74 protein-coding genes and 3 CRISPR repeat arrays (1 of these 77 cut by a window edge) are annotated in these 88,965 nt (G+C 44.2%); of the genes, 40 read left to right on the top strand and 34 right to left on the bottom strand.

The features are described from left to right. Positions 1 to 155: 155 nt before the first annotated feature. Positions 156 to 1,738: a CRISPR direct-repeat array (repeat unit 47 nt; unit sequence GTTGTGATTTGCTTTCAAAAGTTTGTACCTTTGGCTTTAGTAACAGC). Between the two features lie 106 nt (positions 1,739 to 1,844). Continuing rightward, positions 1,845 to 2,352: a CRISPR direct-repeat array (repeat unit 48 nt; unit sequence GTTGTGATTTGCTTTCAAAAGTTTGTACCTTTGGCTTTAGTAACAGCA). Positions 2,353 to 2,458: 106 nt separating this feature from the next. Further along, a CRISPR array of direct repeats spans positions 2,459 to 3,350; the repeat unit is 47 nt; unit sequence GTTGTGATTTGCTTTCAAAAGTTTGTACCTTTGGCTTTAGTAACAGC. Positions 3,351 to 3,646: 296 nt separating this feature from the next. From cas9 to cas2, 3 genes are all read left to right on the top strand, one after another. After that, positions 3,647 to 7,981 (top strand): type II CRISPR RNA-guided endonuclease Cas9, encoded by a 4,335-nt coding sequence (gene cas9, locus BQ8014_RS01870; protein ID WP_080902875.1) that lies wholly within the window; start codon positions 3,647 to 3,649, stop codon positions 7,979 to 7,981. An 84-nt stretch (positions 7,982 to 8,065) separates the two neighbouring features. Beyond that, a complete protein-coding gene (cas1, locus tag BQ8014_RS01865) occupies positions 8,066 to 9,001 on the top strand; it encodes a type II CRISPR-associated endonuclease Cas1 (protein ID WP_080902874.1) in 936 nt (311 codons plus the stop codon). Position 9,002: 1 nt separating this feature from the next. Further along, positions 9,003 to 9,335 (top strand): CRISPR-associated endonuclease Cas2, encoded by a 333-nt coding sequence (gene cas2, locus BQ8014_RS01860; RefSeq protein ID WP_080905756.1) that lies wholly within the window; start codon positions 9,003 to 9,005, stop codon positions 9,333 to 9,335. A gap of 204 nt (positions 9,336 to 9,539) precedes the next feature. On the opposite strand, the gene BQ8014_RS01855 is transcribed toward cas2, so the two are convergent. The 4 genes from BQ8014_RS01855 to BQ8014_RS01840 form a co-directional block, all read right to left on the bottom strand. Next, a complete protein-coding gene (locus BQ8014_RS01855) occupies positions 9,540 to 9,959 on the bottom strand; it encodes a DUF5053 domain-containing protein (RefSeq protein WP_080902873.1) in 420 nt (139 codons plus the stop codon). 19 nt (positions 9,960 to 9,978) lie between these two features. Beyond that, complete coding sequence (locus BQ8014_RS01850; RefSeq protein WP_080902872.1) at positions 9,979 to 10,164, bottom strand: hypothetical protein; 186 nt, start codon at positions 10,162 to 10,164, stop codon at positions 9,979 to 9,981. A gap of 242 nt (positions 10,165 to 10,406) precedes the next feature. Next, positions 10,407 to 11,789, bottom strand: a complete 1,383-nt coding sequence (gene mgtE, locus BQ8014_RS01845) for a magnesium transporter (protein ID WP_080902871.1) — start codon at positions 11,787 to 11,789, stop codon at positions 10,407 to 10,409. Positions 11,790 to 12,074: 285 nt separating this feature from the next. After that, a complete protein-coding gene (locus tag BQ8014_RS01840) occupies positions 12,075 to 14,054 on the bottom strand; it encodes a PorE family type IX secretion system protein (protein WP_080902870.1) in 1,980 nt (659 codons plus the stop codon). Between the two features lie 247 nt (positions 14,055 to 14,301). Between BQ8014_RS01840 and kduI the strand changes: the two genes are divergently transcribed. The 5 genes from kduI to BQ8014_RS01815 are packed head-to-tail and all read left to right on the top strand — an operon-like array spanning position 14,302 to position 19,713. Further along, positions 14,302 to 15,144: a 5-dehydro-4-deoxy-D-glucuronate isomerase gene (kduI, locus tag BQ8014_RS01835; protein ID WP_080902869.1), complete on the top strand. Its 843-nt coding sequence runs from the start codon at positions 14,302 to 14,304 to the stop codon at positions 15,142 to 15,144. Between the two features lie 27 nt (positions 15,145 to 15,171). Continuing rightward, positions 15,172 to 16,329, top strand: coding sequence for a DUF4861 domain-containing protein (locus BQ8014_RS01830; protein WP_080902868.1), 1,158 nt, complete (start codon positions 15,172 to 15,174; stop codon positions 16,327 to 16,329). Positions 16,330 to 16,382: 53 nt separating this feature from the next. Then, entirely contained in the window at positions 16,383 to 17,420 is a 1,038-nt protein-coding gene (locus BQ8014_RS01825; RefSeq protein ID WP_080902867.1) for a sugar kinase, read from the top strand. Positions 17,421 to 17,461: 41 nt separating this feature from the next. After that, on the top strand, positions 17,462 to 18,259 hold the full coding sequence (locus BQ8014_RS01820) for a gluconate 5-dehydrogenase (RefSeq protein ID WP_080902866.1): 798 nt from the start codon (positions 17,462 to 17,464) through the stop codon (positions 18,257 to 18,259). A gap of 23 nt (positions 18,260 to 18,282) precedes the next feature. Further along, a complete protein-coding gene (locus BQ8014_RS01815) occupies positions 18,283 to 19,713 on the top strand; it encodes an MFS transporter (RefSeq protein ID WP_080902865.1) in 1,431 nt (476 codons plus the stop codon). Between the two features lie 71 nt (positions 19,714 to 19,784). Here BQ8014_RS01815 and BQ8014_RS01810 read toward each other — a convergent pair whose 3' ends face one another. Further along, the gene (locus BQ8014_RS01810; RefSeq protein WP_080902864.1) at positions 19,785 to 21,302 is read right to left on the bottom strand and encodes a GH3 auxin-responsive promoter family protein; all 1,518 of its coding nucleotides are present in this window, start codon (positions 21,300 to 21,302) and stop codon (positions 19,785 to 19,787) included. A gap of 81 nt (positions 21,303 to 21,383) precedes the next feature. Between BQ8014_RS01810 and BQ8014_RS01805 the strand changes: the two genes are divergently transcribed. After that, positions 21,384 to 22,400: an ATP-dependent 6-phosphofructokinase gene (locus BQ8014_RS01805; protein ID WP_080905755.1), complete on the top strand. Its 1,017-nt coding sequence runs from the start codon at positions 21,384 to 21,386 to the stop codon at positions 22,398 to 22,400. Here BQ8014_RS01805 and rnc read toward each other — a convergent pair. The 3 genes from rnc to BQ8014_RS01790 are packed head-to-tail and all read right to left on the bottom strand — an operon-like array spanning position 22,384 to position 24,803. After that, on the bottom strand, positions 22,384 to 23,283 hold the full coding sequence (gene rnc / locus BQ8014_RS01800) for a ribonuclease III (protein WP_080905754.1): 900 nt from the start codon (positions 23,281 to 23,283) through the stop codon (positions 22,384 to 22,386). The two genes, BQ8014_RS01805 and rnc, sit on opposite strands and share 17 nt — an antisense overlap. 7 nt (positions 23,284 to 23,290) lie before the next feature. Then, entirely contained in the window at positions 23,291 to 24,547 is a 1,257-nt protein-coding gene (fabF, locus tag BQ8014_RS01795) for a beta-ketoacyl-ACP synthase II (protein WP_080902863.1), read from the bottom strand. A gap of 19 nt (positions 24,548 to 24,566) precedes the next feature. Then, entirely contained in the window at positions 24,567 to 24,803 is a 237-nt protein-coding gene (locus BQ8014_RS01790) for an acyl carrier protein (protein ID WP_080902862.1), read from the bottom strand. A 156-nt stretch (positions 24,804 to 24,959) separates the two neighbouring features. On the opposite strand from BQ8014_RS01790, the gene purN reads away from it, so the two are divergent. Beyond that, entirely contained in the window at positions 24,960 to 25,526 is a 567-nt protein-coding gene (purN, locus tag BQ8014_RS01785; RefSeq protein ID WP_080902861.1) for a phosphoribosylglycinamide formyltransferase, read from the top strand. A 107-nt stretch (positions 25,527 to 25,633) separates the two neighbouring features. Here the strand turns inward: purN and miaA are convergent, their stop codons facing one another. The 9 genes from miaA to BQ8014_RS01740 all read right to left on the bottom strand — a co-directional run bounded on the left by miaA (position 25,634) and on the right by BQ8014_RS01740 (position 34,541). Beyond that, positions 25,634 to 26,539, bottom strand: a complete 906-nt coding sequence (gene miaA, locus BQ8014_RS01780; RefSeq protein WP_080902860.1) for a tRNA (adenosine(37)-N6)-dimethylallyltransferase MiaA — start codon at positions 26,537 to 26,539, stop codon at positions 25,634 to 25,636. Further along, positions 26,539 to 27,093 carry an IS1096 element passenger TnpR family protein gene (locus BQ8014_RS01775; protein ID WP_080902859.1) on the bottom strand — a complete coding sequence of 185 codons (555 nt, stop codon included), beginning with the start codon at positions 27,091 to 27,093 and terminating at the stop codon, positions 26,539 to 26,541. The genes miaA and BQ8014_RS01775 overlap by 1 nt, the downstream gene beginning before the upstream one ends. Positions 27,094 to 27,203: 110 nt before the next feature. Next, complete coding sequence (lpxA, locus tag BQ8014_RS01770; RefSeq protein ID WP_080902858.1) at positions 27,204 to 27,986, bottom strand: acyl-ACP--UDP-N-acetylglucosamine O-acyltransferase; 783 nt, start codon at positions 27,984 to 27,986, stop codon at positions 27,204 to 27,206. 3 nt (positions 27,987 to 27,989) lie between these two features. Beyond that, positions 27,990 to 29,375, bottom strand: a complete 1,386-nt coding sequence (locus tag BQ8014_RS01765) for a bifunctional UDP-3-O-[3-hydroxymyristoyl] N-acetylglucosamine deacetylase/3-hydroxyacyl-ACP dehydratase (protein WP_080902857.1) — start codon at positions 29,373 to 29,375, stop codon at positions 27,990 to 27,992. A gap of 9 nt (positions 29,376 to 29,384) precedes the next feature. Beyond that, on the bottom strand, positions 29,385 to 30,428 hold the full coding sequence (lpxD, locus tag BQ8014_RS01760; RefSeq protein ID WP_080905753.1) for a UDP-3-O-(3-hydroxymyristoyl)glucosamine N-acyltransferase: 1,044 nt from the start codon (positions 30,426 to 30,428) through the stop codon (positions 29,385 to 29,387). A gap of 102 nt (positions 30,429 to 30,530) precedes the next feature. Beyond that, positions 30,531 to 31,361 (bottom strand): orotidine-5'-phosphate decarboxylase, encoded by an 831-nt coding sequence (gene pyrF / locus BQ8014_RS01755; RefSeq protein ID WP_080902856.1) that lies wholly within the window; start codon positions 31,359 to 31,361, stop codon positions 30,531 to 30,533. A gap of 26 nt (positions 31,362 to 31,387) precedes the next feature. After that, positions 31,388 to 32,473, bottom strand: a complete 1,086-nt coding sequence (prfA, locus tag BQ8014_RS01750) for a peptide chain release factor 1 (RefSeq protein ID WP_080902855.1) — start codon at positions 32,471 to 32,473, stop codon at positions 31,388 to 31,390. Between the two features lie 5 nt (positions 32,474 to 32,478). Beyond that, positions 32,479 to 33,648, bottom strand: coding sequence for an AIR synthase related protein (locus BQ8014_RS01745; RefSeq protein WP_080902854.1), 1,170 nt, complete (start codon positions 33,646 to 33,648; stop codon positions 32,479 to 32,481). Between the two features lie 44 nt (positions 33,649 to 33,692). Beyond that, entirely contained in the window at positions 33,693 to 34,541 is an 849-nt protein-coding gene (locus BQ8014_RS01740; RefSeq protein WP_234998101.1) for a glucosaminidase domain-containing protein, read from the bottom strand. Between the two features lie 844 nt (positions 34,542 to 35,385). On the opposite strand from BQ8014_RS01740, the gene BQ8014_RS01730 reads away from it, so the two are divergent. Beyond that, positions 35,386 to 36,159: a Cof-type HAD-IIB family hydrolase gene (locus BQ8014_RS01730; RefSeq protein ID WP_080902851.1), complete on the top strand. Its 774-nt coding sequence runs from the start codon at positions 35,386 to 35,388 to the stop codon at positions 36,157 to 36,159. On the opposite strand, the gene BQ8014_RS01725 is transcribed toward BQ8014_RS01730, so the two are convergent. The 3 genes from BQ8014_RS01725 to BQ8014_RS01710 all read right to left on the bottom strand — a co-directional run bounded on the left by BQ8014_RS01725 (position 36,152) and on the right by BQ8014_RS01710 (position 39,881). Beyond that, positions 36,152 to 37,363 carry a DUF6051 family protein gene (locus BQ8014_RS01725; protein WP_080902850.1) on the bottom strand — a complete coding sequence of 404 codons (1,212 nt, stop codon included), beginning with the start codon at positions 37,361 to 37,363 and terminating at the stop codon, positions 36,152 to 36,154. The two genes, BQ8014_RS01730 and BQ8014_RS01725, sit on opposite strands and share 8 nt — an antisense overlap. 58 nt (positions 37,364 to 37,421) lie before the next feature. After that, positions 37,422 to 38,054 carry a hypothetical protein gene (locus tag BQ8014_RS01720; protein WP_080902849.1) on the bottom strand — a complete coding sequence of 211 codons (633 nt, stop codon included), beginning with the start codon at positions 38,052 to 38,054 and terminating at the stop codon, positions 37,422 to 37,424. Between the two features lie 186 nt (positions 38,055 to 38,240). Continuing rightward, positions 38,241 to 39,881, bottom strand: coding sequence for a fumarate hydratase (locus tag BQ8014_RS01710; protein ID WP_080902847.1), 1,641 nt, complete (start codon positions 39,879 to 39,881; stop codon positions 38,241 to 38,243). 478 nt (positions 39,882 to 40,359) lie between these two features. Here BQ8014_RS01710 and BQ8014_RS01705 point away from each other — a divergent pair, with 478 nt between their 5' ends. From BQ8014_RS01705 to BQ8014_RS01655, 11 genes are all read left to right on the top strand, one after another. Further along, on the top strand, positions 40,360 to 42,051 hold the full coding sequence (locus BQ8014_RS01705; protein WP_080902846.1) for a tetratricopeptide repeat protein: 1,692 nt from the start codon (positions 40,360 to 40,362) through the stop codon (positions 42,049 to 42,051). A 178-nt stretch (positions 42,052 to 42,229) separates the two neighbouring features. Further along, positions 42,230 to 43,177 carry a cysteine synthase A gene (cysK, locus tag BQ8014_RS01700; protein ID WP_080902845.1) on the top strand — a complete coding sequence of 316 codons (948 nt, stop codon included), beginning with the start codon at positions 42,230 to 42,232 and terminating at the stop codon, positions 43,175 to 43,177. A gap of 45 nt (positions 43,178 to 43,222) precedes the next feature. After that, complete coding sequence (gene thiS, locus BQ8014_RS01695; protein WP_080902844.1) at positions 43,223 to 43,438, top strand: sulfur carrier protein ThiS; 216 nt, start codon at positions 43,223 to 43,225, stop codon at positions 43,436 to 43,438. Continuing rightward, the gene (locus BQ8014_RS01690; RefSeq protein WP_080902843.1) at positions 43,431 to 44,243 is read left to right on the top strand and encodes a HesA/MoeB/ThiF family protein; all 813 of its coding nucleotides are present in this window, start codon (positions 43,431 to 43,433) and stop codon (positions 44,241 to 44,243) included. The genes thiS and BQ8014_RS01690 overlap by 8 nt, the downstream gene beginning before the upstream one ends. 23 nt (positions 44,244 to 44,266) lie before the next feature. After that, positions 44,267 to 44,794, top strand: a complete 528-nt coding sequence (locus BQ8014_RS01685; protein ID WP_080902842.1) for a DsrE/DsrF/DrsH-like family protein — start codon at positions 44,267 to 44,269, stop codon at positions 44,792 to 44,794. Between the two features lie 2 nt (positions 44,795 to 44,796). Further along, positions 44,797 to 45,021 carry a sulfurtransferase TusA family protein gene (locus tag BQ8014_RS01680; RefSeq protein ID WP_080905752.1) on the top strand — a complete coding sequence of 75 codons (225 nt, stop codon included), beginning with the start codon at positions 44,797 to 44,799 and terminating at the stop codon, positions 45,019 to 45,021. Positions 45,022 to 45,025: 4 nt separating this feature from the next. Next, entirely contained in the window at positions 45,026 to 45,421 is a 396-nt protein-coding gene (locus tag BQ8014_RS01675) for a M67 family metallopeptidase (protein WP_080902841.1), read from the top strand. 12 nt (positions 45,422 to 45,433) lie between these two features. Further along, positions 45,434 to 46,339, top strand: a complete 906-nt coding sequence (locus BQ8014_RS01670; protein WP_080902840.1) for a serine O-acetyltransferase — start codon at positions 45,434 to 45,436, stop codon at positions 46,337 to 46,339. 143 nt (positions 46,340 to 46,482) lie between these two features. After that, positions 46,483 to 47,922, top strand: coding sequence for a family 2B encapsulin nanocompartment shell protein (locus tag BQ8014_RS01665; protein WP_080902839.1), 1,440 nt, complete (start codon positions 46,483 to 46,485; stop codon positions 47,920 to 47,922). After that, the gene (locus BQ8014_RS01660) at positions 47,922 to 49,424 is read left to right on the top strand and encodes a cysteine desulfurase (RefSeq protein WP_080902838.1); all 1,503 of its coding nucleotides are present in this window, start codon (positions 47,922 to 47,924) and stop codon (positions 49,422 to 49,424) included. Before BQ8014_RS01665 ends, BQ8014_RS01660 begins: the two co-directional genes overlap by 1 nt. A gap of 254 nt (positions 49,425 to 49,678) precedes the next feature. Further along, positions 49,679 to 51,118 carry a glycoside hydrolase family 140 protein gene (locus BQ8014_RS01655; protein WP_080902837.1) on the top strand — a complete coding sequence of 480 codons (1,440 nt, stop codon included), beginning with the start codon at positions 49,679 to 49,681 and terminating at the stop codon, positions 51,116 to 51,118. Positions 51,119 to 51,325: 207 nt separating this feature from the next. Here BQ8014_RS01655 and ahcY read toward each other — a convergent pair whose 3' ends face one another. Then, positions 51,326 to 52,744 carry an adenosylhomocysteinase gene (ahcY, locus tag BQ8014_RS01650; protein WP_080902836.1) on the bottom strand — a complete coding sequence of 473 codons (1,419 nt, stop codon included), beginning with the start codon at positions 52,742 to 52,744 and terminating at the stop codon, positions 51,326 to 51,328. 360 nt (positions 52,745 to 53,104) lie between these two features. Here ahcY and BQ8014_RS01640 point away from each other — a divergent pair, with 360 nt between their 5' ends. Genes BQ8014_RS01640 through BQ8014_RS01605 form a run of 8 tightly spaced genes read left to right on the top strand, consistent with a single transcriptional unit; the run spans position 53,105 to position 61,544 of the window. Next, positions 53,105 to 54,367 (top strand): nucleotide sugar dehydrogenase, encoded by a 1,263-nt coding sequence (locus tag BQ8014_RS01640; RefSeq protein ID WP_080905751.1) that lies wholly within the window; start codon positions 53,105 to 53,107, stop codon positions 54,365 to 54,367. Positions 54,368 to 54,373: 6 nt separating this feature from the next. Continuing rightward, on the top strand, positions 54,374 to 55,819 hold the full coding sequence (locus BQ8014_RS01635; protein WP_080902834.1) for a lipopolysaccharide biosynthesis protein: 1,446 nt from the start codon (positions 54,374 to 54,376) through the stop codon (positions 55,817 to 55,819). 29 nt (positions 55,820 to 55,848) lie between these two features. Next, on the top strand, positions 55,849 to 56,781 hold the full coding sequence (locus BQ8014_RS01630) for an FkbM family methyltransferase (RefSeq protein ID WP_080902833.1): 933 nt from the start codon (positions 55,849 to 55,851) through the stop codon (positions 56,779 to 56,781). A gap of 12 nt (positions 56,782 to 56,793) precedes the next feature. Beyond that, positions 56,794 to 57,885, top strand: coding sequence for a glycosyltransferase family 4 protein (locus BQ8014_RS01625; RefSeq protein WP_080902832.1), 1,092 nt, complete (start codon positions 56,794 to 56,796; stop codon positions 57,883 to 57,885). 10 nt (positions 57,886 to 57,895) lie between these two features. Beyond that, on the top strand, positions 57,896 to 58,663 hold the full coding sequence (locus BQ8014_RS01620; protein WP_080902831.1) for a glycosyltransferase family 2 protein: 768 nt from the start codon (positions 57,896 to 57,898) through the stop codon (positions 58,661 to 58,663). A gap of 2 nt (positions 58,664 to 58,665) precedes the next feature. Further along, entirely contained in the window at positions 58,666 to 59,652 is a 987-nt protein-coding gene (locus BQ8014_RS01615; protein ID WP_080902830.1) for a glycosyltransferase family 2 protein, read from the top strand. Continuing rightward, positions 59,634 to 60,569: a glycosyltransferase family 10 domain-containing protein gene (locus BQ8014_RS01610; RefSeq protein WP_080902829.1), complete on the top strand. Its 936-nt coding sequence runs from the start codon at positions 59,634 to 59,636 to the stop codon at positions 60,567 to 60,569. The genes BQ8014_RS01615 and BQ8014_RS01610 overlap by 19 nt, the downstream gene beginning before the upstream one ends. 27 nt (positions 60,570 to 60,596) lie before the next feature. Then, the gene (locus tag BQ8014_RS01605) at positions 60,597 to 61,544 is read left to right on the top strand and encodes a hypothetical protein (protein ID WP_139785048.1); all 948 of its coding nucleotides are present in this window, start codon (positions 60,597 to 60,599) and stop codon (positions 61,542 to 61,544) included. Between the two features lie 11 nt (positions 61,545 to 61,555). Here BQ8014_RS01605 and BQ8014_RS01600 read toward each other — a convergent pair whose 3' ends face one another. Next, positions 61,556 to 62,650: a glycosyltransferase gene (locus tag BQ8014_RS01600; protein WP_080902827.1), complete on the bottom strand. Its 1,095-nt coding sequence runs from the start codon at positions 62,648 to 62,650 to the stop codon at positions 61,556 to 61,558. Positions 62,651 to 62,759: 109 nt separating this feature from the next. On the opposite strand from BQ8014_RS01600, the gene BQ8014_RS01595 reads away from it, so the two are divergent. Further along, the gene (locus BQ8014_RS01595; protein WP_080902826.1) at positions 62,760 to 65,270 is read left to right on the top strand and encodes a YfhO family protein; all 2,511 of its coding nucleotides are present in this window, start codon (positions 62,760 to 62,762) and stop codon (positions 65,268 to 65,270) included. A gap of 389 nt (positions 65,271 to 65,659) precedes the next feature. Here BQ8014_RS01595 and BQ8014_RS01590 read toward each other — a convergent pair whose 3' ends face one another. The 7 genes from BQ8014_RS01590 to BQ8014_RS19285 all read right to left on the bottom strand — a co-directional run bounded on the left by BQ8014_RS01590 (position 65,660) and on the right by BQ8014_RS19285 (position 71,135). Next, on the bottom strand, positions 65,660 to 66,460 hold the full coding sequence (locus tag BQ8014_RS01590; protein ID WP_080902825.1) for a KilA-N domain-containing protein: 801 nt from the start codon (positions 66,458 to 66,460) through the stop codon (positions 65,660 to 65,662). 139 nt (positions 66,461 to 66,599) lie between these two features. After that, positions 66,600 to 67,718, bottom strand: coding sequence for a glycosyltransferase (locus BQ8014_RS01585; protein ID WP_080902824.1), 1,119 nt, complete (start codon positions 67,716 to 67,718; stop codon positions 66,600 to 66,602). Positions 67,719 to 67,733: 15 nt separating this feature from the next. Further along, positions 67,734 to 68,276 carry a D-glycero-alpha-D-manno-heptose-1,7-bisphosphate 7-phosphatase gene (locus BQ8014_RS01580; protein WP_080902823.1) on the bottom strand — a complete coding sequence of 181 codons (543 nt, stop codon included), beginning with the start codon at positions 68,274 to 68,276 and terminating at the stop codon, positions 67,734 to 67,736. Beyond that, complete coding sequence (locus tag BQ8014_RS01575) at positions 68,248 to 68,955, bottom strand: nucleotidyltransferase family protein (RefSeq protein ID WP_080902822.1); 708 nt, start codon at positions 68,953 to 68,955, stop codon at positions 68,248 to 68,250. Before BQ8014_RS01575 ends, BQ8014_RS01580 begins: the two co-directional genes overlap by 29 nt. Positions 68,956 to 68,958: 3 nt before the next feature. Further along, positions 68,959 to 69,534, bottom strand: coding sequence for a D-sedoheptulose-7-phosphate isomerase (locus BQ8014_RS01570; RefSeq protein ID WP_080902821.1), 576 nt, complete (start codon positions 69,532 to 69,534; stop codon positions 68,959 to 68,961). A gap of 22 nt (positions 69,535 to 69,556) precedes the next feature. Next, the gene (locus BQ8014_RS01565) at positions 69,557 to 70,579 is read right to left on the bottom strand and encodes a GHMP family kinase ATP-binding protein (protein ID WP_080902820.1); all 1,023 of its coding nucleotides are present in this window, start codon (positions 70,577 to 70,579) and stop codon (positions 69,557 to 69,559) included. Between the two features lie 415 nt (positions 70,580 to 70,994). Beyond that, the gene (locus tag BQ8014_RS19285; protein ID WP_160150006.1) at positions 70,995 to 71,135 is read right to left on the bottom strand and encodes a hypothetical protein; all 141 of its coding nucleotides are present in this window, start codon (positions 71,133 to 71,135) and stop codon (positions 70,995 to 70,997) included. A 133-nt stretch (positions 71,136 to 71,268) separates the two neighbouring features. Here BQ8014_RS19285 and BQ8014_RS01560 point away from each other — a divergent pair, with 133 nt between their 5' ends. The 4 genes from BQ8014_RS01560 to rnr all read left to right on the top strand — a co-directional run bounded on the left by BQ8014_RS01560 (position 71,269) and on the right by rnr (position 77,232). Further along, positions 71,269 to 72,495, top strand: coding sequence for a serpin family protein (locus BQ8014_RS01560; RefSeq protein ID WP_160150005.1), 1,227 nt, complete (start codon positions 71,269 to 71,271; stop codon positions 72,493 to 72,495). A 402-nt stretch (positions 72,496 to 72,897) separates the two neighbouring features. Further along, positions 72,898 to 73,977: a mannose-1-phosphate guanylyltransferase gene (locus BQ8014_RS01555; RefSeq protein ID WP_080905750.1), complete on the top strand. Its 1,080-nt coding sequence runs from the start codon at positions 72,898 to 72,900 to the stop codon at positions 73,975 to 73,977. Between the two features lie 78 nt (positions 73,978 to 74,055). Continuing rightward, entirely contained in the window at positions 74,056 to 75,015 is a 960-nt protein-coding gene (locus tag BQ8014_RS01550; RefSeq protein ID WP_080902818.1) for an SMP-30/gluconolactonase/LRE family protein, read from the top strand. Positions 75,016 to 75,057: 42 nt separating this feature from the next. Then, positions 75,058 to 77,232: a ribonuclease R gene (gene rnr, locus BQ8014_RS01545; protein WP_080902817.1), complete on the top strand. Its 2,175-nt coding sequence runs from the start codon at positions 75,058 to 75,060 to the stop codon at positions 77,230 to 77,232. Positions 77,233 to 77,305: 73 nt separating this feature from the next. Here rnr and typA read toward each other — a convergent pair whose 3' ends face one another. After that, positions 77,306 to 79,102, bottom strand: a complete 1,797-nt coding sequence (typA, locus tag BQ8014_RS01540; protein ID WP_080902816.1) for a translational GTPase TypA — start codon at positions 79,100 to 79,102, stop codon at positions 77,306 to 77,308. A 145-nt stretch (positions 79,103 to 79,247) separates the two neighbouring features. Between typA and rpsO the strand changes: the two genes are divergently transcribed. Continuing rightward, positions 79,248 to 79,517, top strand: a complete 270-nt coding sequence (gene rpsO, locus BQ8014_RS01535) for a 30S ribosomal protein S15 (protein WP_080902815.1) — start codon at positions 79,248 to 79,250, stop codon at positions 79,515 to 79,517. A 79-nt stretch (positions 79,518 to 79,596) separates the two neighbouring features. Here the strand turns inward: rpsO and BQ8014_RS01530 are convergent, their stop codons facing one another. Then, positions 79,597 to 80,886 (bottom strand): DUF2851 family protein, encoded by a 1,290-nt coding sequence (locus BQ8014_RS01530; protein WP_080902814.1) that lies wholly within the window; start codon positions 80,884 to 80,886, stop codon positions 79,597 to 79,599. Positions 80,887 to 80,987: 101 nt separating this feature from the next. Here BQ8014_RS01530 and dapB point away from each other — a divergent pair, with 101 nt between their 5' ends. From dapB to BQ8014_RS01510, 4 genes are read left to right on the top strand one after another with little or no spacing between them, the layout of a single operon-like run. After that, positions 80,988 to 81,710 carry a 4-hydroxy-tetrahydrodipicolinate reductase gene (gene dapB / locus BQ8014_RS01525; RefSeq protein ID WP_080902813.1) on the top strand — a complete coding sequence of 241 codons (723 nt, stop codon included), beginning with the start codon at positions 80,988 to 80,990 and terminating at the stop codon, positions 81,708 to 81,710. Between the two features lie 12 nt (positions 81,711 to 81,722). Continuing rightward, positions 81,723 to 83,129, top strand: a complete 1,407-nt coding sequence (gene lepB / locus BQ8014_RS01520; protein ID WP_080902812.1) for a signal peptidase I — start codon at positions 81,723 to 81,725, stop codon at positions 83,127 to 83,129. A gap of 9 nt (positions 83,130 to 83,138) precedes the next feature. Continuing rightward, positions 83,139 to 83,825 carry a signal peptidase I gene (gene lepB, locus BQ8014_RS01515; protein WP_080902811.1) on the top strand — a complete coding sequence of 229 codons (687 nt, stop codon included), beginning with the start codon at positions 83,139 to 83,141 and terminating at the stop codon, positions 83,823 to 83,825. Further along, positions 83,826 to 84,464 carry a WbqC family protein gene (locus BQ8014_RS01510; RefSeq protein WP_080902810.1) on the top strand — a complete coding sequence of 213 codons (639 nt, stop codon included), beginning with the start codon at positions 83,826 to 83,828 and terminating at the stop codon, positions 84,462 to 84,464. A 198-nt stretch (positions 84,465 to 84,662) separates the two neighbouring features. Here the strand turns inward: BQ8014_RS01510 and BQ8014_RS01505 are convergent, their stop codons facing one another. From BQ8014_RS01505 to BQ8014_RS01495, 3 genes are all read right to left on the bottom strand, one after another. Then, positions 84,663 to 85,157, bottom strand: a complete 495-nt coding sequence (locus tag BQ8014_RS01505; protein ID WP_080902809.1) for a flavodoxin domain-containing protein — start codon at positions 85,155 to 85,157, stop codon at positions 84,663 to 84,665. Between the two features lie 200 nt (positions 85,158 to 85,357). After that, positions 85,358 to 87,226: an endonuclease/exonuclease/phosphatase family protein gene (locus BQ8014_RS01500; RefSeq protein ID WP_080902808.1), complete on the bottom strand. Its 1,869-nt coding sequence runs from the start codon at positions 87,224 to 87,226 to the stop codon at positions 85,358 to 85,360. Positions 87,227 to 87,348: 122 nt separating this feature from the next. Then, on the bottom strand, positions 87,349 to 88,965 hold the 3' portion of the coding sequence (locus BQ8014_RS01495; RefSeq protein WP_080902807.1) for a RagB/SusD family nutrient uptake outer membrane protein. It continues 129 nt past the right edge of the window; the window shows 1,617 of its 1,746 coding nt (coding positions 130-1,746); the start codon falls outside the window, past its right edge; it ends in the stop codon at positions 87,349 to 87,351.

The following is an 88,965-nucleotide window of genomic DNA, read 5'->3' as shown; positions in this document are numbered from 1 at the left end:
AGTTGTGATTTGCTTTCAAAAGTTTGTACCTTTGGCTTTAGTAACAGCATTCCGTTGCTATATCATTTGTAACTAATGGTTGTGATTTGCTTTCAAAAGTTTGTACCTTTGGCTTTAGTAACAGCTCAAACGGAATTTTAAGTGTAGAAGAGAATGTTGTGATTTGCTTTCAAAAGTTTGTACCTTTGGCTTTAGTAACAGCCTATGTACTTAAATTGCTGCTCGAATTCGGTTGTGATTTGCTTTCAAAAGTTTGTACCTTTGGCTTTAGTAACAGCGTCAGAGATTAAAGGTTGAATGTAGTCTACGTTGTGATTTGCTTTCAAAAGTTTGTACCTTTGGCTTTAGTAACAGCTTGTTCTTCTCCTTCGTTCTCAGGTACTTCGTTGTGATTTGCTTTCAAAAGTTTGTACCTTTGGCTTTAGTAACAGCTTGTTCTTCTCCTTCGTTCTCAGGTACTTCGTTGTGATTTGCTTTCAAAAGTTTGTACCTTTGGCTTTAGTAACAGCGGATGACTCATACGATATGGCCTCGGAAGCGTTGTGATTTGCTTTCAAAAGTTTGTACCTTTGGCTTTAGTAACAGCGCCGCATATGCATTAAAGTTACAAGAAGTTGTTGTGATTTGCTTTCAAAAGTTTGTACCTTTGGCTTTAGTAACAGCATAAAATTGTAAGGATATCGGTAAACATACGTTGTGATTTGCTTTCAAAAGTTTGTACCTTTGGCTTTAGTAACAGCTGGAACGCTCCACTGTGTTTTTGCGCACCTGTTGTGATTTGCTTTCAAAAGTTTGTACCTTTGGCTTTAGTAACAGCGTTTTCTTCTCCTTCGTTCTCAGGTACTTCGTTGTGATTTGCTTTCAAAAGTTTGTACCTTTGGCTTTAGTAACAGCTTATTCTTCTCCTTCGTTCTCAGGTACTTCGTTGTGATTTGCTTTCAAAAGTTTGTACCTTTGGCTTTAGTAACAGCATTTAGTATCTTAATAAATGCTCTTAATCTGTTGTGATTTGCTTTCAAAAGTTTGTACCTTTGGCTTTAGTAACAGCAATTAGGTGCTTATTGATGCAAAGGCATGGGTTGTGATTTGCTTTCAAAAGTTTGTACCTTTGGCTTTAGTAACAGCATTTATCAGATTCGTTCTTGTGAACTCCAGTTGTGATTTGCTTTCAAAAGTTTGTACCTTTGGCTTTAGTAACAGCATTTAGTATCTTAATAAATGCTCTTAATCTGTTGTGATTTGCTTTCAAAAGTTTGTACCTTTGGCTTTAGTAACAGCAATTAGGTGCTTATTGATGCAAAGGCATGGGTTGTGATTTGCTTTCAAAAGTTTGTACCTTTGGCTTTAGTAACAGCATTTATCAGATTCGTTCTTGTGAACTCCAGTTGTGATTTGCTTTCAAAAGTTTGTACCTTTGGCTTTAGTAACAGCATTTAGTATCTTAATAAATGCTCTTAATCTGTTGTGATTTGCTTTCAAAAGTTTGTACCTTTGGCTTTAGTAACAGCAATTAGGTGCTTATTGATGCAAAGGCATGGGTTGTGATTTGCTTTCAAAAGTTTGTACCTTTGGCTTTAGTAACAGCATTTATCAGATTCGTTCTTGTGAACTCCAGTTGTGATTTGCTTTCAAAAGTTTGTACCTTTGGCTTTAGTAACAGCATTTAGTATCTTAATAAATGCTCTTAATCTGTTGTGATTTGCTTTCAAAAGTTTGTACCTTTGGCTTTAGTAACAGCAATTAGGTGCTTATTGATGCAAAGGCATGGGTTGTGATTTGCTTTCAAAAGTTTGTACCTTTGGCTTTAGTAACAGCATTTATCAGATTCGTTCTTGTGAACTCCAGTTGTGATTTGCTTTCAAAAGTTTGTACCTTTGGCTTTAGTAACAGCATTTAGTATCTTAATAAATGCTCTTAATCTGTTGTGATTTGCTTTCAAAAGTTTGTACCTTTGGCTTTAGTAACAGCAATTAGGTGCTTATTGATGCAAAGGCATGGGTTGTGATTTGCTTTCAAAAGTTTGTACCTTTGGCTTTAGTAACAGCATTTATCAGATTCGTTCTTGTGAACTCCAGTTGTGATTTGCTTTCAAAAGTTTGTACCTTTGGCTTTAGTAACAGCATTCCGTTGCTATATCATTTGTAACTAAAGGTTGTGATTTGCTTTCAAAAGTTTGTACCTTTGGCTTTAGTAACAGCATATCCCTCAATTCATCCTACCAGGAGACGGTTGTGATTTGCTTTCAAAAGTTTGTACCTTTGGCTTTAGTAACAGCATCAGAAGAAACCGAGATTGGCGATAATGGTTGTGATTTGCTTTCAAAAGTTTGTACCTTTGGCTTTAGTAACAGCATAAAATTGTAAGGATATCGGTAAACATACGTTGTGATTTGCTTTGAAAAGTTTGTACCTTTGGCTTTAGTAACAGCTGGAACGCTCCACTGTGTTTTTGCGCACCTGTTGTGATTTGCTTTCAAAAGTTTGTACCTTTGGCTTTAGTAACAGCGACTCTCCAATGTATATGGATTCGAATAAGGTTGTGATTTGCTTTCAAAAGTTTGTACCTTTGGCTTTAGTAACAGCATTGTGTTTAGAAAAGTAGGGTCTAGCATAGTTGTGATTTGCTTTCAAAAGTTTGTACCTTTGGCTTTAGTAACAGCGAAATTTCTTATATGAAGGGATCGGAAATAGTTGTGATTTGCTTTCAAAAGTTTGTACCTTTGGCTTTAGTAACAGCTCTTTCCTCGTTGCTTACTGGAGATTTATCGTTGTGATTTGCTTTCAAAAGTTTGTACCTTTGGCTTTAGTAACAGCTATATTGTTTTTCATGCAAACAAGAAATCGGTTGTGATTTGCTTTCAAAAGTTTGTACCTTTGGCTTTAGTAACAGCTTATTTCTTTGAATGGATATTTGGCAACCTGTTGTGATTTGCTTTCAAAAGTTTGTACCTTTGGCTTTAGTAACAGCGGCCAGTCGATGCGTGTCCAGGTGATCGTTGTTGTGATTTGCTTTCAAAAGTTTGTACCTTTGGCTTTAGTAACAGCAGAGTAAAAAGCTTATGAAGCTTTATATAGTTGTGATTTGCTTTCAAAAGTTTGTACCTTTGGCTTTAGTAACAGCTTCAAGCGTCATTGTTTATCCTTTCCATCTGTTGTGATTTGCTTTCAAAAGTTTGTACCTTTGGCTTTAGTAACAGCCGAGAACTCTACAATCTATCTTAATACGGGGTTGTGATTTGCTTTCAAAAGTTTGTACCTTTGGCTTTAGTAACAGCTATCGCATATATAAAGTTCTGCAATTGATGTTGTGATTTGCTTTCAAAAGTTTGTACCTTTGGCTTTAGTAACAGCACAATATATACAAGTCAAAAAGAATCAAACAATTAATCCTTATTTTTGAACTGTAAAAAGCTATTACTAAACAAATAAAAAATCCCGTTTAATGCGGGATTTTTTATTTGTACTATAGATTTCTAAAAAAGAAGACGAGTTGCCCCGCCTTAAATGTTTTCACAACGGAATAATCCTTATTGTGATTTGCTTTCAAAAATTTATATGCAAAGTTACATAAAAATAATTTGCAAAAAACATTCTGCGAAATAAAAATTATACATAATTTTATACATCATTTACAATGAATTGTAATTATGAAAAAGCATATTTTAGGACTAGACTTGGGTACCAATAGTGTTGGCTGGGCACTACTGGAAGTAAATGAAAACGGCAAACCATATAAAATACGAGGAATGGGAAGCCGAATCATTCCGATGAGTCAGGATATTTTGGGAAATTTTGAAAATGGGAATTCTATTTCTCAAACAGCGGAACGTACTGATTATCGTGGAACAAGAAGATTAAGGGAACGCCATTTGTTACGTCGCGAACGATTACATCGTGTTTTAAATGTTTTAGGATTTCTACCCGAACATTATGCGAGTCAAATTGATTTTGAGAAACGTTTGGGCCAATTTGCTAGTGATACAGAACCTAAATTAGCATGGAAAAAATTAGATGAAGGGAAATTTGAATTCATTTTTCAGAAGTCTTTTAACGAAATGATTACTGATTTCAAAAACACTCAACCTCAACTACTTAAAGAAGGGAAACTGATTCCCTATGATTGGACAATTTATTATTTACGAAAAAAAGCCTTAACTCAAAAAATAGAGAAGGAAGAACTCGCCTGGATTTTATTGAACTTTAACCAAAAACGCGGATATTATCAGTTACGGGGAGAAGACGAGGAAGAAAATCCAAATAAATTGGTTGAATTTTACGCGTTGAAAGTAGTTGATATTACAGCAGATGGGCCACAAAGAGGGAAAACAGACATTTGGTATAATGTTGTACTTGAAAATGGTTGGGTGTATCACCGTTCAAGTAAAGTTTCATTAACTGATTGGATTGGAAAAACAAAGGAATTTATCGTTACAACAGATTTAAACGATGACGGAACAATAAAAATAGATAAAGAAGGCAATGAGAAACGCTCTTTCCGTGCTCCTTCAGCAGATGACTGGACCCTTTTAAAGAAGAAAACAGAAGCAGACATTAATAAAAGCAATCAAACTGTCGGAGAATACATTTATGAAGCTTTACTTCAAAATCCAAAGCAGAAAATCAAAGGTAAACTGGTACGAACTATTGAGAGAAAATTCTATAAGGAAGAGCTAAGGCAAATTCTGTTAAAGCAAAAAGGATTCCATCAAGAATTACAGAATGAAGATTTATACAATGAAGCAGTTCGAGAGCTTTACCGAAACAACGAATCTCAGCAACTTTCCCTTGCAAAGAAAGACTTTATATCATTATTTTTAAACGATATTATATTCTATCAACGTCCATTACGAAGCCAGAAATCATCTATTAGTAATTGCACATTGGAATTTAGAAAATATAAAGATAAAGACAACATAGAGCATATTGAATACTTGAAAGCATCTCCTAAATCAAATCCTTATTATCAGGAATTTCGTTTATGGCAATGGATCAATAATTTAGCGATTTACCGTAGAGATGATGATGCGAATGTTACACAGGAATTTCTAAATCAGATCGAAAAATTCGAAGATTTATTCGATTTTCTGAACAATCGAAAAGAGATCAAGCAAGACGTGTTAATCAAATATTTCTTAGAAAAGAAAGGATATAAAGGAAAAGCCTTAACAAATGAAGTCTCCAAATATCGTTGGAATTTTGTTGATGACAAAGACAAGGCTTATCCGTGCAATGAGACCAGGTATCTTATTACAAACCGGCTTGAAAAAGTGCAAAATACTCCCTCTGATTTCCTGAACAGAGAAATCGAGCAACAATTATGGCATATTATTTATTCGGTAACCGACAAGGCGGAATTTGAAAAAGCTTTAAAATCATTTGCCGAGAAACATCAGTTGGATATGGAATCTTTTGTTGATAATTTCAGGAAATTTCCACCTTTTCGAAACGAGTACGGTTCATTTTCTGAAAAAGCCATTAAGAAACTATTGCCTTTAATGCGGTTTGGAAAGTATTGGAATTGGGAAGCCATTGATCCCAAAACGAAGGACAGAATTGATAAAATAATTACCGGGGAGTACAATGAAGAGATAAAAGATAAAGTTCGGGAAAAGGCTATTCATCTATCTCAGAAAGAAAATTTTCAAGGGTTACAGCTTTGGTTGGCAAGTTATATCGTCTACGGTCGCCATTCGGAAGCAAATGCTGCAGAAAAATGGAATACCGTTGAAGATTTGGAAACGTTCTTGAAGAATTTCAAACAACATTCTTTAAGAAATCCTATTGTAGAGCAAGTCGTTACTGAAACCTTACGGGTTTTAAAGGACATTTGGAAACATTACGGAAACGGAGCAAAAGATTTCTTTTCCGAAATCCATATTGAATTAGGACGTGAGATGAAACTCCCGACCGAAGAACGCCAGAGGTTGACAAAACAGATAACAGAAAATGAAATAACGAATCTGCGGATTAAATCCCTTTTGGCCGAAATGGAAAACTATGCGGAAGTAGAAAACGTGCGGCCGCTCTCACCCATGCAGCAGGAAGTTTTGAAGATTTATGAAGATAGCGTATTAAATTCCGGTATCGAAATTGATGATGATATCTTAAAAATAAGTAAAACAGCACAACCTTCGTCATCCGAACTCCGGCGATACAAATTATGGTTGGAACAACGTTATCGTTCGCCTTATACCGGAACAGTTATTCCTTTGAATAAACTATTCACTTCCGATTATGAAATTGAGCACATCATTCCGCAAAGCCGTTATTTCGATGATAGTTTCAGTAATAAAGTGATTTGTGAATCCGCTGTAAATAAACTAAAAGGTAATCAGCTCGGATTAGAGTTCATAAAAGAGCACCCCGAAGAAATGGTTGAGATTGGATTTGGGAAAAAAGTTAGAATATTCAACGAAAAAGAATATTTAGAATTCGTAAAAGAACATTATAGCAAGAACCGATCGAAACGGAGCAAACTTTTGATGGAAGAAATTCCCGAGAAAATGATAGAGCGGCAGATAAATGACACCCGTTATATCAGCAAATATATATCTTCTCTACTCTCTAATATTGTACGTGAAGAGATAAAAGATGATGGCGTCAATTCCAAGAACCTCATTCCATTGAACGGGAAAATAACAACTCGGCTAAAACAAGACTGGGGATTGAACGATATCTGGAATGATTTGATCCTTCCTCGTTTCGAACGTATGAACCAACTGACTAATTCTACAGATTTTATAACCTATAATGAACGCTATCAAAAATATTTACCTACGGTGCCGATCGAAGTATCCAAAAATTTCCAGAAAAAGCGTATCGATCATCGACACCATGCCATGGATGCTTTAGTTATTGCCTGTGCTACCCGAAGTCATGTAAACTACATGAACAACCAATATGCTTTAGATAAAAGTAAAACCAAAGAAGAGAAACAAGTCAAAAGAGAAGATTTAAGAACTGTTTTATGTTACAAAAAATACAATGACAATTTTTCAAAAAGCTATAACTGGTTTTTCAAAAAGCCTTGGGATAGTTTTACTGTAGATGCCCGCAATGAATTGGAGAAAATAATCGTCAGTTTTAAGCAAAACCTTCGGGTGATCAATAAAAGCGTCAATTATTATCAACATTATGTCGATGGGAAAAAGGTTATAGACAAACAGACTAAAGGTGATAATTGGGCGATTCGAAAATCTTTACATAAGGAATTCGTTTATGCCAAGGTCAATTTAGTAAGAATAAAAGTGTCCAGAGGGAAATTTATTACGGCAATAAGAAAAAAGTTGGATACTTCTTTTGATTTAAAAACTATTGATAAAATAACGGATACGGGCATTCAAAAAATCTTGAAGAATTATTTGTCCTACAAAAAAAGCCCAGAGTTGGCATTCTCTCCGGAAGGCATCGAAGATTTAAACAACAACATTGAGAAATTCAATGACGGGAAAAAACGCCAGCCTATTCATAAAGTACGAATTTTTGAAATAGGAAGCAGATTTCCTTTGGGCGAAACGGGTAATAAAAAATCCAAATATGTTGAAGCGGCCAAAGGAACGAATCTGTTTTTTGCCATTTATGTCGATGAGGAAGGGAATCGTAGTTATGAAACCATTCCTTTAAACATAGTGATTGAAAGATTGAAACAAGGGTTAACCGATGTACCCGAAATCAATGAAAAAGGAGATAAACTTTTATTTCACTTATCTCCTAACGATTTAGTATATGTACCAACAGAAGAAGAAAATGCAAAACCTTTAGATAGAGAAGAATTACATCAAAACAGAATTTATAAAATGGTTAGCTCAAGTGGCTCTCAATGTTTTTTTATAAAAAGTGAAGTAGCGAATTCTATTGTCAATAAAATAGAATATTCAGCATTGAACAAAATGGAAAGAGCAATTGATGGAACAATGATAAAACAAGTATGTATAAAACTGAAAGTGGATAGATTAGGAAAAGTGGAAGAAGCATTTCGATAAGCAGAACTAATGAAATAAATATAAAATAGCATAACGCTACAAAGCAGCAAAAAAGTCTTATAATTTTGATAAAACTTATATTAAATGATCAAGCGTACCCTTTATTTCGGAAATCCAGCTTATTTGAGCATAGCGAACAAACAGTTGGTAATCAAGCTTCCGGAAGTGGAACGAAACGATGATTTGCCCGAATCATTCAAACGTGATAGTATACGGAAACTTCCAATCGAGGATATCGGCGTGGTGATGCTCGACCATAAACAAATAACCATTACCCATGGACTTATGGAAGCTTTACTGGCAAACAATACGGCTGTTATCACTTGCGATAGCAGCCGCATGCCTTTAGGGTTAATGCTTCCGCTAAGCGGGAATACTGTTCAGAGTGAACGTTTCCGTGACCAATTAAACTCAAGCATACCGCTTCGCAAACAACTCTGGCAGCAAACCGTACAGGCAAAAATAACGAATCAAGCTCATGTCCTAGGAACTTTGCGTAAGACAGTAGTAAAAAACATGCAAAAATGGGCATTGGATGTAAAGAGTGGAGATAGCGATAATCTCGAAGGACGGGCAGCTGTCTATTATTGGGCAAACCTATTCCCTTCCATCACGAATTTCCGAAGAGACAGGGAAGGCGTTCCTCCCAATAATTTACTCAATTATGGCTATGCGATTCTCCGGGCCATCGTCGCCCGTGCCTTAGTCGGTACCGGACTTTTACCAACATTGGGCATCCATCACCACAACCGCTACAACGCCTACTGCCTTGCCGACGATATTATGGAACCATACAGACCGTTCGTCGACAAATTAGTGCTTGAACTTTTCGACAGTAACGAGGATATTTCAGAATTGAGCACATCTCTGAAAACCAAACTTCTTAATATTCCAGTCATGGATGTGATGATAAACGGACAGCGCAGTCCACTGATGATTGCCGTAAGCCAAACTACTGCTTCATTGGCTAAATGCTTTAGCGGTGAGATGAGAAAAATTTCATATCCGATTTTTGAATAAAGTGGAACGTTTTAGTGAATATAGGATCATGTGGGTTCTTGTATTTTTCGATTTGCCGACCGAGACCAGAAAGGAAAAGAAGGCGTACTCCGATTTTCGGAAAAGGTTGATTGAAGATGGATTTACCATGTTCCAGTTCTCTATCTATCTACGTCATTGTGCAAGCCGCGAAAATGCGGATGTGCATATCAAACGAGTGAAAAAGAATCTTCCCCCTTTAGGGCAAGTAGGAATACTGTGCATTACAGATAAGCAATTCGGTCAAATGGAGCTTTTTCAAGGTAAAAAAGAGAAGCCTGTAAGCACTCCTTATCAGCAACTGGAATTATTTTGAAATGACTTACCTTCATTATTATAATATTTTTTAAATAATCGACCCAATTCTCCTTTCCACCACTTTCCATATGCTCTTTCTATTATTGATGCCCGCTATATACTGATGCCCGGATTTCACACTTGCCACTCTAAATACTCTCTCTTAAAAAATATAAAACAAAAAGCCGCGGCCGAAACCAGGGCAATTCGATTCAAAAGCATATCAGGCTATTGAACGTGCTACATTTCTAAGTTTCTGCCCGATATCATCCAAAGCATTAGATAAAATATCCAATTCTTCATCGGTAAACGATACCGGAATACCATTTCTTTTATGATTATTCAAGCGTTGGGAAAACCAGGAACGACTTTTCTTAAAATACTTCTCAGCAATATAAGACATGGAAACAATATCCAGGATGTCCGCCAATTTTACCTTTATATCTACATATCTACCTATTTTCTCTGCCCGTTCAACGGCAGCTTTTGATTCTACGTTAAAAGCGTCGATAAACTGCTTCCGTTCTACTTCATTTTTTGAAGCGATCTCTTGATCTATCTTCCGGGTGAAAGCCTCCATATCTATATTTTCGGAAGATACGAATTCAAGCCGTAGAGCTTCCAATTTTTCTGCCTCGGTCATAATCCAATTCTTTTTATAATTATTTTTTCAGTTTGGAAAGTAAATCAATTAACCTATCAAGGTGAAAATTAATTTGACTTTCAAACTCACTTTCTAATAATCCGCTTGCAACAAGGCGATCGTGCATTAAAACATAGAACAGAAGATTCCTTTTTTCGTGTTCTACCAGAGCTTCTAACTCTTTCCGCTCTTCTTCGTTCAACATTCCGAATCATTTTAATTGCGATGTTTCAAAGATAGTAAACATTTGTTTACCGTACGAAAATAGAGGCCTTTTTTATCACTCGTGTCCCGTTAGATTCTCGGATTATTATTTAATTGGAAGGTTAGACACATTAGTAATTAAACCAAATAGGCTAAAGAAATTACCCAAAAAGGAGAAAAAGCCCTACACTTTTACATACCGGGTCTTTTTGCTCCTATCACAGCCTACGGTATCACATCGGATCAAAGCAACTTTCCGCTTAAAAACAGACCAGCAACCGTAAAATAGATGATTAATCCCGTTACATCAACCAAGGTGGCGACAAAAGGGGCGGAGGCTGTGGCCGGGTCTAATCCTATTTTCTTCAGCAGAAACGGAATCATGGAGCCGGAAAGTGTTCCCCAGAGAACAATCAAGACCAGGGAGACAGCCACGCTAATCCCAATCCAAACCCAAAATTGACCGTAATCGTAAAGCCCGCTCTCCTGCCAGATAAATATCCGGATGAATCCGATACATCCGAGGATGGCTCCTAACATTAGTCCGGAAAAAATCTCCTTTCGCATGACATACCACCAGTTCTTTAACCTCAGCTCTTTCAAGGCCAATGAACGGATAATCAAACTGGCTGCCTGCGAACCTGAATTACCTCCACTCGATATAATCAAAGGAACGAACAGGGCCAAAACAACCGCTTTGGAAATTTCCTCCTCGTAATGTCCCATCGCAGAGGCGGTGAGCATTTCACTCAGGAATAAAACGACCAACCACCCGGCCCGTTTTTTCACCATTTCCCACAGGGGAACTTTGGTATATGACAGATCGATTCCTTCCGTACCACCGAATTTCTGGAAGTCTTCGGTACTTTCCTTCTGTTGTACGTCAATCACATCATCGACAGTCACAATCCCAAGCAGTGTTCCGTCGGTATCGGTTACCGGCAAGGCGACGCGGTCATGGTCGGCAAAGATCTTGACAGCCACCTCCTGATCATCATAAACATTGAGTGAGATAAAACGATTATCACAGAGTTCGGAAATCTTCTGTTCTGGTAAGGCCAGGATAATTTCCTCGATACGTATGTCATCGATTAATTTCCAATTCTCGTCCACTACATAAATCACATTCAGCGTTTCGGAATCCCGCCCGAATTTCCGGATATGATCCAAGCCCTTCTGAACCGTAAAAAAAGGCCTGACAGCTACATATTCGGGTGTCATCAAACGCCCGATACTATCTTTCGGATAACCTAATAGTTGAGTGGTGATCTCATGCTCTTTCTTCGACAGCATTTGCATCAACCGTTGGCTCACCTTTCCGGGGAGTTCTTCAAAAAAGGCGGTACGGTCGTCCGGATCCAAATCATTTAACAAGCCGGTCAGCATATTCACATTAGCCGCCATGCCTTCAATCACATCTTCCTGTTCGTCATGCGAAAGATGTTGAAAGACCTCCTTAGCCTGCTTACGTGAAAGCAGGCGAAAGAAAAGGATCAGATCGGATTTGGGTAAATTATCAATTAACTCGGCAATCTGGAAAGGTTCAAGATTAACTAGTTCGAGTTTAAGATCTATCCAGTTTCTATCTTCAATCAGTTGTTGAAGACGATTTCTAATTTCATTCATGTTACAATCTCCTTACGATTTTAGTTCTATAAGGAGACTGCAAGGCCTCCCTATAGAGTCATTAATATTAATACTCCATTCTCTCTGTAATTCGGATACGGGCCTTCGTCCATGATAAAAATTTTAAGTGAATACTCGTTTTACGGCATTTCTTCCGTAATTTTTACAAATTGCTGCGAAAGTACAATTATTCCGGCAAACAATCTCAATAATAAAGGCTTTTTAGCAAAACAAAGAGATTGGCAGTGAATAAAAAGACAATTAGGTTGTCTGAATTATTTTATTTCAGAAAAGATTATAATTAAGGCCGGTCACCTTGAATTCGGTACGGCGGTTGATCTGGTCGGCTATCGTCTGCTGCTCGGGTGGAAGGGTGAGGATAAATTCTTCCGTAAGCGCTTGCCCTTCCTTCAGGAACGGATGGTCGGCGGCCAGTTTCTTGGTGACCGTCTTGGGGATGGTCTTACCGTAACCTTTGGCAGTAAGGCGCTTGGTATCGATTCCGGAGGCGATCAGGTAGTCGACGACCGATTGTGCCCGCCGTTGCGCCAGATCTTCATTGTATTTCTCCGAACCTTTGCGGTCGGCATGTGCACCAAGCTCGATGGTTACATTCGGGTTTTCGTTCAGGACCTTAATCAACAGGTCCAGCGCCTTTTTGGATTCCGGGCGCAGGGTCGCCTTGTCGAAATCATAAAAGATGTTCTCCACCACAACCGGCTTATTGACCGGCGAAAGAAAGAAATCAACGTAATAGGTTTCATTTTTCTCCTCGGGGCCGGTAACGAGTTCAAAATTCTGGTTCAGGAAATTAGGGGCACTCGCCATCATGACATACCGGATATCACGTTCCAGCTCTACCCGGTAGGTCCCGTCCACTTTCGTCATCGTTTTGACATTCAGTCCGTCTTTACCGACAATCCGGACGGTTGCGTTTTCAATCGGCTCTTCTTCCACATCCGAAACAACCCCTTCAATATAGATCGTAACCGTAGGGCGTTCGAAGGAATAAATATGGTCGTATCCGCGTGCGTCATTGCGATTGGAGGAAAAGAAGCCACGCTCCCTTTCCCCTTCAAAAGTAATTCCGAAATCGTCCCCCGGCGAATTGAACGGCACTCCCATGTTTTCAACATGCCATTGGCCGAGACTGTCCAACGTTGCCTTGAACAGATCCAATCCTCCCATGCCGGGATGCCCGTTCGAAGAAAAATAGAGCGTCACCGAGTCGCGTACATAAGGGAACATTTCGTCTCCCTCGGTATTAATGGCCGGGCCCAGATTTTCCATCGGTCCGAAATCGCTTCCTCCGACCAAGCGAGAACGATAAAGGTCTTTGCCCCCCTCCCCGCCAACCGTTTCGGAAACATAATAGAGATATTTCCCGTCCGGAGAAACTGTGGGGTGCGCCAAGGGAGTAACCGAGTCCTTCACAATTGAGGCCCGCGTACCGGCTCCCCACTGGGCGCCGCTGCGGGTAGAAATATAGATTTCCGCCGTACGCGACCCCATCGGATCTTGCGCACAATACGTATAATACATCGTATTACCGTCTTTGGAGAAAGACGGTGTTCCCTCGTCGAAATCAGTATTGACCGGGTCTTCCATTTCTTCCGGACGCTGCCAGGCACCTTTTTCATCCTTCTTGGCCAAATAGAAATCATTGTTCTTTACGCCTGTGATGGCGCTGAGGGAATCGCGGTTCGCTTTTCCGCGGGAAGAAGCGAAATAAAGCTGATCGTATTTTTCCCCGTAAAGCATCGGGCTGAACTCCCCACGGCGGGAATTGAAGAGATCCATCTTACGGACCTGATAATAAGAAATTCTCTCTCTCAACCCAGGCGCCAGTTCGCATCCTTTGATCCCATTGAGCGCCAGCTGGCTGGACGGATTGAATTCAAGGAACTTACGATAAGCTTGGATGGCGTTTGCATACTGCCCGGTCTGCTGGTAAACCTGCCCGATCCGCAGATGCACCAGACTATCCGGATATTCGTAACGCAGCGCGTTCATGAAAGCCGTGGCCGCCCGCCCGGTATTATTGATCCGCCGGTTGCATTCTCCCATCCGGAAGGCAATATAACCCCGCAAGTCACGTTTATCCGGTTTCGTCTTAGAATACACTTTCCGGTAGATTTCCGCCGCCTCATAGTATTCCCCGATCCGTTGCTTTTCTTCCGCATCCGCCAGTTTGGCCGATTTACAGGAAAAAAGCAAGGAGACAAAAAACAGAAAAACGATATAAACAGGTATATGAACACGCATTCCGGATAAAATCTTGCTTAATACGAAATAATAACGAATGGATTATCCACTTATTGCATCTTAGAAAAAAGAACGGTACCTTTGTCTGTAATAAATTTTTGTATGCTTAAATAACAGAAAAAAGGGAAGAATCATTAAAAAATGCAAGTGATATAGTTTTATTACCCTGCATTTATTAACTTTCGAACATCTGGATTTTATAATTTTATCGGAACTCTTATTTCAGAAATATTAAAAACACATTGATATGAAAACTTTTATCGAAGAACGTTGGGGAACCCATCCTGATGATGTAAAACACTATGACACGGCACAACTCCGCAAAGAATTTTTAGTAGAAAAACTATTTGAAGCCGATACGGTATTAATGACCTACACCCATAACGACCGTCTTATCATCGGCGGGGCCCTCCCCGTAAACGAGGCGTTAAAACTGGAGACCGTCGATTTGATCCGCTCGGAATATTTCTGCGAAAGACGCGAAGCGGGTATCATTTGCATTGAAGGCGAAGGTGTCGTAACGGTCGACGGAACCGATTACCCGATGACATTTAAAGACGCCGTCTATATAGGACGAGGCTCAAAAGAAGTGATCTTTAAAAGCAATGACCCTTCCCGGCCAGCCAAATATTATTTCGCATCTTCACCGGCCCATAAGGCCTATCCGACTACCCAGATAACAGCATCCATGCGCCGTACGCGTGATTTGGGATCGAAGGCGACGGCCAACGAACGGCTGCTGAACCAGATTATACTCAACGAAATCGTACCTTGCTGCCAACTGCAAATGGGCGTAACGGAACTCAAGGAGGGAAGCGTATGGAACACCATGCCTCCGCATACCCACTCCCGCCGGATGGAAGCTTACTTCTATTTTAAAGTACCGAAAGAACAGGCCGTCTGCCATTTTATGGGACAACCCCAGGAAACCCGCCATATCTTCATGGCGAACGAACAAGCCGTGATTTCTCCCTCCTGGTCTATCCACTCAGCCGCCGGCACCAGCAATTATACCTTTATCTGGGCCATGTGCGGGGAGAACCTTGATTATGACGATATGGACACTTTCACGGCGGACAAATTAAGATAAGAACCAAGTTCTAAATGAAATAACAAGATGAAAAAACTAATTTATTTCGCATTTGCCGCGTTATTATTCGCCTCTTGCACGAAAGCATCCAAAGAGGTAAAAATAACCATTGCCAATCCGAGTGATTTCGACCGGACGGAAGAATTGACAGCCATCCCGCTGGATAGCTTGAGTAATAAGCTGGCCTTGACAGACAGCCAGGTGTATGTAGTAAAGAACAGCGCGGGCGAAGTCGTCCCTTCACAGGTTACTTTCGACAGGACACTGATTTTCCCTTCGGGAGTCAAAGCGAATGAAACAGCGACCTATGCTATCAGCGCAGGAACATACCAAGAATTCCCTGCCAAGACGTATGCACGCTTCATCAAAGAACGTAAAGACGATTTCGCGTGGGAGAACGACCGGGTAGCATTCCGCATCTACGGGCCGGCCCTTGTCGAAATCGACGGACCGAGTAACGGAATCGACCTTTGGTATAAACGGACAAACAACCTGATCATCGACAAATGGTATAAGGACGATCTGGCTAAAGTAGCCTCTTATCACGAAGACCGGGGGGAAGGATTGGACGACTATAAAGTCGGACGTACATTAGGCGCCGGCGCCATGGCTCCGTTTGTAAACGGAAAATTATGGTTGAACGAAAACTTTGCCTCCCAGGAGCTGCTGGAAAACGGGCCGCTCCGCACTACCTTCAAGTTGACCTACAACAGTTTCGACGTCAATGGGAAAAGCATCAGCGAAATACGCATATTTTCTCTCGACGCCGGCTCCCAGTTGACGAAAGTAACAGAACAGTTGGGGGTTAGCGAACCGACTCCGGTGGCAGCCGGTATTGTCAAACGGGAAAAGAACGATTCCATCCTCGTTTCGCCGGAAAAAGATTATATTGTCTACCTGGAACCGGGCGAAAAGGCGGGAAGCGTCTTCGTCGGATTGGTTTTCCCGACTCCTGTCGACAGTACGGTTATCAATACCTACGAGGTGTTGAATCCTATTTCAAAGAAGAAAGAGACGCATACGCACATATTGGGCCTTACGACCTATCAGCCGAATAAGCCGGTTACCTACTATACCGGTTACGGTTGGGAAAAATTCGGATTCCCTACAATTGCCGATTTCCAGAAACATGTCGCGAATTTCTCAAAAGCCTTGAAGCAGCCGCTTATCGTTACATTCAATTAAGCAACCTTTTAGATACCCATTCAAATAAAAACTCTAAAGAATAAACGGAAAGAATGAAAAAAGTAGTCACTTTCGGGGAAATTATGTTGCGCTTGGCAACTCCCGGATACCAACGATTTATACAGTCGACAAATCTAAACGCCACCTTTGGAGGCGGAGAAGCTAATGTAGCCGTATCCTTGTCCAATTATGGAATACCCACCGAGTTTGTAACCCGCCTGCCGAAGAATGATATCGCAGACTGGTGCTTGTCCGAATTAAGAAAGTACGGTGTGGGCGTTAACAGGGTGATCAGAGGAGGCGACCGGGTAGGTATTTACTTTCTTGAAACAGGAGCTGTAGCCCGTGCATCGAAAGTAGTATATGACCGCGCCAATTCTGCGATTGCCCAAATCCAACCGGGAATGGTGGATTGGAAAGAGGTTTTTAAGGACGCGCAATGGTTCCATTGGACCGGCATCACTCCCGCGCTATCCCAGGGAGCGGCGGACGCCTGCCTGGAAGCGATCCGGATAGCCAACGAACTGGGCGTAACCGTTTCCACGGATCTGAACTATCGTAAAAACTTGTGGAAATACGGAAAAACAGCGGCCGAAATCATGCCGGCATTGACGGAGGGTTGCGATGTGATCTTAGGCAACGAAGAAGATGCGGAGAAGGTTTTCGGTATCAAACCGGAAGGATTCGACGTGGCACACACCGGAGGGGAAGTGAATGCCGCCGAATTCGAATCTGTATGTACCCAGTTGCAGAAACGTTTCCCGAGGGCAAAGAAGGTAATCATTACCTTGCGTGGCTCTATCAATGCGAATCATAACACCTGGGGAGGCGTCCTCTATTCCGGCAAGCTCTATCAATCGAGAAGATACGATATTACCCATATCGTAGACCGGGTAGGAGGAGGAGATTCCTTTATGGGCGGACTGATCTACGGATTGATCACGTATCCGGAAGACGACCAGAAAGCCCTGGATTTTGCTGTGGCGGCTTCCTGCCTGAAGCATACCATCTACGGAGACTTCAACCTGGTGACGGTTTCCGAAGTAGAAAACCTGTTGAAAGGAGACGGCTCCGGCCGTGTATCCCGTTAAAGCATACTTTGTATATTATAAATTAAAAACAAAAATAAGAAATGGAGAATCAATTTTCATTAGCCGGTAAAGTAGCCCTTATAACAGGAGCTTCCTACGGCATTGGCTTTGCCATTGCAACGGCATTCCACAAAGCGGGTGCAACCGTAGTGTTCAACGATATCAAACAAGAACTGGTTGATAAAGGGATTGAGGCATACAAAGCGGAGGGTATCCGTGCGCACGGTTATGTATGTGATGTAACCAATGAAGAAGCGGTTCAGGCATTGGTTGCCCGGATCGAAAAAGAAGTGGGAGTTATCGATATCCTGGTAAACAATGCAGGAATCATCAAGCGTATCCCGATGGTCGAAATGTCTGCCGCTGAATTCCGCCAGGTAATCGATGTAGACCTGAACGCACCGTTCATCGTATCCAAGACGGTCATCCCAGGTATGATCAAAAAAGGACACGGCAAAATCATCAACATCTGTTCCATGATGAGCGAGTTGGGTCGTGAGACGGTTTCGGCCTATGCAGCTGCCAAGGGTGGTTTAAAGATGCTGACCCGCAACATCGCTTCCGAGTACGGAGAATTCAACATCCAATGCAACGGAATCGGACCGGGTTATATCGCAACACCCCAGACCGCTCCGCTCCGCGAAATCCAACCGGACGGCTCCCGTCATCCTTTCGATTCCTTTATTATCGCCAAAACTCCGGCTGCCCGTTGGGGGACGCCTGAAGATCTGCAAGGACCCGCCGTATTCCTGGCATCCGATGCTTCTAATTTTGTTAATGGTCATGTGCTTTACGTAGATGGTGGTATTTTGGCATACATTGGGAAACAACCAAAATAAGAACCCTATTAAAGCGAAAAACCATGAATGCAATAAAAACAATAAATGAGAAAATGACGAACTACAGATGGACCATCTGTGCGTTACTCTTTTTTGCTACGACAATCAACTATCTGGACCGCCAGGTATTATCCCTGCTTCAACCCGTATTGGAAGAAGAATTCCATTGGACGGACAGTGATTACGGAACCATTACGGCAGTCTTCTCTTTCGCCTATGCCTTCTGCATGCTTTTTGCCGGCCGATTCATCGACAAATTGGGAACCAAGAAAGGATATGCCATCGCGATCGGCGTTTGGTCGGCGGCAGCCTGCATACATGCGGTATGCGGAATTCTGACGGAGAAAGTAGTCAACCTACCCGACGCCTCCGCCCTTCGTAACGCAACTGACCCGGAGGTCGTCGCGACAATCAGCCTGGTAAGTATTGTCACGTTTGTCATCGCCCGCTGTCTCCTTGCCTTGGGAGAAGCCGGAAACTTCCCGGCGGCCATCAAGGCGACAGCCGAATATTTTCCCAAACGTGACCGCGCTTTCGCAACCGGAATCTTCAACTCGGGAGCAAATATCGGTGCTATTTTAGCTCCGTTGACCGTACCTTTTATGGCTCAGGCCTGGGGATGGGAGATGGCCTTTATCGTTGTAGGCGCCACCGGATTCATCTGGATGATTTTCTGGCTGCTTCTTTACAAGTCGCCTGAGAATAACAATTTGATGAATGATGCGGAACGGAAATATATCAATCAGGATTACAAGGACGAAATTGTCAGCGAAGATAAAACAGCAGAAAAAGTATCTTTTGCCCAATGCTTCAAATACAAACAGACCTGGTCGTTTGCCTTCGGCAAGTTCATGACGGACGGTGTCTGGTGGTTCTTCCTATTCTGGACTCCGGCTTACCTCAAGGCGGAATACAATATGGAAATTACCGAGATAGCCCTTCCGATCGGCGTCCTCTATACGTTGACTGTGTTCGGTTCCATTTTCGGCGGAAAGTTTCCTACCTTTTTCATTAATAAGGGATTGGATCCCTATGCCGGGCGTATGAAAGCCATGCTGATCATCGCTTTATTCCCTCTGGTCGTATTATTGGCACAACCTTTAGGGCACTTGTCCTTTATGGGAAATTACGGATATTGGATACCTGTATTGATGATTGGTATCGGAGGCTCGGCCCATCAGGCTTGGTCGGCCAACATCTTCTCTACGGTAGGAGACATGTTCCCGAAGAAAGCCATTGCAACCATTACGGGGATCGGCGGTATGGCCGGTGGTATCGGCTCCGTCTTCATCCAGAAATCCAGTGGTATGCTCTTTGACTATAGCTTGGTTGAATGGGGAAGCAAGACGCCCGGATATACGATTGTCTTTTCATTCTGTGCAATTGCTTACCTTATCGGTTGGTTCGTGATGAAAGGCCTGGTTCCGAAATTCAAGCCCATTACTGATTTATAATCCGAAGAACAATAAGGAAAGAGGGATGCCCTTTCGGGTATCCCTCTTTCTATTTTGGTCCAATATATCATTTAGGACTCAGGATGGACATTCATGCTCAGCAATTCATCCAGGATGGTACGATCGTTGTTCAGGCGGGGAATTTTATGCTGTCCACCAAGTTTCCCCCGTTGCTCCAGCCATTCGTAAAACACTCCGTTACGGGCCGGGATAAGCTCCAGAGGCTGTAGGGAGATCTCTTTATATCGCTTGGCTTCATAGTCCGAATTCAGTCGTTGAAGGGCTTGATCCAACACCGTGGCGAATTCTTCCAAGGAAGATGGAAACACCTCAAATTCAATAAGCCACTGATGGCGCCCTTTCGCCCGATCTAACAAAAACAATGGAGCCACCGTATACTCTTTTACTTTGGCCCCGGTTTGAGAACAGGCTTCGCTAATTCCTTTGTCTGCATTATCAACCATTAATTCCTCTCCAAAGGCATTGATAAAACTCTTCGTTCGGCCTGTAATGACAAATTTATGAGGGAAACAAGAGGTAAAGCGGATTGTATCTCCGATTTGATAACGCCAAAGACCTCCCGATGTACTGATCAGCATTACATAGTTCACACCCGGCTCTACGGCTTCCAGAGGAAGAACCGTAGGATGTTCCTCTCCTAATTCTTTCATCGGGATAAATTCATAGAATGTCTGATAATCGATCATCAGCAACATACTTTGATCTTTCGGATCGTCCTGTATGCCGAAAAAACCCTCCGATGCATTATATGTTTCCATATAATGCATCCGCTCCGAAGGAATCAATGTCCGGTATTGCTCCCGGTAAGGTTCAAAACTGATCCCTCCGTGGAAGAAGACCTCCAGATTCGGCCAGACTTCCAATAAAGACTCCTTTCCGGTCTTTTCCAAAACCCGTCGGATTAAGGTCAGCATCCAGGAAGGGATGCCTGCCAGATTACTGACATCCTTATTCCATACGTGCTCCACAATTGCCTGCAACTTACTTTCCCATTCGCCCATCAGGATGATCTTTTTTGACGGGACGCGCACCAGATCCACCAAAGGATTCAGTTTTTGCAGCATGACGGCAGACAAATCGCCGTAATGGGATTTCTTATTGAGCGGAGACGGACTATGGCTTCCCCCAAGCACCAGGCTCTTACGGAAAAGGAAACGGCTGTCCGGATAATTCTTAAAATAAAGCGCGAGAGTATCGAAACCGCCTTGATAATGCGCCTTCTTCAGGTTATCCTTTGTCACAGGAATGAACTTGCTCTTATCATTTGTTGTCCCGCTGCTTTTTGCATACCATTTAACGGCAAAAGGCCATAAAACGTTCTTCTCTCCATTGATCATTCTTCCGATAAAAGGCTTAAGATCTTCATAGGTCTGCAGAGGAACCTGTTCGGCATACTCCCGATAGCTTCGTATGTCCTTAAACCGATACCGCTCTCCCCATTCTGTCGCGGCTGCCTGCCGGAGCAACCCTTTCAATTGTGTCCATTGAATCTCATCCGCCGATTGTCCATACCTTTCAATCTCCTTTAGCCTTTCGAGAAAAAGGGAGGACACTATTTTTTTTATCATTCCTTCAGTCAATATTGTAGAATACAAATGTATGCATTCTCTTTTTATTTTTATATTTGTCGTTACTAAAATATGGTTACCATGAAGATAGGAATTCTTACTTCCGGAGGAGATTGTCCGGGTATCAATGCGACCATCCGCGGGGTGGGAAAAACAGCCATCATGCATTACGGGATGGAGGTGATAGGAATCCATAGCGGCTTCATCGGCCTGCTGAATAAAGACGTCGAAGCACTGACCGAACGAAGTCTCTCCGGTATCTTAAACCTGGGAGGAACGATTCTGGGTACTTCGCGCGAAAAACCTTTCCGGAAAATATTGGAAGATTCCGACGGAGACAAACCACAGAAGATTTACGAGACTTACCGGGATTTAGGGTTGGATTGCCTGGTCTGTATCGGAGGAAACGGAACGCAGAAAACAGCCAGCCGGTTATCCGGCATGGGATTCAACATCATCGGAGTACCCAAAACAATTGATAATGATGTCTGGGGAACCGATATTACTTTCGGCTTCGATACGGCAGTCGGTATTGCGACTGATGCAATTGACCGGCTCCACTCGACAGCGAGCTCCCATAAGCGGGTGATGGTAGTGGAAGTCATGGGTCATCATGCGGGATGGATTGCCTTATATGCCGGGATGGCAGGCGGAGCGGACGTAATTCTGCTGCCGGAATTGGGTTTTGATATCAACAAAGTGAATGAAGCCATCCTCGACCGGGCTCACCGGGGAAAGCCCTATTCCATCGTCGTAGTGGCTGAAGGAATCGATATCGGGGAGAAATCCCCGCATCCCAGCAGTTATATCACCCAGGCCATTGCCGAAGGAACCGGGATAGAAACGAGGGATACCGTCTTAGGATATATCCAACGCGGGGGAAACCCCTCTCCTTTTGACCGGAACCTGGCCACTCGCCTGGGCGGTCACGCCGCCGAGCTGATCGCGAATAAGGAGTTCGGGAAAATGGTTTGTATGCGGGGAGATGAAGTGGCCTCCGTCGCCTTATCCGAAGTAGGAGGAAAATTAAAAGTTGTTACTCCGGAACATGATCTGATCCGCCAAGGAGAAAGAATGGGAATTAATTTCGGACATTAAGCTCCCTTCTTTCGTCATTTTCTTTTTCGGCGGAACTTTTGCTATTTTCCGTTTCTTCGGGCAGTTCATCATAATCATTCTCTGTCGTGGCTTGGTTTGAACCTTCGTTCAGGCTCTTTTTCAGTTCAGAGATATAAAGCTGGAAGTCTTTGTCGGTCCGGAGCTTACGGATCGCCATCTTTGCCGCATGTTGCTGGGACTCTTTCTTGGTATATCCCACCCCTATTCCGATTTGCTGGCCAAGAAGCGCAACTCCGGTCTGGAAGACAGGATTTCCCTCATGATCAGAATATGATTCGATCAGATTGAAGGCGATTTCCAACTTATTTTTCTGGCTCCATTCGATTAAGATCGACTTGAAATTGACCTCTTTGCGGGCAGTGGCTTCCAGATTGATATATTGATCCAGCAATTTCTCTTTCACAAACCGGTAGCAGACGCCATACCCCTGATCCAGGTAGACTGCCCCGATCACGGCTTCCAGTGCATTGCCAAACATGTAGTTGTTATGCGCGCTCGTCCGTGCCGAATAGACGATCAGCTTATCCAATCCGATCTGGGTCGCCATGCGGTTCAGGCTTTCGCGTTGGACAATTTTGGAACGTGTGTTGGTAAGGAACCCTTCCTTTTTACGGGGAAAACGCTTATATACGATATCTGCGACAATCGCACCAAGCACCGCATCACCCAGGAATTCAAGCCGCTCATTGTTTTTCCGGAATCCTCCTTCGGTATTTCCTACGGAAGAAGAGCGATGGTGAATGGCTTGTTCATATAGTTCGATGTTAGTGGGATAAAATCCCAAAATCCTATAAAAAGACAAATAAGGCTCTTTCTTTCTTACCAAAAAGAGCCTTATTTTCTTATATAATCGGGCAAACACGTTCTCTCTATTTCTTGAATTTTTTGACAATCACGCTGGCATTATGCCCACCGAAACCGAAAGTATTCGACAGAGCCGCTCTAACCTCACGCTTTTGTGCCTTATTAAATGTAAAGTTCAATTGATAATCGATTTCCGCATCCTTGTCATCCTCAGCGTGGTTAATCGTCGGAGGAATAATGTCATTCTGAACCGCCAAGACGGAAGCAGCCGCTTCGATCGCGCCGGCAGCGCCCAGTAAGTGGCCGGTCATTGACTTAGTAGAACTGATATTCAGCTTGTAGGCCTGTTCTCCGAAGACATCCTTGATTGCCTTGACTTCCGAAAGGTCTCCTACCGGAGTCGACGTTCCATGTACATTGATATAGTCAATATCCTCAGGCTTCAGTTCGGCATCTTCCAAGGCGTTGAGCATTACCAACCGCGCACCCAAGCCTTCCGGATGGGAAGCAGTCAGGTGATAAGCGTCTGCGGATAAACCGCCCCCGGCAACCTCGGCATAAATCCTCGCTCCGCGTGCCAACGCATGCTCCAGCTCTTCCAGAACCAGACAAGCGGCTCCTTCACCCATTACGAATCCGTCGCGACTTGCGCTGAACGGCCGCGAGGCCGTCTCCGGCGAATCGTTGCGGGTCGATAGTGCATTCATTGCATTAAAACCGCCGACACCTACAATTGTAACTGCAGCTTCGGCGCCTCCTGCGAGAATGGCGTTAGCTTTTCCCAGACGTATATAGTTGAACGCATCGTAAACAGCATTGGTAGAAGATGCACAGGCGGATACCGTCGCAAAGTTCGGACCCCGTAATCCGTATTTCATTGAAATATGGCCGGCTGCGATATCGGCTATGATTTTAGGGATAAAGAACGGGCTGAAGCGCGGGCCTCTTTCCGGATCATACCCCATTACCTCTTCTTCAAAGGAATGAATCCCCCCGATTCCGGCGGCAAAGATCACGCCGATACGATCTTTGTTTTCATTCTCCAGATCTAAATGAGAGTCCGCCATTGCTTCCATAGCCGAAACCATTGCAAATTGAGCATAAAGATCGAACTTACGCGCTTCTTTACGATCAAAATACTGCAACGGATCAAAACCTTTTACTTCGCAAGCGAACTGAGTCTTAAATTTAGATGCATCGAAACGAGTAATAGGCCCCGCTCCACTTTTTCCATTAACCAAGTTCTCCCAGGTTTCCGGGAGGGTATTGCCTAAGGGAGTAATGGCTCCAAGACCTGTTACTACTACTCTTTTTAATTCCATACCTTAATTTAGAACGGATTTACTTCGTATTAGCTTCTATATAAGCAATAGCATCTCCTACGGTTGAAATTTTTTCAGCTTGATCGTCCGGGATAGAGATTCCGAATTCTTTTTCAAATTCCATGATCAATTCCACAGTGTCAAGAGAGTCTGCTCCTAAATCATTTGTAAAGCTCGCTTCGTTTGTTACTTCGGATTCTTCTACACTTAGTTTATCAACGATGATCGCTTTTACTTTAGATGCAACTTCAGACATAACTTTTAAATTTAGATTAATAAATAAATTCGTATTACTTTATAAATTTGCAGTGCAAAGAAAAGCAATTTTTACGTTACAATACAAATAAAAAGGGGTAAAAAACACGAAAACTTGCACATTTCGTCTTTTCTTGTGCATTTAAACATCAAAAGCATGAAGAATATTGCCATTTTCGCTTCCGGATCGGGAACAAACGCAGAGAATTTTGTAAAATATTTCTCTGGCAACAAGTCAGTTAAAGTAGCGGTCGTACTTTCCAACAACCGGAAAGCCGGCGTACACGAGCGGGTAAACCGCCTTGGGGTTCCCTCTTTCGCCTTTTCACGCGATGAATTTGTCGAAGGTGCTCCGATTTTGAGAAAACTGACTGAATACCACGTGGATTATATCATTCTTGCCGGATTCATGAATAAGATTGCCTACCCTTTGCTGGAGGCTTATCCGAACCGGATCATCAATATTCATCCGGCTTTGCTACCGAAATTCGGAGGAAAAGGAATGTACGGAATGCACGTACATGAGGCTGTGGTGGCTGCCGGTGAGAAAGAGACCGGAATCACGATCCATTATGTCAATCCGCATTATGACGAAGGAGAGGTTATTTTCCAGTCTGTCTGCCCGGTGTTACCCACCGATACGGCGGAGGATGTCGCCCAAAAGGTCCACGTTCTGGAATACCTGCATTATCCGCAGGTCGTGGAAGAGTTGTTGAGCAAATAATCGGATGTATTACAAGCAATAAAATAAATATAAAAATCAGTATAAGGAGATACTGTCTTCTTACGATTGATTGACAAGATCGGCTAAAAAGAGAAACGTTTGGGTATTTACCGATTCCCGAGGCGGTTTTCGATATAGGAAAGAATAGAGTCGGTCCGGTCGGGATGGAACCAAGTGATTTCCTGATCCCGCTTGAACCAGGTCATTTGCTTGCGGGCATAGACGCGGGTATTCCGCTTTATTTTTTCCACGGCAAAGTCCAGCGTCCATTCTCCGTCAAGGTATTTGAATAGTTCTTTATAGCCTACCGTATTCAATGAGTTCAGATGGCGGAAGGGATAGACGTGCCGTGCCTCCTCCAGCAAGCCTTCCGCCATCATTTGGTCGACGCGGCGGTTGATGCGGTCGCAGAGCTCCTCCCGGTCGCGGGTAAGGCCGATTTTCACTATATCAAACGGACGCTTCTTGGGTTGGCGGGTACGAAATGAGGAGTAGGGACGCCCTGTAGTCCGGCAGATCTCCACGGCATGGATCACACGCTTATAGTTCATCCGGTCGACCTCTTCATAATGTACGGGATCGGCAATCTTAAGCTCTTCCAGAATCGGTTCCAGCCCATCCGTTTCAAACTGTTTCCAGATTGCCTCCCGGATGGCGGGAGGAACGGAAGGCATCTCATCGATTCCCATGCAGACCGCATCAATATACATCATGGAGCCGCCCGTCAGGAGAACGACCGGGTGGGTTTGGAAAAGCTGCTGCAGCAAGGTTAAGGCTTCTTCCTCGAATCGGCTGGCGCTGTAATAATCATCCAATTTAAGAAAGCCGACCTGGTAATGGGGAACCCGGCCTTTCTGCTCCTCTGTCGGCGCTGCCGTACCGATAACCAGATCCTCATAGAACTGCCGGGAGTCGGAAGAAAGGATCGGGCTGTGGAAATGTTCGGCCAGTCGAATACTGAGGTCGGTCTTTCCTACCCCGGTCGGGCCAAGCAAGACAAGCAGCGCAGGCATCAATCGTCATACGGATTACTGATCGGACCGTCTAATCCTTCGAAACCTTCCTTATCCAGCTCGTCGGGATCGTATTCGGAGTCGCCGTAAAAATCTTCGCCTAAAGAGGAAGGCGTATTGTTGGCCTTCAGATCGGCTTCGTCGAAAGACAGTTCCTGTTTGGGAGGTTCTCCGACGGATACGGAGCAAACTGCCTTCTTAAGGTTTTTCCCGGTAATTATTTCACGTAGTTCGATAAAGAAAGCGCGTTCGGTCAGGTAATCAAAAACGTATAAGAGTTTCTGATGTTCGTCTTCCAAAAGGTCTTCCAGCTTGGTCTCTTCCATCAAATAAATATCTTCTTCTGAGGGCGAACCCATGTCGACTAATGTAATTTCAGTACGTTTGCTCCAGTCGTCATCACAGATAAAGAAGGAACACATCTGGGTTTCAGTATATTTCACCGACTCAACGATCGCATGATGCAGATCCAGAAAAGTCGCTTCGGAATCAATTTTTATTTCACGCTTGAATCCGTCTACTTCATCGGAAAGAATGAGAAATCGATATACCATTTTTCAATTGTTTTATTGCCCCAAAAGTAGTAAAAATATTAATAACACAACCAACCAAAAGAGGGTATGCCTATGACGACATACCCTCTTTTTCATAACTTTTTTTTGATTCAATCATCAATCGAACCTCTCACGATTCCGCGCTTGGAGGTTTTGATAAAATCCAGGATCAGGCTCTTTTCTTCACTGGGGCCGTATTCGGTTTCGATGCATTGGATGGCGTCGGAAATGTTCAACCCACGCGTATAAAGGGTACGGTAGATATCCTGGATCAGGAATACCTGGTCGTTGGTAAATCCCCGACGGCGCAACCCGACAATATTGATGCCGCAGTAGACAATCGGCTCCCGTCCGACCAGAATATAAGGGGGAATGTCTTTCCCCAGGCGGGAACCTCCCTGAATCATTACATGCTTGGATATGCGGGTAAATTGATGGACCAACGATCCTCCGCTGACAATGGCGTAATCGTCGATTTCTACCTCTCCAGCCAATTGGCTGGCGTTCCCTATGATGATATGATCTTTCAATATACAGTCATGTGCCACGTGGGAATAAGCCATAATCAGGCAGTCATTCCCTACGACAGTCCTTCCTTTAGCAGCCGTACCGCGGTTAACCGTCGCACATTCACGAATGGTCGTGTAGTCTCCGATCTCGGCCGTCGTTTTCTCCCCGGCAAATTTCAGGTCCTGGGGAATTCCCGCTACCACTGCTCCCGAATGAATCTCACAATGATTTCCGATACGCGCACCATCCAAGATGGTGACGTGGGGATGGATATGACAATGATCACCAATGACCACATCTTTCTCTATGACCACAAACGGGTCTATGATCACATTCTTTCCTATTTGTGCTTCCGGATGAATGGCCGCTAAGTTTGAGTGCATCTCTTATCTGTTTTTTATAATTTGTGCCATAAATTCGGCTTCACAAGCCACTTTTTCACCGATAAAGACATATCCTTTCATCGTGGAGATCCCCCGCCGGATCGGCGCCAACAAAGATAACCGGAAAACGAGAGTGTCACCCGGAACTATTTTATGACGGAATTTAACGCCGTCTATCTTCATGAAATAGGTAGAATAGCGTTCCGGCTCATCAACCGAATTCAAAACGAGTAGACCGCCGACCTGTGCCATCGCTTCCACCAGCAAGACTCCCGGCATAATAGGCTCCTGGGGGAAATGTCCCTGGAAGAAAGGCTCGTTTACCGTTACATTCTTAATCCCTACGATATAATCTCCGCCGATTTCGATGATTTTATCCACTAACAAGAAAGGATAACGGTGAGGCAGCAGTTCCTTGATCCGGTTGATATCCATCAAAGGCGGTTCCCCCATCCGGTAGACAGGCGCCTGAACGGAGTTCTGTTTAATATCCTTGCGGATCTGCTTTGCCATCTGGTTATTTATCTTATGTCCCGGGCGGGTTGCAATGATCCGGCCGATAATCGGTTTACCGATCAGGGCAACGTCTCCTATCACGTCGATCAGCTTATGACGCGCCGGTTCGTTTACATAGACCAACGGTTCGTGGTTGATATATCCCAATTCCTTGACATCCTGATGAGGCAATCCCATCATATCGGCCAGCTTATCGAGTGATTCCTTGGAAATCTTCTGGTCATAAATAACGATGGCGTTATCCAGATCGCCGCCTTTGATCAGGTTATTTTGCAATAAAGCCTCCACTTCGCGAACAAAAACAAAAGTACGGGAGGCCGCCAGTTCCTTCGGGAATTCTTTCAAATCCGAAAGCACGGCGTATTGGTTGGATAAGACAGGCGAATCGAATGATATCAGGACGTTGACACTGAATTTATCGTCCGGGAGAATAACGATGGAAGATCCGGACTTCTCATCTTTTACTTCGATCTTATGTTTAACTATGTAAAAGTCTTTCGGCGCATTCTGCTCTACAACACCGGCTTTTTCAATCTCTTCGGAAAAATATTTGGAACTGCCGTCCAGGATCGGAAATTCGGGCGCGTCCACTTCCACCAGGCAGTTGTCTATTTCCCAGGCATATAATGCGGCCATTGCGTGTTCCACAGTGCTGACCTGTACTTCTTCTTTCGCCAGGACGGTTCCGCGTTGCGTATTCACCACATTTTCCGCCAAGGCGTCAATAACCGGAGTTCCCTCCAAATCGATGCGTTTAATCTTATAGCCGTGGTTTTCCGGTGCCGGACGGAAAGTAATATGGATATCCAATCCGGTATGCAAACCTTTTCCTTGCAATGAAAAACTGGTTGCAAGCGTTTTTTGTTTCTGCATATCTCTTATTTATTCTTTAGTTATTCTCTTCTTCAATTCTTCTATCTCACGCTGCAATTGCCCCATTGTGCGGTACATTTCGGGCAGGCGGGCGAACACGGCGCTGGAACGGAAGAATCCTTTGGCATCAATCGCCGGAGAACCCAAGATCTCATCCTGTGGCTTGATGTTCTTTATGACTCCCGACTGGGCGCCGATCTTCACCTCATCGCCGATGACAATATGCCCGGATAAACCTACCTGTCCGCCGAACATACAATGTTTCCCGACCTTGGTAGAACCTGCAATGCCGACTTGTGCCGCCATCACCGTATTCTCCCCGACTTCCACATTGTGGGCTATCTGAACCAGATTATCCAACTTTACCCCCTTATGGATCAATGTCGAACCCATTACGGCGCGGTCGACCGTCGTATTGGCGCCGATCTCCACATTGTCTTCCAAAATTACATTTCCGAGTTGGGGAATCTTCTTGTAATCCTCCCCTTCCGGCGCAAAACCGAAACCGTCGGCGCCGATCACCGAGCCGGCATGAAGGATACAGTTATTCCCAACCTTACAACCTTGGTAGACCGTCACATGAGGATAAACAATCGTATAGTCGCCGACTACCGCTCCATCCCCGATAAAGGCGTGCGGATAGATCTGACAGTTTGCACCGATCTTCGCGCCCTCGCCGATATAGGCAAAAGCGCCGATATAACAATCCTCCCCGACAGACGCCGAAGAGGAAATAAAGGCGGTAGAGTCGGCGCCTTTCTTTACGCTTTTCGTCTTTTCCACCAGATCGAGCAGGGTAGCCAACGCAACATAGGCATTGGGAACTTTTACCAAAGTCGCCTTTACCGGAGACGCCGGTTCGAAGTCATTATTCACGAGAACGATGCTTGCTTCCGTCTGATATATAAAATGCTCGTATTTGGGATTGGCCAAAAAAGTAAGCGTTCCCCGCTTTCCTTCTTCTATTTTTGAAAAATTATTTACAGATACCGTCGGATCACCCACCACTTTTCCATGTAGAAAATCCGCTATTTGCTGAGCTGAAAACTCCATCATTAAATTTAATTATGCATTGAATTATAGAAGACTTCCAGAATTTTTTGAAAGTCAGTTTGCAAAATTGGTGAAAAATATTGGGAAAGTCTATGCATTCCCTTAAATAATTCCTTTTTCACGCAAACAAGTGGACATTTCCTGCTGTATAACAGAAACTTTCTCCCTCGCTACCGCATCGAAACGGGGACTCGCGTCAGCATAAATAATAGCCCGGGACGAATTGACGATCAAGCCGCATTCAGCATTCATACCATAGTCGACAACCTCTTTCAAGCTACCTCCCTGTGCTCCCACGCCGGGAACCAGGAGAAAATAGTCGGGAGCATATTCCCGGATGTCCGCAAACAACTTTCCCTGCGTAGCCCCTACCACATACATCAATTGCTCCGAAGAAGCCCACTCCTGCGATTTCCGGATTACCTTCTCAAACAACCGTTTCCCGCCGGCATCCTCCGTAAACTGGAAATCCCGCGACCCTTTGTTTGAAGTCAGAGCCAGCAGAATCACCCAACTGTCCGGATAGATTAGAAAAGGTTTAACGCTATCTTCGCCCATATAAGGAGCGACCGTAACGGCATTGACTTTGAGATGGTCGAAAAACGACCGCGCATACATCTCCGAGGTATTGCCTATATCGCCGCGTTTCGCATCGGCTATGATGAATTGATCCGGATAATTCTCACGCAAATAAGCGACCGTTTTCTCAAACGAGAGAAGTCCCGGGACGCCCAGGCTTTCATAAAAGGCAAGGTTCGGCTTATAGGCGATGCAATAATCGGCGGTTGCGTCGATAATCGCTTTATTAAAGGTGAAAACCGGATCTTTTTCTCCTAACAGATGTTCCGGTATTTTTTTTATATCAGGATCCAGTCCCACACAGAGAAAGGAGGCCTTCCTCTTGATATTTTCGATTAATTCCTGCTTTGTCATTCTTTCTTCATTCCGTAATAGAGTGTTTATAATTCCGATTCTTTTAATCGTTCCGCATTTTCCGCCACGATCAGGTGATCCAGGCAATCTTGGATATCACCGTCCATAAAGGCGGAAAGATTATAAATCGTGTAATTGATACGATGATCCGTCACCCGTCCCTGCGGAAAGTTATAGGTACGGATCTTGGCCGAGCGATCACCGGAAGAAACCATTGTCTTCCGCTTTGAAGCGATTTCGTCCATATATTTCTGGTATTCTATATTATAGATACGCGAACGCAATTCGGCCATCGCTTTGGCTTTATTCTTCAATTGGGACTTTTCGTCCTGGCATTGTACTGTGATTCCCGTCGGCAAATGGACCAGGCGGATCGCCGAATAGGTAGTATTTACCGACTGCCCGCCGTGACCGGAAGCGCAAAAGATATCCACCCGGATATCCGATTCCTTAATATCAACGTCAAACTCATCCGCTTCCGGCAGGACGGCGACTGTGGCGGCAGAGGTATGCACCCGCCCTTGGGTTTCCGTTTGCGGCACCCGCTGTACCCGATGGACGCCGGATTCATATTTCATCACTCCGTAGACGCCTTCCCCGCTTACCGTAAAGATTATCTCCTTGAAACCGCCGGAAGTACCCTCCGTACTGCTGGTCAGTTCGACCTTCCAGCCCCGGCTCTCACAATATTTCACATACATACGATAGAGGTCGCCGGCAAAAAGCGCCGCCTCGTCCCCTCCGGTTCCTCCGCGGATCTCTACGATCGCATTCTTATCATCCTGCGGGTCGGCAGGAACGAGCAACAGCTTGATCTCTTCCTCCAAAGCCGGGATACGGGAAGCGCATTGCTCCAGCTCCTCACGGGCCATCTCCCTCATCTCCGGATCCTGTTCGCTGTCGATCAGTTCTTTCGCCTCGTCCATTCCTTGTTGCAACCGGATGTATTCTTTTCGCGCCTCCATGATTTTCTCCAAATCACGGTATTCCTTATTCAATTTGACAAACCGCTTCATATCGGCAATCACAGCCGGGTCGGCAATCAACGTACCCACCTCTTCAAAACGGTTTACCAAACCATCCAACTTGCTTACTAATGTACTTCCCGCCATCGACCTTATTCGTAGAGAAAGCGACCTTTTTCACTTTCGATAACCAATTCATTCTGTCCTGCATCTTCCACGAAACCCACTATCCGGGCATCGATGCCGAAACTTTTCGCTATCCCGACCACTTCACCGGCGTGTTCGGGAGCCAGATAAACCTCAAACCGGTGCCCCATGTTGAACACTTTGTACATTTCACTCCAATCCGTACCGCTCTGCTCCTGAATGATGCGGAATAAGGGAGGAACAGGGAAAAGATTATTCTTCGTCACCCGCTTGTTTTTTACGAAATGCAGGATCTTCGTCTGGGCACCGCCGGAGCAATGCACCATCCCGTGAATAGCAGGGCGCAAGCGGTCGAGCAGCACTTTTACCACCGGGGCGTATGTACGCGTAGACGATAGTACCAGTTTCCCGGCATCGACGCCCGTCTCTTCGATCTGATCCGTCAGCCGGAGGCCGCCGGAATATACCAGTTCGTCCGGAACCGCCGCATCAAAGCTCTCCGGGTATTTAGCTGCCAGATACTTGGCAAACACATCATGCCGGGCCGAGGTCAACCCGTTGCTTCCCATACCGCCGTTATATTCCTTTTCATACGTGGCCTGTCCGAACGAGGACAGCCCGACAATCACATCCCCGCCCTGGATGCGGGCATTGTCGATCACGTCTGCCCGCTTCATCCGGCAGGTTACGGTACTGTCCACAATGATGGTACGCACCAAGTCGCCTACGTCCGCCGTCTCGCCGCCGGTCCCGTAGCAACCGATTCCCATTTCGCGCAATCCGGCCAGCAGTTCGTCCGTACCGTTGATAATCGCAGAAATGACTTCACCGGGGATCAGCAGTTTATTCCGCCCGATCGTAGAGGATACCAGGATGTTATCAACCGCACCGACACAGAGCAGGTCGTCTATATTCATAATCAGGGCATCCTGGGCGATGCCTTTCCAGACCGACAAGTCGCCGGTCTCCTTCCAGTACAGATAAGCCAGCGATGATTTTGTTCCCGCCCCGTCGGCGTGCATGATATTGCAATAAGCCGGATCTCCCCCCAGCACATCCGGAATAATTTTACAGAATGCCTGAGGAAAAATCCCCTTGTCTATATTCTTAATCGCGTTATGTACATCCTCTTTGGAAGCGGATACGCCGCGAAGATTATATCTCTGATCGCTCATGCTTATCTTTCATTTGGTCTGCAAAGGTAATACTTTAACCTGAATTATCTAAGTTTTAGCACATCGCCTTCTTCCGGGATGTAGTCGAATGCCTTCTTATTCAGCTTATACAGGCTTTTCATCCTCATGCCGTAACGCTGGGAAATGCTGTGCATCGACTCTCCGATCTGCACCACATGGTCGTAATGAGGTTTGTCGGCCTTACTCTTTTTCTTCTCCAGATAAACGATATCGCCCTTTTGCAAAGGGAAGTCTTCCGGAACCTCGTTATATTTGAGCAGGTGCTTTTCCTTAAAGCCAAGGTCGTCAGCGATCTTCGCGAACGAATCGTTCTCACGCGCAACGACATAAAGCAATCCGTAGGATTTATAAACCGCGCGCTGCAACCTTACCGTCTGCCCGCTTTCCGTCCGCGGCATATATCTGGGCCCCGACACTGCATCAAAGCGGTACAGCTCATAGTCTTCAATCAGCTTGATCAGCTTATTGGCATAAGCCCGGTCGGTTGCATATCCATATTCCTGCAATCCGCGTGCCCAGCCCTTATAGTCCTTAATGTCCAGTTTGAATAGCCCTGCATAGCGGGGGCGCTTCGTCAGAAAGAGGGAATGATCGTCATAGGAATGGATTACCTTTATGTATTTACGAAAACATTCGCCCACCTCGTCATCATCGTGATAGACACGCCCGCCGTCCCAATCGGCATGGCATTTAATGCCGAAATGATTGTTGGAGTTTTTGGCTAATGTGCTTAAACCGGCTCCCGACTCGAGCAAGGCCTGCGCCAAGGTGATACTGGCCGGTATCTTGAATTTACGCTGTTGTTCCACAGCCAGGTCGCTGTATTGCTTAATATATTGTTCATAGGCGGCATTCTTCCGTTGTCCCTGCATCTGGAAAGAGCAAAAGAGCAGTAGCCCGGTAAAAAGGGCAAGGAGACGAACTTTTGTATACTTCATTGTTATCAATCTAATGCAAAACTTTTTGCAAAGATAATTACCGTCGAGCGATTTTACCCAATCTGCATTGAACAAAATTCGACTCCTTTCAAAGCAATCTCTATCATTGTTGCCTGACGCTGCAGGCATTTCCGCCACTCAATTCCCGCAAAACTGCTATTCAATTTATATTTCTAACAACTATTGAATATTGAAGTTTCGTAAGAAAGGGAAACCAGTCAAAAGATAAATTCTTTTGCAATGCAGGGCAAACATTTAAATTCTTATTATGTTCGGCGGAAGCTCCGGCTTCCGTCGGTGATAAAAGCGAGGCTCCCGCCTCGCAATGATTATCCTTTTTTAAAGATAGGCAAAGCAGGGGCTTTGCTTCCAACACGGCTTCCGTATATTTTATTACTATCAATCTAAACTAAAGCGAAATTTTTTTGTAAATATAACGCCCGCCGGCTGATTTTACCCAATCTGCAACGAAAAAAATCAGTACACGCCTTGCCGGTCTCCCGACCGAATTCATACCAATGTAATACTGCCTCTTTTGTTCTACGGCTATGAAACATGTGTTTTACGGCTATAAAACACGTGTTTTACAGCTATGAAACACGTGTTCTACAGCTATGGAACACGTGTTCTATGGATATAGAACAAGACGATGGCAAGCCCTTTTGCAAACAACTGGTATACAGCCGGCTGTGTTTAGCGCGCAGGAAAGTCTGCGGACAAAGGCCTTCATTCGTATTCTTTTCTTACATTTGCAGGGAATCAATAGGTAAAGGCAACTATGGTAAAGGCAATATTCCTGGATATCGACGGCACGTTAGTCAGTTTTAACACCCACCGCGTCCCCGATTCCACCAGGCGAGCCCTTGAGGAAGTCCGTAAGAAAGGAATCATGACTTTTGTCGCCACCGGGCGGCACCAGTCTGCTATCAATAACCTGGACGACATTCCCTTCGACGGCTACATCACCCTCAACGGAGGGTATTGTTTCGCAGGAAAAGAAGTACTCTATAAACGCAGCATTTCCCCGGAAGACATCGAATCATTCGTCCGCTACCAACAGGAAGTCAGAAGTTTCCCCTGCATGTCCGTGGAAGAAAACGAAATGACGGTCAATCTCGTGGACGATGAGGTGCGGTTCCTTTTCCAGCTTCTTAAATTCAGAAGCGTGCCGATCCGGCCGATCGAATACATCCTGGACAAAGAGATCTACCAGTTGGTCGCATTCTTTACGCCGGAGGAAGAAAGCGAAGTGATGAAGGCGCTTCCCCACTGTACGGCAGCCCGTTGGCATCCGACCTTCGCCGACGTGGTTACGACCGGCGTAGACAAAGGGCTGGGCATCGACAAAATCGCCGCCCGTTTCGGCTTTACGGTGGAGGAGACGATGGCTTTCGGAGATGGAGGGAATGACATCGCCATGCTACGCCATGCGGGTATCGGCGTGGCAATGGGAAATGCTCTCGACCACGTCAAAAAAGAGGCGGACTACGTAACCGATACTGTTGACGAAGACGGAATACGGAAAGCGTTCCAACACTTCGGGCTCATTTGAGGAAGTCGCAGATCTTGTCAAAAGTAAGGTGAAACTGCTCGTCCACTTGGTCTGCTATTTTCGGAATAATGGGAAACGGATCTTCATGCGTATACTTATAAGGATAGTCGAGCGTCTCTATCGGGATCGGAATATCCCGGTCAATCCCCTGCAGGGTATTGATAATTTCATAAGCCGGCACAACCTCGTCTTTAGCCAAGGCAATCACATAGAACTGGTCGCTCAACTCCCGGAAACGGTCTTCCCTGAATCCGGTCAATGTCTTATAATTCAACATGCACCTGAAGTTCACGCCTTCCAGATGGGCGTTCATATAATGCCTTAGCACCTCGTCGCGCTTCATGTGGCTCTCCAGATGTTCCACAACGTAGGAATAAAGGCTGACATTGGCTTCGCTGTCCAAAATAAACTTGGATACCGGGCTTAAGCGGTTGAACACCGCCCCTCCGCAAAAGGTGGCATATTTGGAATGGGAAAAATAGCCGTTCTTGTTGGTCATCATCAGTATCTCGCCGAGAAACGTCCCGATGGAATAAGAGAAGAAGTCAATACCGGCCCCCGGCACAATGACCGGATGTAATCCCATTTTTATCCGTTCGACAAAATCGATCACATCGTAGTAGGTCTGCAGTCCGGACCAGATAAACCGCTGGGGCTTATTATGCAGGCGGGTGCTGATCGCGACGTTCGAAAGGCTGGAGCAGATCACGTCGGGATGCCGTTCTTTCCGCTGTTCGCTGACATTATACATTTCATGGGGATCGCTCCAGATCGCCGGAGCGCGGTTCATATGGAAAGCAATCGGAAACATGACGACCGACTTACCGGTCTTCTCTACCATATACTTTGCCCACGGCAGGTATTTCGCCCAATATTTCTCGTTGAAGCCATGGAATAGGAAGATAAAGGCGTGCGTTCGTTTCTCCTTCTTCGGCATCAGGATGTGGTAACGGAATTTCACATTCTCCAGAATTTCCGCATCCTTTTTATTCAACATCTTTTGGATAATATCCGGCTCGTAATCGCCGGCGATGCTGGGAATATATTCGTAATTATCGCTGTTCCCGGCGCCTCCGGGCAGGATAAAACGATAGTTCGACTCAAAAGTAAAATTACGAATAACTAAATTTTCATCGATATCGATCTCATTATCGGTGTAATTTTCAATCTCTTTCAGATAATTGAATTCGTCTCTGTATATCATTATGAGTTAGTTATTATCCCGTATCTTTTCTTTGGAGAGCCTTCTCCGGCGGGAACTGTTATTTCTTCTCTTGTTTCGTATTTCTCTTCTCCTTTTTGGCAAGGACAACCACATGATAAACAAATTCAGTCATCCACTGCTCCGAATAGCCCAGGGACTCGGCATATTTGCGGACATTCCAGGCGGTCTTTTGAGTAGCCTCATCTTTCCACACGGATTTCGTTACAATATCATGCACTGTTTTTTCTGTGACAGCGTACAAAGCCTTTTTCAGGAAAGAAGGGACGGCCGCTTTCCACTTCATCAGCGTACCGATCAGGGTAAACAGGTCGTTCGTGAATCCCTGGAATTTATAAAAATAGCCTTGCACATCATTCACCGACTTGCAATTCTTTTTTATAGAGGTATCGACTTCCTTGAAAAAGATCTCTCCAAGGCCGTAGTCTTGTTTCAATACTTTCCTCGCCCGCGCTTTTTCCGCCAGGCCGAGTTTTCCGCCTTGGGTAGGAATTTTTAGCATCCGCTTGAATAAGGCCAGATCCGACAGGACATTCAGGTTGGTAATCCCCAGTTTCTCGGCGATGGCCGACTGGTAATAAACGCGGATCAGGAACATGAACTCTTCAACCGTCGGCTTGGCCAAGCCCTCTTCTTCTGTTTTTTTCTTAAATATTTTTGAGATGAAGCTCATAACTTTCTTTTTACATTTTGATTTTCACAAAAGTAATCAAGTTTTTTCTATTAAAAACAGGAAGACGGGTAAAAAGCGGAGGTGTTTTTCATATTTGAGAGTGGAAGGAGGAGAAAGAAATAAAAATGTCCGGAAAGGAAGGCTCGATTCCCTCCCTACCGGACAAGTTAGATTATTTAATGAGGATTAACGGCTGCAGGCGCAACGCGGCTTCAGTTGCTTGAAGAAGTCGTTCCCCTTGTTATCCACCAGGATGAAAGCGGGGAAGTTTTCCACTTCGATTTTCCAGATAGCCTCCATTCCCAATTCGGGATATTCAAGGCACTCCACCTTTTTGATGCTGTCCTGTGCCAGGATGGCTGCAGGACCTCCGATGCTTCCGAGATAGAAGCCGCCATGTTTTTTACAAGCGTCCGTCACCTGCTGGCTCCGGTTTCCCTTGGCGATCATGATCAAGCTGCCTCCGTTTTCCTGGAACAGATCCACATAAGAATCCATCCTTCCGGCGGTTGTCGGGCCGAAGGAGCCGGATGCCAACCCTTTCGGCGTTTTAGCCGGGCCGGCGTAGTAAATGGGATGATCCTTGATATATTGGGGAAGGCCTTCTCCGCGATCGAGGCGTTCCTTTAGTTTGGCATGGGCGATATCGCGGCCTACTACAATCGTTCCGCTCAAAGAGAGGCGGGTAGCCACGGGGTATTTGTCCAACTCTTTCAGGATTTCCGGCATCGGACGGTTCAGGTCGATCTTCACGGCGTCGCCTTCACCTGCGTGACGCAATGATTCGGGGATGAAACGCCCCGGATTGGCTTCCAATTTCTCAATCCAGACACCTTCTTTATTGATCTTAGCTTTGATATTGCGGTCGGCCGAACAGGAGACTCCCATTCCGACCGGACAGGATGCGCCGTGACGGGGCAGGCGGATAATCCGCACGTCATGAGCAAAATATTTTCCTCCGAATTGGGCCCCCAATCCGATGTTGTAGGCTTCTTCCAGTACCTGCTTTTCGAGTTCGATATCCCGGAATGCCTGTCCGCCTTCGTTCCCTTCCGTCGGAAGCGAATCATAATAATGTGCGGATGCCAACTTAACCGTTTTCAGGTTGGTTTCGGCAGAAGTCCCGCCGATGACAAAGGCGATATGGTACGGAGGGCAGGCGGCCGTTCCCAGGGTTTTCATTTTCTCGACAAGAAAAGGAAGCAGTGTCTTTGGATTCAGCAAGGCTTTTGTTTCCTGGAACAAATAAGTTTTATTGGCGGAACCGCCTCCTTTGGCAACACAGAGGAACTTGTATTCTGCTCCTTCGGTTGCATAAAGGTCGATTTGCGCCGGAAGGTTACAGCCCGTATTCTTCTCTTCGTACATGGTTAAAGGTACATTCTGCGAATAGCGGAGGTTTTCTTCGGTGTAAGTCTGATAAACGCCTTTGGAGAGCGCTTCGGCATCATTGAAACCGGTCCAGACCTGTTGCCCTTTTTTGCCGACGATGATCGCGGTTCCGGTATCCTGGCAGAAAGGAAGTTGCCCTTTTGCCGAAACTTCCGCATTTCGGAGGAAAGTCAGGGCGACGAAACGGTCGTTTTCACTGGCTTCCGGATCGGAAAGGATCTTTGCTACCTGCGCCTGATGCTCCGGGCGAAGCAAAAACGCAACATCACGGAAGGCGGCATGAGCCAACTCAGTCAAGGCTTCCGGTTCTACTTTTAAAATTTCCTTGCCTTCAAACAAGGCCGTCGAGACAAAATCTTTTGTAAGTAAATAATACTCTGTCGTATCTTTCCCCATTGGGAACGGGTCTTGATACTTGAAAGGAGGTATTGCCATATCTTTATTGATTAATAAAATGAATCTTATTGGTTTATGATTGGTACATTCCTTTTTGTAACGTATGTTGCAGCAAAGATACTTATTTATTTTTTCTTCCGGAAAACGGTATTTTCATTTCTTTGCCCCAGGAATAATAAAGAGATGCATTTTTTCACAAAAAAAGAACAAAAAAGCTTTGACGATTAGGTAAAACAAATCTAACTTTGTTGTTCGTAAACAAAAAGGCGAAAACACTGCTTTTTACGCCTCCTAGTTAAGGCAAAAAAGCGGATAGAGAGTAGGGATTTACAGAAAAAGTGGAAAGAAAAAAAGACAAAATAATAAGGTTAATAAGCGTTAATAGCCCGCTTTTTAATTTAGCTTTGCTAAAAAGAAAGAAAAAATGGGTTAGATTTGCATTATGTTGCAAATAGAGCTGTTAAAGAGAAGAAATTAAATCAGTTAGTATAGTATAATAATTAAACTTTTATCAATTATGAAAAAAAAGTTATTAATGCCACTCTTCGTGATGGCAACAATTGTAGCCTTTTCTTCTTGTTCAAACAAGTTGAAACCGTTATCCGAACAATACATTAAAGCGGAACCGCAACCTCTGGAAGCAGTGGCCGGCAAGGTTCCCGTAACAATTAATGCGACATTTCCGGCAAAATGGTTCAACAAAAAAGCAACTGTTACCATTACTCCGGTTCTTCGATATGCCGGTGGTGAAGCATGGGGCACCGCTTACACCTACCAAGGTGAAAAAGTACAGGGAAACAACCAAACGATTAATTACAAAACAGGTGGAAATGTAACATTAAAATCTTCTTTCGTCTACAAACCCGAGATGAAGAAGTCTGAATTGTTCTTAACGTTTGATGCAAAAATCAAAAACAAAGTAATCAAACTTCCGGATTTGAAAATCGGCGACGGCGTTCTTGCTACCTCTACATTAGCTGATGCCGCAACTTCTACTCCTTCTATTGCAGCCGATAAATTCCAACGCATTATCAAGGAAGCACACGACGCAAATATCCTGTTCTTAATACAACAGGCTGAACTTCGTTCTAAAGAGTTGAACAAGACCGAAATTCAGGATTGGAAAGATTTGATTAAAAACGCCGACGAAGCGCCGAATCAAAACGTCTCCGTAGAAATTTCAGCTTATGCATCTCCGGATGGTGGTGTAAAACTGAATACGGGTTTGGCAGAAAAACGTGAAAAGAATACGTCCGGTTATTTAACAAAAGAATTGAAGAAACAAAAAATAGACGTTCCGGTAGATGCCCGCTACACAGCTCAGGACTGGGAAGGTTTCCAGGAATTGGTTTCCAAATCAAATATCCAGGACAAGGACTTGGTATTACGCGTTCTTTCCATGTATAAAGATCCGGAACAGAGAGAAAAGGAAATCAAAAACATCTCTTCCGTATTCAGCGTATTGGCAGAAGAAATCCTTCCTCAACTGCGTCGTTCACGCTTGACAGCCAATATTGAAATCATCGGCAAATCAGACGATGAAATCAGCGCTTTGGCAAAAAGCAATCCGAAAGCATTGAATGTGGAAGAAATCCTGTATGCCGCTACATTGGTAAAATCCGATGCAGAGAAAGAAGCTATTTATTCAAAAGCAACCGAATTATATCCGAACGATTATCGTACTTGGAACAACTTTGGTATCCAACGCTTCAAAGCAGGCGATTTGGCAAAAGCAGAAGAATTGTTCAACAAAGCCAACTCGGTCAAAAGCAATGGCGAATCTAACCTGAACTTAGGTTTGATCGCTTTGACGAAAGGCGACCAGGCTAAAGCGCAACAATTATTCGGTAGCGCAGGTAGTGTTGCCGAATTGAGTGAAGCTTTAGGCGTTCTTTACCTGGAACAAGGCGAATATGCGAAAGCAGTCAATTCCTTCGGTTCATCTAAGACGAACAACGCAGCATTGGCACAAATCCTTGCAAAAGATTACAGTAAGGCTGCACAGACATTGAATGCGATTGAAAAGGCAGACGGTACGACTGCTTATCTGAAAGCAATCGTAGCTGCCCGTACAAACGATGCGGCAGGCGTAGTTAGCAACCTGAAGGCAGCAGTCGCAAAAGATCCTTCTTTTGCTAAAGAAGCAGCTCAGGATCTTGAATTCGCAAAATACGTTACGAACGCAGATTTCTCCAACTTAATAAAGTAAATCCGAGAAAGGGACAAAAAAAACGGGTATCCTTCGGTCGAAGGATACCCGTTTTTTTTGTCCCTTTCCTTTATCCGGGGAGAAAATACCATAAAGAGGGTATATAGAATGCCCTCATTTAGGGATGATTCTTAAAGAAAAGACGACTATCTTTGCAACAAACATTTAATTTTTCGTTATGGCACAAATCGCAAAAAGTTTAACCGAATTAATTGGTAAGACTCCTCTTCTCGAATTATCCGAGATTGAGAAAAAGTATGACTTACATGCACAAATATTAGCCAAATTGGAATCTTTCAATCCGGCACGCAGCGTAAAAGACCGGATCGGACTGGCTCTTATAGAGTCGGCGGAGAAAAAAGGATTAATAGATAAGGATACGGTTCTGATCGAACCGACCAGCGGAAATACCGGAATCGGGTTGGCTTTCGTCGCAGCCAGCAAAGGATACCGTCTGATCTTGACCATGCCCGAAACGATGAGTATCGAACGCCGCAGTCTTTTAAGGGCTTTGGGCGCTGAAATCGTATTGACTCCCGGACATGAAGGAATGGGCGGAGCCATTCGAAAAGCAGAAGAACTGAAAGCGACCTATCGGAAAGCATTCATTCCCCAACAATTTAAGAACCCGGCTAATCCGGCCATTCACCGGACAACGACCGCCGAAGAAATCTGGCAGGATACGGATGGAAAAGTAGATATCTTTATCGCCGGAGTCGGTACGGGAGGAACGATCACCGGTGTCGGGGAGGTTTTGAAAAACCGTAATCCGAAAATAAAAGTAATTGCTGTCGAACCGGCAGATTCACCGGTCTTATCCGGAGGGAAATCCGGTCCGCACAAATTACAGGGTATCGGAGCAGGATTTGTTCCGGAAGTATTAAATACACATATATACGATGAGATCTTTAAGGTGAAAAATGAAGAGGCTTTTAGGGTTGGCCGTGAGTTGGCGCGCGTCGAAGGATTGCTGAGCGGCATCTCCTCGGGCGCAGCCGCTTATGCGGCTATACAGATAGCCAAGCGGCCGGAGAATAAAGGCAAAACGATTGTTGTGCTGCTCCCCGATACCGGAGAACGCTATCTCTCGACCCAGCTTTATCATTATGAAGAGGAAGAAGAATAAACGAAATTGACAATAGACATAAACATTTTAAACACAAACGCAAAAATGGCTAAGATCACAGTAAACGGAGAAAATCAAGAGGTAGAATTACCCGCTACAGTGAATGACATCATTAGACTGAATAAGGTTAAGCAACCGGACATGGTGTCGGTACAGGTAAATGAGGGATTTATCAACCGGGACGAGTTTGGAACCTTTCAACTGAAGGAAGGAGATAGCATTGACTTCCTCTACTTTATGGGAGGAGGATCCGATGTTTGATTTCAGTGAAGACCAAATAAACCGTTACAGCCGCCATATCCTCTTACAGGATGTCGGCGTAGAAGGGCAGTTGAAAATCGCACAAGGTAAGGTACTCATCATCGGGGCTGGCGGATTAGGCGCTCCGGTAGCGCTTTATCTGGCAGCTGCCGGCGTAGGTACGATCGGTATTGTAGACGGTGATGTGGTCGATTTATCCAACCTTCAAAGGCAGGTCATTCACTTTACCCCGGACGTGAACCGTCCGAAAGTAGACTCCGCCAAGGAAAAGATAAACCTGATCAATCCGGATGTGAACGTCATTACCTACAAAGAATTCCTAACCTCCGAAAATGCATTGGATATCATAAAGGATTACGACTTTGTAGTGGATGGAACCGACAACTTCCCGGTAAAGTTTTTGATTAACGACGCCTGCGTAATGGCAGGGAAACCTTTCTCACACGGAGGAATTCTGCGGTTTGAAGGACAGACCATGACGTACGTGCCGGGCTCTGCCTGCTATCGTTGCCTCTTTCATATGCCTCCCCCACCGAATGCCGTACCGACTTGTTCGCAGGCAGGCGTACTGGGAGCCATTGCCGGAATGCTCGGGACTATTCAGGCGGCCGAAACATTGAAATATCTTACGGGAGTAGGCGAATTGCTGACCAATCGTCTTTTGACATTCAATGCGAAAACGATGGACTTCCGGAAGATAAAGACGCATCGGCGTGAAGACTGTCCTATTTGTGGAAAAAATCCGACAATTACGACGCTGGTTGACTATGAACAGGCCGTATGCGATCTAAAAGACCGGCATTAAAATGTCATTAAAAAGGTAAGAACATGAGTACGACAACAGACCTACAGGCAGCATTGGCTGCCCAGACCGAAGTAAAGCAACCCAAGAAGTTATCCCTGATTGCTTTCAGCGGTGATTTTGACAAACTTACCGCAACGTTTACCTTAGCGACCGGGGCAGCGGCCGTCGGATACGAAGTAAATATCTTTTTTACCTTCTGGGGATTGGACGCTGTCAAGAAAAAACAAGGGCGCGCTTTTGTCGGCAAAGGATTCCTTCCCAAATTATTCGGTTTCTTTATGGGCGGTCCGAAAGCGGCGCCGGTAAGTCGGTTGAACTTCCTGGGATTAAGCCCGAAGATTTTCCGTTATATGATGCGGAAGAACAATGTCGCCACACTGGAAGAATTAATAGAAGCAGCCAAAGCATTGGGTATAAATCTATATCTTTGTGAGATGGCGATGCATATCCTCGGACTGGAAAAAGACGACTTCGTCCACGAAGTCAAAGACGTATTAGGTGTCGCTACCTTTTTGGAAATTTCCGAGGGAGGTAGAACTTTATTTATATGATAATGGCAACACATAAGTTAGATATTACAAACGAACATTGCCCGATGACATTCGTGAAAACGAAACTGAAATTGGCGCAAATAGCAAAAGGAGACCGGCTGGAAGTCCTTTTATTGGAAGGAGAGCCGCTCCAGAACGTACCGAAGAGTGCGACGGAACAGGGTTTTCAGGTATTGGAAGTGAAACAGATAGACGGACCTGTCTATCAAGTAACCATTCAAAAGTAAACCTATGAAAATTAAAAAAGATGTTTATGAATCCATCCTCTCGCAAGCCCGGGCGGAATTGCCCGATGAGAGTTGTGGATATCTATTAGGAAGTAACGGGGTTGTGACCGTGAATCACGCCATGACGAATATCGATCACAGCCCTGAACACTTCTCATTCGATCCTCAGGAGCAATTCAATGTCCTGCGCTACGCCCGAAAGGAAAAATTAGAGGTTATCGGTAATTGGCATAGCCATCCCAATTCCCCGTCAAGGCCTTCCATCGAGGACATACGCTTGGCTTATGATCCGACAATTGCCTATGCGATTCTTTCCCTGGCAGGAGAGGAACCTGTTTTTAAGGCCTTTCGGATTACTGAAGGAGAAGTGGAGAATATTCCTCTTGAAATCATTGATTAAAAAAGGAATAGAATGAGTAGACCGACGGATGTAATCCTTAAAAATGTGGAGCTCCTGAGTATGGACTCCATCAAAGAATATAAATATATACCGCAGAAAGGAGAAGGTCCCATGCCAAGTATTCCACAACTGAAAGAGGTAGTGGAGTTGGTAAAAGCGATCCTTTTTCCCGGCTTTTTCAATGAATCCGGAAGGACGGGAGGAACACGGCAATACCATCTTGGTGTCCATTTAGAGCGATTATTTCTCCTGTTGGAGAAGCAAATCTCCCGTGGTTTGAATTTCTTTGCCGATCAGATCAATGGTGAAGTGGCATTAGACGCCTCGGAGCTTGCCGCCGCTTTTATCGACCGGCTTCCGGAGATAAAACGTCTGCTTTGTACGGATGTTAAAGCCGTTTTCGATGGCGACCCGGCCGCTAAAAGCTATGCCGAAGTCATCTTCTGTTATCCTGCCATCCTCTCCATGGTACACTATCGTATTGCCCACGAACTATTGAAACTCGGCATTCCCGTGATTCCACGTATCATTACGGAGTTGGCGCATTCAAAAACAGGAATAGACATCCATCCGGGTGCCCGGATTGGAGAATATTTCAGTATCGATCATGGCACCGGCGTAGTGATCGGAGAGACTTGTGAGATAGGAAACCATGTCCGCCTCTATCAAGGGGTTACCTTAGGAGCAAGGAGTTTCACGCTTGATGAACGCGGATTACCCCTGAATGTTCCCCGGCATCCGATTCTGGAAGATTATGTCATTGTGTATTCCAACTCTACCATACTGGGACGAGTCACCATTGGCCGCGAAACTATTATCGGCGGGAATGTCTGGTTAACCAATTCGGTTCCTCCGAATTCCCGGATCCTTCAGCAGAAAGCCCTTACAATGGCTTTCACCGACGGATTGGGAATCTGACAAAGCTCCTCCTTACATAAGCATCTTTTCATTGACAGGTTCTTTTAAGCACTTATGGAAAGATTTTTTTCCACAAACAAAAATAGACCAGGCATAGTAAAGATATCATTATAAAATATAACCGAATTAAAAAGTGAACGATTATGGCTAAGAATGATTTACAGCGCAGCGTAACGACTGCTACAGCCCGTCAATTGGCAAATACCACCAAGACTCCTCCTCAGATGGGGTCTATCACTCCCCGTCTTTTATTGAAACTACTCCCTTGGACACAAGTAGATTCGGGAACTTTCCGGGTCAACCGCACCAAGGTAGAACAAAAAAAAGCCGAACGGATCGAGATTGAATATTATGACGGTGTCCCGGCTTTCCGCTCGGAATCTCTACGCCGTATTCCCCTCTTCTCTTATATTGATGAAGACATTGTCAACCGCTTGGCGAAACGATTCCTTCCTGAAGAAATCAAACTCGGAGCCAACCTCATCAATGAAGGAAAAGATAAACAGAAATTTTTCATCATTGCTAGCGGACAAGCGGAAGTCTTGAGCAAAGGAACTCACGGAGAGGATCTCCGTATCGCATTATTGAGCGAAGGAGAATATTTCGGAGAAGCCGACCTGCTAGCAGATAAGCTCTCCTCCGTCACCGTACGAGCCGTTACGCCCGCCATTTTCTTCACACTGGATAGCTCCGAATTGGAGAATATTATCAGCGAGGTTCCCGATTTCCGCGAACAGTTCCAAAAAGCGGTCGACGAACATTTACGGGTAAAAGCAACTGTCAATACCCATGGCGAAAGGCATATCGACTTAGTTTCCGGCCATGACGAAGACCAAATCATTCCCGAGACCTATATCGATTACGAAGAATTCCCCCGGGAATATTCCTTGAATACCCTCCAGACCGTTGTCCGGGTACATACCCGCGTTTCCGACCTTTATAACGATCCGTATAACCAACTGGAACAACAGATCCGGCTCAGCATCGAAAGCATTAAGGAGCGTCAGGAATGGGAATTGATCAACAACCGTAAATTCGGATTGCTTGCCAGCGCCGATCCGGGCTACCGGATCTCTACCCGCTATGGAGCGCCGACTCCGGACGACCTGGATGAATTGCTCTCCCTGGTATGGAAAAGCCCCGCCTTTTTCATCGCCCATCCGCGCGCCATTGCCGCTTTCGGGCGGGAATGTACCTGGCGAGGCGTACCTCCGGCAACCGTAAATTTGTTCGGCACCGAGGTCATCACCTGGCGTGGTGTACCGATCATCCCTTCCGACAAAGTTGAAATCAAAGGACAATACCTTACCAATCGCGGCGTAGGCACTACCAGCTTCATACTGGTACGTACCGGGGAAAAGGAACAGGGCGTTATCGGCCTGCACCAGGCCGGCATCCCGGGTGAAATCGCACCGTCTCTCTCCGCCCGCCTCATGGGATTGGACAAGTTCGGCGTAGCGTCTTATTTATTAACCAAATACTTCTCATTGGCTGCCCTGACGGATGACGCAATCGCAGTCCTCGAAAATGTAGAGGTAGGTTACTATCACGATTATCAACATCGGAATAAAATAGAGAAATAATGGCTTACGAATTAGACAATCCATTCACCGGGGGCGGATGGGAAGATATCGGGAGGCTTCGCCAGATTGCTTCCCCATTATGTCCCGAGGAGGTGAAAGAGGAGGTCAGAGAGGTTTTTCCCGATGATGCGGAAGCCCTCGACCTCAGCCAAGTCTATGCCTCGTTAGAGAATTTGTTGAAGCCTTCCGGAATAGGGAGCAGCCACTCTTTCAACGGAGATTTCGGCATCGGTATCCCCGAAACCGAAGTGCTGCGCAAGATCTCATACAACGAAGAAGACACGCTGAATGTACAGGCCATCCGGAAGGACTTTCCGATTCTTCATCAGAAAGTGCATGGGAAGGACCTGATCTGGTTCGATAACGGGGCCACTACCCAAAAACCCCAGCAAGTGATTGATGCGATCAGTCATTTCTACCGGCATGACAATTCGAATATCCACCGGGGAGCGCATACGCTGGCGGCCCGTGCGACGGATGAATACGAAGCGGCCCGTGAGAAAGTGCGGAAATTTATCAACGCCGCTTCTCCCGAAGAAATCATTTTCGTCCGGGGGACAACGGAAGGGATCAATCTCATAGCCCAGACTTTTGGCCGCAAATATCTGGAACCGGGAGACGAAGTACTCGTTTCCACCCTGGATCACCATGCGAATATCGTCCCGTGGCAACTGATAACCAAGGAACGGGGAGCCAAACTGATTCCCATACCGATCAACGATAACGGGGATATCCTGCTGGACGACTATGAACGCCTGCTCGGCCCGAAGACTAGGATTGTCGCCCTGCCGCATGTCAATAATACCTTCGGAACGATCAATCCGATCAAAGAAATCATTGCTTCAGCCAAGCGCTGGGGAGCGCGTACGCTTATCGACGGGGCGCAATCAATTGCCCATACGCCGATCGACATACAGGAACTCGGAGCTGATTTTTTCGTCTTCTCCGGCCATAAAATCTATGCGCCGACAGGAATCGGGGCGGTCTATGGAAAGAAAGAAATGCTCAACCGGCTGCCTCCATGGCAAGGTGGCGGCAATATGATCCAGGATGTAACATTTGAAGAAACTCTATTCAACGTACCTCCCGCTCGCTTCGAGGCCGGTACGCCCAATGTGGCGGATGCCGTCGGATTGGGTGTTGCCCTGGACTATGTCAGCCGCATAGGTATTCATAATATTGAAAAATACGAACACGAATTGACAGAATACGCCCGCACCCAACTGGGACGGACCCCCGGCCTGACATTGATCGGGAATCCGAAGCGACGGGTAAGCGTCGTCTCTTTCGTATTGGACGATGTTCCCACGCCTGAAGTCGGTCGATTGCTCGACCAGGAAGGAATAGCAGTCCGTGCAGGGCACCATTGTGCCCAACCGGCCCTGCGCCGTCTGGGTTATGAAGCCAGCGTTCGCCCGACTTTCGCCTTTTACAATACAAAAGAAGAAATCGACAAATTGGTTACCGCCGTTCGGAAAATAATAAACGAACGCCGATCATAAATAACGATCTATTTAGGTTTGTGTGGTTTATGTTTTTAATAACGGATTGTTTGTGAAAACCGTCCGTTGTATCTAAAGGCTGCTTCCCTCCGGGAAGCAGCCTCTTTGTTTCCATAAACCACTTGCAAAGGTATAAAAATAAGATTAGTAATAAAAATTGCTACATATATGTCAACAAAATCTTATCTTCGCAAAAAGGATTCTCCCCGGAAAAAACAGACCTGATGTTAAATCTTAAAAACTTGAATCAATAGATGAAAAAAGTACTTTGCACTCTCCTCCTTGTCATGGGCTCTCTTTTGCTTTGCCATGCCCAGACATCCCTGCATGGGAAAATATTCGTTCACCCGGAAGGTCGGTATCTCCAATATGAAGACGGCACTCCGTTCTTCTACTTGGGAGATACGGCTTGGGAACTCTTCCACCGCCTCGATCGGGAAAGCGCACGCATGTATCTATCCGACCGCCGGATGAAAGGATACACCGTGATCCAGGCCGTCGTGTTGGCCGAGCTGGACGGGCTCAAAGTTCCGAATGCCTACGGCGATCTGCCTTTTACGGATCCCGGATATTCCCAGCCGAATGAAAACTATTTCCGCCAGGTGGATTTTGTGATCAACCTCGCCGATTCGTTAGGAATGGTGATCGGGCTGCTGCCTACCTGGGGCGATAAATTCAACAAGGCCTGGGGAGTAGGCCCCGTTATCTTCGACAGTCCCGAAAAAGCGGAAAAGTACGGCCGGTTTTTAGGGAATCGCTATAAAGAAAAGAAAAATATCATCTGGATCCTGGGCGGGGACCGTGACGCCAAAGGCTATGAAGAGATTATCCGGAAAATGGCCCGGGGTATCGCTCTCGGAATCTCCGGAAAAGAAGATTATTCGAAATGCCTGATGACTTTTCATCCGTCCGGAGGAGCAAGTTCCGCCACTCTCTTCCATTCGGACGAATGGCTGGATTTCAATATGCAGCAAAACGGGCATTGTTATGATACGGATGTATGGAACAGAATACAGGGGGAATATAACCGGACGCCCGTCAAACCGGTAATAGACGGAGAACCGCTCTATGACGAACATCCTATCTGCTTCGACCGGGATAAATACGGTACCTCTACCGATTTTCATACCCGTCGTTTTTTCTATCATGAGGTTTTCTCCGGCGCTCTCGGCCATACACAAGGATGCCATGCCATCTGGCAAATGTGGACGAAAGACAGGGAGCCGGTTAACGGGCCTCTCCGGACTTGGAAAGAATCGCTTCCACTTATCGCCTCCTATCAAATGGGATATGGGCGGAAATTAATCGAAAGCCGTCCTTTCTTCTCCCGTATTCCCGACCAGACGATCCTTTTGTCGGAAACCTATAACGCCAACGACCGCATTACCGCCACAAGGGATCGTTCCGGATCGTACGCAATGGTCTATACAGAATCCGGTAAACCTTTTGAGGTCGACCTTGGCAAACTATCCGGAAAGAAAATCCGGGCAAGCTGGTTCGACGTCCGTTCGGGGCAATTTATCGGAATCGGCATCTATGACGGAGGGAAACCTCAATGGTTTTATCCTTTGACCGAAGGGAAAGGCAACGACTGGGTATTGGTTCTGGATGACCTTGAAGCCAATTATCCTATCCGGCAGATTGGAAACGAAGATCTTCTCCCCCATCGGATAAACGGCAAAAAGAGGTTCTAAAAGCAGAAAAATTCAGTGTTTCGAATGGTTCAGAACTTGACTTGATTAAAAAAGGGGGGTGTCAAAAGTCATTCTCTTATTAACTAAAAAAATGATAGCTATGAATGAACACAGTCATAACTATGAACGAATGCAATCATAACTATGACTGCGCGCAGTCATAGTTATGAATTTCTTATAGCATTTTTCCTTAATTTTCAGTTCCTTTTAATATCGATAGTGATCGGCTTTGTAAGGGCCGTTGACCGATACCCCCAGATACTCGGCCTGCTTTTCCGTCAGCGTCGTCAGTTTTACTCCGATACGGGCGAGATGCAGGCGGGCTACCTCTTCGTCCAAGCGTTTCGGTAAGCGATAGACACCCACTTCATACGGTTTTTCCCAAAGATCCATCTGGGCCAATACCTGATTGGTAAAGGAATTACTCATTACGAAGGAAGGATGTCCGGTTGCACAACCCAAGTTCACCAGACGACCTTCGGCCAGCAGGAAGATGGAATTTCCCGTCGGAAATGTGTACTTATCGACCTGCGGTTTGATATTGACGTGTATGATGTTCGGATAGTTGACCAACTTGTCTACCTGTATTTCGTTATCGAAGTGACCGATGTTGCAGACAATCGCCTGATCCTTCATCTGCGCCATATGCCCGATCGTAATGATATCGCAATTTCCGGTCGTGGTAACAAAAATATTGCCTTCCTTGACAGCCTCCTCCATGGTTGTTACTTCAAAGCCTTCCATCGCGGCCTGCAAGGCGCAGATCGGATCGACTTCGGTCACGAGTACCCGTGCCCCGTAAGAACGCATCGAATGGGCGCAGCCCTTGCCCACATCCCCATATCCGGCGACAACGACTACCTTGCCGGCAATCATCACGTCGGTTGCCCGCTTGATACCATCTGCCAGAGATTCGCGACAGCCGTACAGGTTGTCGAATTTCGATTTCGTCACAGAGTCGTTTACGTTGATGGCCGGAACCAACAAATCACCTCGTTCCATCATCTGGTAAAGACGGTGTACACCGGTAGTCGTTTCTTCCGAAACTCCTTTCATTTCGGCCACCGTCCGGTGCCAACGTTGGGGATCTTCCGCCAGGATACGTTGGAGCGTATCCAGAATCACCTGTTCCTCGTGGTTCGCTCCCTTGCGATGAATCGTTTCAGCGTCATTCTCCGCCTTATACCCCCAATGAACGAGCAGCGAAGCGTCTCCCCCGTCGTCTACGATCAGGTGCGGTCCTTTCCCGCCGGGAAAACGAAGCGCTTGATCCGTGCACCACCAATATTCTTCGAGGCTTTCGCCCTTCCAGGCAAAGACCGGCACGCCGAAAGCCGCAATTGCAGCCGCTGCATGATCCTGCGTCGAAAAAATATTACAACTTGCCCACCGAACCTCTGCGCCTAAAGCAACCAAAGTTTCGATTAACACTGCAGTCTGAATAGTCATATGCAATGAACCGGTGATACGCGCCCCTTTCAGGGGAAGCGATGCGGCATACTTTTCGCGTACCGCCATTAATCCCGGCATTTCGTGTTCGGCGATTTCGATCTCTTTGCGTCCGAAATCCGCCAGATTGATATCCGCTACTTTATAAGGCAGATTATCAGGGAATAATTGTGACATAGTCATAAATTAAATTATACAAACGTTTACGCTGCAAAGATAATGAGAAAAGGGTTACTAGTGAAAAGTTTGCTTTCATAATTGCCGCTTGCCAATGATTCGATGGAATATTGCCGGATTTTTTTCGCACAAGCCAAATCTTTTTTTGAGTTGCGGCTTTCCAAAATCTTCCAGCCACCAATCAGAATCTCGGTGTCCGGGAATGTAAAAACAAAGGATTGCATACAAACAATTTTACACGAAATACAGCGTTTATTCAAAGAACAATCTGCTGCGAATATGTATATTTGCAGAAATTTTGTCATCTCAACATTGGGACTGACGGGATTTTGTTATACCCATGAGGTAAGTAAAAAAGAAATGAAAATCGGTATCATAGGATTAGGTTATGTAGGACTTCCATTGGCTGTCGCTTTCAGCGAAAAGTATCGGGTGATGGGGTATGACCTCAACACCGAACGAATCCGGGAACTGAAGGATGGCATCGACTGCACGAAAGAAACCGAGCCGGAACGGTTGCTTCGCCCACAAAAGACGAATGCCCTTATCCTGACTAATCGGACGGAAGACTTACGGGACTGCACGGTCTTTATCGTTACGGTACCCACCCCGATCACCCGGTTTAAAACACCGGATTTAGGGCCGCTCCTCTCCGCTTCGGATATGGTCGGCAAACTTCTGAAAAAGGGGGATACCGTCATTTACGAATCAACCGTCTATCCGGGATGTACGGAAGAAGATTGCGTGCCGGTACTGGAAAAGGCTTCGGGACTGGTTTACAATACCGATTTCTTCTGCGGCTATTCCCCCGAACGCATCAATCCGGGCGATAAAAAGCATACGTTGGCAACTATTAAAAAGGTGGTTTCCGGCTCCACGCCGGAAATCGCGGAGAAGATCGATGCCCTGTACCGTTCCGTCATTACGGCGGGAACATACAAGGCATCCAGTATCAAGGTAGCGGAAGCCTCCAAAGCGATTGAAAACGCCCAGCGAGACGTCAATATTTCATTCATGAACGAGCTGGCACTAATTTTTGACCGGATGGACATCGACACGCACGAAGTCTTAGAAGCGGCTGCCACAAAATGGAACTTCCTACCCTTCTCACCGGGATTAGTCGGCGGACACTGCATCGGAGTGGATCCTTACTACTTGCTTCACAAGTCGCAATGCCTGGGTTATAACCCGCAAGTGATTTTATCGGGACGGACGGTAAATAATGAAATGGGACGTTTTGTCGCCCAGAAGACCGTTAAGTTAATGATCCGTCGCGGCATAAAAGTCGTTGACAGCCGGGTTCTTATCTTAGGCCTCACTTTTAAAGAGAACTGTCCCGATACCCGGAATACCAAAGTCGTCGACGTGATAGACGAGCTAAAAGATTTCGGCATCAAAGTAGATGTTTACGATCCGTACGCCCTCAGAGAAGAAGTCCGGGAGGAGTATGGCATTACTTTATTGGAGACACTTCCGGACGTGAAGCAATACGATGCAATCATCCTCACGGTTGCCCACGATGCTTTTAAGAAAATAGATTTTAGCTTTACCCTTACCCGGCCGACCGTTCTTTTCGATGTGAAAAGCGTTTTGGATAAAAGTCTTGTTGACGGAAGGTTATAACAAAAGATGGCGGAACAAAGCTTAAAAGATAAGACTGCAAGGGGATTATTCTGGGGAGGAATAAGCAACGGACTGCAACAAGTATTTAGTCTTGTCTTTGGAATAATCTTAGCACGAATCTTAAATGCTGAAGATTATGGCATGATAGGAATGTTAGCCATTTTCTCAGCGATTGCTTCGAGCATCCTGGAAAGTGGCTTTACTAATGCACTTGCTAATAAAACCACGTTTAGCCATGAAGATTATAATGCCGTTTTCTGGTTTAATGTGTTAAGTGGAATTCTTTTATATATATTGCTTTTCTTTTTATCGCCTTTAATTGCTGAATTTTATAGGAAACCCGAATTAGTCGGTTTGTCACGTGTCGTTTTTTTAGGCTTCTTATTTGGTTCGATAGGAACGGCTCAACATGCTTATTTGTTTAAGAATGTGATGGTAAAAGAACAAGCTCAAATTACGATTATAGCTTTAGTCTTTTCCGGTATAACCGGAGTTCTTCTGGCCCTTTCAGGTTTCTCTTATTGGGGGTTAGCTATACAGTCTGCGCTTTATGCCGGAATAAGTACAATTTTGCGCTGGTATTTCTCGCCTTGGCATCCAACGATGCAGATTAATTTTATCCCTTTAAAAGAGATGTTTGGATTTAGTTCCAAATTATTCTTCTCTAATATATTCTACCAAATCAACAATAACATCTTCTCGGTGTTATTAGGAAAATTCTATAATGCAACTCAGGTCGGGCATTATACACAAGGACAAAAATGGATGTCAATGGGACAAACTTTTATTGGGAGTATGATAAACAGCGTGGCCCAACCGATATTAGCGCAAGTAGTAGAAGATAAAGAACGGCAATTAAACGTCCTTCGTAAAATGCTTCGTTTCGGAGCTTTTATATCTTTCCCTCTTATGTTAGGACTTGCATTCGTTGGAGAAGAATTTATAGTCATTTCCATCGGAGAAAAGTGGCGTCCTGCTGTACCTTTTTTACAACTGTTCTGTATCTGGGGAGCTTTTGCCTATTTATGGACATTATTTTCAAACTTGCTAATGACACATGGAAAATCTAATATTTATATGTGGATTACAATTTCTACCGGTTTATTGCAATTATTAATCATCTTTTTTATGTTCCCTTATGGCGTTTTGCCTATGCTTGTAGCCTACCTTAGTATCTTTTTCGTCGGATTATTATTACAAAGTTATTTTGTATATTACTTAATTCATTTATCTACAATAGACGTACTAAAAGATATTATTCCATATTTATCGATCACATTAATATCTTTTTTCTTCACCTGGTTGGTCAGCAAAAATATAGATTCTCTATATTTATCATTTGGGGTAAAAATAATAATGTCTGCATGTCTCTATATCTTGATTATGTGGAAAATGGATAGTGTTGTTTTTAAAGAATGCATTCTTTATCTGAAAGGGAAAAATAGAACATAATATCAATAGTTTATCTAACACGGTACAAAATGAATTTTATAAAAGATTGTTTTCGATTCTGGTTTAATCTGTTCGGATTTGATATCGTTAAAACAAGAAGAAAAAGACTTTTCTCGCAGTCCAACTCTGTCCGGATAGGAGATTTTGATTTAAAATTACCGAAGGGACATGCTCTACCCTCTTATTTGCTACAATTTCCATTTTATTCCAGAAATCTTCAACGCATAGTTTCATATATTAGCGAAAGAACCTCCTCAACTTTGTATATTATTGACGTAGGTGCCAATGTAGGAGACTCTGCCGCGTTAATTATGGAAAATAGTAAAGATGTGTTCATAACTTGTATCGAAGGAGATAAACAATATCTACCTTTTTTAAAAGCAAATCTCTCTTCATCGCAGAACATAAAAATAATCGACCAATTTTTATCTGATACAAATAAAGAGAAGAATCATCAATTAATTAATTCTGAAGGAACAGCCAGAATTATAAAAGGAGATTCCAATGCTTTTAAATTCACAACGATAGACCAGTTATATGAAGAGGAACCATGCATTGCTTCATCAAAACTATTGAAAATTGATACCGATGGATTTGACCTCAAAATCATAAGAGGAGGATTGAAGTATATCGCAGATAAGATGCCGGTCCTTTTTTTTGAATATGATCGAGAATTCTTAGATGCCAATGCAGATGATGGTATCTCTACATTGAAGACATTACAAAATATAGGATATACATTAATGTTAATATACGATAACTACGGAAAACTGTTATTATCGTTAACTGAAAAAGATTTTCCTTTATTTTCCCAGTTGGATGAATATATTAAAGGGAAAAAAGCGGCATTTCAATATTATGACATTTGTTTTATTCATCAAAAGGATGAAGAACTTTTCAGAACGATCGACGAGAAAGAACGTCTTTTTTTTAACCAACAGGTGAATACTCTACCCCATTAATTAGCAAAAAAGATGGACGTCCTATTTGATTATCAGATTTTTTGCAGTCAATATATTGGCGGTATTTCGAGATATTTCTACGAACTTTTGAAGCATCTACCTGATGAAAAGGTAAAAGTAAAATTCCCTTTGGCTTTTTCAAATAATTATTACTTAAAGAAAAGAGATGTCTCTTCTCATTTCGCTTTGTTACCTCATTTGAATCTAAAGATACGAAATAAAACCATGCAGTCTATAAATGAATACTGCGTGAACAGGGTATTAAAAAGCCAGCAATTCGATTTGTTTCATCCGACTTACTATCAAACGTATTACCTCGATAATAGTCTATTAAAATCAAAGCCTTTAGTGTTAACCGTCCACGACATGACACATGAGAGATTCATGAAAGGCGATGAAATTATTTTAGCGAAAAAAAAATTAATGCAACGGGCAGATCGGATTATAGCAATCAGCCAGCATACGAAAAAAGATATTTTAAAATATATAAATGTACCGGAGGAACGAATTAGTGTCGTATACCATGGACAGGACTCTACCGTCACTCATAATATAAGCCGCCCCAGAAATATCCCGGATACGGACTATATACTCTATGTCGGTTCTAGGAATGGATATAAAAATTTTGAAATATTGGCGAGAGCTTTCTCTCAATTAGTGGAAAAAAATAGATTTTTAAATTTAATTTGTACTGGCGAAGCTTTTACCAAAGATGAATACGCCCTCTTTGACCAATTAAAGATTAAAGAATTTGTTTATGCACAGATGGTAACGGACGAAGAATTGAGATGGCTTTATAAAAATGCACTCTTATTTGTTTTTCCTTCCTTATATGAAGGCTTCGGTTTTCCTATTCTTGAAGCTTTTTCGATGGGATGTCCTGTCGTACTAAGCAATGCTTCTTGTTTTCCTGAAATAGCGGGTAATGCTGCCGCATATTTTGATCCTATGGATGTCGATTCCATTGTACAATCAATAGAGTCGGTGGTCGAGGATGAAGAAAAACGTAAAGTTCTCGTTCAATTAGGGACGGAACGCCTATCTTTATTCACATGGAATAATACGGCACGGGAAACGGCAAATGTTTATAAGGCTTTAATATAGAGCAAAAGAAATGATTTCGATTATAACCATTTGCTTTAATGCAAAGAAAACGATAGCCAGGACTTTTGATTCTATATTAGAACAAGTTTTTTTGCCTGCAGAATATATAATAATAGACGGGATGTCGACAGATGGGACCCTGGATATAATTAATCAATACCGTCTTTTGTTTATAGAGAAGGGCATCTCACTGAAAGTAGTGTCGGAAAAAGACAACGGGTTATACGATGCAATGAATAAAGGAGTGAAATTGGTTTCACAAGAATGGGTGCATTTTTTAAACAGTGATGACTTCTATGTCAATAAATACGTTTTATCGTCTATCCATCAACAACTGATTAACATAAAAGAAGATATTGTATATGGAAGAATCATTAAGGAAAAAAATGGATCCCAATCAATCCAATATGATATAAAAGAAAAACACTTAAAACTAAATATGTTGTCCGGCTGTCCAATCAGTCAACCTGCAACGTTCTTTAGAACGAATCTTTTAATGCATAAATATTCTTTTGACACTACATATAAAATAAGTGCGGATTACAAATTGTATGTTGAGATGATTAATAATAAAGAAAGATTCAAATTCATTCCGTATTTTGTTACTTGTTTTGATGAGAATGGCATTTCGAGCATAAATAAGGATGGTTTAGTCGTAGAAGAAAATATTCGGCTATTAAAAGAGTGCGGGCATACAACGGTCTTTATTCAATTAAGTAAAAATAAAAAGTGTTTTAAACTATATTCTCTGCTTATCGAATTTATATCTAGATTCTAAGAATGAAAGTTTCTATCATTATACCTATTTATAATGTATCACCATATATAGAACGCTGTCTACAATCGGCGCTTAATCAAACCTATAAAGAAATCGAGTACGTTTGTGTAAACGATGGCTCTACCGATGATAGTTTTGAAAAAGCAAAAAAGATTATAGCAAGTAATTCCCGGGAAGATCAAGTTGTTTTAGTTGAGCATAAAAAAAATGAAGGAATTGCTATCACAAGAAATACAGGGATTGAACATAGCACTGGGGAATATATCTATTTTTTAGATAGTGATGATGAACTTCCATTAAATGCGATAGAAATATTAGTCGCAGCGAATGATGGAATCGCTGCTGATATCGTTCTTGGCGATTTTGATATTACAGGTGGCCGACGAGAGGAGTACGTAAAGATAAAAAAAAGTGATACGATTATAGGGAAAGAAAAAATTCTGAATTCCTTTCTTTCTTTGCAATGGTATGATGGTACTTGTAATAAAATGGTAAAAAGATCTTTCCTGGAAGAAAATGGAATCTCTTTTAGAAGAGGAATTATCCATGAAGATATCTTATGGTCTTTTGAAATTGCAATGTATGCTTCCTGTTTAATTTTTCTCAATAGGAAAACGTATATCTATCATATCAGGCCTAACTCTATTACACAAAAAGTCTCTGATAAAAATTTCAGGAGCCTTCTGTTTGTGATGAAAGAAATGGTAGAACTATCAACAAAAAATAACTTATATAGCAGCCAGTCAGAGTTGTTTAATTACTTTTCCAATATAAAAATCTATTTTCTGAAAGAATTGGTGAGGTCGAAAGCTAGTGTTGAATATATTAAAAAAAGCAGGACAGAGGTTAACCATATTTTTTCTAACAAAATATTTAATAGCTTGGGCAACTACTCTTTTGCTTCCATCTTGAAAATACTGCCTTATAAATTGCCAATTCATCTGTCTATCTTATATATTAAAGTAATACTATGCCTAAAAAGAGGTTAAAGATTTTTTTTGTGGATTTTTGGAAAGGATTTAATCCGAATAAAAACTTTTTCATTGATAAGTTGGGGGGAATCTTTGACCTTGAACTAAACCCAGATCCGGATTACCTTATTTATTCTACTTTTGGATCAAGCCATTTAAAATACACCAACAGTATTAAAATATATTTTACCGGAGAGAATGATGTTCCTGATTTCAATTTCTGTGATTATGCAATTGGATTTCAGCATCTTTCATTTGAAGATCGATATTTAAGGCTTCCACTCTATTTATTATATTCCGAATATGAAACTATAAAGAATAAGGTTATCACACCAGATTTGGCAAAACGGAAGTTCTGTAATTTTGTTTATTCGAACTCCATTTATTCAACACCACTACGTGAGCAGTTTTTCCTCTTATTATCAAAATATAAAAAAATAGATTCTGGAGGCAGATTATTGAATAATATAGGTGGAGCTGTACAAAACAAACTTGACTTTATCAAAGATTATAAGTTTACAATTGCTTTTGAAAACAGTTCTCTTTCTGGTTATACAACGGAAAAATTAATGGAACCAATGACTGTTAATTCCCTTCCTATCTATTGGGGAAATCCCAGTGTTCAGTTGGATTTTAATAAAGCATCCTTTATCTGCATTCAAGATTATGAATCAATGGATATGGCTATAAAAGAGATTATTCGATTAGATAAAGATGATGAAGCATATTTGCAAAAACTTTCTACTCCTTGGTTAAATAAGGAACAAAGGGAGATAGATTGGGATCAGAGGATTTCTTCCTTTTTTGATAATATATTTAATCAGCCTCTCGAAAAAGCAAAGCGTACTACCATCTATGGTTATGCCATCATAAAAAAATACAGAGAAGCAAAGTTTGCGAAACTGGCATCACTACCTATTATACGGAAAATGTGAAAATGGGTAATATTACATTTAAAACGAATGCAAGAGCATAATCTTTTATCCAAATATCAACAAGAGAACAAAACTTTTTCTCCCCGTTTCGTATATCATATAGGAGCAGAATCTGGTTTCTTTTCTGAGTATAATAATATGATCCTGGCAATGGTGTATTGTTTTCAACATAAGATGAAATTTTCAATCTATTCAAAGGATGCAAACTTTAAGTATGACAAAGGATGGGATGATTATTTCATCCCATTTTGCGACGAATACGGAGGATTCCTTCATTCACTATTTAATAGGAGAACAAACGATCGATTCAAGAATAATACGTTAAAGAAACTGGATATTGCTCTAACTTATCTTTTTAGAAAATCGAACCTCAGAATACTGACAACATATGATTTATGGGATTATATCCGTTCTCAAAAAATCTCGGCTCCATACCGTTTTAGTAGTATTGGATTGATTGGTGATCTGCGCTATATATGTCAACAATTTATTAATATGACTTGGAATTACAATGAAGAGAGTAAGTCCACAATCAGACAATTAATAGATAGTATTGATCTGCCTGCAGATTATATAGGGTTTCACATCAGAGGAGGGGACAAATTTACCGAAGCAAAAATTCAAGAAATAAATGTATATATCAGAAAAGCAGAGTCCTTATCGAACTTAAAGGAAGCTTTTGTCTTGACAGACGACTATACAATTATAGAAAGTCTAAGAAAAAACTATCCCATGTGGACGTTTTACACGCTTTGCCAACCCGACGAAAGAGGATATTATCATAATCAATTTAAGAAGGAAAGCCCAACAGTCAAAAAAAGCCGATACCTTAAACTCTTTGCGTCTATGGATCTGCTTTCTAATTCCTCTTTGTTTGTAGGTACGTTTTCTTCAAATCCGGGAATGTATTTGGGAATGAGAATGAATCCAGAAAAAACCTATTCAATAGACATACCAAACTGGCAAATTTGGTAATAACATTCTCGTCACTGAAAGATAACAGCAAACCTCTTTTTCCGTTCTTCTTCCGAGTAATTATTGACAAAGACTTCCCTCGCATACAGATTAAAACGGGGGCGAGGATGAGTAGATATAGACTGAATTGCCCGGATAAACTCATCTTTTGTATTACAACGCGCTCCCACTCTTTCAAAATCTAACTCATACCCTTCAAAAGCCTCTGTCGTAGCAATAATATTCTTCCCATACATCAAAGCCTCACATGTTTTGACTTTCATCCCGCTTCCTTCAAAAACAGGTAACAACATAAAATCAGCCTGTTCAATATAAGGCTTTAAATCAGGCACATCACTAAAGACTTCGACTTGCTCATATCCTTTAACCATAGGCAAGATAGCGCTCATACCTTTTCCTACAATCTGTAATCTGACAGAAACGGCCGGTAATACTTCCCGGATAAACCAAAGGATACCCCGGACATTCATAGGAAAATAAGTGCCTAAAAAAAGACATACGGGAATGTTCCGGGTCATTTCTGTCGGATATTCGGTTCTCTTATAAGTATCTTTAAAAACAACGGGAGAAAGGATATCCGGAGAGCGCTTATACTCCCTCTCTATCACTTGCTTATCCCTTTGGTTCAAGGCGATCACGACATCCGAAAATTCACAAGAATATAGATCGTTTCTTCTCACGCAATTTAACACGATTGGTCTCCATGGAGCATATTTACGGATCTTTGCCGCAAAATAGATCGATTCGACATTATGAAAAAAGGTAATAATCTTTCCTTTATAGGAAGAGGCTTTCAAAGCCTTTGCGATAACTCCGAATATGCTCCGATCGATAAATACATAAGAGAAATTTTGAGACAGGGATACGATTTTATCGACCTTACGAGGAGATAATCCGTAATAGTATCCTTTCAGGAAATTGGATAAGATGCCAAGGGCATGTAAAAGCACTTTTATTTTGCTTTGGGATTGATGTATGTAATACACCTCTATATTTTCTTCTCCAAGTATCTGGCACAATACATCATAGTTGGCGTTTGTCCCCTGCTCCCCTCCGGCATCAATCTTATCCGATTTTCTATATCGGATGAAAAGTAATTTCTTCATTACAAGATTTCCGTTTAATGAGAACAAATATATACTTTTATTTCATAAGACCTTACCAAGAATTTAAATAAATCCTCTATTTTTGTATCAAATGTAAAAACGATATCTTATGCAAGATTTCATAAAAAAATATGGGAGATATTTATTAACTCTATTACTCTTTTTAAGTTTAGTCATTATCTATTTCTCCCCATCTATTATCGATGGGAAAACGATCAGGCAAGGAGATTCGATGAAATTTGTCGGCATGGTTCAGGAACTGTCCGATTACTATAATAAAGAAGGGAAAACATCCCAATGGATTGGTTCGATGTTTTCAGGAATGCCGGCTTACCAAGTAGGAATGCCCGGAACCCCTACAAGCCCTATCAGTTACCTGACAAACCTTGTCAAAGGAATCGACCCGATGGGTGCCGGTATAGTATTGGCGGGATTAATCTCATTTTATATTCTAATGTGTATTATAGGCGTCAATAGGTGGCTGGCTATTGCAGGAGCCATCGCTTATACCTTTGCCTCGTACAATTTTATTATCATCGAGGCCGGGCATATTTCAAAAGCCTATGCCATAGCCTTCATGCCTCTTACTATTGCAGGTATGCTTTTACTTTTTAATAAGAAACTCATCTGGGGAAGTGTCATATTCATTCTGGGAGTTGCTTTTTCCATTATGGAGGGACATCTTCAAATAACTTACTATCTGGCTATTTTCTGCATCTTTATTTATCTCTATTTCCTTTTTAAGGAAATCAAAGAAAAAAGATACAAAGAACTCCTTAAGATAACGGGGATTCTAATAATCTCCCTATTGATTGCCGTCTTACCCAACTTAGCCAATCTATATGGCAATTATGAAATGAGTAAGACCTCTATCCGTGGAGCGACCGAGCTGACGACGACCAGTGCGGAGGGAGAAAAAATTTCTTCCGGCTTAGATAGAGACTATGCCTTTGCGTGGAGTTACGGGAAATCGGAATTATTGACCCTTCTGATTCCCAATGCCTATGGCGGAGCAACCGGTGGGACATTAGATAACACATCGGAACTCTATAAAGAATTAAGGGCTAAAGGAGCTCAAGTTGGCAAGGATATACAGACCTATACCTATTGGGGCGACAAGTCGTTTACTTCCGGGCCGGTTTATTTCGGCGCTCTGGTCTGCTTTCTCTTTGTTCTGGGAATGTTCTTTATTAAGAATCCGCTAAAATGGTGGTTGTTTGGAGGAGCAGTCTTCATGGCTTTTCTATCTCTGGGAAGAAATCTGGATTGGTTTAATGATTTTATGTTCCATTACCTCCCGATGTATAACAAATTCCGAACGGTAGAAATGGCCTTGGTTATTCCCGGATTGGTTGCTCCTATCATTGCATTCTGGGGGTTGAAAGAACTCTTCTCCGGGCAAGTGGATGCCAAATCCTTCAAGAAGGGAATGATCTGGTCATTGGGAATTACAGGAGGTTTGTGCCTGATCGTTTGGTGGATGCCAAGCCTTCTCTTGAGTTTCCAATCTTCTTATGACGCACAATACCAAATGCCGGACTGGTACTATAATGCCTTGCTGATGGACCGCAAAGCGCTTGCCTCGGCAGATGCCCTGCGCTCCCTTGTATTCATTCTGGCGGGAGCCGGACTACTTTACTGGTATTTTAAGGCGAAAAATAAGAAAACGGCAACGACTATAGTTAGCGCCATTATTGCAATTTTGATCTTAGCCGATCTATGGAGCGTAGACAAACGCTATCTGAATGGATCGAATTTCGTTCGGGAAAAAATTTATGAACCTTATAAAGAAACGGTTGCCGACAAAGCGATCTTAGCAGACAAAGATCCTTCCTATCGGGTCATTAATCTGAATAATCCGTTTCAGGAGACGAATACATCTTACTTCCATAAGTCCATCGGCGGATATCATGCGGCCAAACTAAGACGTTACCAGGAATTGATCGATCATCGTCTGGCAGGGGAACTGAGTTCCATCATCACGGTCATTCAGAAGGCGCAATCTCTTGAAGAAGTGACCGCCTCTTTCGCCCAATGTCCCTCTCTTAACATGTTGAATACGCGCTATGTGATTTATAACCCGGAGCAACCTCCCTTACGGAATCCATACGCTTTCGGAAATGCCTGGTTTGTCGGAAAGGTAGAGATTGTGGAGAATGCAGATGCGGAAATTGCCGCCCTCAACGCGATCAATCCATTGGAAACGGCTGTAGTTGACAAACGTTTTGCCGACGATTTAGCAGGTTTTACCCCGCAATTAGATAGCACTGCGACGATTAAATTAGATAGCTACCACCCCAACCAATTGACTTATACAAGTAAAACGGCAACTGAACAATTAGCCGTTTTCTCTGAAATCTATTATCAACCGGGATGGAAAGTCACAATAGATGGGGAACCTGCTTCCCATTTCCGTGCGGACTGGACGCTCCGCGCCATGCGAATCCCGGCAGGGGAACACCAAATTGTCTTCGAGTTTCATCCGGATCGATATGTAATGGCAGCTAATATAAGTTCCTACGGTTCGTTTTTGATCTTGCTTTTATTGGCGGTAGCCATCGGATATTCCATCTGGAAAGAAATTAAGGGGAATCGCCAAGGCAAAAAGGTTTCAGAATAATAAAAAATGACACCCAATTATATATCTCGTTATTCAAAGAATATTATCTTCGTACATTATAATGTACAAAATTAATAATGTACAACTTAAAAGCATATAGCGATGAGAGTAATTAGTTCGTCAGAGTTAAGAAATAATATGAAAGAAATCTCCCCATGCAGGTAACAAAACAGCACCTCTATATTTCAACCGATATGGGAAAGATATGCATTATGCCATGTTCCGAAAGAGTAAGGCTACTCAATGGTACGTCTTTTTCAACATCTATGTCGATAATGGGGAATTAATTTATTGAGTGCGATATATTAATAACAATCATATGATTGCAGAATTCTTATAAAAAGGACGATCTGTTTTTCTAAAGATCTGTGGGAAACTGACATAAGTATTTATTTTAGCAATTTTCTATTATCATCGCCCTCTAACACTCTCATTTGCTGGATAGCAATCCGATTAAGCTTTAAAAGTCGTTGACCTTGTGGAATTCCATTGTCAATAAAAACAGCATTAAGGTTTTCCATATTCGACAAACAAATCAGTTCGTTGATAGTAGCATAATCACGAATATTTCCTTTCAATTCAGAATTCGTCTCACGCCATTGCTTCGCTGTCATTCCAAACATGGCCACGTTCAATACATCGGCTTCGTTGGCATAAATAATACTTGCCTGCTTTGCTGTCACTTTTGCAGGAATAAGGTTGTGTTTGATAGCGTCGGTATGAATACGGTAATTTATTTTTGATAACTCACGCTTTGCATTCCAACCCACTTGGGCCTGTTCTTCAGTTTTAAGCCGTTGAAACTCACGTATCAGATAGACTTTGAACTCCGGACTAATCCACATGGCAAATTCAAAAGCAATGTCCTTATGGGCATAAGTACCGCCATAACGCCCTGTCTTTGCAATGATACCGATTGCATTGGTTTTCTGCATCCAGTCCTTTGCACTGAGGCGATAGCTGTTTAAACCTGCCTGACTTTTAATTATGTCGAATTCGACATAATTAAAAGTCGGATTATTCAATTTCTCCCATATACCAAGAAATTCAACAGTATTCCTATTCCTTAACCAATTAGAGAAGAAGAATTCACCATCTTTCGCTTTCAGCATATCCGTGAGACTGATGTAATCCTCATCGTTTATCTTTATTACCGACACCGAAGTATCCTTAACTGTAATCTTCGCCATATTAGATTTATTGTTTCAATTCTATAAAATTATCTCAAAAGCAGAAGAATACACCATTGTTTGCCCACTTTTTATGTTTTACTGACTCAAAAAGAGAATAAAAGAACCAATTATCTGAAAAAGCAATACTTTTAATGAATCACAGTGTAGCGGAGAAGCTGGCAATTGCATCGGCAAAACGCTCCCACGAAAGTTGCTTCTTCTCTTCCCGGATGGGGAGGATGTAGGAATCCGGGCCTTTTGCGAAGATCTCCTGCACGCCTCGCGTGAGGCTTTCCGCATCGGGATGGCAGACAACGCCGGTGCCGGCACCGGAGATCGTGCTCTTCAATCCCCCGACATCAGTGGCTAAGATGGGAACTTCAAAATGATAGGCAACCGGAATAACTCCACTCTGTGTCGCCGATTTATAAGGTAAAACCAGCAGATCGGCAGCAGAAAATAGTACCGGTACGCGGGAATCATCAATGTATTCCACAATGGTTTTTATCCGATCTTTTGCGGGGGAAGCGGCGATCTGTTGCTCGTATTTTTCGAAACTGCCGTATGATTCTCCTGCGACAAGCAACTGATAGGAATCATCCAATTGCCCCATTGCATCAATAAGCAGATCCAAGCCTTTATAATCCCGGATCAATCCGAAAAAGAGTAAAGTCTTTTTCCCTTGTTGCAAGCCCAATCCGTCTAAAGCCTTCCCTTTGTCCGTCTTTTCTCCGAAATGGTTATATAAAGGATGTGCTTTATAAATGAATCTGGCATCCGGTTTGATGCGTAAAAGATCGGCCTGGACGGCGTCACTCATGACCACATTCCCGTCGCAACGGTTGAAGAAGTACTGCGCAAGCGGCTTGTCGAAAAACCGGGGCTCGTGCGGAATGGCATTATCGATCACACAAATCACTTTCACCCCCTTCTTCCGGAGCCGCCCGGCCACATAACCGAGGGAAGGAGCGAAATAACTCATCCAATATTTAAGAATCAAAAGGTCGGGCTTCCATTTCAGGATTTCCCGAACCGTCTTCCCGTAGGAGAGAGGATTGGCTGTATTTAACACCCGCAGGCTATCCACCGGAATCGCCCGGTCTTCCTTTGTTACAAACTGCGTTTTGCCGGGGAAGAGGAAATCGGGATACTGGCAAGTAAAAGTAAAGGCTTTCACCTCATGCTCGTTTTTCTCAAACGCTTGTTTCAGCAATGCATTGAACTGGGCAATGCCGCCACGATAAGGATAGAAAGTGGAAAGATATGCGATTCTCATTTTTGTTATATCTTTTTATAAGCCTTTCTGATATTTTTCTGCAAACTTAAGTAAATTCTCAAAAGCGTAATCGATTAAAGCCGGTTCTTTTTCGCTCTCCGTGTATTTGTTACCGACAAGAACAGTACACATTCGGGCATTTCTACCAAACTGGAGGTCGGAACGGCTGTTACCGACCATCAGGGAGGTTGAGAAGTCGATCTCCGGAAAATCCCGCCGGGCCTGCAAGGCCATCCCGATGTTCGGCTTGCGGTCCGGACTATCGGCCTGGATATCCATACAGACATAAACGGCATCGATCCTTCCTCCGGATTCTTTTATTTCCCGGAGCATCCTATGGTGTATGCTCTTAAGATCTTCCTCGGTCATCCGCCCGTAACCGACTCCTCGTTGGTTAGTTACGATGACAATCCGGTTAAAAAGAGGATTCAGGATACCAAGCGCCTCCTTGACGCCGGGAAGGAAAATAAACTCATCCCAGTTTTTTACATAATCGCCCGGGCGTTCCTCATTGATTACCCCGTCGCGGTCAAGAAAGAGCGTCTGGTAGCTTCCCATCTTTAAATTCTATTTGGGCTTTCCGGTAATCTTCCGGAATGCCGATATCGATGAAGTAAGTATCACTGACAAAACCGAACAATCCTCCCTTAATCACCTCCTTTTCAAAGAAATTTTTCTCCATGGAGAACTTGCCGGGAAATGCAGCCAGTTGTCCCCGGTTGATCACATAGATTCCGCCATTGATCACGCCGTAGCTGCAAGGCTTTTTCTCTTCGAATGACAGGATCTCTCCTGTTTCGGGATAATAACGGACAATCCCGTAGCGGTCGAAACAGTGCATCGGCTTCAAGGCCAGGCTGGCTTTCGCCTTTCTTGATCGGTGAAAATCGACTAATTGCCGGAGGTCAACCTGAAAGAAAGTATCCCCGTTGAGTATCACCACTTCTTCCTCCGTCGCTTCCGTCAGGGCATAACGAATCGCCCCGCCGGTACCCAGCGGCTCGGTTTCCACTTTAAAGACGACAGGATAAGGAAACGACCGGGCATTGACCCACTCCTCCACCTCTTCATGCTTATACCCCAGGGACAAGATCACCCGGGAAGGGCGGTAGGATTCCAAATAGGAAAAAAGATAATGGAGAAAAGGATATCCGTTAATCTCCGCCATACATTTCGGCCCGCTGACAACTGATTTCAGGCGGGTCCCCAATCCGCCGGCAAGGATCACAACTTCCATCGGTCAAGCAAAGAGGTTTCTTTCCACAATCTCACACAAGATATGTCCGATCAGGATATGTGATTCCTGTATTCTCGGCGTATCTTCCGAAGGAACATTAAGGAGGACATCTGAAAGTTCCCTCATTTTCCCTCCTCCTTTTCCCGTAAATCCGATCGTGGAGATTCCCATCGACCGGGCCTTCTCAAAAGCCAGCAGGATATTTTTAGAATTACCGGAAGTAGAAAGCCCGATCAACACATCGCCGGCTTTGCCGATTCCGTCGATCAATCTTGCATAAGCGATTTCATAAGAATAATCGTTACTCACAGCCGTCAGATAGGAGGTATTGCAATGCAACGCTTCCGCAGGAAGTCCCTTGCGGTCAAGATAAAATTTCCCGGAAAACTCGGCGGCCAGGTGTTGCGCATCGGCAGCACTGCCTCCATTGCCGCAGAAAAAAACTTTCCCGCCGCTGCGAAACGCAGTAGCGACCAGTTCTGTCGCCTGTTCGATACGCCCAAGCAACTCCGGCTGTTGAAGGATGTGTTGTTTGACGTCGATAGACGCCTGTACTTTTTGTTGAATAAAATCGATCATCTTAAGTTTGTGTTTATTCGAATTAAATGCTCCATGTGAATAGGCCCTCTTTCACAAATTTATAATTTGTAAAATAACCATTAAACCGCCGCAAGGCCTCGATCACCCGAAACCGGTGATTATCGGAACAATAGAAAACCATAAAACCGCCGCCGCCGGCACCGGATATTTTACCTCCCAGGGCGCCGGCCTTTCTGGCCTCATAATAAATTTCTTCAATCAAGGGGGTGGTAATCGATTTTGCCATTTGCTTCTTATATTCGAAACCTTCATCGAGAATAATACCGATCCTGTGGATATGTCCCGTAAGCAACGCTTCCTTGATCTCCTTCGCCTGTTCCTTGATGACATGCATCGCCTCCACAGAAGACTGCTTGTTTTCTTTTACATTCCGTTGCTGTTCCTTTATGATATCGGAAGAAACATGGGAGGTTTCCGTATAGAACAATAACAAATTATTTTCAAGCTCCAACAAATGCTTCTTCTCAATCCTAAGCGGATTAACAATTACTTTATTATCCGCATAGAACTCCATATAATTTACTCCGCCGAACGTAGCGGCATACTGATCCTGCTTTCCTCCGGCCATTTGTAAATCCGAACGTTCAATCCGATAGGCAAGTTGGGCGATGTCATAACTGCCGAGGGGAAGATGCAACCATTCCATGAAGGCGCCTAATATGGCAACCACCAGGGTCGAAGAGGTTCCCAATCCCGATCCGGCCGGCACATCCACATAAGTACTTAAATGGAATCCCCTCAGCGGGAATTTGAAGTCCTTCACCAGACGGTTATAGACGCCCTTAGCTAAATCCAGGTTCCCATCGACCGGCAGTTCTTCCGACAAGTCATATTCCTCATATTCCTTGCGATCCAAACTCTCTAACCGGATTTTAGGCACGTCCAGTTCCTGTATATTGGCATGGGCATATAAGGAAATAGTGGTATTCAGAATAGCACCTCCATAAATATCTGAATAGGGACTTACATCGCTTCCTCCTCCGGCCAGTCCAATCCGGAGCGGAGCTTTACTTCTGTATAACATATTATATGTCGCTCAAAGATAAATTATTGCCACAAAGATACGATTCTTTATATGAAAGTAAAAAATTCAGGCTACTCATTGCTGCAATCACGACACTGTAGTCAACTAAAATCATTAAACTACACAAGGAAAACGCATTTAAACTCCTGTTGTGTTCGGCGGAAGCTGGAGCTTCCGCCGGTGATAAAAGCGAGGCTCCCGTCTCGCAATGATTATCCTTTTTTAAGGATAGGCAAAGCAGAAGCTTTGCTTCCAACACGACGGAGTGAGGATACTCCGAACAACAAAGGGATAAATGCTTTTCCCTGTTAAACTATAGCAAAGTAAGTGTTTGACGACTATAGAACAGGTGTTTCACAGCCGTAGAACAGGTGTTTCACAGCTGTAGAACACGTGTTCGATAGCCGTCAAACACTCAACATGGTTTACCCAAGACAGATCGCCTCAGGTATCCGCCGACTTGACGAGTACCTTGGCAGAAAGAGAGCATGCTGCCCGTCCGGGGATGATTAATAATTAATTGTACTTCGTCCGGCGTACCGCCTATGTTCATCATACTTCTCATTCATCATTCACAAAAGAGAACATCTTTGGACAAAACCAATAAAAAAAACATCGTTTTCATGCAGCGTTTTACCTTTCGTAAGCATCTACCTAATTATATAACACAACTTAATTTTGAAATACTTATGGATAAATTCACACAGCTCCTGTTCGTTCTCCCGTTATTCCTGTTTTCCGCTTGTGAATCCGACGGAGAATCCAACGATCAGTTGTCGAAAGCCGAACCGATCATATTAAAAAGCGCTTATGCAGAAAAGGTAAAGCAAGACAACAACTTTGCTTTCGACCTCTTGAGAACTACCGTCCGGGCTTCCGAAGAGCCAAATACATTTATTTCCCCTCTCAGCGTCAGCATGGCGCTTAGCATGACCCTCAACGGCGCCCAAGGCCAGACGGCCGAAGAAATGAAGCAAGCCCTACGCGCCAGCGACTACACGATGGACGAAATAAATGATTACAACCAGACTCTCCGGGAAGCTTTACTCAAAGTAGACCCGTCCACCCAGCTCGGAATTGCCAACTCTATCTGGGCAAAGCATGGATTCCCGGTAAAAGAAACCTTTACCCAGACCAACAGGGATTATTATGATGCCGAAGTCCGTACGGAAGACTTCTCTGTAAACACCGTAAAGCTCATGAACCAATGGTGTTCGGATAAAACGAAAGAAAAAATACCCGAAATCATCAAGGAGATCCCTTCCGATGCTGTTCTCTATTTAATCAATGCAGTCTATTTTAAAGGAATATGGATCAGCCAATTCAAGAAAAACCAAACGAAGAAAGAATCTTTCCTTGCAGAAAACGGCCAATCGAAAGAAGTCGAAATGATGCACCAGGAAGCTTCCTTTAATCATGCAACGGATGACCAGGCAGCTTACCTGGAATTACCGTACGGAAACCAGGCGTTCAGTATGGTCGTCATGCTTCCGAACGAAGGCAAGAGTACGCAAGATGTGTTGGAGCATTTAAACCCATCCATTTGGAACGGCTTATCTTTTATAGGAAAAACCGTCAATCTGAAACTTCCCCGCTTCAAAATCGAACTGGAATACCAGATGGAGAAAAAAATACTCCCTGACATGGGCATGAAACTCCCCTTCGTTGCTGGGGCAGACTTCCGGGGAATCGCGGATGCTCCGCTCAATATATCGCAAGTCATCCACAAAACATTTCTTGACGTGAATGAAGAAGGAACCGAAGCGGCGGCGGCAACCTTGGTAGGAATAGAATTTACAACTGCACCTTCTACCCCGCAACGGGTCGACTTCATTGTAAACAGACCGTTTGTTTTTCTCATTCGCGAAAACAGCACCGGCGTCATCCTCTTTGCCGGCAAAATAGGCAATCTCTAATTCTCTCCCGTCTTGCCCACATATAGGCATTTATACCATGAGGAGGGCGTCAAAAGGGTCGCGTAAGGGAATTCGCCCTTACACCTCTGCCTCTATGGGCTTTTGACGCACCCCCTTCCAATATTATAAGAGATGCAAGGTGGGACGCCTTGCATGCGTCTCTGCATTGATCCGACGCAACGAAAGACGCAGGACCGAACTGATACCTTATTTCCATGTAAATACCCGGAAGGAAAATCCCCGGCATTTGTCTTTTTTTATCTATTTGAACGTTTATTCAGGTGGGTTATAAGGCATGAACTGATAATTTCATTACTTTTGTATAGATTAATGGGACTCATAGTTCGTGACAAACGATACATTACTTATTCTGACTATTTAATTAAAACTTTTATATTTATCATGGAAGATAACTATTGCGTCATTATGGGAGGTGGAATCGGAAGCCGATTCTGGCCCTTCAGCAGAGAAAGCTATCCTAAACAATTCCTTGATTTTTTCGGCGTCGGCCGTTCCTTATTGCAAATGACGTTTGACCGTTTTGCAAAAATCATTCCTACGGAAAATATTTATATTGTAACTAACGAACGATATTTGGATTTGATAAAAGCGCAACTTCCGCAATTGCAGACAAAGCAAATCCTTCTGGAGCCGGCGCGTAGGAATACGGCTCCGTGTATCGCTTATGCCACCTATCACATCAGAGCATGCAATCCCCGCGCGAACATTGTGGTAGCGCCTTCCGACCATCTGATACTGAAAGAGGAAGTATTCCTGCGTGACGTACAGAAAGCATTGGATTTCGTAAAGGAAAACAACGCCCTGGTCACCCTGGGTATCAAGCCCAGCCGTCCGGAAACAGGTTACGGATACATCCAAAGCAGTGATACGATGATCCATGATTTTACCAAAGTAAAGACCTTTACCGAAAAGCCGAATCTGGAACTGGCAAAAGTCTTTATGGAAAGCGGTGAATTCTTCTGGAACTCCGGCTTGTTTGTCTGGAATGCCGAAACGATCATGGATGCTTTCCGGAAGTTTTTGCCGGACATAACGGCCCGCTTCGACCTGGGGAAAGATGATTTCAATACGGAAGGGGAGCATGCTTTTATTAAAGAAAACTTTCAATACTGCCTGAGCATTTCCATCGACTACGGGATTATGGAAAAAGCGGATAATGTCTATATGTTGTGCGTCGATTTCGGATGGGCGGATTTAGGTACCTGGGGATCGCTTTACGACCTGGCTCCGAAAGACGAACAAAGGAATGCCATTCTCAAAAGCAACACCATGTTATATGAGAGCAAAAACAACATTATAACCTTGGACAATCCCAACCGCCTGGCGGTTATCCAAGGCCTTAACGACTATATTGTGGCTGAATCCGGCAATATATTGCTCATTTGTAAGAAAGAGGAGGAACAACGAATCAAGCAATTCGTCGCCGACGCACGCTTGAATCATGGACCTGACTATAATTAATACCCTAATAATGAGTGATCTTAAGCAAATTATATGTCAAATAAAGAACATCATATAACTAACTTTTTGCTACTCTTTATGGCAGCAGGATTTTGGATCATCGGAAACAGCTCCTGCTCGAAACATGTGGAAGTCATCATCCCCGATTTGATCTACAAGGCTGAAGCTACAACCGGGGAAGGCTCGATATGGCATCCCGACAGGAATTCTCTCTTTTGGGTCGATATCGAAGGAAAAACATTATATGAGCTGTTCTCATCGACAGAAGATTGCCGGAAGTGGTCGTTCGACCGGATGGTCACGACTGTCGTACCGGAGAGTGACACGACAGTCATTGTCGCTCTCCAAAATGAAATTATCCGCTTCAATTTGGAGAATGGCGTAAAAACTTCCCTTGCGGCAATCAACGACAAGGAGCAAAGCCTCCGTTTCAATGACGGGAAATGCTCCCCGAACGGAAGCCTGTGGGTAGGGACAATGAGCTTGAAAAATGAAAAAGGCGCCGGAACGCTCTACTGTCTTCATCCCGACGGCACCCTCGATGCTATGCTGAAAGGGGTAAGCATTTCAAATGGAATTGTCTGGTCGAAAGACCGGAAATATATGTATTATAATGACACTCCTACAGGAAAAATCCAGCGTTTCCGTTACGATGACCGCTCGGGCGATATCCTGCTCGACGGAACAGCCGTGATTCTGCCTCGCAACACCGGCGGGCCGGACGGGATGACGATCGATAGCGATGACAATCTCTGGGTTGCCCAATGGGGAGGCTTCGGCGTATATTGCTACAATCCCTACACGGGGGAATTATTGACAAAGATCGACGTTCCGGCTCCGAACATAGCCTCTTGTGCCTTTGGTGGAAAAGACATGGATACGCTATACATCACCACCGCCCGCGCCGGATTATCCGAAAACGAATTGGAAGACTATCCCTTGAGCGGAAGCGTCTTCTGTTGCAAACCCGGCGCCGTCGGCATACGGCCCAACTATTTCGGACAAAAACCCGCGGGAAAAAACCGGGAAAGTAAATGACCGGTACAAAAAAGGTATTTTACCTCTTTAACAAATAAGATTATGGTTAGAAAAAAAACGAAAAACAAGGAATATACGGACAGGAAGCCAAAAGAGAAGGGAAAAAGACTTCGCAAGGAGCAGATTATCGAAGCGATGTTGAAGGTCTTCCAATCCAATCCCAAAACAGTATACAATTACAAACAACTTTGCAATGAAATAGGCATTGAAAATCAGGTGCAGAAGCTACAGGTAGTAGACTATCTCTACGATCTGGCCGCGGAAGATATCATCACCCAGATCGATCCGGGGCGCTACCGGTACAACAACCTCGGAGTGGTTGCAGAAGGTCTCTTTGCCCGGCGCAGCAATGGGAAGAACTCTTTCCTGCCGGACGACGGAGGTACGCCCGTATTTGTCGCCGAACGGAATTCCAGGCATGCAATGGATGGTGACAAGGTGCGCGTGCAGCTTCTGGCTAAGCGTAAAGGCGCCGAGCCGGAGGCCCAAGTCATCGAAGTATTGGAGTCGAAAGAACGTTCTTTCGTCGGGAAGTTGCAGGTAGGAAAGGAATATGCTTTTCTAACGACCGAAGATAAAACGTTAGCCAACGATATTTACATCCCGAAAAATAAATTGAAAGGCGGCAAGAATGGAGACAAAGCGATCGTTCATATTATTGAATGGCCGGATAACGCTAAGAATCCAATAGGAGAAGTAAAAGATATACTGGGCGTTTCCGGAGAAAACGATACGGAGATGCACGCGATCCTCGCCGAGTTCGGACTGCCCTACAGCTATCCCGAAACGATTGAGAAAGAAGCCGACCGAATCCCGGACCGGATCCCGGAAGACGAGATTGCCAAACGGGAAGACTTTCGCGGTGTCACAACCTTTACGATCGACCCGAAAGACGCCAAAGACTTTGACGACGCCCTCTCCGTACGAAAGTTGGAGAATGGAAATTGGGAGGTCGGAGTACACATTGCGGATGTAACCTATTACGTGAAACCGGACAGCATCATCGACAAGGAAGCCTTTTCGCGCGCAACATCCGTCTATCTGGTAGACCGCACCATTCCCATGCTGCCGGAACGGCTCTGTAACCTGATCTGTTCCCTCCGTCCGAATGAGGAAAAACTCTGTTTTTCCACGATCTTTGAAATGAATGAAGAGGCAGAGGTTATCAACTCACGCATTCACCGGACGATCATTAAAAGCGACAGGCGTTTTACTTACGAAGAGGCACAGGATATTATCGAGACCGGGAAAGGAGACTATAAAGAAGAAGTACTCCGGTTAGACGCTTTAGCCAAACTCCTTCGCGCCCGCCGTTTCAAAGAAGGAGCGATCGACTTCGACCGTTACGAAGTGAAGTTTGAAATCGACGAGAAAGGAAAACCCATTCAAGTCTACTTCAAGGAATCAAAAGATTCCAATAAGCTGGTAGAGGAGTTCATGCTGTTGGCGAATAAGACAGTAGCCACTTCCATCGGAAAAGTGCCCAAAGGGAAAAAAGCCAAGACCTTTGTTTATCGTATTCATGAAGCTCCGGACCCTGTCAAGATGGAGAACTTCGCCACCTTTATCCATCGGTTCGGATATAAGTTGAAAGTCGAAGGCAAACAGGGAGAGGTATCCAAAGGCATCAACAAACTACTGGACAGCGTCAAAGGGAAGCCGGAAGAGGATTTGATCGAGACACTGGCTGTCCGGGCCATGCAGAAGGCGAGATATTCAACGGAAAACGTCGGCCACTACGGACTGGCTTTCACCTATTATTCCCATTTTACTTCCCCGATCCGCCGCTATCCCGATATGATGGTGCATCGCCTGCTGGAGCGCTATATGGAAGGAGAACGCAGTGTTCCCCAAAAGAAGTATGAGGAGATGTGCGAACACTGTTCAAGCATGGAACAAGTGGCGGCCAATGCCGAGCGCGCTTCCATCAAATACAAGCAAGTAGAATATATGAGCGACAAACTGGGGAAAGTATACGACGGGGTTATCTCCGGCGTTACGGAATGGGGGCTCTATGTGGAGTTGAATGAAAACAAATGTGAAGGACTGGTACCCATCCGCGATCTGGACGACGACTATTACGAATTCGACGAAAAGAATTACTGCCTGATAGGCCGCCGCCACAAGAAAGAATACCGCCTTGGCAACCCCATCACCATCCAGGTTGCACAAGCAAACCTGGAACGCAAACAATTGGACTTTACCTTAGCGGATTAAAAGGATTAATGAGAAAAAGAAAAGGTGAAGGATTTTGAAATTCCTTCGCCTTTATTTTTATCCAATATTTATATTATCGCGATTGCCGCTTGCGCTCGTTCTCATCCAGAATGACCTTACGCATACGCATGTGGTTGGGAGTTATTTCGACATACTCATCATTTTTAATGTATTCCAAGGCATCCTCCAAGCTGAAAACTACCGGGGGAGCCAAGGCAACCTTGTCGTCCGAACCGGATGCACGCATGTTGGTCAGTTTCTTTGATTTCGTGACATTCACGACCAAATCTCCTTCCTTGGAATGCTCTCCGACGACCTGCCCGGCATAAACTTCCTCACCCGGAGAGATGAAAAACCGTCCGCGGGATTGCAGGTTATTCAGCGCATAAGCAAAAGCCGTACCTGTTTCCATGGCGATGATCGAACCATTGAGACGGCGTTCAATATCCCCTTTCCAGGGTTGGTATTCCAGAAAACGATGGGCGATCACGGCCTCTCCGGCTGAAATTGTCAGGATCAGGTTATTCAGACCGATGATACCGCGGGAAGGAATGTTAAATTCGAGGAACATCCGTCCGTTCTTGCTTTCCATCAGCGTCATTTCCCCTTTACGCTTGGTCACGACATCGATGATACGGCTGGCGCATTCTTCCGGCAAATTCACCGTCAATTGTTCTACCGGCTCGTTTTTCACCTCGTCTATTTCGTGGATAATCACCTGGGGTTGTCCTACCTGCAATTCATAGCCTTCGCGTCTCATCGTTTCGATCAGCACCGACAAGTGAAGCACTCCACGGCCGTAGACCAGCCACGAGTCCGCCGAGTCGGTCGGTTCCACATGCAATGCCAGGTTCTTATCCAATTCCTTCATCAGCCGTTCATAGATATGGCGGGAGGTAACAAACTTTCCATCTTTGCCAAAGAAAGGAGAGTTATTGATGGTAAAGAGCATCGACATTGTCGGCTCATCGATGGCAATCGTCGGCAGTGCTTCCGGCATATTAAAGTCGGCGATCGTCTCGCCGATCTCGAAGCCTTCGATTCCGATCACCGCACAGATATCACCTGAAGAAACAGCATCGACCTTCGTGCGCCCCAATCCTTCGAATACGTCCACTTCCTTGATTTTCGAACGGACTTTCGTTCCGTCCCGTTTGCAAAGCATCACATCCTGCCCTTCCTTCAACGTTCCCCGATGGACGCGCCCGACGGCAATACGTCCGACATATTTAGAGTAATCCAGAGAAGTGATCAGTAATTGGGCAGGACCTTCCAGTACTTTCGGTTCCGGAATATATTCGACGATGGCATCCAGCAGAGGAAGAATATCCTCGGTCGGCTTCCTCCAGTCGGTCGACATCCATCCCTGCTTAGCTGAACCGTAAATCGTCGGAAAGTCCAACTGGTCTTCGGAAGCGTCCAGGCTGAACATCAGGTCGAATACCATCTCCTGTACCTCGGAAGGACGGCAATTCGGCTTGTCCACCTTATTAATGACCACAATCGGCTTCAGTCCGATCTGAATCGCTTTCTGCAACACGAAGCGGGTCTGCGGCATCGGCCCCTCGAAGGCGTCAACCAACAAAAGGCACCCGTCGGCCATATTCAAAACGCGTTCTACCTCTCCGCCGAAATCGGCGTGTCCCGGAGTATCAATAATATTAATTTTGTATCCTTTGTAACGAATAGATACATTCTTTGCCAAAATCGTAATTCCCCGTTCCCTTTCCAGATCGTTGCTGTCAAGGAATTGATCCGGTTCGTCCTGTCCTTCACGGAAGAGCTTTCCGGCTAATAACATTTTGTCGACCAATGTCGTTTTACCATGATCGACGTGCGCAATAATCGCGATGTTTCTAATCTTTTGCATTTAGACTAATTTATGGGCGCAAAAATACACATAATTTACAAGGCACACAATAAGAAGTCAGCTCAAAACGCTTGTTAATCAAAAATTAATATCTATCTTTGCGTCCGCTTAGATAATATAGTATTAATTTATTCAAAGTAAAAACATGTATTTAGATTCAACCAAAAAAGCTGAGCTGTTTGAAAAATACGGCAAATCAGTGAAGGACACCGGCTCGGCAGAAAGCCAAATCGCGCTGTTCACATTTCGCATTTCCCACCTGACGGAACATCTGAAGAATAATCACAAGGATTATAATACGGAACGCTCCCTCAAAAGACTGGTAGGCAAACGCCGCCGTTTACTGGATTACTTAATCAAAGTAGATATCGAACGTTACCGTGCCGTTATCCGGGATTTAGGTATCAGAAAGTAAGAAAAACTCTTTCATATATCGTAAGGCGACTACGGGCTTTTCCCCGTGGTCGTTTTTTTATGCACCTACTTCACCGGAATCAACGCCCGAGTCCGTTTCCGCCCAATCCCTCACCGACCAACCGGAAGCCGATTCTACAAAACATGCACTTCTTCTTCTCGCAGTATTCACGTTTCAATTGGATCAGCGCCTGCGTATCACCGGCATTCCGGACTCCGATCCCGGCCTTTGTAAAAAGCGTCACGATGCTGTTGCTTTCCGGAGGAATCTTTTCCAGGAAGGAAAGGGCGCGGTCACAAAACTCCGGCAGCCTGTTCTTCTGCCCGTAAGCAAAAAGAATCGGAACAACGGTGTTGATTAATATGATCCGGATCGAACTTTTACCTAATGGCTTTTCCTTTCTTTCGGAAAGCTGGAGAAGACGGTAGTGCGTCAGCCAATATTCCGAGGGGAGAATATGGAAATATTCCTCTGCCTCTTCGGGCGTACGAACCTCCAGCAATTTTGAGAAGAGGGATTCGTATTGCTGCCAGACCGATGCAAGCTGCGCCAGTTTGATATGGGGAAAACCGGACGGACGGACCCGAAGGTTCCGGAATAAGTTGCCCTCGATACCATGCAGATCGTACTTCTTCCGTAAAAACAAGTATTCCCTGCGGAGCAAAGAATAGTAGTCATCTCCACCATCCTCCTGCAAGGCGCCCGCTTGTCCGAAGAGCAGTGCTTCCACCTGTGAGTTGCTATTGCGCTGCCTCTGTATGCATCGGTAAGGGAGGCTTTGCCCCAACCATTCAAAGGCATCGCTATTGGTTCCGAATCCGAAATTACGTGTAAGGGTAATGTAAAACACCTCGTTCCAGTCCTGGTCATACCGTTCCAAGAGTGAAAATATATGCTCTGTTTTCCGTTCCAAACGTTCACAGAGAAGGGACTCCAGCCAAGAAGAAAGATGTAGCCGGTCGAATCCGCCGATGCGGGGAAAACAAGGAATAGCCTCGTCCCGATTCAGCAGCCAATCGATATTGGCCTGCACCGAATCGGGTACTTTCAGAATCGCCTGGGGGATCACTTCTCCGTTCGTCCGGCAAAGCAGCGCATCGCTTTGTTGAACAACATGCAAGATGACCGAATCGTAGGCTTTATCCCGATCATGATGATGCCGGAGCCAATCGGAGGCTTTCACGTGAAGCTCCACACTGCCGGCCCATACCGTTCCGGCGATCCGTATCTTGGCATTGAAAAAGTCCGGACCGGCGTCTGTATTAGGGATACCCGGATCGATTACAAAAATGGGAATACCTTCGGTGGTTGTTAAATTTGCTTCCTTATAAAGGCGGTTTTTCCAAACATAATGTAATAAACGTTCCATTGCTTCTCATAGTTAGATTTTGATTCCCAAAATTAATTCTATTTCTTTATATTTGCATTCTTATTAACTAACGAATTAGCACAACATCTTATATATTTTCTATGAAGATTGCACTTATAGGTTATGGCAAGATGGGAAAAACCATCGAGCAGATCGCAATTAGCAGGGGGCACCGGATTGTTTCCGTCATCGACGTGAATAATCCGGAAGAATTCGGATCGGAAGACTTCCGCAGTGCGGAGGTGGCCATCGAATTTACCACCCCGGCAAGCGCATTTAGTAACTACCTGAAATGTTTTGAGGCCGGCGTAGCGGTAGTGTCCGGAACAACCGGATGGCTGGATCATCTGGATGAGATTAAGGAGCGATGCGCCAAAGAGGGGAGAACCTTCTTCTATGCCTCCAATTTCAGCATCGGAGTCAATATCTTCTTTGCCCTCAATAAATACCTGGCAAAAGTGATGAACCGTTTCCCTGATTACGACATCAGCCTGAAGGAAGTGCATCATATCCATAAGTTGGACGCCCCCAGCGGCACTGCGATCACCCTGGCGAATGACATCCTCGCGGAGGTAGGCCGGAAAAGCCGGTGGACGTTGGATTCGGCCGGAAAACCGGAAGACCTTCCCATCTATGCCATCCGTGAAGGCGAAGTCCCCGGCATTCACGAAGTGACCTATGATTCAGAGGTGGACTTCATCCGTATCGAACATTCGGCCAAAAGCCGGGCCGGTTTCGCCTTAGGCGCCGTACTCGCTGCCGAATTCACCCTTGGAAAGAAGGGTTTTCTGGGAATGGAAGACTTATTATGCCTAAATGCCTGATTGATAATAAAAATGAAAAAGATAGAAATCACAAAAAAACAATGGATCAAATTCGGCATTTCAGCCGTATTGTACACGCTTTTTTCCCTCTGGATGGAGAATCTCTGGCTCCTGTTCGGACTGATCATCCTGGTCGATATCTTCCTGACCAAGTTTGTCCCGTGGGGAGCCTGGAAGAATGTAAAGAACCCGAAGATGCGGAGTGCCTTGGAATGGGTGGATGACATTCTCTTTGCCCTCATCGCTGTCTATCTGATTAACCTGTTTGCTTTTCAAAATTACCAAATTCCCAGCTCGTCGCTGGAAAAGACCTTACTGGTCGGAGATTATCTTTTCGTCAGCAAGGTAAGCTATGGACCCCGCGTGCCGAATACACCGATCTCTTTCCCTTTGGTTCAGAACACATTGCCGATCCTGAATTGCAAATCTTACATCGAATGGCCGCAATGGGGTTACAAACGGGTTAAAGGAACGGGGCATGTTAAAAGAAACGACATCGTCGTTTTCAACTTTCCCACAGGCGACACTGTCGCTTTAAAGCTACAGAACCCGGACTATTACACTTTGATCGAACAGGCCGGACGCGAACGGATTTACCTGGATAAGGCTACGTTTGGAGACGTTATCTACCGTCCGGTCGATAAACGGGAAAACTATGTGAAACGCTGCGTCGGAATGCCGGGGGATTCCCTGTCGATTGTCAATAATCAAGTTTTTATAAACGGCAAAGCCGCTAAAAATCCGGAGAACATGCAGTTGAATTATTTTGTAGAGACCGACGGCTCTCCGTTGACCGAAGACCAATTCCGGCTGCTGGATGTCAGCAAAGAAGCCCGGGCGTTGATTTCCGCAGATGGCTATATGAATCAGGTGTTGGAGGCTCTCGGCTTTACTCCCAACCAGGCAGGCAAATTCAATCCGATTTACCGCTTGCCACTCACAAAGAAGTCGCTCGGCATCGCACAGAAATTGTCGGTGGTAAAAAAAGTCACGATCGAACCGGGTGAAATCTATGGTGATATCTATTATCCGGTAGGCTATCATACCGGATGGTCGCGCGACAACTATGGCCCGCTATGGATACCGAAGAAAGGCAGTACGATCCAACTGGACGAACGCAACCTGGCCTTCTATTCCCGCTGCATCAAAAATTACGAGAATAATACGCTGGAAGTCAAAGACGGCGCCATATTGATTAACGGAAAGCCGGAGACAACTTATACGTTCAAATACGATTATTATTTCATGATGGGTGACAATCGGCACAACAGTGCGGACAGTCGCTCCTGGGGCTTTGTCCCGGAAGACCATGTGGTCGGAAAACCGATTTTGATCTGGCTTTCTCTGGATAAAGACCGGAGCCTGTTCGACGGTGGTATCCGCTGGAACCGTCTGTTCCGGATGGTCCATACCGATTAAATTGATTGAATGTCTGAAAAAAGAGCACATATATATGTCAATCCATATTTACGCGCCTTCTTCACCATCGCCGTGATTTTAGGAGGGGTTTGGGTAGTGCGCCAATATGTCATTGGTTCCTACCGTATTTCTACGGATTCGATGGAAAAGGCGGTTAGGGAGGGAGATTATGTATTGGTAAACAGATTGCAAACGGATGATAATCCCGGGCGCGGCCGGGTTGTCCTTTTCTATAGCCCGCTCCTCAAAGATTCCATTCACCCGCCGCTATTGATCAGCCGGTGTATCGCCCTCCCCGGCGACACCATTGAGAAAATCGATAGTCTTTATAAGATAAACGGAAAGCCCGTTTCCCTTCCCACAGAGGTTTCGACTGCGAAAAACTATACATTGATCGTTCCTCGTAAAGACTGGCCCTACCGCCTGGATTCAACAGCTTTATTAGCCTGCAAGGAAGCGATTCTGAGGGAAGCGGGCGGCAAAGCCGTCTTCCGGAACGGGAAGTTATTTTTAGACGGACGCGAGAGCAGTTTCTTTTTTTTCAAAAACAACTATTACTGGTTTATTTCCGATAATCCGAAAGAATCCGTCGATTCGCGTCATTTGGGATTCATCCCAAGAAACCATGTGATAGGAAGCGTCTGGTTTTGTTGGTTCAGCCATTCGAAAGAACAGTTCTTTAAATCGATTCGGTAAATGGAGGCTGTTTATCTTTCAACCGCTTATCTGGCGCCCGTTCAATACTATTGCAAGCTCTTTCAATACGAGCAAGTCTATATCGAAACGGAGGAAAATTATTTAAAGCAGACCTACCGGAATCGTTGTCATATCGCCGGGGCCAACGGAGTACTGCCGCTCTCCATTCCCATAGAAAAACCGGAAACGATTAAATGCCTGACGAAGGATATCCGGATTTCCGATCACGGTAACTGGCGCCATCTACACTGGAATGCAATTGTTTCGGCCTACAACACCAGTCCTTTCTTCGAATACTATCAGGATGATTTCGTCCCTTTCTATTCTAAGAAACAGAACTTTCTGCTGGATTTTAATGAAGAACTACGGCAGTTGGTTTGCGAACTGCTGGACTTACATCCGGCCGTGGCTTATACGGAACAATATCAACCGACCGTAGCACACGATTTTCGTGAGTCCATCCGTCCGAAACACGCCGGGGAAGACCCCGATTTCGTCCCTCTCCCCTATTATCAGGTCTTTGCGACGAAATACGGCTTCCTACCCAACCTAAGTATTCTTGATTTGCTTTTTAACATGGGGCCGGAAGGGCTTTTGGTTTTAAAAAACTATACTCGTCACAAATCCTGCGAAAGATAAGATTTTAGACGCCACGAGAACCCCTTCGTAACTGAAAAAATTCAGTGCACTGGAATTAATAAATGAGTGCACTCATTCTTTTGATCGAGTGCACTGGATCTCTTCATTCAGTGCACTCAATTTTCAGACTGGGTATTTCGATTAAAACGTAAGCTCTCAATAGTAGAAAGACAAGCTCCGCTTCAAGGATGCGGATGCTTATCTTTTCATCTTCTTAGCAAACTCTTCAACGGCTTTTATGTCTATTGCGGATATTGAGCCTGTGACTTTCGAAACTTTTCTAATAACGAGTTTTTCGAAGAAGTTAAGCTTATCGAATAAGAATTCGCCGCCTAAAAAAGCGTTGGCTTTAGCCTGCCGACGCAAAGATTCGGGATAAGCATTTACCATCTCAGCATCCCGGCTATCAGAGTCCGGCTGCATCCCACAAATAAACAACCCGATATTTCTTTGCAATAAAATTTCTTTATTGTTTTTGCAAAACTCCCGCATCCGTTTTTGAGGCATTCCCGCATAAATTGACGTCCCTAATATAATTGTATCAAAAGAACTTATATCCGGTTTTTTATTTCGCATTAAAGAAATTAAAATCACACCGTTTCCCAATCTTCCGGCAAGTAAGCGAGCTACTTTTTCTGTCGTTCCATACTTTGAAACAAAAACAATGACTGTATTATTCATACTTTCCCCCATAAGTAATAAGTTTCTTTATTCATTTTATATGCAGTCCCGGAACATACAATTCCAAAACATCCGTTGCGATAATGCGAATGAGTTCATTTTCTTTGAAAAGCCAGGCATTCCGAATCCAATCCTGAAAAAAACGTCCAAACATTTACGAACGTTTTTACAAAGAGCGGAAGATCTATTTGTTATTTGTTGCTACCGATTATTTAGAGATTCAGATTTAATTTTTCATTTCCTTTCGTATCCAATACACGCAGTGTCAACGCCTTGCCTTTCTTCTGAAGGATCATAACGGTAGCCGTCTCCAAGGTGTTTCCTCCGCCGATGACAACAGGAAAATGATTTCCTGCCGTATTTTCCGGATGATAAGCATACCGGTGCGTATGCCCGCTGAGGTTAAGGTCAAAAGGTGCTTTGGATAACAGATCTCCCCATAACTCAACGCATGGTTGGAATTTACTATTATACCCGTATAGCGGTATGTGGTTGACTAATATCCGGCGAGCAGCCTGCCGGTAAGCCGGATTCTTCAATTCCTTTTCAAGGAATTTCACCTGCTCTTTCCGTAAATCCGTAAAATCATTCAGATCATAGTAAACCCATGTACTATCCGGTTTGTCTTCTCCGCAATCGAGAAAAACAAAACGGGTATCTCCCCAGTTGAACCCAGCATAGGTTTTATCGTCGACATAATCGAACAAGGCTCTTAAACCGATGGAATAGGCGCCGCGAATTTCATGGTTGCCTCTTAGGAAAAAGGCCGGAACATTTGAGGCTTTCACTTTTCCACACATGGTAGACAAGAAGTCGAGCGCTTCGGCTTCGGTATTTGCATCGTCAATGCAGTCCCCGTTAAAAACGACAAAATCATAAGTAACATCCTGTACCTGCCGGTATAAAGCTTCCAATACCGGTTTCTTTCTGTGCAGGTCATTAAATATCAAAGCCGTAAAGTCCGTCGTCCGGGAGGAGGGAAGTGTAAACGAATAGAAAGGCGTTACGGCCGTTTCCCCGAATTCCTTTTTATATGCCTGGTAAAGGGTGATCTCCTGCGAACAAGCGCGATAATAGTAAGTCTTGCCCTCTTCCAGCCCTTCCAGGCGGATTTTATTATGTAGTCCGTTGCATATGACTTGTCCATCTACCAATGTACGAGCCTTTTTCAGATGAAGCGTATCCGTTCCGTATTCTATCCAGCCGTAAGCCGGTACATTCGTTTGCCACATGACCGTAATGCCTGCGTTTACCGGATTTTGCAAGTAAGGACTGGAATAAAAGATCGCCTCTTTCGGCGCCTTAGCCTTAAAACGAAGGTCGACATACAGCGGCAGATGATCGGAAGCCACAGGCTCGTCGATCACCTTCGCCGCAACGACAGAAAAAGGTATATCCTTTTTATTCCCGGTATAAACACCAACATAATCAATACAGTTTTTCGGATTAACAACCGGTACCGTAGGTTGTTTCGGATTAGTCAGAATGGTAAAGTCGGTAGTCAATCCGGCCATGAAATCGCTTTCCGGAACTGCATTCCAGTCTCCGGCCATAATAAAAGTCTTTCCGGCAGCTGCCGCCTCTTTCTTCAGGATAGGAAGCGAAGCCATCCGATCGGAACCGGTTACGGAAAGGTGCGTACAGCAGAAAATAAATTTCTCAAATTCGACCATCAGCATGGTCCGTTTCTCCCCTTGTCCGGGGAGTGGAACCTGCCAGGAACGTATCGGACGCTCTTTGCTTAAGATGCCTACCCCATACCGTCCCCCGTCGTACTCGATTGCCGGGCCGAACGTCCGGTGCATCAAAGTCCGTTCCGATAATTCCCGCAAGACATCTGCTCCGTTGTTACGCCCGGTAGCACTGTCTATTTCCTGCAAAGCAACGACATCCGGCGATTGCCGGTTGATGACATCTGCAATACGTTGGTAATCGATCACCTTATCCATCCCTTCCGCATGATGGATATTATAACTCATAATCCGGAAATTCTTCCCATAGGTTTGTGCAGAAGCAAAATTTATCTCTGCGCTGAGATAAAGGGACAAAGTAATTAGAAAAAACAGGTTGAAACGTTTCATATCTAAATTTATATCGACATGTAAAAATAACAAATAGTAAATATATTCTCCTATAAATAAAAATAAAGTGGAGAGTATGTATAACCATACATGCCCTCCACTTACTTTATTATCCGTACAGCTTAGTCTATTCCATCCTTCCAACCCGGATTCTGGGTCAGATTCAGATTCAGCAGTCTTTCCTGAATAGGTATAGGATACAGATAGTCTTTGGTATCATCCCATTTCTTTTTAATCTGGGGATTTACAACAATATTGCCGCTTTCGCCATTCTCCAGCGTGATATCGCTTTTGAGTTTCAAGTACTGTACATTGCCTGCATCCGGTTTCGTATCTTTATAAATACAGATATCCATCTTGCCGTCCCCGTCCAGATCATAAGTTCCGACAGACGGGAAATACATCCCTTTGAATTGTTCGGTAAAAACAGAAGCGGCCTTCCAGCGCATCACGTCATCCCAACGGAAATTCTCCATCACCAATTCAACGCCTCTCTCCCGTCTGATTTCAAGAATCACTCCCTTATTCGATCCGCTCACGGCAGGATACAAATTGGCAAGATAAGGATCCGGATCAGCATTCGCCTTTGCCAACTCCAGTTTAGGCATACCGACGCGGGTACGGACTAAGGTGATGGATTTATCCAAGTCTGCCTGGGTCAATGTTCCCCGTTCGGCTTTTGCTTCTGCATAGTTCAGCAAAATTTCGGCATAACGGAATATCGGCATGGAATTGCAAGCTTTTTCATAGGTATCATACTGTGTTCCGGCAACAAACTTAATTAATTGATAACCTGATACCGTCGATCCAAACTCAGGAACCAAAGTTGTTGATTCGCCGATGCGGGTATATCCCGGCGTACGGATCGTCTGTGCCAAACGGGCATCCCTATTCTTAACCTCATCAATAAACAACATTTTGTCGTAACCGGGACGGTCTGTGAAACGGCTTCCGTCGGCCATCAGGTAACTATTCACCAAGCGTTTTTCCAAACCCGGTCTTCCGTAGGAAGCCGTCATCGTATAATAGTTCACATTATGATAGATCTGAAGAGCATCGCTGAACTGGCGCGCCAGGATCACTTCCGTTGCAATCGGAGAAATAGAGGCAAACAGGTTCAGGTAATCTTTGGATGCGTTGCCTGTACTATACAAAGCATATCCGCTATTGGCGATCAGTTGTTCGGATGCGGCTATTGACTGGTCGAGTAAACTTTCCCAACCGGATAAATTAAACTCCGTATGGTATTTGCGAAAAGTACCTTCATAAAAGCAAATTCGGGATTTTAATGCCAAGGCTGTCCATTTACTCACCTGATCTACAGTACGGGTAGCCGGTAGATTTTCAATGGCATAATCCAAGTCTTTTAACATATTCTCAACAACCAAAGTACGGGGATCTCTCGCTTTCTGAAGCGCTTCTTTATCATCCTCCAGGATCACCTTATCGTACCAGGGCACATCCCCGAATCGTTTGACCATATTAAAATAAAAATAGGCACGGAAGAAACGGGCCACACCGTCATAACGTGCACGTGCTTTCTCATCGGAACATTTCACCGAATTCTCCAGATAAAAATTGATATTACGCAGATTACCCCAATCCCAACCGCCACCACTGGTCGGTACCGTACGAATTCCCTGGATTTCATCGGGGAGGCTATTCTTGATAATATTGTCTACGGATTCATTATAAACACCCTCTCCGCTTGGCAAGGCGCCATAAAAGGAATTAGTATA

The organism is Parabacteroides sp. Marseille-P3160, assembly GCF_900162725.1.
GTDB lineage: Bacteria > Bacteroidota > Bacteroidia > Bacteroidales > Tannerellaceae > Marseille-P3160.
This window is presented reverse-complemented; position numbering and strand designations above follow the sequence as displayed.

Bases quoted from the DNA above. Each gene is read 5' to 3' on its own strand.
- BQ8014_RS01640 (WP_080905751.1), top strand. From the start codon at position 53,105: ATGAAAATCGGTATCATAGGATTAGGTTATGTAGGACTTCCATTGGCT.
- BQ8014_RS01580 (WP_080902823.1), bottom strand. From the start codon at position 68,276: ATGGGAAGCTACCAGACGCTCTTTCTTGACCGCGACGGGGTAATCAAT.
- BQ8014_RS01505 (WP_080902809.1), bottom strand. From the start codon at position 85,157: ATGGGGGAAAGTATGAATAATACAGTCATTGTTTTTGTTTCAAAGTAT.
- BQ8014_RS01790 (WP_080902862.1), bottom strand. From the start codon at position 24,803: ATGTCTGAAGTTGCATCTAAAGTAAAAGCGATCATCGTTGATAAACTA.
- BQ8014_RS01665 (WP_080902839.1), top strand. From the start codon at position 46,483: ATGGCTAAGAATGATTTACAGCGCAGCGTAACGACTGCTACAGCCCGT.
- lepB (WP_080902812.1), top strand. From the start codon at position 81,723: ATGAAAAAGATAGAAATCACAAAAAAACAATGGATCAAATTCGGCATT.
- BQ8014_RS01530 (WP_080902814.1), bottom strand. From the start codon at position 80,886: ATGGAACGTTTATTACATTATGTTTGGAAAAACCGCCTTTATAAGGAA.
- BQ8014_RS01805 (WP_080905755.1), top strand. From the start codon at position 21,384: ATGAAGATAGGAATTCTTACTTCCGGAGGAGATTGTCCGGGTATCAAT.
- BQ8014_RS01810 (WP_080902864.1), bottom strand. From the start codon at position 21,302: ATGATAAAAAAAATAGTGTCCTCCCTTTTTCTCGAAAGGCTAAAGGAG.
- BQ8014_RS01510 (WP_080902810.1), top strand. From the start codon at position 83,826: ATGGAGGCTGTTTATCTTTCAACCGCTTATCTGGCGCCCGTTCAATAC.
- BQ8014_RS01690 (WP_080902843.1), top strand. From the start codon at position 43,431: ATGTTTGATTTCAGTGAAGACCAAATAAACCGTTACAGCCGCCATATC.
- BQ8014_RS01565 (WP_080902820.1), bottom strand. From the start codon at position 70,579: ATGTTATACAGAAGTAAAGCTCCGCTCCGGATTGGACTGGCCGGAGGA.
- rpsO (WP_080902815.1), top strand. From the start codon at position 79,248: ATGTATTTAGATTCAACCAAAAAAGCTGAGCTGTTTGAAAAATACGGC.
- BQ8014_RS01765 (WP_080902857.1), bottom strand. From the start codon at position 29,375: ATGCAGAAACAAAAAACGCTTGCAACCAGTTTTTCATTGCAAGGAAAA.
- cas9 (WP_080902875.1), top strand. From the start codon at position 3,647: ATGAAAAAGCATATTTTAGGACTAGACTTGGGTACCAATAGTGTTGGC.
- BQ8014_RS01730 (WP_080902851.1), top strand. From the start codon at position 35,386: ATGGTAAAGGCAATATTCCTGGATATCGACGGCACGTTAGTCAGTTTT.
- BQ8014_RS01575 (WP_080902822.1), bottom strand. From the start codon at position 68,955: ATGGAAGTTGTGATCCTTGCCGGCGGATTGGGGACCCGCCTGAAATCA.
- rnr (WP_080902817.1), top strand. From the start codon at position 75,058: ATGGTTAGAAAAAAAACGAAAAACAAGGAATATACGGACAGGAAGCCA.
- BQ8014_RS01775 (WP_080902859.1), bottom strand. From the start codon at position 27,093: ATGGTATATCGATTTCTCATTCTTTCCGATGAAGTAGACGGATTCAAG.
- BQ8014_RS19285 (WP_160150006.1), bottom strand. From the start codon at position 71,135: ATGATGAACATAGGCGGTACGCCGGACGAAGTACAATTAATTATTAAT.
- BQ8014_RS01720 (WP_080902849.1), bottom strand. From the start codon at position 38,054: ATGAGCTTCATCTCAAAAATATTTAAGAAAAAAACAGAAGAAGAGGGC.
- BQ8014_RS01840 (WP_080902870.1), bottom strand. From the start codon at position 14,054: ATGCGTGTTCATATACCTGTTTATATCGTTTTTCTGTTTTTTGTCTCC.
- BQ8014_RS01745 (WP_080902854.1), bottom strand. From the start codon at position 33,648: ATGAGCGATCAGAGATATAATCTTCGCGGCGTATCCGCTTCCAAAGAG.
- BQ8014_RS01560 (WP_160150005.1), top strand. From the start codon at position 71,269: ATGGATAAATTCACACAGCTCCTGTTCGTTCTCCCGTTATTCCTGTTT.
- purN (WP_080902861.1), top strand. From the start codon at position 24,960: ATGAAGAATATTGCCATTTTCGCTTCCGGATCGGGAACAAACGCAGAG.
- BQ8014_RS01710 (WP_080902847.1), bottom strand. From the start codon at position 39,881: ATGGCAATACCTCCTTTCAAGTATCAAGACCCGTTCCCAATGGGGAAA.
- BQ8014_RS01620 (WP_080902831.1), top strand. From the start codon at position 57,896: ATGATTTCGATTATAACCATTTGCTTTAATGCAAAGAAAACGATAGCC.
- lpxA (WP_080902858.1), bottom strand. From the start codon at position 27,986: ATGCACTCAAACTTAGCGGCCATTCATCCGGAAGCACAAATAGGAAAG.
- BQ8014_RS01825 (WP_080902867.1), top strand. From the start codon at position 16,383: ATGAAAAAAGTAGTCACTTTCGGGGAAATTATGTTGCGCTTGGCAACT.
- BQ8014_RS01605 (WP_139785048.1), top strand. From the start codon at position 60,597: ATGCAAGAGCATAATCTTTTATCCAAATATCAACAAGAGAACAAAACT.
- BQ8014_RS01670 (WP_080902840.1), top strand. From the start codon at position 45,434: ATGAGTAGACCGACGGATGTAATCCTTAAAAATGTGGAGCTCCTGAGT.
- BQ8014_RS01610 (WP_080902829.1), top strand. From the start codon at position 59,634: ATGCCTAAAAAGAGGTTAAAGATTTTTTTTGTGGATTTTTGGAAAGGA.
- BQ8014_RS01655 (WP_080902837.1), top strand. From the start codon at position 49,679: ATGAAAAAAGTACTTTGCACTCTCCTCCTTGTCATGGGCTCTCTTTTG.
- cas1 (WP_080902874.1), top strand. From the start codon at position 8,066: ATGATCAAGCGTACCCTTTATTTCGGAAATCCAGCTTATTTGAGCATA.
- BQ8014_RS01740 (WP_234998101.1), bottom strand. From the start codon at position 34,541: ATGCAGGGACAACGGAAGAATGCCGCCTATGAACAATATATTAAGCAA.
- BQ8014_RS01570 (WP_080902821.1), bottom strand. From the start codon at position 69,534: ATGATCGATTTTATTCAACAAAAAGTACAGGCGTCTATCGACGTCAAA.
- BQ8014_RS01615 (WP_080902830.1), top strand. From the start codon at position 58,666: ATGAAAGTTTCTATCATTATACCTATTTATAATGTATCACCATATATA.
- BQ8014_RS01850 (WP_080902872.1), bottom strand. From the start codon at position 10,164: ATGTTGAACGAAGAAGAGCGGAAAGAGTTAGAAGCTCTGGTAGAACAC.
- BQ8014_RS01685 (WP_080902842.1), top strand. From the start codon at position 44,267: ATGAGTACGACAACAGACCTACAGGCAGCATTGGCTGCCCAGACCGAA.
- BQ8014_RS01820 (WP_080902866.1), top strand. From the start codon at position 17,462: ATGGAGAATCAATTTTCATTAGCCGGTAAAGTAGCCCTTATAACAGGA.
- BQ8014_RS01675 (WP_080902841.1), top strand. From the start codon at position 45,026: ATGAAAATTAAAAAAGATGTTTATGAATCCATCCTCTCGCAAGCCCGG.
- BQ8014_RS01855 (WP_080902873.1), bottom strand. From the start codon at position 9,959: ATGACCGAGGCAGAAAAATTGGAAGCTCTACGGCTTGAATTCGTATCT.
- BQ8014_RS01590 (WP_080902825.1), bottom strand. From the start codon at position 66,460: ATGGCGAAGATTACAGTTAAGGATACTTCGGTGTCGGTAATAAAGATA.
- BQ8014_RS01660 (WP_080902838.1), top strand. From the start codon at position 47,922: ATGGCTTACGAATTAGACAATCCATTCACCGGGGGCGGATGGGAAGAT.
- ahcY (WP_080902836.1), bottom strand. From the start codon at position 52,744: ATGTCACAATTATTCCCTGATAATCTGCCTTATAAAGTAGCGGATATC.
- BQ8014_RS01630 (WP_080902833.1), top strand. From the start codon at position 55,849: ATGAATTTTATAAAAGATTGTTTTCGATTCTGGTTTAATCTGTTCGGA.
- BQ8014_RS01705 (WP_080902846.1), top strand. From the start codon at position 40,360: ATGAAAAAAAAGTTATTAATGCCACTCTTCGTGATGGCAACAATTGTA.
- lpxD (WP_080905753.1), bottom strand. From the start codon at position 30,428: ATGGAGTTTTCAGCTCAGCAAATAGCGGATTTTCTACATGGAAAAGTG.
- BQ8014_RS01500 (WP_080902808.1), bottom strand. From the start codon at position 87,226: ATGAAACGTTTCAACCTGTTTTTTCTAATTACTTTGTCCCTTTATCTC.
- BQ8014_RS01725 (WP_080902850.1), bottom strand. From the start codon at position 37,363: ATGATATACAGAGACGAATTCAATTATCTGAAAGAGATTGAAAATTAC.
- BQ8014_RS01635 (WP_080902834.1), top strand. From the start codon at position 54,374: ATGGCGGAACAAAGCTTAAAAGATAAGACTGCAAGGGGATTATTCTGG.
- miaA (WP_080902860.1), bottom strand. From the start codon at position 26,539: ATGCCTGCGCTGCTTGTCTTGCTTGGCCCGACCGGGGTAGGAAAGACC.
- BQ8014_RS01680 (WP_080905752.1), top strand. From the start codon at position 44,797: ATGGCAACACATAAGTTAGATATTACAAACGAACATTGCCCGATGACA.
- BQ8014_RS01625 (WP_080902832.1), top strand. From the start codon at position 56,794: ATGGACGTCCTATTTGATTATCAGATTTTTTGCAGTCAATATATTGGC.
- BQ8014_RS01595 (WP_080902826.1), top strand. From the start codon at position 62,760: ATGCAAGATTTCATAAAAAAATATGGGAGATATTTATTAACTCTATTA.
- typA (WP_080902816.1), bottom strand. From the start codon at position 79,102: ATGCAAAAGATTAGAAACATCGCGATTATTGCGCACGTCGATCATGGT.
- BQ8014_RS01830 (WP_080902868.1), top strand. From the start codon at position 15,172: ATGAAAAAACTAATTTATTTCGCATTTGCCGCGTTATTATTCGCCTCT.
- pyrF (WP_080902856.1), bottom strand. From the start codon at position 31,361: ATGACAAAGCAGGAATTAATCGAAAATATCAAGAGGAAGGCCTCCTTT.
- dapB (WP_080902813.1), top strand. From the start codon at position 80,988: ATGAAGATTGCACTTATAGGTTATGGCAAGATGGGAAAAACCATCGAG.
- fabF (WP_080902863.1), bottom strand. From the start codon at position 24,547: ATGGAATTAAAAAGAGTAGTAGTAACAGGTCTTGGAGCCATTACTCCC.
- prfA (WP_080902855.1), bottom strand. From the start codon at position 32,473: ATGGCGGGAAGTACATTAGTAAGCAAGTTGGATGGTTTGGTAAACCGT.
- BQ8014_RS01600 (WP_080902827.1), bottom strand. From the start codon at position 62,650: ATGAAGAAATTACTTTTCATCCGATATAGAAAATCGGATAAGATTGAT.
- BQ8014_RS01555 (WP_080905750.1), top strand. From the start codon at position 72,898: ATGGAAGATAACTATTGCGTCATTATGGGAGGTGGAATCGGAAGCCGA.
- kduI (WP_080902869.1), top strand. From the start codon at position 14,302: ATGAAAACTTTTATCGAAGAACGTTGGGGAACCCATCCTGATGATGTA.
- BQ8014_RS01585 (WP_080902824.1), bottom strand. From the start codon at position 67,718: ATGAGAATCGCATATCTTTCCACTTTCTATCCTTATCGTGGCGGCATT.
- thiS (WP_080902844.1), top strand. From the start codon at position 43,223: ATGGCTAAGATCACAGTAAACGGAGAAAATCAAGAGGTAGAATTACCC.
- BQ8014_RS01550 (WP_080902818.1), top strand. From the start codon at position 74,056: ATGGCAGCAGGATTTTGGATCATCGGAAACAGCTCCTGCTCGAAACAT.
- cysK (WP_080902845.1), top strand. From the start codon at position 42,230: ATGGCACAAATCGCAAAAAGTTTAACCGAATTAATTGGTAAGACTCCT.
- lepB (WP_080902811.1), top strand. From the start codon at position 83,139: ATGTCTGAAAAAAGAGCACATATATATGTCAATCCATATTTACGCGCC.
- mgtE (WP_080902871.1), bottom strand. From the start codon at position 11,789: ATGAATGAAATTAGAAATCGTCTTCAACAACTGATTGAAGATAGAAAC.
- BQ8014_RS01815 (WP_080902865.1), top strand. From the start codon at position 18,283: ATGAATGCAATAAAAACAATAAATGAGAAAATGACGAACTACAGATGG.